This is a genomic window from Pseudoalteromonas sp. KS88 (assembly GCF_004766475.1).
In the GTDB taxonomy this organism is placed as follows: Bacteria; Pseudomonadota; Gammaproteobacteria; order Enterobacterales; family Alteromonadaceae; genus Pseudoalteromonas.
The window spans coordinates 1-97,465 of the sequence record NZ_PYHV01000002.1 but is presented as its reverse complement, the minus strand read 5'-3'; the positions used below and the strand labels follow the sequence as shown (position 1 = coordinate 97,465).

Here is a 97,465-nt window from a genome sequence, read left to right as displayed (position 1 = left end):
AGATGTGTATAAGAGACCGATATTGACTCGCTCATTGATGATGCTGCACAAACCGATGCTGAATCCGAGCAGCCAACTGAGTTGGTTGAAGAAGACGACGAATTTGATTTAGACGATATCGACTCGCTCATTGATGATGCTGAGCAAAGCAATGCACAGCCCGAGCAGCCAGCTGAATTGGTTGAAGAAGAGGACGAATTTGATTTAGATGATATCGACTCGCTCATTGATGATGCTGAACAGCCAACTGAATTAGTTGAAGAAGAGGACGAATTTGATTTAGATGATATCGACTCGCTCATTGATGATGCTGAACAGCCAACTGAATTAGTTGAAGAAGAAGATGAGTTTGATTTAGATGATATCGAAGGTTTAATCGATGATGCTGCAACAAACGAACAACCTCAATCAAATCAAGAAGCGCAACAAACAGCGAATGAGCATGACTCAGAACTTGATGAAGCGTTGTCAGATTCAATGGAGGACTTGTCAGCTGTTGAAGATGAGTTAAACGTTGATGATGTAGAAAATATAGCGTCGTCCCTCACTGATGAACCAGATTTAGAAGAACTTGAAGCAGAACCTGAGCTTGAAGCAGAGCCAGAGCTTGCAGAAGAGCCTGAACTTGAAGCAGAACCTGAGCTTGAGGAAGAACCTGAGCCTGAAGCAGAACCAGAGCTTGCAGAAGAGCCTGAAGCAGAGCCTGAACTTGAAGTAGAACCTGAACTTGAAGTAGAACCTGAACTTGAAGTAGAACCTGAACTTGAAGCAGAACCAGAACTTGAGGAAGAACCAGAGCTTGAAGAAGAACCTGAGCCTGAAGCAGAGCCAGAGCTTGAAGCAGAGCCAGAGCTTGAAGAAGAGCCTGAGCTTGAAGAAGAGCCTGAACTTGCAGCAGAGCCAGAGCTTGAAGCAGAGCCAGAGCTTGAAGCGGAGCCTGAGCTTGAGGAAGAACCAGAACTTGCAGAAGAGCCAGAGCTTGAGGAAGTGCCTGAACTTGAAGCAGAACCAGAACTTGCAGAAGAGCCAGAGCTTGAGGAAGAGCCTGAACTTGAAGTAAAACCTGAATTTGAAGCAGAGCCAGAGCTTGAAGCAGAGCCAGAGCCTGAAGCAGAGCCTGAACTTGAAGCAGAGCCAGAGCTTGAGGAAGAACTTGAGCCTGAAGCAGAGCCAGAACTTGCAGAAGAGCCAGAGCTTGAGGAAGAGCCTGAACTTGAAGCAGAGCCAGAGCTTGAAGCAGAGCCTGAACTTGCAGAAGAGCCAGAGCTTGAGGCAGAATCTGAGTTGTCTGAATTACCAGAGGGTGATGACTCAAACGTTATTATGGATGAAGAAGACCTTCTGGATGAATATGATGATCCTGCTTTAAAAAGTGTTGATGAATTACTAAATGAACTGCAACAAGAAGACGATTATGTTGCTGATCCACAGTGGTCTTCTACAGATGATCTTAATGATGATATTGAAGAAGTTGAAATAGATTTAGGGGATGACCCACTCGACGAAGAGGGAATTTCATCAGATATTGATTTAGCAGCTGAAGATGAATCACCTGAAACTGAAGATATAACTCCTAGTCAAGAGCTTGAAGAATACCCAGAGCTTGAGCTTGACTATGACGATATGGATTCACCTCAAAATGAGGCAGAACTTCCACTAAGTCAAACAGAGCAAGATCTTGCAAATGCGATGGCTGGCGGTCAAGAAATTGATAATTTAGAACATGATTTTGATGACGAACAGTTAATTGAAGATGACTTTATTAGCAATGAACCATTGGAAGATGAGCTTGATATTCCAGAGTCAAGTTCAGAGCTTGAGCAAACAATTACTCCAGAAGTCAATGAAACAGTGGATGTTGACCTCAATGATGAAAATGAAATAGATTCTTTAATTGATGATTCAAGCCAGAGCAATGAATTAGACGCATTCGCGCAAGATGAAGCTGTTGATGATGCTGAATTACAATTAAGTCAAGCTGAGCAAGACTTAGCTGAAGCTATGTCCGCAAATGAAAACTCTGACACATTAGAGCAAGATTTTGATGACGAGCCCTTGATTGGGGATGAATTACTGGTTGATGATGAAAAGCAAGAGCCAGTGTTTGACAGTCAACTTGATGATATCAATGAAGAGGCCCTTGGCCAGATAGCTAACGATGACGTTGCTACAGAGTTAGAAAGCAGTATTGATGAAACAAGTTTATCAGACGATGAACTTGATGATGACTTTATGGCCGATCTTACTCAAACTGATTTTGATTCTTTACTCAGTGAGTTAGCGGAGCCTGAGCCTTTAAACATTGAAGACAGTGATGATTTTGATGTTGACTTTGATGCGTTGCTTAATGAGGACCTAACAGAGCTGAATGGGTTAACTGACACGCCAGCAAGTGAGTTAGAAAGCTCTCAAAGCACCCTTGATCCTGTTGATGACGAATTTGTAGATATTGATGCCTTGATAGAACAAAGTGATGATGCAAGCCCTGAACACGAACCTTATGACGACATTGATATGGATGTGGGGCTAAGTGAATATGATGCATTATTGGCGGGAGAAAACCCGACTGATGTAGATTTAGAGAGCGGAGGCTACTCTGCCAAGCTTGATTTAGCGCGCGCATACATTGAAATAGACGATATGGACTCAGCGCTTGATGCTATTGAAGATGTTATAGCGAATGGCCCTGAAGAAGTGCAGCAAGAAGCGCAGAGTTTGAAGGCTAAATTAGGCTAATAGTGTTTTATATAAACAAAGGGTCTGAACTCACGTTTAGGCCCTTTTTTATTACACCTTTTAAATGAAAGGTGTGGCGATTAGTTTATTTGTATAGTGTCACTTTTATTAGATTGCTATATAGCATAAAATGCCTCGTTCATTAGCACAGTAGGTAAAGCAGTCATTATGCGAGTAGCACTTGGGGTTGAATACAACGGCGCACGATACAGTGGTTGGCAGCGTCAATCGCACGTTAACAGTGTACAACAAGAAGTAGAAACAGCGCTTTCGCGTATTTGTAATCACCCAGTTGAAATTGTTTGTGCAGGACGCACCGATGCGGGCGTTCATGGCACGGGTCAAGTGGTACATTTTGATACTGAGGCTGACCGAGAAATGGTTGCCTTTACAATGGGAATGAACACACTCCTACCAAAAGATATTGCTATTCGATTTGCGAAACCTGTCAGCGAAGATTTTCATGCTCGCTTTAGCGCAACAGCAAGGCGTTACCGCTACGTTATTTATAACTTCGCTTACCGCGGGGCGATTATGAATGAAGGTGTCACGCATTTTTATCACCCATTAGACGAAGTTCAAATGCAAGAAGCCTGTCAGTATTTAATTGGTGAGCACGATTTTACATCGTTCCGTGCGCTGCATTGTCAAGCAAACACAGCAAATAGAACTATTCATCACTTATCTGTTAAACGCCAAGGCGACTATGTGATTATTGATATAAAAGCGAATGCTTTTCTACATCACATGGTGCGAAATATTACAGGGTGTTTAATGGATATTGGATTACATAAGCACAAGCCGGTATGGCTTAAAGAGCTACTTGATTTAAAAGAGCGCGCAAAAGCCAGTGCAACGGCTAAAGCGGCGGGTTTATATCTTGTTGATGTTGATTATCCTGCGCAGTTTGAGATCCCATCAACAACGCTGGGCCCTTTATTTTTAGCAGATTCGGATAAATAAAGAATTTCTAAGCCGCCAGAAGTCAAGGTCATTTCACTACTAAGACCAGTTTTTTATACCGTCGGCGTGTAATTCATGTTTTAATTGAAAAAATTGTCTGCCTGTATATTCGGGCAGGAAGCGACACAGAACAGTATTAAGAGAGTTGCAAATGAGTTGGTTAGAAAAAATCTTACCTAAAACGACAAAATCTTCTGGCCGTAAAGAGATCCCTGAAGGGGTTTGGGCAAAATGTACAGATTGTGATTCGATTTTATATAAAGCAGAGTTAGAAAAATCACTGAATGTATGTCCTAAATGTGATCATCACATGCGGGTGAGTGGACGTAAACGTTTAGAGCACTTTCTTGATGATGCAGATCGTCAAGAGCTAGGTACCGAGCACGAACCAAAAGATGTTTTAAAGTTCAAAGATTCTAAAAAGTATTCAGACCGCATTAGCGCAGCGCAAAAATCAAGTGGCGAAAAAGACGCCTTAGTTGCGATGAAAGGTCGATTAAAAGGTATTCCTGTTGCTGCTGTTGCATTTGAGTTCTCATTTATGGGTGGCTCAATGGCGTCGGTTGTTGGCGCGCGTTTTGTAGATGCTGTTGACCAATGTTTAGAGCACAACATGCCGCTTATTTGTTTTTCTGCCTCAGGTGGTGCACGTATGCAAGAGGCGCTTATGTCGTTAATGCAAATGGCCAAAACCAGTGCTGCACTTGCTAAAATGAGTGAAAAAGGCTTGCCGTTTATTTCGGTGATGACCGACCCTACAATGGGTGGTGTATCGGCGTCATTAGCAATGTTAGGTGATATCAATGTGGCTGAGCCAAAAGCGTTAATTGGTTTTGCTGGACCACGTGTTATCGAGCAAACAGTACGTGAAACCTTACCGGATGGTTTTCAACGCAGTGAATTCCTACTCGAGCATGGTGCAATTGACATGATTGTAGACCGTCGTGAGATGCGTGATACGCTAGCTCGCGTACTGGCTAAATTTATGAACTTGCCTTCTACTGAACAAGAGCATAGAGTAGCGTAAATTTCAGCTTAACTGATTACACGCTATGACAAAAAATATTCCTAGCCAATCATCAAGCCTTGATGATTGGCTTTGTTATTTAGAAAGTGTTCACCCTGCAAATATAGCTATGGGGCTCGAGCGCGTAGCCGATGTTGCCAGCAACATTGGTTTATTAGACACCTCAAGTAAAATTATTCTGATTGGCGGCACAAACGGCAAAGGTACTACAGCACGTTGTTTAGAGTCACTCTTGTTGGCTCAAGGGCACAGTGTGGGCACGTATGCTTCTCCGCATTTAATTCACTACAATGAACGTGTTCGCATTAATGGCGCTGAGCTTGATGATCAATTTCACGTTGATGCATTTGACTTGTTAGAGCAGGGCCGTGGTGAAACACCATTAACGTACTTCGAATATGGCACCTTAGGTGCGTTGGCGATATTTAAACGCCATAGCGTGGATTACGTACTACTTGAAGTGGGGCTCGGTGGCCGTTTTGACGCTACAAATATCGTCACTCCTTATGCAAGTGTTATAACCACAATAGATTTAGACCACAAAGAGTACCTTGGCGATACCCGTGAATTAGTTGGCTACGATAAAGCGGGCATCTTTAGGGTTGATACGCCAGCTATCGTTGGGGATTTAAATATACCTCATACTGTGACTGATTACGGCACAGAAGTTGCGGCGGATATGTATCTTTCTGGTAAGGATTTTGTATTTAAAGAGCATCAAAGCAGCTTTACTTGGCAATTTAGTGAATTTGATTATGAGTTTGTGAAGCCAAGTATTCCTTGTCAAAATGCAGCCACTGCATTGACTACACTCGCTGTGCTTGATTTATTGCCTAGCAAAGATGTAATCAATAAATGTTTAAGTAATCTAGTGGTCGAAGGGCGCTTTCAGAGGCTAAGTTCATCGCCTTTGGTTTATACTGATGTTGCACATAATCCTGAATCAGCACGTTACTTGACCAAAAAATTAAAGCACTTAGCAGATCAAGGCTTTAAAGTTCATGCGTTAGTCGCTATGCTTAAAGATAAAGATAAAGTAGCTGTTTTAAATGAAGTAAGCCCTGTTATAGACCAATGGCATTTAGCTGGTCTTGATTGCTTTAGAGGCGATACAGTAGAAAACTTAGCCAATGCAATGAATAATGTAAAATCTCATGCACCACTGGCGCAATACAAGAATGTTGAAAGCGCGCTAAATGCTCTACTCCCAAAAATGGATGAGCGTTCAGTGCTCATTGTTTTTGGTTCATTTTTTACGGTTGCAGCAGCAATTCAATATTGGAAAAAATAGAGAGATACACAGTGAACTCAGGCTTCATAAATCGTTTAGTCGGCACCAGCATTGTAGTGATTGCAGCTATCATATTTATTCCAAATATATTGGATGGTGAGAAGGTGCATTACCAAGAAGGGTTTAAGGCCATACCTGAACGTCCTGAGTTCAAAACTATTGATTTGCAAGAAACAATAGATGACTCGTTTGCCAATGCTGAGCAACCAAAAATGCAAGTCGTTGAAGATATTTCAAATGATGATGCATTACTCAGTGACAGTAAAGCAGACAAGACGCCTGAAGTTATAACCGCAGAGCCTGAGTTCGTTACAGCAACAACGGATAGCAATGGGCCAGTAAACACACATTCAACTCCGGCGATTAATACTCAAAAACAGGTTGAGCAAGCCCCAGAGCCTGTTCGTCAGCCAGAAGAGAACCTGACCAAAATGGCCTATGTTATCCAGCTAGGCAGCTTTTCTCATGCAGCGAATGTTAAATCTCTTCAAGCTAAACTTAAGGCAAATGGTTTTAAAACCTTTACTCGTCCAGTTAAAACTCCAAACGGTACTTTAACCAAAGTTTTTGTTGGTCCATCGCTAGATAAAGCGCAACTTCAAAGCAAACTACCTGAATTAAAAGAACTTACAAAGTTAAACGGCAAAGTTACGCAATTCGAAGTAACAAAATGATCTGGCAATTGGGCGGGTTGTCTTATAGAATGCGCCCCAAATTAACGACTAGTTGGTTATTATGATCTGGGTTGATTACGCCATTCTTGGCATTATTGCACTGTCTACTATCATAGGTTTAATTCGTGGCTTTATTAAAGAAGCAATGTCTTTAGCCGTATGGGCCGGCGCTTTTATCATTTCTAGTTTATTTTACCAATATTTAGCCTCTTTCCTAACCAGTATTTCTGAACCCCTTTTAAGAAATGCAGCGGCCATTGCCATATTATTCTTTGCGACGCTATTGTTAGGCGGAATGTTAAACTACCTCTTAGGTGAACTTGTACAACGTACAGGCTTATCTGGCACCGACCGTGTCTTTGGCATTGTGTTTGGTGCACTGCGTGGCGTGTTGGTCGTGAGCGCGTTACTCTTCTTTCTTGATGCTTTTACCGGTGCGCCAAATACGCATTGGTGGGGTAATTCTATTTTGATCCCAGAATTTGGCTTTGTTGTTGAGTGGTTCTTTTCGTACCTCGAAAACAATTCAAGCTTTTTAAATTCGGTCAACCGTTAATCACCGAGGAAAAATTGCATGTGCGGTATCGTTGGAATAGTCGGAACATCTCCTGTAAATCAGGCGATATATGATGGCTTAACTGTTTTGCAACACCGTGGTCAAGATGCTGCGGGCATCATTACCATAGAGAACAACACGTTTAGTTTACGTAAAGCGAATGGCTTAGTGAAAGATGTTTTTCACACTCGTCATATGAAGCGCTTACAAGGGACTATTGGTATCGGCCATGTACGCTACCCAACAGCTGGCTCGTCTAGCTCGTCAGAAGCACAACCTTTTTACGTTAACTCACCGTTTGGTATCGCCTTAGCTCATAATGGTAACTTAACCAATGCAGAGCAGCTTAAAGAACAATTATTCTCTGAGGCACGCCGTCACGTTAACACGACATCAGATTCTGAAATTTTACTTAACATCATGGCTCATGAGTTAAGCAAAGCTGACAAACTGAAGCTTGATGCTGAAGATGTGTTCACTGCTGTCACTGAGGTTATTAGCAAAGTACAAGGTGGCTATGCAGCCATCGCAATGGTAATTGGCCATGGTGTGCTCGCATTTCGTGACCCAAATGGCATTCGTCCACTCGTATTTGGTAAGCGAGAAACTGCAAACGGTACAGAGTACATGTTCGCTTCAGAGAGTGTAGCACTAAAAACTGATGGTTTTGAGTTTGTACGCGATGTAGCACCAGGCGAAGCAATTTACGTAACCGAAGCGGGTGAGTTTTATTCTCAAGCTTGTGCTGAAAAAGCCTCTTATTCACCGTGTATCTTTGAGTTTGTTTACTTTGCTCGCCCAGATTCAAATATAGACCGTATGTCAGTGTATGCAACGCGCGTAAACATGGGCACTAAGTTAGGTGAAAAAATAGCCCGTGACTGGGCTGATAAAGACATCGATGTGGTTATTCCTATCCCTGAAACATCGTGCGATGTAGCGCTTGAGATAGCCCGCGTACTTGAATTACCTTACCGTCAAGGCTTTGTGAAAAACCGATATATTGGTCGTACTTTTATTATGCCAGGCCAAGAAATGCGTAAAAAGTCAGTGCGCCAAAAGCTGAATGCTATTGATCGTGAGTTCAAAGGTAAAAATGTTCTATTAGTTGACGACTCAATTGTGCGTGGTACTACTTCAGCTCAAATCGTTGAAATGGCTCGTGAATCAGGCGCTAAGAATGTTTACTTTGCCTCAGCTGCACCTGAAATTCGCTTCCCGAACGTGTATGGTATTGATATGCCATCTGCTGCTGAGCTTATTGCTCATGGTCGTGAAGTAGAAGACATTAACGCTAGCATTGGCTCTGATGGTTTAATCTTCCAATCACTCGATGACTTAATTGCCGCAGTTCGCCAAGAAAATCCAGAAATTAGCCGGTTTGAAACTTCAGTATTTGATGGTCAATACATTACTGGTGGCATCGATCAAGATTACCTTAATCGTATTGATAGACTGCGTAATGACTCCGCTAAATCAACGCGAGAAAGCGCAATGTCTTCAGGGTTAGAATTACATAACCAAGAAGAAAACGGTTCAGATTAACTGAATTTGCAAGCGCAAAAAAAAAGGAGCTAATTTAGCTCCTTTTTTGCATAGGAAAGGAAAATAACGAAACACATTTAATAACTTCTTTACGCCTGTTTTCTACTTCTAAAATTGCCTATCTCAGCTCAAGAACAACATTTATGTAAATGCTGGGTCAATAATGCCATTTGTCCACAACATAGCTGTGACTGCTAAAATAATTACCAATAGAATCAAGCCGCATGTAACAACTGAACTTGCGTAGATGAATCCCCTTTCTTCGGGAATGTGCATTAAAATCGGTACGCCAGTGTAAAGCAAATAGACAGAGTATGCTAATGCGACCATGCCTGCGCATACTACGAACCACAACTCAGGTATAAACGCTGCTAGTGCAGACATAAACACCGGCGTTGAAGTATAAGCTGCAAGCTCGAGTGTTTGAGTGAAAGTGGGCTTTGCCCCGAACGTAACCGCCATCCAATGAGATAAATAGGCAAGTGCAAAAACACCTATAATTAATGCGGCATACATGGCGATCGCAATTAAAAGTGCACTGTCATGCGTGAGGAAAACAGGGTTTCCGGCGCCAATGCTCCAGCCTAGATACACTGAAGAGTAATACCCCATTGCAGATGGAAATAATGCAATAAGCAGGATATGAGAAAGGCTATAGGTTAGGCTTTCATGACGGTTGTCTATCGTTTGCCACTCTTCAAGTGGGTGAGCATAAATGCCCCATAAATGGTTTAAAATCATTGCGTGCCCCTTAAAAGGATAAATTTACTGTTTTATTTTTATACAGCTTATATTAAGTTATGGTTCAGTAATTCGACCTTGTCAAGAAAGTGCCATTTGCTAAGGTGTATTAGACATTAGTAGAGGTTGAGCTGATTTATTTTTGTCGGTGTTCCATGGTAATATACGGTTTCTATTATTCTATTTTATGAGCAATTCCAACTGTGCCACATAGCGAACTTTTGCAACCAATCAACGACTTTTTAAACTGTGAAACGCCAAATGGTTGGATCGATAAAGCAACTAAAAAAGAAAACCTACCTATAATTCTGATCGATCACTTAATTTGTGAGTTAAAAGCCGCGCAAAGCGCAATGTTTTTAATAAGAAAATACGCAGTAGACAAGGAAAGTGGTGATGCTCTGCTTGAATGGCTTAAACCGTTTGAAACGCTTATTTACAAGCGTGAAGGAAATTGGCGTGATTTAGCATCCAAAAATAAACTAACGAAGTCTATTATTCCTAAATCTAACTCACCTTATGGGCAAGACTTAATTGATAAAATGGTGATGCTGATAAAAGAAGAGCTACATCATTTTTATCAGGTACTTGAAATTATGGATGAGTATGGCGTTGAATATAAAAGTATTACGCCGTGCCGTTACGCCAAAGGTATGTTACGCCACGTTAAAACCTTTGAACCAGACGCGTTAGTGGATAAACTGATAGTAGGTGCATATATTGAGGCCCGCTCATGTGAACGGTTTGCAAAACTTGCCCCACATGTTGATAAACGTCTAGGTGATTTTTATATTTCGCTCCTGCGTTCTGAGGCGCGCCATTATCAAGATTACTTAGCCTTAGCGCAAGAAATTGCACAGTTTAATATTACGGAACGGGTTGAATTTTTTGGTAATCTAGAAGCTGAGCTTATCTCTAGCCCTGATGAGGAATTTAAGTTTCATAGTGGATTACCCACCTAAAAATACACTAAACACCAAGCACTAAATTAATCAATAAGACATGAGCGGCTTCCTAATACACTCGATATCTCCTTGTTTTGTGTATTAGGGCACTTACCTTTTAAGTTTTATAAATATTTCTTCTTCCATTCAATCCATGATTATTTAATACATTTTTTTGATTTTTTTTAAATTTTTTATTTTTTTTCTTGGGCTTGCTGTTTGAGCGCCACATATAGCGGCTCTTTGGCGTTAACAATTACTATATAACTTACCAAAATAAAACACATTTATTGCCAATATCCATTTTATTTCTGAAACAAATTGGACTCTTTACCATCTCTCTTCTAGTGTTAATTCAGGGTGTTCTCTAATCGGGTATTTAATTCAATTATTGAGATTTATTTATACCAAAGCCTCCTCAAGATGTGAGGGTCATTGGAATTAAAAATCGATGTAGCCAAGGTAATGGTTGTTACTTTGTTAAAATCAATAACGCAGTATACATCGCTTTTAAACCAACCCGCAGGGCGTTTCAAAGGTACTTACTCCCATCGCTGTTCCTTCTAAAAAGGGATGGCCATTGTTGAAAAGTAACGCTTTGATTTTAATTCCTGTGCAACGCTGGGCTCTGTATTTTGAGGTGGCTTGGATTTATAAGGTTTACTCCTTTGTTTAATTTTGGTGAAAAGTATGAGCGATAAAGATGGATTGTTTTTATTTGCTGAAGAAGAAAAAGCAGTAGATAAAGACTTAAAGATATGGAAAATTTTAAGCGTTGAAGATGATTTAGATTATCAAAATGCGTTAATAAACAGCTTAAAAGTTCTAAATGTTAAGGACGGCTATAAGTTTGAATTACTGACGGCAAACTCCGTGTCACAAGCTGCCCTTGCGTTAAGTATGCATCCCGATATTGCTTTAATTTTTATTGATGTAGTGATGGAAGATGATGACTCTGGTTTACGCTTGGTCAATACAATAAGAGAAATCATTGGTAATGCTGAAATGAGAATTGTCCTGTTGACAGGACAACCTGGTTTTGCTCCCGAGGCTGAAGTAATGAAAGTGCTCGACATAGATGAGTATTGGAATAAATCAGACATTACTGTTGAAAAATTACAATCAATCGTAAACAGTAATATGCGTACTTAGGAGTATATTTCTCAGATAAAATCAGCCAAACAAGGCTTGCAGCTAGTATTAGATGCGTCCCGTAGTATTAATAGTAAGCATGATATGGCTTCATTTTCATATGCTGTACTTGAAGAAATTAGTAATATTTTAAATATTACACAAGGAGGCGGCATTTTTTGTTCTAGCAATTCTTCTATTGATTGCAAAGCAACAATACTTTCTACTCAAGGTTGTTTCAGAGGGGCTAAGGGGACGCTTCATGAAAATACTTTATCTGAAGAGATTTACCAAGACTTTCAATCTGCAATTGAGCGTCGCCAACATGTTTTTGCCAAACATCACAGTGTGTTTTTCTTTGGTGCCCCAGCAGAGGGGGAAGTTGATTACATCACTATAGTAAAATCAAACAACACCATCAATGAACAACATGAGTATTTGCTAAAAGTGTTTAGTGAAAATGTTAATACTGGCTTTTCAAATATATCATTGTTGAACCGTCTAACTGAGCTTGCCTATACCGATGTCACACTTAACTTAAAAAATCGAAATTGGTTAATGCGAGAAATAAAAAACATGAACTCGCGCGAGCGCTTGAAAACCCGATTATTGCTTTTTGATATTTATCAGTTTGATGAAAAGTCATTCACATTTGGTCATGAGTTTTGTAATAAACTTATTAAATTAGTGCACGACAGTATTACATCAGTTTTCGCGCAAGAAGCGCCTCGTATTGCGCTTATTAGTAACAGAGCATTTGGCCTGTTAGTCAGCGATGATTTTGATATCGCCGAAGGTGTCAAACTGTTTCAAAGCAAACAACAATATGAAATTGAAAACGTAAAGCAATTTATAGATGTTAGTACTTTGGAGCTTGAGCTGAGTTCAGTGATTGGATTATCACCAGATAAAATTATTAATTTGGCTGAGTCAAGTTTAACTATAAAGTCAAATCAAGTTCACTACATCAAACACACCAAAGAAAAAACACAAGCAATAGCGAGGCGTTATCAGTTAATGGCGCAACTCAGAACGGCTATTGGCACTAAAAGTTTAGAAGTGGCATTGCAGCCAAAAATGAGTTTATCATCGTTAACACCGGTTGGTTTTGAAGCTTTAGCAAGGTGGCAATTGGCTGACGGCTCGTTTGTGCGCCCAGATGAATTTATAGAGCTTGCCGAGACCGCTGGTTTGATTAATGAGCTCGACAATGTCATTTTTGAAAAAGTACTACAAAGTATCAAAGTGTTAAATAGTCACGGCTTTAATTTACCTGTAGCGTTTAATGCCTCTTCGTACGATTTAGTTAACCCAGATTATTTTAATCAGGTAAAGTCAAAAATTGACGCGCATGGAATTTCTCCTTCACAGCTCGAAATCGAGGTTACAGAGACGCAGGCGATAAGTAACTATGGTTTGATAAAAGAAACGTTAGAGCGATTTAAAGCCTTAGGCTTGAAAGTTAGTATTGATGATTTTGGGACTGGGTATTCATCGTTGGCACATATAAACGAAATACCTTCTACATCAATAAAAATTGATCAGTACTTTGTTACTAACCTCGAGTCTAACAAAAATAACCAGTATATGATTAAAATGATCCTCTCTTTAGCGGAGCAATATAATTTTCTTGTTATTGCGGAGGGAGTTGAAAATGAATTCGAGGCTAGCTGGTTACTCGAACAAGGATGCGAAACTGCGCAAGGTTATTATTTTTCAAAGCCCCAATTTATGGATGACTTACTGATTTGGTTAAATCGTTATACCGACAAACATGAATAACACTGATCCTACACTTACAGCGTCAAATAAAGGTTTAATATTAAAGTCTTTGTTTAGCGCGTTTATTAACCTATTAATTATGTGGTTGATTTATTCGCAGGTTTATCAAAGTGAAATAAATGAACTTAATGCGATACAAGATGAAAAGCTCACATTTATAAGTAATAGCCTTACGAGAGAAATAAGCAGCATTGAAAAATTGACAAAAATACTCGGGCAGGGTTCAGTTTTAAAAAAAAATGGATCTGAGGCGTTATCAACAATTTATGAGAAAAGGCCTCGCATCAATGAGTATTTTTTAAACTTTGCAGCAGCTACAAAAAATATTTCTCAAGTAAGGTGGATTGACTCGCAAGGCCAAGAGCGCTTTAGGGTTGATATCAGTCAGGATAAAAACACAATTGTTAAACAGCGCTTCTTGCAGAATAAAAAAAATAGGTATTATTTTATCCAAGGCATGCAAGTTGAAGCACCAAACACATTCACTTCACAGGTTGACTTAAATATTGAACGAGGAAAAATAGTTAAGCCGCATGAGCCCACAATTCGCGTAACATACAGAACAAATAGGAACGAGTACCTTATTGATGGCCTGATAGTCGTGAATTTTAACCTCGATTACTTGTTTAGAGAAATACAAACGTTTAACAAAAAAATGGCTCAAGTAAGTATTTTAAATCAAGATGGTTTTTGGCTTTTAAATAAAGACCCTGCGTTAGAGTGGGGGTTTATGTATAACAAACCAAACAATACGTTAGCCATTCGGTCTCCTGAACTTTGGAGTACGATGACACAGGGTCAAACAGGCATAAATTCCACCTTAATCGATAATACGTTGTTTACATATCGCCGTTTTACTATGCATTCAATACCAGAAAGTAAAAACAATATCAGTGATGCGAATATAGAAATAATCATTCTATTGAGCAGTCCAAATGGTTTAATTAATAATGAGAAGCGCTTTGCAGTTCAATTAACGGCTATAGTTGGTTTATTGTTAAGTTTGGTTAGTTTTGGTTTGATTTATCGTGACCATAAATACCAAAATAAATTATTAACTCTGTCTAATAAACTGCATGTTGACAAAGTCGAACTCGCAATTGTGAATCGTCAGTTAGATAAGACACTTAAACGGCAATTAGCATTGCAAGGAAGTTTAATTGAGGCACGTAAACTTTCTTCATTAGGTCTTCTTGTTGCAGGTGTTGCACATGAAATGAATACGCCTATTGGTGGTGCATTAATTTCAATATCTAACGCAGATTTAGCATTAAAAAAGTTAAGCAAAGCAGTAGAAAAAGGGTTAACCAAGTCAATGCTAGACGAAACAATGTTTAGCTTTAATGAGAATTTAGTACTCGCTAAAACGAACTTAGAAAAAACAGCTGTTCTTGTTAAAAGTTTTAAAAAAATGGCTATAGAACGTCACAGTGATGAAGTTGAGTTGTGTGATTTTGATAAACTAATAAAAGAATTGCTCCTTTCATTAAACTCACGGTTAAAAACTTCTTCTGTGAAAATTAGTACCCAACTTTTAACAGATAAACATATTGCCAGCCGCCCAGGTATTATTTCGCAAGTTATTGAAAATTTAGTTATGAATGCGATGAATCATGCATTCGACGAATTTCAATCGGGCGCAATAAACATTAAAGTCGAGCAATATAATGGTGAAGCTATAAGGCTTACAGTTTCTGATAGCGGGTGTGGTATTAGTGATGATGTAAAAAGTAATATCTTTGAACCTTTTTATACAACAGCTCGAGGGAATGGGAACACAGGTTTAGGTTTATATATGGTACATCAATGGGTTACTGAGGTATTGCACGGTGAAATAACATTAGATTCGGACCCACAGACTGAGGACTTCTATAAAACCCAATTCACGATTACTATGCCAGATTTAGGAAGAAGCTAATTGTTTGTCCACTTAAAAAGGAGTCGACATGAGCTTTTGAGACTCAGGTGTCACAACTAAGTATGACCCTTGCGTGTACCAATCGCCCAGGACTGTGCGAGTAAGGGCTTCACCATGTGCTTTATAGTGATGTACATCGGGGCGGTGAGTATGTCCGTGGATCATATTATTCACCTGATGTTTGGCAAAAACATTCAGCACGGCTTCTTCGGTCACATCGAGGATGTCTAATGATTTTCCGGCTTGGTTTTGCTTTGATTTTTCGCGTGCTTTTTTTGCCACACTTCGGCGATACCACAAGGGTAGTGCCAGCATTAAACGTGGCCACCACCAGCCTCGACCCTTTTTACGAAATTTTTGGTATTCAATATCTTGAGTACACATTTCATCGCCATGCAATATGACAGTAGGTGTGCCATATAAATCAATCACCGTTTGTTCATCGAGTATAGTCATACCGGCTTTTTTAGCGTAGCCATCACGCATGATAAAGTCACGATTCCCATGAATAAAAAACACCGACGTGCCGTTATTGCTTACCCGCTTGAGCCTTGCAGCGACGTCTGTGGATAATTGCGTGACATAATCATCGCCTACCCACACTTCAAAAAAATCACCCAAAATATACAAAGCATCGACATCTTTATTAACAATGTGGCTATCTAAAAACTGGTAAAAAGCAGCGGTGATATCTGGGCGGCTCTCAGATAAGTGTAGGTCGGCTATAAAGTAAGTTTGGCGCATTTTGACTCGAGTGCAGGATCTTAATAAATAAAAAGCGGATGATTTCACCCGCTTTTATAATATATCCAAACCACCTCATGATGCGAGTTATGCACTTTTAGGTGGTTTGGGTGTAAGCTTAACTTAGTCTACAGTTACGCTTTTGATAATAACATCATCAAGTGGTACATCTTGGTGGAAACCAGAGCTGCCAGTTGCAACTGACTTGATTTTCTCAACTACATCCATGCCTTCAACAACTTCAGCAAACACGCAGTAACCCCAACCTTGTGAAGTTTCGCTGCTAAAGTTTAAAAAATCATTGTCGTTCACGTTAATGAAAAACTGAGCTGTCGCTGAATGTGGATCCGGCGTACGTGCCATAGCCAATGTGCCTTTTTTATTTGAAAGGCCATTGTTTGCTTCGTTTTGAATAGGGTCATGTACTTCTTTTTGTGTCATACCTGGCTCAAAACCACCACCTTGAACCATGAAACCATCAATTACACGGTGAAAGATTGTGCCGTCGTAAAAGCCTGCATTCGCGTACTGCAAAAAGTTCTTAACAGTATTCGGAGCATCTTCTTTGTGCATGTTTATGGTGATATCACCAAAATTTGTGTGTAGAACAACCATGAGGTTTCCTATTAGCTGATTTATTTAGCACTATTTTATCTTAGTTAGCTAAGATTAACAAAGTGCTTATTGATTTGATAAAGCGCTAGAGCAGGGGCTTTTCAAGTGGTAACATAGCCAATCAAGTAAACAGTCAAGGACTTAAAATAAATGGTAAATATATACAACACACTCACGCGTCAAAAAGAGCAGTTTAAACCTATGGTCGAAGGAAAAATCGACATGTATGTGTGTGGTATCACCATTTATGATTACTGTCACATTGGCCATGCTCGTACATTTGTCGGTTTTGACGTTATCGTGCGCTACCTTCGCCACATTGGTTATGATTTAAAATATGTGCGTAATATTACCGATGTAGATGATAAAATTATTAAGCGTGCGAATGAAAACGGTGAAGCTATTAATGACTTAACCACTCGTATGACAGTTGCTATGCATGAAGACTTTGATAGTTTAAATATGTTGCGTCCTGATATCGAACCAACGGTAACAGGCCACATGGACGAGATCATCGAAATGGTTGAGCGTTTAATTGCAAAAGGCCATGCTTATGTTGCTGCGGATGGCGATGTATTGTTTGACGTATCGACGTTTGAGCAATACGGTGCGCTTTCACAACAAGATTTAACAATGCTACAGGCTGGTTCACGCGTTGAAGTTGCACAAGATAAAGATGATCCACTTGATTTTGTATTGTGGAAAAAAGCCAAAGCAGGTGAGCCTTCGTGGTCGTCACCTTGGGGCGAGGGTCGCCCTGGTTGGCACATCGAATGTTCGGCAATGAGCTCTAAGCATTTAGGCGAGCATTTTGATATTCACGGTGGCGGGTCAGACTTGCAGTTTCCGCATCATGAAAACGAAATCGCGCAATCATGCTGTGCCAATAATGGTAAATACGTAAATACGTGGATCCACACTGGTATGGTGCAGGTAAACAAAGAAAAGATGTCTAAATCATTAGATAATTTTTTCACCGTACGTGATGTACTTAAAGAGTACGATGCTGAATCGGTACGTTACTTTTTGATCTCAGGTCATTACCGTAGCCAGCTAAATTACTCGCAAGAGAATTTAGATCAAGCACGCTCTTCGCTTGAACGTATTTACACAGCACTGCGTGGTGTTGAGCCTATTGTATGTGAGCTTGAAAGTAACGAGTATGTCGCTAAGTTCAGAAAAGCAATGAACGATGACTTTAACACGCCTGAAGCACTACCTGTTTTATTTGAGCTAGCAAAAGAGCTTAATCGGGTTAAAAGCTCAGATGCTGATCAAGCAGGTAAAATTGCTTATGTTTTACGTTGTCTTGGAGAAGTGCTTGGCGTAGCTCAGCAAGCCCCAGAAACATTTTTACAAGGTGGCCAAGCTGATGAAGAAGTTGCCCAAATAGAAGCGTTAATTGTTAAGCGCAACGATGCTCGTACCAATAAAGATTGGGCTGCTGCGGATGAAGCTCGCGATGCACTCAATGCACTCGGTGTTGTGCTTGAAGACTCTGCTGGTAAAACTACGTGGCGTAAAGCGTAGGTAAATCGGTTAAAAGTTTAAAAAGGTTGCCACATTGGCAACCTTTTTTGTTTTCAGCCCCTAGAGCATCTACTTGAGTTAAATAATCTGAACTCTGGATAATACATCTATCTCCAGCGGCTATTTTCAACGCTAACGGCGTTGAATTTACTTGCAATAGACCAGCTATTGACGCGTAAATTCGCCTTGTTATCGCTAAAAGTCTCCGGCTGAAGACGGATAAATATATTTGTGTCTTAATATCAATACATTAGAGTCTATCATGTGGAGTAGTCACTTTTGGCAGTGAGGGTATTTTGTTGATACGTCAGGCACAAACGAAGACGTAATACGAAGGGATGTGAGGCATTAGTAGAAAGAGAAAAGCAGGCACAAGCTTAACATTGGATTACACAACGCCCCTTTTAGAGGCGCTGTGTAAGAAGAGTATTATTTCTTCTGGTTTAATTCACGTGTTAGTTTAGCGTGCTTACTAAGCTCTGGTAAGCCAAGTTTTTCATAGCTTTTTTCCATCATCTCGAGTGCTTGGTTCAAATAACTACTTTGAGAATAATGTTCAACAACGTATTTACCTCTATTTGCAGCAGCGAGGTAGGCTTCACGCTCATAGTAATAGTCAGCCACTTTTAGTTCATAACGGGCCATTTTATTTAATAACCAAACTAAACGTCTTTTTGCTTCAGGCGCGTAGCTGCTGTCAGGAAAGCGATTTACTAATGTTGATAAATCAGTAAAGGCTACTCGTGTACGCTTGGCATCGCGGTCAGCTCTGTCAACACCAAAATATTCTTGGAATGCATTTTCGTCCGCTTTGATATTCACCAGACCGCGCATGTAGTACATGTAATCCAAGTCTTTATGGTTTGGATTTAATCGAATAAAACGATCAATTGTTGCAAGTGCTTGCTCAGTATTACCTGCTTGATAATGAGCAAACACTAAATCCATTTGTACTTGCTTTGACATTGGGCCAAATGGGTAGCGAGAATCAATGGCGCTTAGTAACTCAATTGCTCGTGCATATAAACCAGAATCCAGCGTTTGTTTAGCATCTTCATAAAGCGCTTGTGCAGACTTATTAGGAACGCGTTGTATATCTTCTTGATCCGGAGCTGATGAACATGCCCCTAAACCAAGTAATGAAATTGTAAAAACGATGGCGAATGCACGTTTACCTATTCTATTTATCATTTTATTTGTTACCTTCGATGTCTTCGGCTAGGCCAAGTGGGTAAAACCGAGTAAACTATACTTATTATATAAATGCTTTTACTAAAAGCGATTCTAACCCAGTCGAGCACAGCTTGCACTGGTAAATTGGGTAAAGTTACTAATGTCAGAACAAATTTCACTTCAAGCCGAGGTGCCAACTGAGTTAGGCGGTAAACGTCTAGACCAAATATTGGCGCAATTGTTCCCTGATTATTCACGTTCACGCATAAAAACGTGGATTTTGGATGATAAAATCACCGTAGATGGTGAAATATTCAACACACCAAGAGAGAAACTGCTTGGTGGCGAAATGGTAAACGTTGAAACCAGCATTGAAGCGCCAAGAGAATATGAAGCGCAAGATATAAAATTAAACATTGTTTATGAAGATGATGATATTTTGGTCATCAACAAACCAATGGGCTTAGTCGTACATCCTGGGGCAGGTAATCCAGATGGCACGGTGTTAAATGCGCTATTGCATCATTTCCCAGAAATCATCAATGTCCCACGTGCAGGTATTGTGCATCGTCTAGATAAAGACACGACAGGCTTGATGGTGGTGGCTAAAACAATTCCAGCTCAAACACACTTAGTGACGGCGTTGCAAAAGCGTGAAAACTTTACACGTGAATATGAAGCAATCTGTAATGGGACAATGACCGCTGGTGGTATGGTTGAAAAGCCAATTGGTCGTCACCCAACTCAACGCACGCACATGGCCGTGCATGAGCAAGGCAAGCCTGCTATCACGCATTACCGTGTAGCTGAAAAATTCCGTGCGCATACTCGTTTACGTTTACGCTTAGAAACAGGGCGTACACACCAAATTCGTGTGCATATGGCGTTTATTAATCATCCACTTATTGGTGACCGCTCATATGGCGGACGTCCTCGCCCACCTAAAGGTGCAACACCTGAGTTATTTGAAATGCTCAGAGCATTTAACCGTCAAGCGCTTCACGCTGTAAAACTTAGTATTGCGCACCCAATTACGGGTGAAATGATGACGTGGCAAGCGCCAATCCCTGATGACATGGTTGCTATGACGCATGCTTTGCGTGAAGACACAAAAGCTAATCCTAATATCGATATTTAGTGATGCATTTGACACCTACATGGCATGCGCCAAATAACATTGGTGCACTGAGCACAACGCGAGAGGGTGGTTTTTCTGATGCCCCTTTTGCAAGTTTAAACTTGGGGCTTCATGTAGGTGACAATCAGCAACATGTAAAACAAAATCGACAAGTACTAACGACAGATTACTTACCTGCAAGCCCTATATGGTTAAATCAAGTACATAGCAGTGATGTGGTCATTGTAGATGAGCATTTTGATTATAAAACCACTTTAACGGGGGATGCGCTTTTTACACGCGTACAGAATCAGCCTCTTGCTATCATGACAGCCGATTGCTTACCTATTTTACTTAGTACCCAATGTGGCAATGAGATTGCCGCAATACATGGCGGATGGCGGGGATTAAATGCGGGTATTATTGCGAACACAGTGTCTAATTTTTCATTCCCAGCCTCAGATATTATTGCGTGGCTAGGGCCTGCAATTGGCGCACAGCAGTTTGAAGTGGGTGCTGAGGTGAAAGCTAGCTTTATTGAGCAATCAGTTGAGTATGAACAAGCTTTTTCAGCATTAAAAATAAACAAATACCTTCTCGATATATATGCCATTGCACAGCTCCAATTACGGCAAACTGGAGTTAAAACGATTAGTGGGGGTGAGCACTGTACAGTGAGTCAGCCAGAAATGTTTTTTTCATACCGACGAGACGGTAAAACAGGGCGAATGGCATCTTTGATCTGGCGCAAGTAATTGTGTTCTACGCGGATTATATTTCTTCTCACACCTTGAACAAATCATCAAACATACCCATTAATTAACTAATTAATTTTTTAATAGGTAACCCTCATGCGTTTAGATAGATTTACCAGTAAATTTCAATCTGCGCTTTCTGATGCCCAATCATTAGCGCTTGGTCGTGATCACCAATTTATTGAGCCTGTACATTTGATGTATTCATTATTACAACAAAGTGGCTCAAGTGTTCGAGCGTTGTTTGCACAAGCCGGCGTCAGTGCTGATGAGCTAAATACTAAACTATCCAAAGAGATTGAAAAGTTATTCAAAGTGGAAGGTGTTGGCGGTGATGTTCAATTATCAAACAACATGGTTTCACTGATCAATTTATGCGATAAATATGCACAAAAGCGTAAAGACAAATTTATTTCGAGTGAATTATTTGTGCTTGCTGCGTGTGCTGATAAAGGCCCTTTGGGGGACGTGCTTCGTGCGTTAAACGTTACTGCACCTAAGATAGAATCAGCGATTGAAGCGATTCGTGGCGGTCAAAAAGTCGATGATCCAAACGCAGAAGAAACACGACAAGCACTTAAGAAATTTACTATCGATCTAACTGAGCGTGCTGAGCAAGGTAAGCTTGATCCTGTTATTGGCCGTGATGATGAGATTCGCCGTACTATTCAAGTACTGCAACGTCGAACTAAAAATAACCCCGTATTAATAGGTGAACCAGGTGTTGGTAAAACGGCGATTGCCGAAGGGCTTGCACAACGTATTATTAATGGTGAAGTACCTGAAGGGCTTAAAAATAAGCGAGTGTTGTCTCTTGATTTAGGTGCGTTGGTAGCCGGTGCTAAATACCGTGGTGAATTTGAAGAACGTTTAAAGTCTGTACTGAATGAACTGGCTAAAGAAGAAGGCCAAGTTATTCTGTTTATTGATGAAATCCATACTATGGTTGGCGCGGGTAAAACCGATGGGGCCATGGATGCAGGCAATATGTTAAAGCCTGCGCTAGCGCGTGGTGAGCTTCACTGTGTGGGGGCAACAACGCTTGACGAATATCGCCAATACATTGAAAAAGATGCAGCACTTGAGCGACGCTTTCAAAAAGTCTTGGTTGAAGAGCCATCCGTTGAAGACACTATCGCTATTTTACGTGGCTTAAAAGAGCGCTATGAATTACACCACAGCGTTGACATAACCGATCCTGCAATTGTGGCAGCAGCGCATTTATCGCACCGATACATAAGTGATAGGCAGCTACCTGATAAAGCCATTGACCTTATCGATGAGGCCGGTTCGTCAATTCGTCTGCAAATTGACTCAAAACCAGAGTCTTTGGATAAACTAGAGCGCCGCGTTATTCAATTAAAGCTTGAAGATAACGCGCTTGCAAAAGAAAAAGACGAGGCCAGCCAAAAGCGTCGCTCAGAGATGCAAGAGTTGATCAGTGATTTAGAATCACAATATCGTGAACTCGACGAAGTGTGGAACGCAGAAAAAGCTTCGTTACAAGGCACGCAAGTAATTAAGGCGGAGCTTGAGCAGGCACGTTTAGATTTAGAAGTCGCAAGACGTGCAACGGATCTTCAACGTATGTCTGAGCTGCAATACGGTCGAATCCCTGATCTTGAGCGTAAACTTGATTTAGCGTCGCAAGCTGAAATGCAAGATATGAGCTTGCTAAAAAACCAAGTAGGTGAAGACGAAATTGCTGAAATATTATCGCGTTGGACGGGTATTCCAGTATCTAAGATGCTACAAGGTGAGCGTGAAAAGTTATTACAAATGGAAGAGCAACTTCATGCAAAAGTAATCGGTCAGGATGAAGCAGTTGTTGCTGTATCAAATGCAATTCGACGTTCACGTGCAGGGCTTGCGGATCCTAATCGTCCTATTGGCTCATTTTTATTCTTAGGCCCAACAGGGGTAGGTAAAACTGAGTTGACCAAAGCGCTTGCAACTTACATGTTTGATACAGAAAGCGCGATGGTGCGTATCGATATGTCAGAGTTTATGGAAAAACACTCTGTGGCACGCCTTGTTGGTGCGCCTCCAGGTTATGTTGGTTATGAAGAAGGTGGCTATTTAACAGAAGCTGTTAGGCGTCGCCCATACTCTGTAATTTTACTCGACGAAGTTGAGAAAGCACACCCAGATGTGTTTAATATTTTACTGCAAGTATTAGATGATGGCCGCTTAACTGACGGGCAGGGGCGCACAGTTGATTTTAAAAACACTGTGATCATCATGACCTCAAACCTAGGCTCAGATATCATTCAAGAGCAAGCGAGTAATAACGATTACGACACTCTCAAAGAAAAAGTGATGGGTGTGTTAGTCAGTCAATTTAGGCCAGAGTTTATAAACCGAATTGATGAAACAGTTGTGTTTCATTCGCTGGCGAATGAGCATATTAAAGAGATTGCTGATATCCAATTAACTAAATTACGTGAGCGCTTAACGCAGATGGGTTACTTACTTGAAATAAGTGAAGGCGGATTGGAGCGTATTGCTGCAAGTGGGTTTGATCCTGTTTATGGTGCTCGACCGCTCAAGCGTGCTATTCAACATACTATCGAAAACCCACTAGCGCAGAAGCTTTTAGCAGGAGAATATCAAAGTGGCAGTATGATAGTAATAGATGCCGATGAAAACGGGCTTATCTTTACGGCACGTTAGTATTGAGGTTTTGGGTATATATAAAAGGCCAGCTATTAGCTGGCCTTTTTTCTCAGTGACTATTTATACCTTAAAAGTTTGTAATATATCTCTGACTTTTGCTGAACCCTCAACAAGGTGAGCTGCATCTTGAGCTACTTTATAACTCATATTTAAGTTCTCATCACTAAAGCCTTTAATTTGCTCAATATTGTTGCTTATATCACCACTGACCACCTGCTGCTCTTCTGCTGCAGTGGATATTTGCGTTGCTAATTGAGATATCTCGCTAATTTGTGCAAAAATACTGTCGAGCTCCACTTGGGTGTGACCTGTTGTATCTACGCACTGATCAGCTTGGGTTTTGGTGTTTTTCATAACAGACGACCAGCTAAATAAGGTGTCTTGTATTTCTTTTATAGAATTATGAATTTGTGATGTGGCTTTTTGAGTACGAGATGATAAAGCACGAACTTCATCGGCTACTACCGCAAAACCACGGCCATGTTCACCTGCTCGAGCAGCCTCAATCGCAGCATTTAATGCAAGTAAATTAGTTTGCTCAGCTATGCCCTCAATTTCAGTCATTACTTGACCAATTTTATCGGCTTCAGTGGCTAATGCGTTGGCAGTACTGGCCGCTTCCTCTACTTGAACAGCAAGGCTAGACACCATAGTGCTATTGTCTGCTATATGAAGCTTGATATCTGAACAACTTTGGTAAGTCACATTTACTTTTTCTGCAGTATCATGTGTGCTACTAGAAATCTCACCAATAGTGGCACTCATTTGTGACATAGCAGTGGCAATTTGGCTAAGGCGTTCGCCTTGGGCAGAAATACCTTGCTCAGTAAGAGATGACTGATTGTCTAAGTTTGAAGCAATGGAATTAAATGTCGCAGTTGCATCTTTTATACGGCCCAAAACAGTACTTAGCTTTGCGTTCAGCATTTCATGATTATAGTGACTAGTACTAAATGGATAAGCGCCAACATAGATATATCGAGAGACAGAATCAAACGTTGCTTTTTGTTGCTTTAATAAAGCTGGAGTGACAAAAAGCTCATCATAATTGAGTGCCATAACCACCAAACAAAATACGGTGGTAATTAATGCGATAGTCATAGAAGAATATATGGCTAATAATACTAGACCAATAAGCGCCACTATCGCAGATAAAGATTGCCTTACAGTAACAAGCTCTCGGTATGAAGTAACTGATTTACCAGCGTTAATTTTCTCGTAAAGCGCAGCTGCACGTTCCTTTAATTGCGTTGTGGGTTTACTTCTTACTGATTGATAACCAACGAGTTGGTTATTTTCAAAAATAGGGGTTACGAACGCATCTACCCAATAGTAACGGCCATCTTTACAGCGATTCTTTACCATTCCACGCCATGAGTGACCCGCTTTTAATTTTTCCCACATTTCTTTAAATGCTGCTTTAGGCATGTCTGGGTGGCGAACGATGTTGTGGTTTTTTCCCATTAACTCTTCTAGTGAATAGCCGGCAATGTTGCAAAATGATTCATTGGCATAAGTTATGATGCCTCGTAGGTCGGTTGTTGAAACGAGGGCTTGATCTTGCGAAAATGAAACTTCTTCATCGATTAATTGTTGGCCACGACGCATGGGATATCTCTAAATACTCATTTATTAAGGCTATTATAGAGCTTAAATGATTATTACACACCTAAAATACTAGGTTTTGAGGGTGGGGCAAGCTTAAAGTCTACTATTAGTTTTAGTTTATGATTAATTACATTATAGGCGAATGATTTTATGAGTTTACTAGGTCTATTAGTATGCATTTATGGGCGGGGTAATATATTGGCACGACAGTGGTGCTATCAAAGCAATTGTATAATCCCCTTTTCAATGGCAAGATTAATAATAGTGAAAAAGTGTATGGGCATTGGTCACGCGTTGAATGTCGTATTCTTTCATGAACAGTAAGTAATAGATATTACGGTGATCCTGATTGTTTTGCCTTGAGTATTATCATTTCGCCCCCATAGACTTAGGATTATGCCACGTGGCTCGAGGAAGTATTTTTTGACTACACATGAACTAACTACAACGTTAACAGCGTTATCTTCAGAAAAAAATAAACACGCCATAAAAGGTATTCAACGTGGTATTGAAAGAGAAGCGCTTAGAATTAAGCCTAATGGCGTTATCTCTCAATTAGGGCACCCAAAAGGAGTGGGCTGTGCGCTAACAAATGGCCATATCACTACTGACTTTTCAGAATCTCTTTTAGAATTTATTACGCCTGTTAGTGAGTCAGCGGAAGAAACTCTTAAACAACTACAAGACTTGCAAAAATTTACATTATCAAAAATGGATGATGAATTATTGTGGCCAATCAGTATGCCGTGCTTTATCGATCATCAAGATGATATTGTACTTGCTCAATTCGGTGAGTCTAATGTTGGTCGCATGAAAACTCTATACCGTGAAGGTTTAAAAAATCGTTACGGCAGTATGATGCAAGCAATTGCTGGTGTTCATTTTAATATCTCATTTCCTAAAAGCCTGTGGCAATCACTCCAAGCTTTAAAAGGAGACACAGGGCCTTTAGATACATTTATTTCTGCAGGTTACTTGGGGCTTATTCGAAACTTTAAGCGCGAATTGTGGTTAATTAGTTATTTGTTCGGGGCTTCACCTGCTTTATGCAGCTCTTTTTTGCAAGGTCGTAAAACAGATCTTCCGTTTAAAAAGCTGGGTAAGGGTACGTTGTTCTTAGAAACAGGCACTGCGTTGCGCCTAGGTGATCTGGGTTACACTAATAGCGCGCAGTCATCACTAAAAGTTATGTATAACTCATTAGATGAATATGTTGCAGGCCTAAAGCGAGCCATTCACTCACCTTCAGATATTTACGCTGATATTGCTGACTATAAAAGCGATGAACCAAAGCAGTTAAATAAAAATATCCTGCAAATTGAAAATGAGTTTTACTCGCCGATTCGCCCTAAGCGAAATGCGCAAAGTGGTGAAACTCCGACTGATGCGCTTTTACGCGGTGGTATAGAATATATTGAGATACGTGCTTTAGATGTTAATCCATTCAGTGAAACGGGTATTTCTTTAGAGCAAATACACTTCCTAGACGTGTTTTTAACGTACTGTTTATTAAAAGATTCCCCTGAGATGGATTGGGACTCGCAAACACGCAGTACTGAAAATCTAGATTCTGTCGTGAATAATGGCCGAGATGCGTCACTGTTATTGAATAAGTCTGGCAATCCAACGAACTTAGTGCAATGGGGTGAAGAGATATTCGCTCAGTTAGCTGATGTAGCAAGTTATATGGATACAGCTTACGGTACGAGTCATTATGTTCAAACCGTTGCACGATTGAAAACATGGTTAAACGACGCCTCGCTGACGTATTCAGGTCAATATGTTGCTCAGCTGAAAGAAAAAGATGTTGATAATGGTCACTTTGCACTGGCACTTGCACAGAAGTATAAACAAAGCCACCAAGTGTCTCCATATCATGTGTTTTCAGATACTTACTTGCAGCAGCAAGCTGAACAATCGATTGTTGATGAACAAGCGATTACAGCTGCAGATAGCATTTCTTTTAAAGGCTATTTAACTGAGTATTTTAAAGGTAATCAATAAGCAAAAAAAAGCAGCCCAATGTGGGCTGCGTAAAGATTCTTCAGGGATGAAACAATGCTAAACTGCGCATTCAAATAATCTGACCCACACTTTTATAAAAAGTTCAGCGAGAACGCAAAAAAATGAAAAAAAGTTTAATAATCTTATCGCTGGGAGCTATTTTAACTGGTTGCGCAACAGCGCCCCCTAAGCAACCTAATGATATATGTAAAATTTTTGAAGAAAAAAACGATTGGTATTATGATGCAAGAGATGCTCAAGAAAAGTGGGGATCGCCTAAACATGTTCTAATGAGCATGATGTATCAAGAAAGTTCTTTTCGTCATGACGCAGCGCCGCCGATGGAATATTTTTTATGGATAATTCCAACAGGACGAGCCAGTTCAGCCTACGGTTACTCACAAGCAAAAACCCCCACGTGGTCAGATTACATTCGTGAAACCGGTAATAGTGGTGCCGACAGAGATGACTTTGATGACGCCATTGATTTTATGGCGTGGTTTGTTTATAAAACCAACAAAGTCAATGGCGTATCTAAATGGGATGCGTACGCGCAATACCTAAATTACCACGAAGGGTGGGGCGGTTATAAGCGCGGAACCTATAAAAAGAAAAAATGGTTAATGAGCGTTGCTAATAAAGTAAAAAACCGCGCAAGTCGGTACGGTGCACAATTAAAAAAATGTGAAGACGATTTGGACAAAGGTTGGCTAGAGCGTATATTTTCATAGCACCCATATTTTACGAATCTAAAGTTTCTTCTTATTAGCCTAAAGGGCTAACTACCAAAATGGGGCAAGATAGCTTGCCCCTTATTTGAATAAATTTCAATCACGAAAGGTCAACACGCCCTAGAGTTTTATTAGCGGTAATGCGCTATTCTTTTGATCCGTCCAGTGTACTAACTGAGTGTTTGGGTAGGGTTTTATTGGCGATAATTCACTGATTTCTATGGCATCTAAAAACTGTTGGTTGCTGGTTAATACAACCCATTCAGAGCCTAATGCAGTTAACTTTTTTGCACTGTGCTTAAACTTTATTAATGCTTTATCAAAGTACCTACTATGCGCTTGGATCACTGGCAGTAAATCTATATGGTTATTTGATATATGGATGATTAAAATGCCATTTTTACTTAATCGTTGCCAGTAAAGCTCAAACGCTTCTTGAGTTAATAGGTGGGCGGGAATAACATCACTTGAAAATGCATCAATAACCAATGCGTTCATTAAAGGTGCATTACTTTTAAGCTCGTTTGCTAATGCGACTCTGCCATCACCAATGGTGACATTTATTTTGGCTGGGCTGTTTTTAAGGTAATCAAAATACCTATTTGCCATTGTATAAACCGCGGGGTTTAACTCATAAAAATGCACTGTTTCGTGCTTGTCTGCGAGGCTAGCTAAAACACCTGCACCTAACCCCACGACGCCCATGTTAAGCTTTTCTTGGCTTTTAAGTATCGCCAACGACTTAGCGACGCCTGTATGTTGATGATAGTAACTACTAGTGAGTTCATCTTGACCATGTAAGGGTTGTGAACCATGCACCGTAGTACCATCAATTAAACGCCTTTGCGCAAGCTCAGGGGTATTGATATCTTTTACTGTTAGGTAACCATAAAAATTCCTCTGCGATGCAACGTTATATTGATTAAAACTAAAATAAAGCACTAAATAGCAGCCACACCACAAAGCTGTCGCACCGAGCAATATCGTATTTATTTTTTTAATTTGAGTTAGATGAATGTAACTAATGAGAATAAGCAGTACTGCTAAAGCGACGATATACTCGGTGATTTGTTCAAACAGCAGCGGAGCAAGTAACGTTGTAAATAAACTACCAAGTGCGCCACCTAAAGCAATATACAAATAAAAGTGTGTTAGTAATGTACCTTGTGGTGCGAGTTGCCTAAGTTCACCGTGGCAAATCATGCAGCCACTCAATAATATAAAACTGTAAATAATAATTTGTGCAATTGCATTAAACTGACTTCCTAAGAAGTACATTATTAAACCTGCAAATGCGCTGAATATAAAAGCATAACCCCAAATAGAACGGTTATAGTTGTTTTTATTGGCAAACGTATAACTAAAACTACCTAAATAGATAGCGAGAGGCACGACCCAAACAAGTGGCATTGGTGGGATGTTGGTGCTGATCATTTGTGTGGTTGCAATTAGCAAAATTGAGCTTGTTGCGGATAAAATAAGCCAAAGCATATTGGGCTTTTTTAGAATGGTTTGTACGTGTGGTAGCGATGAGTTATTTTCTTTGTTGCCCTTGTTTAATAGTTTGTAAGCTAAACAGATTAATAGTACGCAGTAGATAAGCAGCCCTATTTGCCAGTAATTTTTTTGTTGCGGCAGTGAAAAAAACACCTCAAATACGAGTGGGTAGCTTATTAAGGCTAATAAAGAGCCAAGATTAGAAACCGAATACCAATGGTAGGGCACTGCATTTATACCACGCTCTATGTACCATCGTTGCATAAGTACACTTGTGGCGCTTAGCAACATAAACACTAAGCCAATTTGATTTAATAAGATTGCCATAACTGACCAGTTAGGGGCTAAATCTAAATTAACGTGGAATTTGTTTAGACTAATTAAGCTCGCTACAACAACAAGCGAAATATGGATTACCATTTGTTTTTTTAGTGAATAGCGACTTAAAAAGTGTGCGTAAAAGTAACCAAGTAATAAAACAGTTTGATAAAAAAATAGACTAGCTGACCACACTGATGCGCCGCCTCCAAATCGTGGTAACAGCTCTTTAGATAGCATAGGTTGAATTTGAAATAGCAAAAAGGCGCTAACAAAAATGGTTAATAAGAATAAGATACGAAGCATGGATTTTAATTATTAATGAATCATGTGAGCAGCATTGCGGGTAACAGATCAAGCAGCAATGGAATTAGCCTAGAGTTTCTCTTAAGAAAACCTTAATATATGATTTATAATAATTTATTGGAGTAGCCAGTGGGCAAGTTTGTAATAGGGGAATTCGCTATAGATGTCAGTCGATGTAAAATATCATCAGCTGATACAGAGCAAGTCGTTGAACCTAAAGTCATGGATGTACTGCAATATTTGTATTCTCATCGGGGTGTTGTGGTTAGCCAGGAACAAATTTTTTCAGCTGTATGGCCAAATGCAACATTCAGCCCAAGCTATGTGCAGCGCTGTATTGCATTGCTTAGAAAGGCATTGAATGAAGATTCAAAAAATCCACGTTATATTATTACTCACCCAAAGCGCGGGTACAGCCTCGAAGTAGCTGAGCCGCAGTTAAATAAACCCAAACGTCTATACTTACCAGCGTTGGCTATTTTAATCGTCATGTCGATTGGGGTTGTAAGTTGGCTTTACCCTGATACACCGCAAGTAAAAACACACTTTACTAAATTGATGCCTATTTCTTCGAGTGAAGAAAATGAATCTAGTATTTCTTTATCACATAATGGTGAATATGTAGCCTTTGTGCGAGGTGATAAGTCAAACCAAACTATCTGGTTAAAAAACTTACGCTCAGGAAAAGAAATTAGGTTAACCCAAAAGCAGTCAACGTATCACAGTCTTGGGTGGAGCAGCGACGACAGTGAAATCGTATTTGTGCACCAACAAGATACCCAAACATTGGGGTATTTCACCTTAGACAAACTGACATTACAACCTGCAAACTACAGAGAAATCTATACTTTTAAAGACTTTAAAGTGACGAGCCAGCAGTTAGAGTGGGCCCATGACAATCATATTTATTTTATTGAAAAACGTCAAAGCGATAACCATACTCAGCTAAGTTCAATCGATTTAACAACCCAAGAAAAAAGAGTCATTAAGTCATCCGCTGGGCAAGATTGGATGAAGTTGCAGGCACTATCACCAAGTCAGCAGTCTATTGCGCTTGCCTCTGAGGCTGGGCAAAATAAATACAGAATTGATGTGTTCGACATTAAAACAAGCACAACAAAAACATTAGCGGTTGTTGAAGACTCAGTGCAAGGTTTGAGCTGGCACCCCGATGAAAAACAATTATTGATTAGTAATAAACATGAACTCCAGTTATTAAACTTACAGGGGCAACTAAAAAAGTTGGCGTTTAATAATTACCACATTATTAGAGACGCGCATTTCTCGCTGTCAGGTAACGAGATTTTAATGGAATTAGTTAAGGTTGATGTGGATATCATCCGCTCAACTCGTCAAGCGCCAACGCAATTTGAAACACTTGTAGATACCTCATCGGTCGACTTTTTACCTGTGTACTCCCCTGATTCGTCTAAATTTGTATTTGAATCTCATCGGTTTGGTACAAAGCAATTATTTTTATATGAAAATGGCACGCAAACGCTGATTTTTTCTAACCCAAACAATGAAGAATTATTTGGCATAGTCTGGTCAAAAAATGGTGAAGAAGTGATCACTGCCAGTAAAAATACTCTTTTTAGAGTTAATATAAAAGAAGGAAGTTTTGAAAGTATTCCTCACTCCTACCATTCATTTTATCTACGAGAAATGTATCACCACGAAGACGCTATTTTAGTTTCTTATCGTGCTGCAGACGGTGTTACTTTTCATCCCGCTAAATTTGACTTAGAGACGCTTGAGTTAACCCCTTATACAGGCTCTGGAGAGCGTTTGGCATGTTACGCAATGGATATTGATGAACAAGATCAGGTTTACTTTTCCAATGAAAAACAAGTGTTTAGATTGAACAAAAACAAAGCGCTTGAAACTGTTTGGCAATCACCTACAAAAGAGATCATCGGTTTGAACGCCGGAGCTACGAAAATGACAGTCACCCTTGCAGATAAAGACGGTTATGAGATGAATGAAATAGATTTTAAAACAGGGAGTAATAAAACCATATTTAATGGCAAAGATGATGGGAAAATGCTGATAAATGCATCCCATGATTTTCAGCAATTTCTTTATTTAACCGAGCCTAAAAGAACACGTACCTTAGTGCGCTTAAATTAATATTCTAGTGGATTAGGCGTTTATTAATCATGATTAAAGGAGGTTGTTATGAAGACGGACATTGAGCACCAAGCAACATTAAAACGCTTAGAAAGATTTAGCCGGTTTACCGACAGCAGTGTTGGTATACCTTTTACAAAATTTAAGTTTGGTATAGAAGCGCTGATTGGTATTATTCCCGGAATTGGAGATGCAGCAGGACTAATACTTTCAAGTTATGTACTTTTTGAAGCGCAGCGTTTAGGTGTTGGTTGGCGCGTTAAATCAAGAATAATCACAAATATGCTAATTGATTTTTTTGTTGGCTTGATCCCTATTGTGGGTGACATTTTTGATGCTTTTTTTAAAGCAAATACCCGCAATACTCAGCTTTTAAAACGTTATCTTCATGAGCGAAGTAAGAAAGAATATTTATAAATTTGTAGCTTTGTACTAGCTCATATCTGAGCTTACAGATTAAGTGAATAGGTTTAGACTTCATCTGACAGACAGCCATGAGCGATTAACGAACACTGCAAAAGTTAAATTTATTCCTATGTTTTAAGTAGAAATCTAATTTTGTCCAATAGCATTATTAAACGCCGTTTTGGTGCAAAATAACAAGCGTAATTCTCAGCCACTTTAATTACTTGTTTACAAAAGTAATTATTGGTGAAATTATCAAGGTCTGTAATATACGCCGTTTTAGTGTGTTATAAACCACCCAAATGGTGTTCAATAAGCTGTTAAGTTGCTATCTATATTCAGTATCAATCTAAGCCAAGGAAGAATCATGAAAAAAACAATTATCGCTTTAAGTTTATCGCTTGTTATTACAAGCTCCTATGCAGCGTCTCTTGAAAAGGCAAAGGTTCTATCTGAGCATGGTTTGAAAGACCAGGCTAAGATTGAGTTAATTGATATTATATTTAGTAAAACATCAGACTCCAACAAAGCTAAAGCCTACTATGAATTAGGGAGAGTCTCATTTGAAAGTAATCAAGTCACACAAGCCTTAAAAACATGGACTCAACTCTCTCTTAAATACCCCTCTTCAAATGAAGCTAAATCAGTTAAAAATAAAATTGATCAGTTATCTGAAATAGTAGGCGAAAGTGCTAAAGAGTCTGTAGATAATGCAATCGCTGCATCTTATTTAAAACACGCGGATTTTTGGTCATCAGATAAAGATAGTCGTTTTACAATTGACTCTAGTTGGATTCCAAAAGTAGAAACAGCTAACAAATGGTATGACAAAACGATTACTGAATTCCCAAATAGCAAAGCAGCAAGAATCGCCTACGAAGAAAAAATAAGAACTCTTTTGGGTTGGAAAGAGCGCGGCCAATATGGTTCTAGATTTGGTGTTGAAGAAGATTTTGCCAAATACATGCCTCAGGTTCTAAAAGCTTTTAAGGAGCTTGAAACGCAATTTTCAAAAGCTTCTACGTTACAAGCTTTCCGCTATCAAATTGCACAAGCTTATTGGAGTCAAAAAGACTGGGCAAATACTCGTTTGTGGCTGAATACCATTATCACAAAAGCAGGTGATACTGATAGTTTCTACAAAGACACTGCTCAGCGCCGTTTGCAAAAAGTAGAGTACTAGCAACTTAACAAGGCACTTAATCGGAAAAACTACAGTTAGCTTTTGCTCGTACCTCGCTAATTTTAGCCAAATTGTATTTTTCCGCTTTGTTTATCGTTACACGTACAAGGAGATATCGTGATTAAAACTGACCATATATCTATTCAATGCCCCCAGTGTGGACATACTGAATTTGAGCAACCAGAAAACCCAAAAGATGACGACTTCGTGAAATGTAATAGCTGTCATTTTAAAATCATGTTGGCAGACCTAAAAGAAGTGGGTATTGAGCAAGCTAAAGAAGTCGTCATTCCTGAAGCGAAGGCAGAAATTGAAAAAATGCTCAAGAAAACATTTAAGGGGCGTTTTAAATGAGTAAGTTTGAAACTCTAAGCTTACTTGTATCTGCTTTGGCAGCGATAATTTCTACCGTATCTTTGATGCGCACAAGGAAGTTAGCTAAAGAACATTTAGAACTTGAAAGGATCACCGCTGAGCTATCTAGGCTTCAAATTGAAAGTATCGCAGAAGAAAAATCAAATAGAACGAAGCCAAAATTCAATGTAAATCTCACGAAGCTTGGTAAGTCTTACAACTTTTATATTTCCAACACAGGACACGGTAGTGCCTACAATGTCAATTTTGAGCTAGTCGATTGCGAAGATAGTCCTTTGTCATCTCATGACCTAAAAGATAAGTTTCCTCACCAAGAGATAAAGGCAAACTCAAGAGTTAAGCTCTTAGCGGGAATACACACGGGAAGCCCCAAAAAGTATCAAGTTAAGTTAACTTGGGAAAGTGAGAACGGTGAGAAGTATGAGGAAATGTTTTGGCCCACTATATAGCACGTGTAAAAAGCGACTAAGTTTATGAGTGTCCGCAATTGGCACGTATGCGACTGTCAGATTGATCAAAATCTAAAAGTCAAACCTGACAGATTAAGTTAAGACTTATTCACTTAGTCTATGTGTAACGCTTTTTACTTTCCCTTTAAAAGCCCGTACAATTCGCCTCGTTTTTAGCATGTACTTATTACAGTTTATTCAGGCGAATTATTAAACCTTATGCATCAAATAGTCGATCTAATTTCTATTTTTGAGTCAACGTTTTATCAAAGCCATAATACGCGCATAGTAAAAGGTGAGCATGAGCCTATTTATATTCCTGCTAGTGATGAAACAAACTTTCACCAAATTATATTTGCTCATGGTTTTTATGCCAGTGCGCTGCATGAAATTGCTCATTGGTTAGTCGCTGGCGATAAACGACGATTATTAGAAGATTACGGTTATTGGTATTGCCCTGATGGCCGTGATAAAGCGCAGCAAGCTGAGTTTGAAAGTGTTGAAATTAAACCACAAGCCATTGAATGGGCACTTAGTGTTGCCGCTGGTGTTAATTTTAATGTGTCGGTTGATAATTTAAATGGTGAACAGACGTGCCGATTTGCTTTTCAAGCACGCGTACATCAGCAGGTTTTACATTTGCTACAAGTAGGCTTCAATGAGCGTACTAATCGGTTATTACATGCGTTAAGTTCATTTTATAAAACACCGTGGCCTATCAGTGCTACGCAATTTGAGTGGCAGCCCCCTGAGGAGCTAAAGAATGCAGTTTAAATTAGGCTTAATTGTAAACCCTGTTGCGGGTTTAGGTGGAAGTGTTGCATTGAAGGGCAGCGATGGTATTGATACTGCAGCAAAAGCCATTAAATTAGGCGCCCAGCCTAAAGCCAATTTACGCACTAAAGCCGCGCTTGAGGTGTTGCTGCCTTATAAAGAGCAGTTAACCATTTTTACTGTTAATGATGTCATGGGTGAAAACACGGCTAAGGAACTTGGCTTTTCAACGCAGGTTATTTATCGCAGCGAGCACTCGACAACCAGTGATGATACAGAACTTGCTGCAAAAGCCTTGCAGCAACTTGGTGTAGATTTAATATTGTTTGCTGGTGGCGATGGTACCGCACGCAATATTTGTCATGCGGTGGATGACAGCGTACCAGTGCTTGGCATTCCTGCTGGCTGTAAAATTCATTCAGGAGTTTATGCCATTACCCCTAAAGCAGCGGGTCGGGTTGTAGAGATGCTGGTTAAAGGCGAGCTTGTTACATTAGCCGATGCGGATGTCATGGATATTGATGAAGATGCTTTTCGTCAAGGCACAGTAAAAGCCAAGCGTTACGGTGAAATGCAAGTACCTAGTGAAGTACGTTATGTACAAGCCGTTAAAAACGGCGGTAAAGAAACTGATGAATTAGTACTTGCTGATATTGCAGCTTACGTGGTGTCAGAAATGGAAGAAGATACCCAGTACATTATGGGCAGTGGCTCAACCGTTGAGGCAATAATGGAAGAAATGGGCCTTAGTAACACCTTGCTCGGGGTTGATTTAGTACAAGATCAAAGCCTCTTAGGCAACGACTTGACCGCTCAACAATTAATTGATTTAACGAAAGATGTGCCAACAAAGTTGGTGATCACTTTGATCGGCGGACAAGGGCATATATTTGGTCGGGGTAATCAACAATTAAGCCCTGCACTTATTCGTGCAATCGGTAAAGACAATATTATCGTTGTGGCAACCAAAACAAAATTACAGGCCTTAAATGGCCGGCCGCTCATTGCTGATACTGGCGATAGCGAACTAGATGATGAATTAAGTGGTTATATGCGGGTTACAACCGGATTTAACGACCATGTTATGTATGCTGTGGGTCACCAAGACCCCCTGCAAGTACAGGAGAATTAAATGAGTTTAGTAAGTTACATTGATGCAGCGCAGCAATATTTTGACGATTTAGTAGTAAAAGCCACTGATGATGAGCTTTTTGCAGGTGGTTATCTACGTGGTCATTTTGATTTAGCTGTAGGCTATGCACAAGTAGAAGAGCTTAATTTAGAAGTATCAGAGCTTAATGAAACGGTTGAGAAAAGCTTAGTTAAAGCTTATCGCAATGGTGAACTAAACGAAGATGATAAAGCACTTGTAGTGCGTATCTGGGAAGAAGTAAAAGCACTCGCTTGAATGTGATTTATTGTTGTACAAATAAAAACGGCTGAATGGCCGTTTTTTTGTGCACTTACAAATGTTTGTTCCTAATTTACCGCTTTATTGTTTACTTAAAATTTACCTAACGCAGCATTTGCGGTAATGTATGCTGGTTAAACTTCTAGGGAACAAGCGAAATGAACAACAATAATGATGCGACCATGCCGACCGGGCTAGTTGCGCGATTTTTAAACTTTGTCGAAAGGGTGGGTAACAAACTACCTGATCCAGCAATTATCTTTCTATTTGCCATGCTACTCATTTGGGTTTTGTCGTGGTGGTTTTCAGGTATTCAGTTTGATGCAATAGATCCTCGCACTGGCGAAGCCATTATTATTAATAATATGTTGGCTAGTGATTCACTCGCCACCTTCTTATCGTCTATGGTAAAAACATTTACCGGTTTTGCCCCATTAGGCGTGGTACTAGTAGCAATGCTGGGTGTCGGTGTCGCTGAGCATTCAGGCTTTATTAACACGGGCTTAAAGCTTATGTTAAAGGTAACGCCTAAGCAATTACTTACACCGTCTATTATTTTGGTTGCTATTGTTAGTCACACCGCAACGGATGCCGGATATGTATTAGTTATCCCACTCGCTGGCGTTATTTTTTATGCGGCAGGGCGTCATCCGCTTGCGGGTATTGCAGCGGCGTTTGCTGGTGTAAGTGGCGGTTTTGGTGCTAACTTTATTCCTTCAGGCATTGACCCATTATTGCAAAGCTTTACCCAAAGTGCGGCGCAAATAATTAATCCGACAATGTCGATTAACCCATTAAATAACTGGGCGTTCACTTCAGCTTCTAGCTTATTTATTGTTTTATTAGGCTGGTATATCACTGATAAAATTATTGAACCTCGATTGAAAAATACAGATCTTGACGGAAATGAAGAAGATCTTCCTGTGTTTGAAGATGCGCGTAGCGATGAAAAGCGAGCTTTCTTTATTGCAAGTGCGGTAATGGTGGCGGGACTTGCTTTATTGGCATTTGTTTCTGCACCAGCCGATTCAGCAATGCGCAGCGCTGATGGTTCACTTACTAATTTTAGTTCACCTTTAATGCAGTCAATCGTGCCGCTTATCTTTTTATTGTTTTGGATCCCAGGTGCGGTTTATGGTTTTACAGTTGGCACGTTTAAAAGCACTAAAGATATGATAGATGCAATGAGTAAAGCGATGAATGGCATGGCTTATTACATTGTAATGGCGTTTTTCTGTTCGTTATTTATTGCAGCGTTTAGTAAATCAAACTTAGGTGCGTTACTGGCAATTGAAGGCGCACAAATCTTAAAAGCAATGGAGCTACCGAGTGCTGTAACGGTCGTAGGTATCATCTTTTTGACTGGTTTTGTTAACTTATTTGTTGGTTCTAGCTCGGCTAAATGGGCGTTACTTGGTCCTGTATTTGTGCCTATGTTAATGCAACTGGGTATTTCACCTGATTTAACGCAAGCCGCGTATCGTGTAGGTGATTCAAGCTCAAACATTATTACCCCGTTAATGCCTTACTTTCCGCTCGTAGTGGTGTACTGTCAAAAGTATGTTAAAGGCACGGGCATCGGTACACTCATCGCTATGATGCTGCCGTATTCAATTGCCTTTATGATTGGTTGGAGTTTGTTTTTACTGGGCTATTGGGCACTTGGTATCCCGCTTGGTCTTGATGCAAGCTACGTTTACCCTGCTGTTGCACCATAGCTTAACCATCTTATTTTTAAATTAAAAAAACCTCATCATGAAAATGGTGAGGTTTTTTTACGATATTTAATAAATGCTTATGTATTAAAAAAATAACGAATGTAATGAGGCCACAGCTAGCAGCTTAATAACTTTTGTGTAACTTTTGATTGAGGTTGACCAAAGATAGTTTCTGTTTTACCACTTTCAACAATTTCGCCGTGATCTAGCACGACTAAATGGTCGCTTATATGGCGAACTAAGCTTAAGTGATGGGTAATCAAAATATAGCTTAACCCAGTGTCTTGCTGTAATTTTAGTAACAAGTTAACGGTTTGAGCGCGTACAGAGGGATCTAACGAAGATAAAGCTTCATCTAATACAACAACTTTTGGATCGAGGATTAAAGCACGAGCCAGGGCGACTCGCTGCAATTGACCGCCGCTAAACATATGCGGGTAGTAATGTTGGTGGTCGTTCAATAACCCCACTTTATGTAAGGTCGCTGAGATTTTGTTGGCGCGAGTTTCTTTATCTAAATCACTATTGTATTGCAAGCAATCGTCGAGCATATCGCCAATGGTTAAGCCCGGATTTAATGAAGCTTCCGAGTCTTGGAAAATCATTCTTATATGGCGGCATTGCTGATCACGTATACCTTTATCTTCGATAATTGTGCCATCAAGTAATATTTGCCCGCTATCAGCGCTGTCTGCACCAGATAAAAGTTTCGCGAGCGTACTTTTTCCTGAGCCGGTTTCGCCAATAATGGCTAAAGTTTCACCTTGATTCAAACAAAACGAGATATTCTTTAAGACCTCAAAGCGTTTACGTGAAAACAGACCTGCGCGTAAGTTAAAGCTCTTTGATAAGGCTTGTACCTTGAGCAATGGTTGCATCATTTCATCGCCTTAATTAATGGAAAATGGCAGGCATAACTATGGCCATGTTGTTTCGTTAATGGGGGAGTTACAACACAGGCCTTTTGTGCTTGTGGGCAACGTGGTCCGAGCCTGCACCCAATGGGTAAATGCTGCAAGGTTGGAATAGTCCCTTTTAGCGCATAAAAAGGCTCTTTATGTGCTAAGCCTTGCTCGTAATCTGGAAGGCTCTTTAATAGGGCTTGAGTGTATGGGTGACGAGGCTGTTTAAAAATTTTCCCCGTTGGACCTGCTTCAACCATTTGTCCGCAATACAAAACATGCATGCCATGAGACCAGTTCACGATTTCTTCAAGTTCATGAGAAATCATGAGGATCGACATGTTTTTAAGTTGATTCAAACTTTTTAATAATCTGAATACTTGAGCACGAGTCGTGCTTTCAAGTGCGGTGGTGGGTTCATCTGCAATTAAAAGTTTAGGAGTACGAGCAATGGCCATTGCTATCATAACCTTTTGGCAAACCCCTTCAGAAAGCTCATGTGGGTAACTTGTTAAAACCTTTTCATGGTCTTTAATACCCACCTTATGAATAAGCGCTTTTACACGGTCTTTACGCTGACGATTGCGCTTTAAGAAAAAGCCCTTACTTTGAATTTCCGGTAAGGTTTCTGCTATTTGGTCAAATATTTTAGCTGTGGGGTCAAGGCAGCGACTTGGGTCTTGATATATCATTGCGATATCTTGACCAACAATTTTTCGTCGTTGTTCACTTGATAAGCGCATTAAATCGACACCTCGCCAGTGCATACGATCGGCTGTAATGTGCCAGCGTTTATTGAGCACGCCCACAATGGCTTTGGCAATTAAGCTTTTTCCTGAGCCAGATTCACCGACTAGGGCGTGAACTTCACCCTCTTTTAAGCTTAAGCTCACTCTATCTACTGCACGAATTACAGTGTCTGAAGTTCTAAGCTCTATCGTTAAGTTACGTATGTCGAGTAATTGCATTTAATCTGCCTTACGTTCTTTTAACACTTGGCGAAGACCGTCACCGACTAAGTTAGTAGAGAGGACGGCTAAAAAGAGCAATACGCCGGGTAATCCAACTGTCCAAGGAGCCAAATAAATTAATCCAAGGTTTTCAGCTAAAATAGCACCCCACTCAGTCGTGGGTGGTTGTGCGCCTAGCTTGAGAAAGCCCAGAGCCGCTATATCTAATATAGCTGTAGACAGCGCCATGGTAAAAATAACCACAATATGCTCATAAATGTTAGGGAAAATACCACGAGAAAGCACATGCCAGTTTGAGGCGCCATCAAGCTTAAAAGCGGTGATATAGTCTTTGTTAAGTTCTTCCACAATCAGGTTACGCACTGAATGAATAAACTGAGGTAACAAGGCCAAAATAATTGCCCAAACAGTGTTCATCAAACCAGGACCTAGAATGGCAATAATAATAATGGCCAACAAAAGCGATGGAATGGATAACGTGATATCAAGTAAATGATTTAAAAAGCTCGAGCGTAAACCGCGGCTAATACCGGCAAACGTGCCCACCAAAACACCTATAACAGTGGTTATTAATGCCGCAATAACAGATAAACCAAAGGTATAGGTTGCCCCGTTCATTAAGCGTGACAGAACATCACGACCAAGGTCATCAGTGCCCAAAATAAAACGGACATCCCCAAGGTCATGCCATGAAGGAGGGATGAGCAATGCATCGCTGTGCTGTTGATTAACACCATAAGGTGCAAGAAAAGGCGCCGTCGTAGCCAACAAAACAAAAGCAATAAACACCCATAAGCCAACTAATGCCGGGTGATTAGACTTAAACTTTCGCCAAAATCGCGCTAGGGGCGATTTGTTAGACTCTTCTGAAAATAAATTAAACTTTGCCATGCGCTTGGTTCCGAGAAAGCGGATCGAACAGGGTATAGGTCAGTTCAGCAATGATAGTGGCTAAAATAACAAACATAGAAACCGCAAGTAAACCGCCTTGAATTGCAGGGTAATCACGTTGATAAATACTATCAATGAGCCAACGGCCTACACCAGGCCATGAGAAAATAACTTCTGTTATCATTGCAAGTGTGATCAAAGTACTAAATTGAAGACCGATTTGTTTAATGACAGGTAAAAGCGCATTACGCAGTGCATGATGCACTATTAATTGTGCTCTATTAAGCCCTTTAGCTCGTGCAGTTTTTATAAAATTTTGCTCAAGCACATTTAGCATCGATTCACGTGTAAAACGAATCAATACCGTGGTGGGGTACATGGCCAATACAATGGTCGGTAACGTTAAGTGATGAACTGCATCAATCATTGCCATGCCAGAGTAAGGAAACCCAGCCAAAGCAATATCAATGAGGATAAACCCTGTGTTTGGTGGGATTTCGTAAAGCAGCCCCATACGGCCCGACATCGGAAACCAACCTAGTTGCAACGAAAAGACCATGATGAGCAATAGCGCCAACCAAAAAACGGGCATTGAATACCCTGCAAGTGTTGAGGAGTTAATCAGTTTATCTGGCCACTTTTTATAATAGGCTGATGCTATTATTCCTGCGGGCACGCCAACTATCACTGAAATAATTAACGCGTATAAACTTAGCTCAAGTGTAGCGGGAAATAAATCCACAATATGGTTAAAAACATTATCGCCAGAGGCAAATGATAACCCCCAATCCCCCGAAATTATACGCTCTAAAAAAGCAAAGTATTGAGATACGTAATTTTCGTTAAAGTGATATTTTTCTTGAAGTTCACTCGTTTGTGAAAAGCTTGTATTAGAAATCCCGCTTAAATTACTTAATGCATCACCTGGAAACAAGTAACTAAGTGAAAATGTGAATATGCTTAAGGTGAGCATCATAAAAAAAAGTAAGCCCAAGCGCCGTAAGAAATAATCTAAAACCATTACTTCTTCCTCGCATTAGCCAGCGAAATCCCGCCGAATGGCCCAAGCGGAATGCCTTCTACATCGCTGCTACTTGCTTGAAATCGCATACCATGAGCAAGCGGTAACAATGGAAGTTCATTGATAAGCATGGATTGCGCTTGTTGGTAATATTGTTTGCGCATAGCCAAATCAGTGCTATCAAGTGCCTGTGTCAACAATAAGTCAAACTTAGGGTCACACCAATTTGCAGGATTTTTACCACTAAAGGTGGCAGAGCAACTGAGTAAAGGGCTAAAAAAGTTATCTGGGTCCGGTGTATCAGCAGCCCATCCAAGTAATACACTATCATGGCGATGTTCACCAATACGTTGAATAAACGTATTCCACTCATATTCTATAATGCTGACATTGACACCAATTTTGCGTAAATCGCTTTGCATTAATTCTGCCATTTTACGCGCATTTGGGTTATAAATTCGACTCACGGGCATAGCCCAAATAGTCATATTGAAACCGTTTTCCAGACCCGCTTCTTTTAAAAGTGCCATAGCCAAGTCAGGGTTAAAATCAGGCATATTTTGTTGTGATTTAAATGCCCATGAGGTGGGAGGTAGAATAGATCTTGCTCGAATACCGTTACCATAAAAAACGGCTTGCATGATTTTTTCAATATCGATGGCATGAGCAAGCGCTTTGCGTACTCTTATATCATTAAATGGTGGCCGTTCAGTGTTAAACGCCCAATACCCCACATTGAGATTCGTTTCTTTTTGAACGTTTATGTCGTCGCGTTGCGCCAAAATACTCAATTGAGCGCTACTTGGGTGTGCTGTTACATCACATTCTTTAGTGAGCATTTTTGCAATACGAGTTGTACCGTTGGGCGTAATATCATAAACCAGCTGTTCAAGCACGACTTTGTGTTTCCAGTAGTCGTTATTACGGTAATAACGTACTAAATGATCACGGCGGTACTCTTTATATATGTAAGGACCAGTACCAATTGGGTATTGATCAAATAAATTGAGTTGCTCTTGTGCTTTTAGTTGCATCGCGTATTCACGAGACAATACCACTGCAAAATCGGTTGCCATATTAGCTAAAAAGCTGCTTTCAGCATTAAATAGCTCAAACCGAACTTGGTAGTCAGATACACGCACTATGCGGCGAATAAGTTGATCAATTCCCACACTTTGAAAGTAGGGGTAATTTGCATCACCAACAAAGTGGTAAGGGTTGTAGACATCAAATAAACGACTAAAAGTAAATATCACATCGTCGGCGTTAAAGTCTCGCGAGGGGGTAAAGTAATTAGTAGTGTGAAATTTAACGCCTTTGCGCAAAGTAAAGGTGACGGCTTTACCGTCGGGGCTAATTTTCCAATCTGTTGCTAGTTCACTTTGAAATTCAGCCGTAACAGGGTCAATGCTGATTAAGCGGTCATAAAGTTGATTGGCAATGATGTCAATAGTTGAACCAGTGGTTGTAACTTGTGGATTAAACGAAACAGGATTTGCCTCAGCGCAATACACTAAGCCTTGGTTCTTTTCTTCTAGCGTTTTTTCTTCGGTATCGATGCAGCCTGCTAGGCAGAGCGACAGCATACCAAGTAATAATTTATACACTCGTTCAACCTCTGACTATTGTTGTTGATCTAGCAAATTATATTTTTTCAAATAGCCTCTAAGTTGATGATACGTCAAACCAAGTACTTCTGCAGTCTTCTTTTGATTAAATTGACTGTATTCCAGTGCTTTTTTTATTAAATCAATTTCAAACTCATTTGAAAGATCTTTTAAACTGCATGGAAAACTATGAACCACAGGCTCACTAATCGGAGTTACTTCTTTAACAATCGGCGCATCTTGTGTTGATTGTTCAGCCTTAACAGGGGCTTTAATACGTTGTTTGGGTCTGAATTTACTTTCAAATGGATCTAAAACAATCTGGTGAACGGGAATATGTTCATTACCATGTCGGTATAAACTTCGCTCCACGACATTTTTTAACTCACGAATGTTACCTGGCCAGTCATAGGTTTGCAGTATTTCAACGGCGCTTCGGGTAAAGCCACTAAAAAGCTCCCACTCTAAATCACGGGCCATATTAATGGCAAACTGCTCAGCTAATAACATGATGTCGTCTTGGCGTTCACGTAGCGGCGGCAGAGTAATTACATCAAAGGCAAGCCGGTCAAGTAAATCACTTCTAAATTCGCCTTGTTCGGCCAAATAGGGTAAGTCTTCATTGGTAGCACACACTAAGCGGGTATCTACTTTAACTGTTTGTTTACCACCCACTCGTTCAAACTCGCCGTATTCAATGACTCGTAGTAGCTTTTCTTGCACCATAGCTGAGGTATTGGCTAACTCATCTAAAAACAGGGTACCGGAATTAGCACGCTCAAAGCGACCTTCATGGCGTTTACTGGCACCCGTAAATGCGCCACTTTCGTGGCCAAACAATTCGCTTTCAAGTAGGTTTTCATTTAATGCCGCGCAGTTGAGCTTTACATAGTTTTGCTCCCAGCGTTTTGACAAAAAATGTAAACGAGCAGCAATTAACTCTTTACCTGTACCGCGCTCACCAATAATTAATACCGGTTTATCTAAACTTGCCAGCTGCGATACTTGATCCAATACAGCTAAAAAGCTGTCTGATTGGCCGAGTAAGTTATCCTGTTGACGAAATTGGCTCATATTCCCTAACTCTTAGTCATTTTTACTAACTGTTAGTGTATTTCATAATTCGGGAGAACTAAAGGAATTTGTATTTTTAGTTTAACTTTATGAAAATATTACTGTATTTTATGTTTTATAAAGTTGGCAAGCATATTGTAACAGTGAGTGCAGACCAATTAAGTTAAACATCACAGAGGTAAATGTTATGGGAATTTTTTCACGTTTTGCAGACATTGTTAATTCTAATATCAATGCCATTTTGGATAAAGCAGAAGATCCTGAAAAAATGGTTCGTCTTATCATTCAAGAAATGGAAGACACATTAGTTGAAGTTCGTTCAACATCAGCTAAAACACTCGCTGAGAAAAAAGAGTTAGTACGTCGCGTTGATACATTAAAAGCACAAGTGTCGGAGTGGCAAGACAAAGCAGAGCTAGCACTAAGCAAAGATCGTGATGACCTAGCGCGTGCCGCATTGCTTGAAAAGCAAAAGTCGGCTGACGCTGTTGCTGCCGTTGAAAATGAGCTTAGCCATGTAGAGTCCCATATCGAGAAACTGCAGCAGGAAGTGAGCACATTACAAGAGAAATTGGCTGACGCGAAAGCACGTCAAAAAGCTATTATCTTACGTCAACGCTCGGCTGAGTCGCGCCTTGAAGTGAAAAAAGCACTCGATAGCTCAAAAGTTGAAGATGCTTTAAATCGCTTTGAACGTTACGAAACTAAAATTGATGGTCTAGAATCTCAAGTAGAATCGTACGACTTAGGTAAAAAGTCATTATCTGATGAAATTGCTGATTTACAGCAAAATGAGAAGATTGACGACGAGCTAGCAGCGCTTAAAAAGAAGCTTGCTGACAAATAAAATATAATAATTAAGGGGGAATACTTTCCCCCTATGCTTAAACAAATAAACGGATTGTGCAGGAGAAGGTTATGATTGACGCAGATGTGCTGGTTGCCCCAATTATCATTTTTATGATTGTGGTTGCGCCACTATGGTTAATTTTACATTATCGTAGCAAAAAGCAGGTAAGCCAAGGCTTGAGTGAACATGAACATCGCCAGTTATTAGAGCTTGCTCAAAAGGCAGATAAAATGGCAGACCGAGTAGAAACACTAGAAGCACTACTTGATCAAGAGGCCCCACAGTGGAGGCGTAAAGTATGAATACTAAACGTGAACTGTTAAGAGACCCAGTACGAGGCAAAATTGCCGGTGTATGTGCAGGACTCAGTGATTACTTTAATATGGAATTGTGGTTAGTCAGAATTATTTTTGTCACTGCAGTTTTATTAGCCGGCGGTCCTTTATTTGTGGTTGCCTATATTGCAGCGTGGTTTATTTTAGATAAAAAGCCTGCAAATTCACCGGCAAGCTCTTATGCAACACAGCATGAAGACCCACTTGAAGTAAAATTTAAAGTATGGCAAAAAGGTGAGCCACCACGTCGCGCATTGCAAGATCTTAAAGAACGTTTGGGCCGTGTTGATTCTCGTTTGCAAGAGATGGAACGTTACGTTACTTCAACTGAATTTACGGTTAGCCGTGAAATCAATAAGCTTTAAAGGATTCAATAGCACTTTATCAGGCTCGTAAACTAAGTAGATAAAGTGCTCACTCATTATGATAAACACTTCATCTGCTAAAAAAGCCTTTAGTAAACTCAAAGGGAAAGCTGAAAAAGCGGTCCATCGCAGTCTAGATCAACACGTAAAGCTTGCCGTAACAGGCTTAAGTGGTAGCGGTAAAACCGCCTTTATTACCGCACTTGTTAAACATTTAACCAGTCAAGCTGACGATAAAAACTTACCTTTTTTTGATGTTATGCAGCAAAAGCGCCATATCGCCACTAAGGTGGTGCCGCAGCAAGCGCTAACTATTCCTACCTTTGCTTATCAAAATGCGTTAGGGGCATTACTGCCTCACGATGGCGAACCTATGTGGCCTGCCTCAACAGAGCGTATAAATACCCTACGTTTGGCTATTAAATACCAAAGTGGCTCGGGTTTACGCTCGCACATTGCACCACAATCAACATTATACCTTGATATTATTGATTACCCGGGTGAATGGTTGCTCGATTTACCAATGCTTGAGCAAAGCTATCAGCAGTGGTGTGCGCAACAATACGCGTTATTAGTGCAGCAGCCTCGCGCAGATAAAGCACAAAACTTTTTATCTGCACTTAATAATCTTGATTTGGATGCGCCTGTCGATGAGCACGCCTTAAGTGAAATTGCCAAACTCTACCAAAGCTTGCTAGTGGGTTTAAAAAAAGACACTAAACTTGCCATGCTCCAACCAGGGCGTATGCTGATGCCAGGTGAACTGCAAGGCGCACCACTTTTGTTGTTTTTCCCTGTGGCTGAATATGACTCTGAAGTCATACCCGGTTCAAATTTGGCACATTTACATAAGCGTTTTAACGCCTATGTAAAAGAAGTGGTGAAACCATTTTACACCCAGCACTTTCGTCATTTTGACCGTCAGATTGTATTGGTCGATGTACTGAGTGCATTAAATGAAGGACCTGAGACGCTGCATGAACAAAGCGCTGTCATTGGGCAATTACTGGCGCATTTTAATTATGGTGAAAATAGCTTCATAAAGCGTTTATTCAAACCCAATATAGATAAATTATTGTTTGCAGCTAATAAATCCGATCACATTAGCGGTGAACACCACAAAGATTTAGCCTTACTACTTGATTCATTGGTACATGAGCAAGCAAATCAGCTTAAGTTTGATGGGGTAAAAATTGAAACCATCGCCATGTCATCTATCGCCGCGACGCAACCGCGAAAAATTATTGAGCAAGGCAAACCCCTTAATTGTATTTATGGCAAGCCATTAAATGAGCAGCAATGGTTGACTTACTTACCTGGGCAACCGCCATCACGTATGTTGACTAAAACAGAATGGCCTGCAAACGGATTTGAGTTTTTGTCATTCTCACCTATGCCATGCCCAGATAAGCAGTTAAAGCATATTCGGTTAGATCATGTTATGCAGTACCTATTAGGAGATAAACTTACATGAGCGAATCAACTTCATTTCAAGCAGGAAGGCGTATTGAGTCAGAGCAGCCAGTTGCCGATCCTGAATTAAACTTGGTGACTGCAAAAATCGTTGAACAAGGTGAATTTGAGCACCAAACAGAACAAGAGCCTGAGTTAGACGATGATATTGATTTAGCACCTGTTTATAAAAAATCAAAATGGCAAACCTTAAAAGGGGTATTTGTTGTTAGTTTTTTAACCTTAGTGCTCATGGAATTTGCATTTTCGTTAATGATTGCATTTCAACAATCAATTATTTTAGGCACTGTTTATTCGATTGCCGTTGTTACTGGCTTTTTGCTAATTGGCCGTTTGTTATGGCGGGAATACCGCATGTTACGCAGTTTAAAGCGCAATCAATTACACCGTCACGAAGCCGATAGGTTACTTAATTCAGAGCAGGTGGGTGGTGCCTTGCCTTGGCTAGAAAAGCTTAACAAGCATCAGCAATTAACAGGCTTTGAAGCGTTTAAAGCAAGTGTTGCAACGCACCATACAGATAAAGAAATCATGACCTTATACGCTGATAGCTTATTGGTCGCGCAAGACACCCAAGCAAAGAAATTAATTAACCGCTTTGCCACAGAGTCTGGTTTGCTGGTGGCACTTAGCCCGATTGCATTAGTTGATATGATGGCTGTACTGTGGCGAGGCACTAAATTAATAGAGCAAATAGGGCGTATTTATGGCATTGGATTTGGTTATGCAAGCCGTATTAAGCTCTATAAAATGCTGATAAAACAAGTGATGTTTGTAGGAAGTGCAGAGCTGGTATCTGACTTAGCGGCAACCGCACTTAGTGCTGAGTTACTGGGTAAGCTGTCTGGTCGTGCGGCGCAAGGTTTAAGTGCTGGCATATTTACCGCGCGTATTGGTTATAAAGCGATGGAGTTAAGCCGCCCGCTACCTCGTCTAGAGCATAAACGCAGCTTGCTTAAAGGTACCGCACAGCTTATTGCTAGTAAGATTGTGTCTCGTAAAAAGACAAGCCAAGATCAACAACCCTTATAGAACTGACAACATATCTGTACAGTGGCTATTAGGTGCTTAGCACTGAATAGCCATCTGTGCATCCGGCATGCTTGTTATCTATCAGCTGATACGCTTTGATTATCATATTAATAATAATCAAAAAAGATCAAACAATGAATAAACTCCACATCGACAGTCAATGTATTCATGGGCCAAAAAAAGCTAACGACCCACATGGTGCTTTAACATCGCCTTTATACCAAACCTCTACTTTTCACTTTACCGATGCAGCCCAAGGTGCAGCTCGCTTTGCAGGCGAAGAGCCTGGTTATATTTATACCCGTTTAGGTAACCCAACGACTACAGAGCTTGAGCAAAAGGTTGCTCAACTTGAAAACTGTGAAGCCGCTGCCGCCACTGCAACTGGCATGGGGGCAGTGTCAGCATCGGTGTTGAGCTTTTTATCACAAGGCGATCACCTTGTTGCATCGAGTGCTTTGTATGGCTGCACATTTGCTTTTTTTGCTCATATGCTGCCGCGCTGGGGAATTGAGGTTAGCTTTGTTGATATGACGAATGAGCAAGCATTACGAGAGGCGATAAAACCAAACTCAAAAATGATTTTTGCTGAAACCCCGATTAACCCAACAATGGCGGTAATGGATTTAAACTTGATCAGTGACGTTGCCAAGCAGCATCAGCTTATTAGCGTTATCGACAATACTTTTTTAACGCCACTGCTGCAAAAACCAACCGATTATGGCATTGATCTAATTGTCCACAGCGCAACAAAATACCTAAACGGCCATGGTGATGTGGTGGCAGGTTTAGTGTGTGGCTCCGATGAGCATATAAACTTAATCAAAATGACAGTACTTAAAGACATTGGCGCAACCATCAGCCCCCATGATGCTTGGCTAATTAACCGTGGTTTAAAAACATTAGCAATACGAATGCAACGCCATTGTGAAAGTGCGCAAACTATAGCTGAATTTTTAGAGCAACATCCTCACGTTAATACTGTTTATTACCCAGGTTTGGAGTCCCATCCTGGTAATAAGTTTATTGGCACACAAATGAAAGCGGCGGGAGGTGTAATCGCATTTGAGTTAAAAGGCAGCTTAAAAGATGGTGAACAATTTATTAATAGTACCAAACTGTGCACATTAGCGGTGAGCTTAGGTGATGCTGAAACATTGATACAACACCCTGCATCGATGACTCACTCGCCCTATACGCCAGAGGAGAGAGCGGCTGCAGGCATCAGCGATGGCTTAATTCGCCTTTCTGTTGGGCTTGAAGATGTTAACGACATTATTAACGATCTCAACCATGCATTTACTCAAACTATGTAGGGTGTAATCTTTTGTATACGGTAAAGTGGCGCTTCAGGCCTTTTAAATTAGGCCTGTAAATATTTTTATTTATAACTGTAATTTTAGCTTTACGTTTTGTGTGTTGTGGCCATCGGCTGATATTAACCCAGCTATTAAACTTTGCCTTACATTTGCTTAGTATCTGGGTAACACGTTGATACCGATATTCGGTTTAACAGCAAGAAGGTAATTATGGCTAAAGCAAGTAAGTACACCTCTAGAACACCTGATGAAAATGGGGTGATTCACTGGAGCGATGAAGAAAACAAAACATGGTCAGAACTCGTTGCCCGTCAATTAAAGTGTATTGAAGGCAAGGCGTGTGATGAATATATGGAAGGGCTAAAAAAAATAAACCTTCCTCATGATCGCATTCCGCAGTTAAGTGAGTTAAACGAAGTGTTGTTAGCAACCACAGGTTGGCAAGTAGCCCCTGTGCCTGCATTGATTGACTTTGATGAGTTCTTTCGCTTATTAGCAAACAAGCAGTTTCCTGTGGCGACTTTTATAAGAACACGTGAAGAGTTTGATTATTTACAAGAACCAGATATTTTCCATGAAATTTTTGGCCATTGCGCGATGCTCACCAACCCTGACTTTGCTGAGTTCACTCATAAGTATGGCCAGTTAGGCTACGCAGCAGAGAAAAAAGATCGCGTTTATTTAGCGCGTATGTATTGGTTTACTGTAGAGTTTGGTTTGATGCAAACCGAAGACGGCTTACGTATTTACGGTGGTGGTATTTTATCAAGCCCGGGCGAGACACAATACGTGTACTCTGATAAGCCTGAAATTAACCCAATGAATGTACTTGATGTATTACGCACACCGTACCGCATTGATATAATGCAGCCTTTGTACTACACCATAAATTCTATCCATGATTTATTTGATATTTCACAGTTGGATATTATGGCGATAGTTGAGCAAGCAAAAGAGTTAGGGTTACACGACCCAAAATTTCCTCCTAAAGAAAAAATAGCAAGTTAAGGATTTAAAATGTCATCATTAAGCGCACAAAAGTGTGAAGCATGTCATGTTGATGCTCCAAAAGTGTCAGACGAAGAGCTAGCAGAACTAATTAAAATGATCCCGGACTGGGTGCCAGAAGTACGCGATGGCATTATGCAGTTAGAGCGTGTTTATAAATTTAAAAACTTTAAACAAGCTATTGCCTTTACTAATAAAGTGGGTGATATGGCTGAAGACGAAGGTCATCACCCGGGTTTATTAACTGAATGGGGCAAAGTGACGGTTACTTGGTGGAGCCATTCAATTAAAGGTCTGCATAAAAATGATTTTATCTGTGCTGCAAAAACTGACGAGGTTTTTGCTGCGCTATAAGATGTTAATAAAACGACTCTTATGAAATTTCTAAAGGCGCATGTAAATGCGCCTTTTTTAAATCAAAGTCCATAAAGCGTATATTGGCAATAATATCGCCCAGATAGTGAGGAGGGTGAATAATATACCTGTCTGCCAGTAAGAAAACTTTTCAGGCTTGGGTTCTTGCCAGTTTTTATCGACAAGTATGATTGAATTAAAATCAGCTTGAAAATTTTCATCCACGGAATAAATTCGGTTATCTAGAGTGAAATCAATAGCGTTTCTGAGAGTTAATAACCCTTCTTTGTTTCCAAGAATACAGTCTGAGTTGACCTCATTATAAATTTTGATCCAAGGCTGTTCTGACATCTATGATCCTTTCATGCTTTTTAATACAGTATATAATAGTACGTTATATTTATTTTTTAAAAAATATGCCCAACAAACGCACTCATTATAACAAAAATATAAACCAGAACCCTAAATGGGTGACATCTACGGCTTATGATTTATAAACGTGTAATGACATTAAATATAGTAAGCTGACAAAGTTAACCCCTGCCAGGAAGTTTGATACAATCGAGCGTCTTTATTCAAAATTATTAAGGAAGTCGCGGGTGGTAAACCTAGGTCAATTGTTTGGTGAACTCAAAACGTGTTTAAGAAAAGATCAATTCATCTTCAAAAAGCGCCTTCATGGCATCAAAAAAATATCTGATGAAGCCAAACAAGCGGCTGTTATAGAAAAAATAACCGCTGATATAACACGTAGCCAACAGTTACGTGAGGTTCGCTTAGCCCAGTTACCAAAGGTAACGTACCCAGAGCAACTTCCGGTTAGCCAGAAAAAAGACGACATAAAAGAAGCAATTGCCAATAACCAAGTGGTGATCATTGCTGGTGAAACAGGCTCAGGTAAAACCACGCAAATACCTAAAATGTGTTTAGAGCTTGGTCGTGGGGTTGATGGTTATATTGGTCACACTCAACCGAGACGTTTAGCAGCGCGCAGTGTTGCTGATCGTATCGCCAGTGAGATGCAATGCGAGCTTGGCCAACAGGTAGGTTTTAAAATTCGTTTTAGCGACCAAGTATCAAACAATAGTTACATTAAATTGATGACCGATGGTATTTTGCTAGCCGAAATTCAGCAAGACCGTTTTTTAAATCAATATGACACCATTATTATTGATGAAGCCCACGAGCGTAGCCTTAATATCGATTTTATTTTAGGTTATTTAAAAAACCTATTACCAAAGCGCCCCGATTTAAAAGTTATTATTACCTCTGCCACCATTGACCCTGAGCGTTTTTCAAAACATTTTAATAATGCCCCCATTATTGAGGTATCAGGGCGTACTTTCCCCGTTGATGTACGTTACAGGCCGTTAATTGAAATTGATAAAGACGACATGGAAGCAGAGGGCGATCAACTACAAGGCATTTTTGATGCTGTAGATGAACTGTGCCAAGAAGGTCCTGGCGATATTTTGATCTTTTTAAATGGTGAACGGGAAATTCGTGACACCGCCGATGCACTCAGTAAACGTAACTTAAAAGGCGCTGACGTACTGCCTTTGTATTCGCGGCTATCAAATGCAGAGCAGAACCGCATTTTTGCTCCGCACAGTCGCCGTCATATTATATTGTCGACCAACGTGGCTGAAACGTCTTTAACGGTGCCGGGCATTCGTTATGTTATTGACCCAGGTACTGCGCGTATTAGCCGCTACAGCTACCGCACCAAAGTACAGCGCTTGCCTATTGAACCGATTTCACAAGCCAGCGCGAACCAGCGTAAAGGGCGTTGTGGCCGTGTTGAGGCGGGGATTTGTATTCGGTTATATAGTGAAGATGACTTTAATTCGCGTCCTGAGTTTACCGACCCTGAAATACTGCGCACTAATTTAGCCTCGGTTATTTTAAAAATGCTTGGCTTAGGCCTAGGCGACATGGCTAATTTCCCATTTGTACAAGCGCCTGATAGCCGTAATATTAATGATGGTTTAACTTTACTCGAAGAACTTGAAGCGGTTAAGCCTAGCAAGCGCAATCAAGAAACACGATTAACTAAATCGGGCATGGATTTAAGTCGCTTGCCCGTCGACCCCCGTTTAGCAAAAATGGTACTGACTGCGCAAAAGCTGGGTGCATTGCGTGAAGTAATTATTATTGTTGCAGCTTTGTCTATTCAAGACCCTCGTGAACGCCCGCAAGAAAAACGTGCCGCAGCCAATGAAAAGCATGGCCGTTTTGACGACCCAGATTCCGATTTTATTGCGTTTTTAAACTTGTGGAATTATTTAGAAGAGCAGCAAAGTGAGCTCAGTAACAGCCAGTTTAGAAAGCTTTGCCAAAAAGACATGCTGGCGTATATGCGTATCCGTGAATGGCAAGACATTGTTTATCAACTAAGTACGGTATGCAATGAAATGGGCATGAAAGCCACTACCAATGTAGCGGATGGCGATAAAATTCATCAAGCATTGTTGAGCGGTATGCTAAGTCATATTGGTTTTAAAGACGAAAAGCAATTGTACAAAGGTGCGCGCAATAGCCAGTTTCATATTTTTCCAGGCTCAGGGTTATTTAAAAAGAGCCCTAAATGGATTATGTCTGCTGAGCTGGTTGAAACCAGTAAGTTATATGCGCGTATCAACGCCAAAATAAACCTTGATTGGGTTGAACCGTTTGCTCAACATTTAGTTAAACGTAGCTACAGTGAACCCCACTGGGAGAAAAAACCGGGCGCTGTCATCGCGTTTGAACAGCAAGTGCTTTACGGGTTGATTATTGTGTCTAAACGCCGTTGTGTGTATAGCAATATTGACCCCAAAGTGAGCCGAGAGCTATTTATTCGTAGTGCTTTGGTTGAACAAGAGTTGGGTCAAAATGAAGGTTTTTTACAGTTTAACCGTGAGCTGATCGAAGATATTCAAACACTGGAAAATAAAAGCCGCCGCCGCGATATTCTTGTCGATGAGCAAACGCTTTATGAGTTCTACGAGAAAAAAATCCCGCAAGATATAAATAACCGTGCGGCATTCACTAAGTGGTACAAAACCAAAAAGCAGCAAGATAAACGTTATTTGCACATGAGTCGCGAAGACTTAATGCAACACGGCGCTGATAGTGTTACCGAGTTTGATTACCCAGATGTGTGGCAACAAAATAATTTAATGCTGCCGCTGAGTTATCATTTTGATCCCGGCCAAGCTGTCGATGGCGTTGCTGTGCAAATACCCGTCGCTTTATTAAATCAGGTTGAAGAAAGCGGTTTTGATTGGCATATTCCGGCGTTTCGCCATGAACTCATTACGGGTTTAATTAAATCATTGCCTAAATCGTTGCGTCGTAACTTTGTGCCCGCACCAAATTACGCCGATGCTGTACTTGCAGCCATTACGCCAATGCAAGGTAACTTTATTGAGGCGCTCAGTCATCAGTTGTTACGTATGACCGGGGTACGTGTTGAACCTGATGCATGGGATTTATCAACCCTTGCGACTCATTTGCGCTTTCAGTTTGAAGTACGTGATGATAAAAATACTTTGCTTGCGCGTGGTATGGACTTAGCTAAGCTAAAAGCGCAGCTACAAGGTAAAGTAACGCAAACGCTATCAAAAGTAGCCGATAAAGGAATAGAAAAGGCCGACTTAACACAGTGGGATTTTGGTAAGCTCCCCGCTTCATATGTGAAAAAACAAGGCCAATACGAAATTAAAGCATACCCGGCTTTGGTGGATAAAAAATCGTCCACAGCCGTTGAGTTATTTGATAATGAAATCAAAGCGCAAGCTGCACATCAGCAGGGGTTACGTCGGTTAGTGTTATTAAATGTACCTTCGCCAATAAAGTATCTACAACAAAACTTACCTAATAAAGCCAAACTTGGCCTCTACTTTAACCCATTTGGTAAAGTGGCTGATTTAATTGATGATTGTATTGCCGCAGGTGTAGATAGCCTACTTAAAAATTTAGGCGATGTGAGAACAGAGCAGGCATTTGAGCAAGTAAAAGAGCAAGTACGTGGTGAACTTGGCGATAGGGTTGTCGCCATTGCTACGCAAGTGGAGCAAGTATTAAGTATTGCCCACGCTTTACATAAAAAAATGAAAGGCCGAGTTGATTTGACCATGATCACCGCTCATGGTGATATTAAGAGCCAGCTTGAGTCATTAGTCTTTAAAGGTTTTGTTTCCTCTCATGGCGCTGAAAAACTAAGCGACTTAATTCGTTATTTAAAAGCGATAGAAAAACGCTTAGAAAAGTTGCCAGTTGACCCAAATCGTGACAGATTATGTGTACTAGAATTAGACAAGGTCGCACAAGAATATCAAAAGCAGCTTAATAAAGTGGCACCAGGACTACCTGTGCCCCAAATGCTAATTGATATTTTTTGGATGCAGCAGGAACTTCGCGTGTCACTTTTCGCGCAAACTCTAGGCACGCCTTATCCAATTTCTGCAAAACGTATTTTAAATGCTTTAAAAGAGTGTGAATAGCTTTAACAGAACAAGAAGGAACTAATCGTTATATGGATTCAATGGCTCGTTCGCGTCTACGGCTTCTGGTTGTAGACGATGAGTACTTTAATTATGAAATGCTAGCAACGGCGTTATCAAATAGTTTCGATTTGAGCTATGCTGATTCAGGGCAAAGCTGTTTAACTTCTGCCATTGCTAATCCTCCCGATGTAATTTTGTTGGATGTATGCATGCCGGGGCTTGATGGCTACGATACCTGCCGGCTGCTAAAAAACACACCAGAGACACAAGATATCCCGATTGTCATGGTGTCGGGTTTGGAGTCTGAAAAAGAACAACAAGCTGGATTTGAAGCTGGCTGTGATGCCTATGTCATTAAACCATTTTCAGTTGTTGTACTAGTTGATAAAATTAATAGTGTTGTTTAGGAGACAGTATGCTTAATGAAGACCAACGTAATTTTAGACGGATGCAAATTAACGCAAAAGCCACTTTAACAACGTTAGAGCCAATTAAAGATGAGCACTACGATGCATTATGTGTTGATTTGAGTGCGACAGGCTTATCTTTACAATTAGACGATTTACTAGAGATAGGTACAATTGTTAAGGTTAAAATTGACTCCACGAGTCCTACAATTGCACCGTTAGATGCTGTTGCTAAGGTGATCCGTGCCTCTAAAGAAGAGGATGGCACGATCACCGCAGGCCTTGAGATTATGCAGTTTAATTAGGCTGCCTAGTCAGCCTAATAAACCTTACAAATTAGTCCTTTGAGGTAAAAACCTTCAGGGTAGCTACCAGCAATAGGGTGATCTGCAGCTTGGTTTAAACGCTCCATAATCAACAAATCTTTACCGGCATCAAGCGCTGCATCGGCAACCACTTTTTGAAACAAGTTTTGTTCCATCAAGCCTGAACAAGAGAATGTGAGTAATGTGCCGCCGGGTTTGAGTATTTGCATGGCAATCATGTTGATATCTTTGTAACCACGACACGCGCCAGTGAGTTGCGCTTTATTATCTGCAAACTTTGGTGGGTCCATTACGATAGTGTCGAATAACACTCCCTCTTCACGGTATTGACGTAAGAGCTTAAAGACATCTTGTTTGACAAAATCGACTTTATTTAAATCAAGGTTGTTATGTTCGACGTTACGTTTTGCTGTATCAAGCGCAGGTTGTGACACATCAACATTAGTGACATGCTCACAGCCACCGCGTAATGCATAAAGTGAAAAAGTACCGGTATAACTAAAGCAGTTAAGTACTTTTTTGTCTTTAGAAAAGCGCTCTAACGCGGCACGGCTATCACGCTGATCTAGGTAAAAGCCAGTTTTATGGCCTTCAATAATATCAACTTCGAGTTTTAAACCGTTTTCTTCTATTAATACTGGCTGCTGTGGTTTATTACCCCACAGTACACCTGTTGTAGGCTCTAAACCTTCTTTATTACGCACATCAACATCAGAACGCTCATATACATCACAACCAGGGAAAATAGTCATTAGAGCGGCAACAATTTCACCTTTATGACGCTCTGCACCTGCGCTCAACAACTGACAGACCAATACATTGTCAAACTTATCAATAGTGACACCCGGTAAAAAGTCAGACTCAGCGGCACATAAACGAAAACCCGTTAAACCACCTTCTTCAATAACTTGGGCGCGAGCTTCAAGTGCACGACGTAAACGGCGTTCAAAAAAGTTTTGGTCGATAACCTCTTTTTCATCAAAACTCCAAACACGTGCACGAATTTGCGAGTGCGGGCTATAAGCGGCAGTTGCTAAAAATTTACCTTCGTTATCATGAATAGTAACGGTGTCACCTAGGCCAGGTTTGCCTTTAATTTTTTTAATAGCTTTAGAAAATAACCAAGGGTGCTTTCTCTTTAAAGATTTCTCACGACCAGCTTGCAGGTAAATAGCAGATGACATTTGCATACTCATAACAGATAAATTAGCTGTCATTTTAGTAAAGCGGGGTCGAACATACAATGAATGTTTTGCACAACTGCCCATAACCGCGTTAAAGTAGCCGCAATATATTGTTTTACATTGAAACAGCGAGATTTATGGAACAGCAAATAGCGTTACCGGCGCCGCTACAACAACTTGAAAATGCATGTCGTGGCTTTATCTCGTCACTTATTTGCGCTGATGTAGCCCATGATATAACGCATATTGAACGGGTCGTCAGAGTAGCCAAACAATTATGCATTGCAGAGCAGGCCGAGATGGCTGTAGTGCTTCCTGCTGCGTGGTTACACGACTGTGTAGCGGTTGCAAAAAATCATCCCGATCGTGCCAAAGCTTCAACCATGGCGGCAGATAAAGCGGTTACCTTTTTAGCCTCTATCGACTACGACGAAAGTTACTTTGATGCGATTCATCATGCCATTGCAGCCCATAGCTTCAGTGCCAATATAAAAGTGCAATCGATTGAGGCACAAATCGTTCAAGATGCAGATAGAATGGATGCACTCGGTGCAATTGGGGTCAGCCGTTGTATGAAAGTAGGGGGCTCAATAAGCCGTCATTTATATCATCCACAAGACCCTTTTTGCCAAAACCGTGAAGCAGACGATAAACGTTATACGCTTGATCATTTCTTTATTAAGTTACTTCATGTTGCAAAGAGTATGAATACACCATCAGCTAAAGCAGAAGCTCAGCGCCGCACTGATTATATGTTGGCATTTATTGAGCAGTTAAAATCAGAGGTCGGTGAGTAATATGACTACACCATTATTATCGGGAATTGATCACTGTCATCTAAACGTTGAAAACCTAACAGAGGCTGTTGTTTGGTATAAAGAGGTGCTCGGTTTTAATGTTGTGCATGAGCTTGCATTTTGGGATGAAGGCAAAGGCCCGCTCACGCTCGAAGACGCAGCAGCAACAACACGACTGGCATTATTTGAACGCACAGGTTCAAGTAAAGGAATCGCGTTTGGTGCAACAGGGGAGCAATTTATTACTTGGCTTAACCATTTTGAATCCCAGAAAATCAAAACGATTGTCGCCGACCATGGTGTTACATTTTCGATGTATTTTAAGGATAACAGTGGCAATAATCATGAGATTACTTCCCATGATTACAACCACATCAGCAGAGCCATTGATAAATCAATCTTGGTAGGTTGAGTAGACTTTCATTATTTCATCAAGCTGGCCTTCAAACAGGTCAATAAGTTGCGGATCAAAGTGCTTACCTGCTTGTTCTCTCATGTGCGAGAGTGCTTCATCGACACTCCACGCCTTTTTATAAGGACGTTTAGAGGTGAGTGCATCAAATACATCGGCGATGGCGACTATGCGTCCTTCAATCGAAATTTCTTCACCTTTAACACCGTTAGGGTAACCTGTGCCATCCCACTTTTCGTGATGCTCCATAGCTAGGATATAAGCGAGTTGCAGTAATGGTGAGGTTGAGTTTGCTAATATTTTGGCGCCTATCTCAGCGTGCTGCTTCATGTAATCAAACTCATTAGATGTGAGCTTTCCTGGCTTTAATAAAATCGCATCAGGAATACCTATTTTACCTATGTCGTGCATGGGAGCTGCTTGCCTTAGAAGCTCGGCGTGCTGTTCATCCATCCCATAAGCGAGCGCCAATATCTTACTATACTTACTCATTCGAACAATGTGTTCGCCGGTATCAGTGTCCTTATATTCAGCCGCTTGCCCAAGACGATGAACTAAGTCAACGTGGGCGAGTTTCAGTTGTTCAGCTTGCACCAGTGATAGGTGTGTTTTTACTCTAGAACGAACAATGGCAGGGCTAATGGGCTTTGTAATGTAGTCAACAGCGCCTATTTCAAAACCTTTAAATTCATCGTTTTCATCAGCAAGCGCTGTAACAAAAATAATCGGGATATGCTGTGTTGCGGGGTTACCCTTTAACCGTTTGCATACTTCAAAGCCGCTCATATCAGGCATCATAATATCAAGCAATATAAGCTTAGGAGGCTCTTTATCTATAAGTGCAAGGGCGGCTTCGCCTGATTTTGCAAACGACAAACGGTATTGGTTACTTAACACCTCGCGCATGACTTTAAGGTTAGCAGGCTCATCATCAACAACTAATACACGAGGTCGGTTTGCGCTGATATCCATCACTGGGCCTCCATTTGTTCTGTTTTATTCAGCAGCTCGATTAACGCTATTAAGCTGTCTTGAGCTGCATCGAAATCAAATTCGTCGAAGTACTCAACCAAATTGTCTATCTCAGTTTGATAACCTTCAGGTGTATGACGTTTAATCATGTCTAAAAGTTCATCATTAAGCTCTGCATTCTCAGCGTCTTTATAAAGTTGCTCGCAAAGTCGTTTAAATTCATCAGTAGAGAGTGCACTCATGTGTGTTGAATTGTCATTTGTTATAGCAGGTTTACAGGCTAAGGTTTTCTCCTCGAGTAATAAGCGTACTGCTGTTAGTTCAACTTCGAGTTTAGAAATTAGCTCAGTTTGCAATTGTGGAGATTGTGCCTTTTCTAGCTCTGAAAATAATCCCATCATAGTCGGTAAACCTAAGTTACCTGCTAACCCTTTTAATGTATGCAGGTTACTTTGTGCATTGTCTAAGGCATCGATCCCACCACTAAAAAGGGCATCGCAAAGCGTTTGCTGTTGTTCAAGGAAACGCTTTATTTGTGTGATTTGTTTGCATTTAGTGCCCCACAGTTGGCGTCCTCTTTCAAAATCTATATGTTTTGCATTCGGGTCTTTTTGTTCTATGAGTACCTCTTTTTTCAGGCTATAGCCAAGTACCTGAGAGATTTCTTGATTGAGTTGGTTAATATCAACGGGCTTGTTTGCAAAGCCATTCATACCTGCTTTCTTAGCGGTTAGTTTATCTTGCTGTAAAACGCTCGCTGTTAAGGCAATAATTGGGGTGTTTTTTAGTTGCTTATGCTGTTCAAGCTCGCGTATTTTTTGAGTCGCTGTTATGCCATCACACTGTGGCATGTGAATGTCCATTAAAATCACATCAAAGTCTTGCTGCTCAAAAATAGCCAGAGCTTCTAATCCATTGTTAGCTGTGCTGACTGTATGATCGTCACGAGAAAGCAATAAGCGGAGCAGTTCTACATTTTGTTCAATATCGTCAACGACTAAGATTCGAAGTGCTGGTAATTGGGTATGTAGACCGTCAAAGTAGTCAATAAGATTTTCATTACCAACCTCTAAAGGAAGCGAGAAGAAGAAGCAGCTGCCTTTATTTTCTTTACTTACTAGATTGATAGTCCCACCCATAAGCTCAACTAATTGTTTGCTAATAGTAGTACCGAGGCCTGTGCCACCAAAACGGCGTGTAGTGGTGCCATCAGCTTGTTCAAAAGGCTGAAATATTGCTTTTATGCGCTCTGGTGCGATACCAATCCCCGTGTCTTGGACTTCAAAAAACAGGTGATCATTTTGTGTTGTACTCACTGTTACATGAATAGATCCTTGTTCGGTAAATTTAATAGCATTGCCAATCAAGTTTGTTAGAACTTGGCGAATACGATCGGGATCACCATAATAAGCTTTATGAACAGAGTTTTTGATCGTTAGCGTTATTTCAAGGTCTTTTTTCTTGGCCTCTAACCAAAAGGTTGAAATGATGCTGTCGAGTACAGGTTGCAAATTAAAATGCACTGGCTCTATGGTTAATTTTCCTTTTTCAAGTTTAGCCGAGTCAAGTACCTCGTTTAACAGCCGAAGCAGCGAGCGCGCAGCGTTATTAACAGTCACCAGATGTTTTTGTTGCTCTTGATCAAGAGGCGTATCCATCAGCAAGTCACTAAAACCAATAATTGAATTCATCGGAGTGCGAATTTCATGACTCATGTTGGCCATAAACGACTGCTTAGCTTGTGCAGCTTCCTCTGCTGCAACCTTGGCAAGTTTTAGCTTGTCTTCGTATTCTCGTCGTTCACTGATATCGACTAAAACACCATCAATCCAAATAGCTTCGCCTTGCTGGTTAAATTCAAAGCTGCCTTTTTCTAGTATCCATATTAACTTACCATTACGGTGGCGCACTCTGTATTCAATAGAGTATTGCTCTTTCTTAGCAATAGCGTGCTCGACAGCTTTATTGATATGCGCAATATCGTCTTTAAATAGTAAATCGCCATATTCTATATCTTTGTTTATAAACTCATTAGGAATATAGCCAGTCATCTCATTGATGTTAGGGCTGATAAATATCATGCTCCATTTTTCGTTTATTTGGCAACGAAAAACAACACCGGGCATGTTATCCATTAAAGAGCGATATTGTTGTTCTTTGGTGACTAAATCTTGCTGTAGTTTGCGTTGCTCTGTCAGGTCTGTAATGAAGCCAACATATAATGGATCTTGATTAGGTTGCTCAACCTCCCCAACCCCTAAGCGAATGGGGAAGACATTTCCATTTTTATGCTTTGCAAAGACATCGCGGTTGACCCCAATGACTGCTTTTACATCAAATGTATTCTTTTTTGCTTTAGATAAATAGCTATCATGATGTTTAGAAATCTCATCATCCATCAGCATTTTAACGTTATTACCTTGTACTTCAGCTTCTTGCCAGCCGAAGATGTGCTCAGCTGCTTTATTGAAACTAAGGACGTTACCTTTTTGATCAATGGTCACTATTCCATCAATGGCGGTAGATAAAATTGCAGCGAGTCTTGACTCATTACTGGTCTTATCTTCCAGTAGCATTCGGTAGCGGACCATACCGTTTATAATAGCAACAATAGCAGTGAGAATAATTGTTGAGAAAACCACGCTAATAGCAATTAAGGTCAGCTCTGAACTTTGACCATCAGTGATTAAAGGTGATACTGCAACAAAGCGAGTTGCAGCCATTCCCATGTAGTGCATTCCTGCAACGGCAAAACCTAAAATAATTGCACTAATTAGGCGCGATTGCGTCACGTTTAATGTGGGGAACAATCGGTTGATATTAAAGCGGGCATACAGTGAAATGTAAGCAAGTACAACAGCAACCAAAATCGACAAACTGAATGTCAGCGGGTCATATCTTAGTAAAGGGCTAAGCTCCATAGCGGCCATACCACTGTAATGCATTGTTCCAATTCCAGCGCCTAGTAAAATAGCGGGAATGATTAGTTGTATATTCGATTTATCTTCTTTTACAAGCATCGATGTCGCCGTGAGACAGGCTAAAAATGCAGGAATAAAAGATAAAAAGGTTAGCGCTGGATCATAACTAATATTTGTGCATAACGAGAACGCTAGCATGCCAATAAAGTGCATACTCCAAATACCGCCAGACAGCACTAATGCAGCCGTTGAATTAGCGAGTTTTTGGTAGTTATGAAATCGAGTTACTTTAGCAAGATCAATGAGTAGTGCTGCAAAATAAGCTGCAAAGATGGCAGTGAGGACTGATAATGTTACTAGTAATGGATTATAAGTCCCGTTAATAATGAGACTAGGATCCTGGTCGGTAATAAAAAAGGCTGACAGCATAGCGGCTCTAATCTTGTGATTACAATCAGATAACTCATTGATTGAAAGTGAAATGTGCGAAATAATTAATTTTAAAAACAAAACTAACTGAAAAATATATTAGTAAATATCATACCATTAATTTTAATAGTAATTATAGCTTGGTTAAATATTTCTAACTTTTCCTATCGCGTCATTCGTTTTACAAATACGACTACGAATAAAGCGAGCGAAAAGCTTCCACAGAAAGCTTCAATCGCCGCAATTAAACGGGATACGCCAATGGGAGTAATATCGCCATATCCCAAAGTAGTGAAGGTCACTACGCTAAAATAAAAACTGTTTAGTAAGGCTGATAAATTGTCACTTAATGGAGCAGAAAAGTTGAGCTTTAGAAGAGTATCGTTGTATGTCACGCCAAATAGAAAATAGCATAAAGCACAGATAACGATGAGTGATAAACTAAAACGAATCACATTTTGTGGTTTTTCACCGTAACCACATAACATATTGATAAAACTTGAACTGAGTCGCTTTAAAGAATATTTTGGATATTGCTCATGTCGCATTCTCAGTTCATTAAATGTAAAATTACCCGCTAGTTCAAACAAACCCTGTTGCTCAGACGCCTTTCTCAAATTACGATAAATCTCTTCGGATTGTTCATAGAGATCGATTGCCTTAGCTGCGTCTTGCTTTTTTAAAGAAGCTTTTGCTTGTTGTTCTTGAAGTAAGTGAATGCCTAAATCTATGTTATCGATTCGCGTATTGCTTAACTTTATACCTAATAAATTTGTATGCTGAAGATTACAATAATGTAGACTTGCTTCGTGAAGGTTTGCTTTCATCAATGAGGCGTGGGCAATTTTATTGTTAAATAAGTGAGCACCTGAAAGGTTTGTGCGGTAAAAATTACTATAAGAAAGATCGAAACCTTCCTCCTCATCATGTTTAACTAAGTTTAGTCCGGTTAAATTTGCGCGCTGAAGCTCGAGCCCTTGGAGTAGGCCTCCTTTTTTTGCATAACGCTCTAATTTTTGAGTCAACTCAAGGCCAGTTTTATCAAATTTCTTATCGTGCCAAAAGCAAAATCCTGTGCCCATGTCGGTTTCTTGGCATTGTTTGTTATCAGGTGAGGTATAACTACAACAAGGCTTGTCTGGCATAATTGTTTCAGCTTCAAATTATTACACTTATTTATAGATTAGCAGTTATTTAGCAAGGTATTATGTCCGCATGCAAATTTCTTTATTAGCCCCCTCAAGAGTTTAAATTGGTTGAATACACATTAAAGCGAAGTCGTCGACGTAAAACGGTTGCGATGAAAATACAACAGCAATCATTAACGGTTTATGCCCCTTATGGTGTCGCGATTTCATCAATAGAACACTGGTTACAGACAAAACAAGATTGGATCCAATCACAGATAACAAAACAAAGTGAAATATCTCAAACGCAGCAGCTACCACTGAAAACCTTGCAGATAAACGTGTTTGGCTCGCCATTGAAGCTAAGCTTTGATATTGGAAAAAAAACGGCTGTGGATGCGATAGACAGTGACACAATGTCGGGTCTAAACATCACAATCTCATCTCGTGTCAAACATAAAAAACAAATGTACCAAAGCCTGCTTGAAGCTTTTATGCATGAGCAATTAGAAAACTATATTGAAATGCGAATACATGAATATTGTATGCAAATGGGTGAAGAGTTACCGACTAAGTTAAAAATTATGGCTTATAAGCGACGTTGGGGCAGTTGTAATCGACGTAGAGAGTTGACGTTTAATCTTTTACTCGTCGGTGCGCCAAAATGGGTGATTGATTATGTGGTCGTGCATGAGTTATCACATTTAAAATACTTAAACCACAGTACTCAATTTTGGTTGAGAGTGGGGGAATTTTATCCGCAATACAAAAAAGCATCACATTGGCTAAAGGAACATGGAATGAGTCTACAATGGGTATTTGATTAGCGTACGGGTTTAAGTAATAAAAAATTGAGGAAAAAAGAAGTGGTGGAGGGAGCTGGATTCGAACCAGCGAAGGCTGAGCCGTCAGATTTACAGTCTGATCCCTTTGGCCGCTCGGGAACCCCTCCACACTATTTTGTTACATTTGGCCCCACTTAACTTAGCGGTAAGAAAAGTGGTGGAGGGAGCTGGATTCGAACCAGCGAAGGCTGAGCCGTCAGATTTACAGTCTGATCCCTTTGGCCGCTCGGGAACCCCTCCAATGCAACGGCGCCGATAATAGCAAACTTATTATTTAAGTAAAGAAAAAAGCTAAAGAAATATTAAATAATGCCGATAAATATTTATTCAACAACATAATCGGCTAAAGTCTATGCAAATTGATGGATTGTTAATCACAGAGAGTCAGCTCGACAATCGCCTCGCGAAAAGCGTCAGCGAGTCACGTCGTGGCGAGTTTGCGTTACTTTTAGCAATGCTATCTCATGATGCTCTGGATTTTAGTCAATTTCATTTACCTAAAACCCCATTTGGCGCTGATGCAAAACAATATGATGAATCCCAGCTGCGTGCTGAATTAGGGGCAGGACCTAAACAACCTCTCGCACCAGATGAGTTTGATATGCTGATTGGTGAGCATAACGCACAACGTTTACAACAAGCTGGTATGAGTGACATACGCTTACGTAGTTGTTTATCTCCAGAGCCACTCGCTGTTCGAGATGATAAAAACCATATCCCACTTCATATCATTGATAACTGTGAACCCGTGGTTCGTAAGCGCCATCTAGATAAAGAAACTCAACTAGATAACCCCCAGATGGACGCAGCAGCCTTTTATGATAGCCTCAATAATGATTCCCTGCATCAGCCTCTTCACTTAGCGCAAGCATGACTCTGTTTTGTAATAATTAACCGTTAACGTGATTTATTTCGTTAAGTGTAAAAAAAGCACCCAAAATTTAAATGCAGTTGCTATAATGGCTCAAGATGGGATTCAAAAAATACCATTATCATTAAACCAAGGTAATTTAGGAACGTAATGAAGAAAACATTCACGCTGAATCACGAGAAAATCAAATACCCTCGCATGGTTGACGCTGCAAAGCATGAAGTGAAAAAATATTTGAAAAGAGAGCGTAACAAAACGTTACCGTTCGATGCAGATTATTGGGCTTTTGATTGTAAGTTTGGTAACACAGCAGAAGAAGCACAAGTTGTGCATGTTGCCGAAATTAATAATTGTATCAGCGAAATTGAAAAGCAGGAGCTGGCATCTTTCTATGTAGAAATTTTGGCAAGACCTGCACAGCGCCAGTCGGCAGATTTTGATGATGAAGCTGATGATTAAACAATAAGCGTTTATTGTGTTAAAAGAGTGGGCTTAATTGCCCATTTTTTGTGCCTGAAACAAAACCAAATTTCAGGTATCCTAAGGTCTGTGACCTTTAAAGGTAAATATGTAGTCGTTTGTTTGATATTTTGGCAGCTTAGGGCCTGTGTGGTGAGGTTACTCCTCATAAATAAGTGATAATTCATCATCAATTACAGACAGACTCTAACAGTAACTTTAATAATAAAAGGATGTTGTATGTTTATTTCAGCTTTTTCTCTTATGGTTCTTAGCTCTGTGCTATCGGTGTCTTCAGTTTCGGAGCAAAATTGTCAGCAAGAGCTGCCTACAAGCATACTTAATGAAAAAGAGTGGCGCTTTGCCACTGATCCACATGGCAGTGAAGTGAAAGTGAAACAAACGCTTTTAACCGATGAACGTATTTGGATTTCGTTCAAACGAGTGCCAAGAGTGGATGCAAAAAATAACTCTTGGGTTGAGCTTATCTATGATCTTCCAAACCAAACAGTTGAAGGGAAATCAACTATTTTGCTGGAATATAAAAGCAGCAAAAATCTTGTTGTAAAGCTATCTCAAAGGGATTATGGCGGGCAAGGTGATAAAAGTTATGCACACTACCAATATATTCTACCTGCACAAACTCAGTGGGGTACCCACTGCGTTAATTTAGATGATTTTTCTAGACCAAGTTGGACGCCTGTGAATTCTATCGATAAGGGGATAATAAAAGAGCATGTGAGTGCAATTTACTTAGTACCAGATCTAAAGGATGAACTTGGTGGTGAAGCGACGATTGAAGTTAAAAATATTTCATTAAGACCTTAACTTTCAGCATAAGATCCTAGAGACAAAAAACCAGCAATAGCTGGTTTTTTGTCTAACGTGGGTTTTTTAAGCATCAGCCAATTTAACACGGATCTTGTTTTTATCAACATTGCTCTGGTTTAAGGCTTTAATTGCCTCTTCAGCTTCTGATTCTATAGGCATTTCAACAAATGCAAAGCCCTTTGATTTACCCGTCTCTTTGTCTAATACAAGCGTGCATTCAGCAACTTTACCGTAGGCGGTGAATAATACACGAATGTCTTGCTCAGTCGTTGCGCGTGAAAGGTTTCTAACTAATAATTTCATAATAAGCCATGATTAATATAATTATGCTAATTGTCGCAAGGAATGAACAATTGACCTAGTGATTAATTAAAAACCAAGTAAATAATTTATTAGTCATTGAAATAAATTCAATATTGCAACAACCAACTAACTATCTGTTTTAATAAATAGAATAAATAGAGCATAAAAGGAGGAACTTTGATGAGAGAAAATGATTCTTACGCCATTATTGTACTCGGCTCTCCTAATTGCAAAAGTGGGGAGTTATCTAAAATTGCAAAAAGTAGATGTGATAAAGCCTTTCAGTTATATACGCAAAACCCTAGTTGCAAAGTATTATGCACTGGTGGATTTGGCGAACATTTTAACACCAGCCCATTTGCCCACGGCGAACTAACCAAGGACTATTTAATAAAACAGGGGATTTCGCGAAACGCCTTTCTAGACGTAGCTTTAAGTCGATTTACATTTGAGGACGCAACAATGTCTCTGCCTATATTGACTGCTAATAATATAAAAAAAGCGACGGTAGTGAGTTCTGAATTTCATATTAAACGGGTTGAATATGTGTTTAGTAATCTTATTTCTCATATTGAGTTAAATTACCTAGCTGCTACGACCCCTCTCGATCCCGCTGAGCTGGAATTGTTATATCAACATGAAGAGAAGGCCATGATCCGTGAAAAACAGAACATAGCAGGCACAAAAGTATAAACTATATTTATTGATTATATTGGATTAATTAGCCGTTTAATTGACATGTAAATGAAAAGGTCATACATTTATTTAACACAATGCGTGTTTATAATTTGAGAGACTAAATATGAAAACTACGATTTTGGTTTTAGCACTCACTGCGCTTGCTGGCTGTAATTCTACCACTTCGCAAGAAGATGAAAAGTTTTTATTGGTTGACAATAAAACAGGGCAAGTGACAAGCTTTCATAATTCAGCTAATGCATGTAAAAGTGCGATGATAAAACAGAATGTTCGCAATAAAGCGGATTGGTTAACATCAAAACCATCACCTTATAGCATGAATCCTACATTACCTAAAAACAGAGATTATGATGTCTGCATCAAATAATCTTAAGTAAACTAAATCTATAAACACTACACCCTAAATGTTAAAGGGTGTAGTGTTTAAGTGTCACTTAACTTCTTTACCCGCGGCTTGTTGATCAGCGTGATAGCTTGAACGTACAAATGGACCTGAGGCTGCATGAGTAAAGCCAATTTCATCTGCATAATCTTTTAACGCATCAAATTCAGCTGGCGGTACATAACGCTTAACAGGTAAGTGATGTTTTGACGGTTGTAGGTATTGGCCTACAGTAAGCATATCGACATTATGCTCACGTAAATCGCGTAATACTTCTTCGATTTCGCTAATTTCTTCGCCTAAACCTACCATTAAACCAGATTTAGTTTTAACTTCTGGGTGCGCTTCTTTAAAGCGACGCAGCAACTCTAGTGACCATTTATAATCAGCACCTGGGCGAGCAAGCTTGTACAAGCGTGGCGCAGTTTCAAGGTTGTGGTTAAACACATCTGGTGGCGTCTCAATTAAGATCTCAAGAGCACGATCCATACGACCCCGAAAATCAGGCACTAATATTTCGATGGTAATGGTTGGATTATGTTTGCGGATTTCGCGAATGCAGTCAGCAAAATGTTGCGCACCGCCGTCACGTAAATCATCGCGGTCAACTGAAGTTATAACAACATAGCTTAACTTCATGTCTTTAATAGTTAGTGCTAGCTTCTCAGGCTCTGCGGCATCTGGTTTTAATGGGCGGCCATGGGCAACATCACAAAACGGGCAACGACGAGTACAAATAGCCCCTAAAATCATAAAGGTTGCTGTACCATGGTTGAAGCACTCTGATAGGTTAGGGCATGAAGCCTCTTCACATACTGAGTGTAAGCCGTGCTTACGCATTGCTTGTTTTATGCCGTCGATACGTTCAGTTGACTTTGGTAAACGTATTTTTAGCCACTCGGGCTTGCGCAACATTTCAGTTTTTTCAGTCGGTAATACTTTAACTGGGATCAACGCCATTTTTTCGGCGTCACGTAATTTTACCCCTGGTTCCATCTTGACTGGTTTATTCATTCGTTTTCAAACCCTTCAGTATGCTTAACCTGTGTAGCATTAAGCTTTGTGATCATGTGTCTTACAAGTCCATTACCTGCTTGCTCGAGGTTTTGTGGACCATCTAAATCAGTTGTCTGCACCATATTCATACCCGCATAACCGCAGGGGTTAATACGTAAAAATGGGCTCAAATCCATACTTACATTTAAGGCCAAGCCATGAAATGAACAGCCGCGACGAACGCGAAGGCCTAACGATGCGATTTTACTATCATTTACATACACACCCGGTGCATCGGCTTTAGCGTATGCTTCAATATCATATTCTTTCAATGTATCGATAATACATTCTTCAAGCCAAGTTACTAATTCACGTACACCAATTTTTAAACGACGTAAGTTAAATAAAACATACATCATTTGTTGGCCTGGCCCGTGATAGGTCACTTGGCCTCCGCGATCAACTTTGATCACTTCAATATCGCCAGGTGCAAGTAAATGTTCTTCCTTTCCTGCTTGGCCTTGTGTGAAAACCGGTTCGTGCTCGACTAACCAGATTTCATCAGCAACAGCATCATCTCGAGTGTCGGTAAACTCTTGCATTTTTTGCCATATTGGCATGTACCGCTGGCGGCCTAATTGGCGCACGATTAACGTGTTTTCGCTCACTGCAATCTCCAATTAGGGTTTAAAGCATGTGACGAACGTCATCGATATTACTGATCACGTTGTAGATTTCTTCAATATGTTTGCCACTGGTCACTGTTGCAACAAGAGTCACAGACTCGTAAGTCCCTTTACTGCTAGGTTTTACTTTAGGCGCGTAGTCACCAGGTGCAATTGGCTGTAACTTTTCAAGAATTTGGTCAGTTAAATTAACGTTTGCTAAGCCCATTACTTTGAAGGTAAACGGACAAGGGTACTCTAAGTACTCATCAAATTTAGTATTTTCTACAGGTGTAGCCACGACGATGACTCCTTACATAATGCGCTTATAACCGACTAATAACCCACACTCGACCTTGTAGGTTAGATATGAGGCGCATTCTAGCATTTTTCAGGCAAAAAAAAACGCCTTGCAGTGCAAGGCGCTTAGAATTATTAAATTAGCAATTACATAATCTGTAAACGTAAGTAATCATAAATTTTACTAAAGAAACTACCTTCCTCAACTTCTTCAAGCGTTACAAGAGGGTATTGTGCAATCTCTTCGCCTTCAAGTTGTAAAAACAAGGTGCCAACTTTAGTACCTTTAGTAAGCGGTGCCTCTAACGTTTTATCCAGCTCAAAATTAGCTTTTAAATTTTTACGTTGGCCGCGAGGGATAGTGATAGGAGTATCTTCTAAAATACCTAATGATACATTTTCTTTGTTGCCCATCCAAATGCGTTGCTCTGCAAAGCTATCACCTGCTTGATATGGTGTGATTGTTTCGAAAAATCGGAACCCGTAGTTTAAGAGTTTTTTACTTTCAACTTTACGAGCTCGTTCACTTGAAGTGCCCATAACTACAGCGATTAAGCGCATTTCGTCTTTGGTAGCAGAGGTGACTAAACTGTACCCAGCTTCTGAAGTATGCCCCGTTTTGATACCATCAACATTCAGGCTTTCATCCCATAATAAAGAATTACGGTTATACTGCTTGATACCGTTAAAAGTGAACGACTTTTCAGCGTAAAAAGCATACTCCTCAGGAACATCACGAATAAGTGCTGCACCTAGTGTTGCCATATCGCGAGGTGTTGTGAAGTGCGCGTCAGTATCTAAACCATGGCTGTTAATAAAATGCGTGTTGCTCATACCTAACTTTTCAGAGTGAGCATTCATAAGGTCGGCAAATGCACTTTCACTTCCTGCAATGTGTTCAGCCATTGCTACGCATGCATCATTACCTGATTGAATGATAATACCGCGGTTTAAATCTTCGACGCTGACCTGCTTACCCACTTCAATAAACATTTTAGAAGATTCAGGGAAGTTTTTGGCCCACGCTTTTTCACTGACCGTAACCATGTCTGTTGGTGCAATATTGCCAGCTTTAATTTCTGTGCCGATAACGTAACTAGTCATCATTTTTGTTAAGCTAGCAGGTGCTAGACGAGTATCCGGCTCACCTTCGGCAATAACCTTACCAGTGGTAAAATCAACAAGGAAATAACCTTTTGCATTAATTTGTGGAGGCGCAGGGATGATCTGTGCAGTGGCAGAGAAAATGGCAGCAGAACAGACTAAGCCGCACACACCGTTGAGAATTTTGTATTTAATTGATTTCATCATACTCATTAATGGTTAAAGTTAAAGATTCGCGTTGTTCTCATTCTAAAGCGCTTACTGGCTGTAAAGCAAGAACGCGTTTTGAAATTGGTTTTGTTTTAATTTTTCTAGCACTTGCTGAGCTTCTTCAGCGTTTTTAATTGGTCCAAGTCGCAACCTATAAATGGCATCTTTTTCTACAATACTTGTAGGTAAATTATATTGTTGGCGCAGGGTTGAGGCAAGTGCTTCAATATTTGCTAATGTGCTTCCCGCTGCAACTTGAATATAACTAGGGCGTGTAGGCGAATGCGCTAGTGTAATTGCCTCAAGCTTAACCTTGGCTGTACCATGATTGTAATAACCAAGCTTATAAGCCGCTGCGTATGATAAATCTATGATTCTATCATCATGAAAAGGGCCACGATCATTGACGCGAACAATGGCAGATTTACCATTGGCGGTATTAGTGACTCGAACAAAGCTCGGCAAGGGCAAAGTTTTATGTGCTGCAGTCATGGCAAACATATCATAGATTTCACCGTTTGATGTGTGATAACCGTGAAATTTTCGGCCATACCACGAGGCTATTCCTTCTTCTTCGTAGCCCGTTTCATCCAGCATGGGGGTATAGCTTTTACCAAGTACAGTGTAAGGGCGGCCGGCGCTTGCACTTTTTATTACTTCAGTTACAACAGCATCCTGCATTTCTAAAACGGTTGGTGCGCGTAAAGGCGCAGCATCATGCCTCATGCTATAACGACTACTGTGATCTGTTTTACTTCCTGAACTACTACAGCCGCTTACAATAAGCGCAATAAGCATCAGGCTTATATACTTCAACATCCACTTCATTATTTTAAAAGCATCCTCTTATCAGTGGCAATCGACATAATTATGCCAAAGCCAGCCATCAGTGTAACCATTGACGTTCCACCATAACTTATCAGCGGCAAAGGGACGCCGACAACCGGTAAGAGCCCAGATACCATACCAATGTTTACAAATACATACACGAAAAAAGTAAGGGTCAGAGCACCTGCGAGCAACTTACCAAACGCATCTTGCGCATTGACGGCAATGTATAAACCGCGGCCTATAATAAATAAATACATACATAGCAGCAAACATACGCCAAACAGACCAAACTCTTCACTGAGAACTGAAAAAATAAAATCAGTGTGGCGCTCAGGTAAAAACTCGAGTTGTGATTGTGTACCTTGTAGCCAGCCTTTACCTTCAATTCCGCCAGAACCAATGGCTATTTTAGACTGGATTATATGATAACCAGAACCTAAAGGGTCACTCTCAGGATTAAATAAGGTCAGTACACGTTGCTTTTGATATGCATGCATTCCGTAATGCCAAAAAGGCCAAGCGGATAAGGTAACCAAGCCTGTTAAAAACCCAATTAGACGCCAACTTAGTCCTGATAAAAATATGACAAATATACCTGAACTTGCTATCAGAATAGATGTGCCAAGATCTGGCTGCTCCATTATAAGTAAAGTGGGTAAAATCACGATGGCAAAGCCAACCATTAAATGTAATGCTCTCGGAGGGAGGTGATTTCGCCCGATATACCATGCAACCATCATTGGGACGGCCAGCTTCATTAGCTCGGACGGTTGAAAGCGAGTGACTCCTAAATCCAACCAGCGCTGCGCACCTTTTGAGCTAACACCAAAAAGTATCACCCCAACCAACATGAGTAGCCCTAAGCAGTACAAAGGGATCACGAGCCGCTTCAGTGTCGCTGGGCTAAATTGCGCTAAGACAATCATCGCTATAACAGCTGCGGCCATGCGGGTAGCGTGGCGAAGCATCATTGCTTCATTTTGACCACTTGCGCTGTAAACAATAGTTAAACTGGCAACCATCATACAAACCAATGCAAGTAGCAGAGGTAAATCTAAATGTAATTTATCCCAAATAGACCGCTTATCATGTAATTGCATTATTGTTTAGCACTCCTTGCAATCGTTAGAGGATTTGCTGAAAAATAATAATCCATTAACTGACGAGCAATAGGGGCGCCAACAGAGCTACCTCCACCGGTATTTTCTACCACCACTGAAACCACAATTTGAGGGTCTTTGTACGGGGCAAAACCAATATAAATTGCATTGTCGCGTTGTCTTTCTTTGAGTGACTCTGCATCGTAACGCTCACCTTGGGCGATACTGACTACTTGAGCTGTACCCGTTTTACCTGCCGGATCATAAGTTGCCCCCCTGAATGCTTTGTGAGCCGTTCCCGTTACTTTATGCACAGTATTATGCATTGCATCCAGAGCAATACGCCAGTGATCAGCATTTTTCAATTCAACGGGAGGCTTTTCTTCATTATTTATTTGCGTTACTTCATCTTCTTTTTTTGCAACTTGGACTAAGTGGGGTGGGAAATTACGGCCCTTATTAACTAGAATATTAGTTGCGTTTGCAATCTGCATAGGCGTGGCTGTCCAGTAACCTTGTCCAATTCCGACGGAAATAGTATCTCCTCGCCACCACGACTCACGAAAGCGGCCTTCTTTCCATTCTTTTGATGGTAAAATAGCGCTCGTTTCTTCGTGAATATCAATGCCTGTTAAATCACCGAAGCCAAATTGCGCCATAAAGTTGCTGATTTTGGTGATCCCCAAACGATAAGCCGTGTCATAAAAATAGGTATCACATGACTCTTCAATTGCTTTGTAAACATCAACATGACCATGGCCCCAGCGCTTCCAGTCACGCCATTTGTGTTCTACGTTGGGGATTTGAAAAAAACCAGGATCCCACATTTTTGTTTGCTCTGTTACTAAACCTTCTTCAAGAGCAAGTATAGCAAGGTGCGGTTTTACAGTTGATGCCGGTGCATATCGCCCTTGAGTTGTTCTATTTATAAGTGGACGGTCGGGGTTTAGTAATGCTTTATAATTTTTACTACTGATACCATGAACAAACAAATTTGGGTCGTAGCTTGGGTTCGAATAAAGCGCCAAAACGCCACCGTCTTTTGCGTCCATCACCACAATTGCACCGCGCATGTCTTTTAATGCATGTTGTGCAATTTGTTGTAATCCAATATCGAGTGTTAACACTAAATCATGACCAGGTTCGGGTGGCGTCATACTCAGCGTTCGAATTACACGTCCTCGGTTGTTTACTTCAACACGCTGTGAACCTACTTGCCCATGTAACAGTTGTTCATAAGACTTTTCAATACCAAGTTTACCAATGTCATGAGTTGCTCTGTAATTGGTGGCTTGATCATCCATTTCGAGCCTAGCGAGCTCTTTTTTGTTTAATTTAGCAACATACCCAAGCGCATGGGTCAGCGTGTCGGCATAAGGGTAGTAACGAGCAAGACGGGCCTCAATACTAAAACCAGGGAATTTATGCTGGTTAACCGAGAATTTAGCGACTTCAGATTCGTTCAGTCGCGCTTTTAATACTTGGCTTTTAAAGCGGCGGTTATGCTTGATGTCGTTAAGAAAGTCATTTTTTTGCTGATCAGAAATAGCGATGAGTTGACTAATGGCTGCTAACGAGTCATCAAGATTCTTAACATCTTCGGGTATAACTTCAAGGTTATAAACAGGCTTGTTTTCGGCAAGAAGCACACCATTTCGGTCATATATAAGACCTCTATTGGGTGCAATTGGAATAACCTTTATACGATTGTCGTTTGAACGCGTTTGATAATCTTGGTGATCATCAACTTGGATGGTGTACAAATTTGAAAGTAATATAGCGACAAGAATAGTAACGAAAACAAAACCCACAAATGCGCGACGTGCAAACAGATTAGCCTCTGCTGAGTGATCTCGAATTGTGGGTCTTCGTTTGAGCATGTTGATTACTCGCGATGATAAGGATGGTTATTGTTTAAACTCCATCCTCGATACAAGCTTTCAGCTACAATAATGCGCACTAATGGGTGCGGCAAGGTCAAGTTCGATAATGACCACTTTTGTTCGGAGGCTGCAATACATTCTGGTGCTAATCCTTCCGGACCACCAATCAACAAACTTACATCGCGGCCATCCAGTTGCCACTTTTCCATATTTTTTGCTAGTTGGTGTGTATCAAGTGCTTTGCCGGTGACTTCAAGTGTCACAATACGATTACCTTTAGGTATTGCCGCAAGGGTTTTTTCGCCTTCGATATGTAAAATCCGCTTTATGTCGGCATTTTTGCCGCGCTTTCCGGCTGGGATTTCAATAAGTTCTAAAGCCATATCTTTTGGAAAGCGACGCTGGTATTCTGCGAACCCGGTCTCTACCCACGCTGGCATTTTTGTACCAACGGCAATCATTTGTATTTTCACGCGTGTCCTTCCAAACTCAGTTTAAATAAAGGGCTATTAGCTCCAGAGCTTTTCTAGGTCATAGTAGCTACGTGCTTGATCTTGCATCACGTGTACGACTACATCACCTAAATCTACCAGAACCCATTCGCCTTCATTTTGACCTTCGTATCCAAGAGGCTCTTCACCGGCATGACGCGCTTCTTTAGCAACATGATCAGCAATTGATTGCACATGACGTTTAGAGTTACCTGAACAAACAAGCATATAGTCAGTAATGTCAGAGTTGCCTTTTACATCAATCTGAACCACATCACGGGCTTTCATATCGTCAATTTTGTCTAGTGCAAAGGCGAGTAGTTGTTTCGAATCCAAAGTGTTATCTCATTAAAAAAGGGAATAGCTGTTATTTTATCACGCTGGTGATTTTTATTCACCACTTAGATAAAGTTGATGATCGTTTATGTACTGACTCACCGCAGTAGGAAGAAGTTCCTCACACGATTGGCCTTTTTTTAGTTTTTTTCGAATATCGCTCGATGCAATATCCATCATTTGACCAGGTAAGAAATACAATCTCCCAGCACGTTCAGAGCGAAGCGTGTCAGATGATGTTGTAAGGGCCTTTTTTTTATAATCAATAAGCTGCGTGCTCAAATTAATATTTTGATTAGGGCGTTGAAAGACAACAAGGTGACAAAGCTGTGTAATTGCTTGCCATTCAAACCATTTATCAAGCGTATTAAACGAATCAAGGCCAATTAAAAATAAAATGGGTTCGTGAGGGTATTCATTGCGTAATTCTTTTAAGCTCAATAGCGAATAAGAGGGTCCTTGGCGTTTTAGCTCACGCAAGTCGAGTGAAAAATAATCATAAGGTTCAATAGCAGCCTGCAACATTGCAATGCGATCTTCGTTGCTGATCCCTGGTACCGCTTTATGTGCAGGAATGGCACATGGCATAAATTGTAAATAGCGAAGGTTCAAGTGCTCAACACATTGCTTAGCCATATTGATATGGCCTAAATGAATGGGGTCGAATGTACCACCAAATAGTGCAATCATTTTGGCTCCTAATTTTTAAGCAAGTGGGTGAGCGGGGAGAGTAACATCAACCGGTTGGCAAAAAACGAGGCATATATGCGCCAGAGCTTGGTATGGTTTAATCAAGGTGCCTTGCTTATAACTTGCATCAAATTGTGCGAGCAAACTGATCAGATGCTCAAGTGTTTGTATAGATAAGCGGTTTAGCGCTTGATTAACAGGCCCTTGCTGGTTTTTCCAAATCGCTTTTTGTTTAAATAAACTGGTTAAACTCTCGCCTTGTAATAGACCTAATTGCAAACTTAATAGTGTATTTGCTTCTTTGTTTATAGCCCATAAAATAGTGACCGCTTCAGTATTATGATCTGCAAGCTTGGTGAGAATTTTAATTGCTTGGCGGTTATTACCTTGCAAGAGTGCATCACTTAAATCGAAAATATCGAATTTAGCTTGATTAAGTAAACCTTGAAGTACTAATTGTTGATCAATAAGCGCACTTCCGTGAAGCAATGATAGTTTTTCAAGCTCTTGAAAACAAGCGAGTAAATTACCTTCAGTTGCATCAATCAGTGTACGTTTAGCATCATTTTGCATATTAATTGATAAACGGTTGCACTGCTCATCGAGCCAACGTTGTAGGTGATTGCCAGATAATGGGTAGCAAGGGACAAATACACCGTTTTTATCTAGCGCTTTAAACCATGCACTGCGCTGAATTTCTTGGGTTGCTTTGGCGCCACTTACGATTAGAAGTGTGTCGGGGTTATTGAGTTCAACCAGTTTTTTAAATGTTTGGCTGCCAACAGTGCCAGGTTTTTGATAATTGAGATCAAGCTCAATTAAAGTACGAGCACTAAATAACGACATACTTTGATATTGCGCGATTAATTCTTGCCAATCAAAGCCGGGCATCAATGTAAATTTTATGACTTCGTCAAAGCCTTGCTGCTTGGCTTTTGAGCGAATTTGTTGTGCGCATTGCGCTATTTGAAAAGGCTCTTCACCAAACACTAAATAAAAAGGCTGGAGTGCTTTATTTAATTCACTCGATAATTGGTTAGCGTAACAGCGCATTATAGTTGTGACAACTCTCGTACTATCCGACGACTTGCTTGCTTACGTATTTCATTAAGCAATAAATCAAGTTCTTTGGCTTTCGCAAGTGCGTTATCTGGGTCATCTTGGTAATTGCGGTATAGCTCAAAACTTTGCTCGATTGGATCAAGGCCTGGGCGTTTTAGGGTGTATGCAACACTGTAAGCGAGTTCGTATTCGGCCACCTGGCCATTTTTAAATAACGACAAAATCTGGCGCTCTAAACGGTCTTTAGACAAATATAGTTGTGCAACATTTTTTTCAGGTTCTGATTGCAATTCAACTTTGCTTAAAGTGAGTTCTTTTTCAAGGATGGCAAAAAGAGCTGACTTTTCATCATCCCCATGAAGAGTCATGATTTTTAAATCATCAGGTAAGCTCGACGCTTTTTTTAAGTGAAAGCCACAGCTGGTAAGTAAAAAACAGACTAGCACTAAGGCTAGTCCGTTTTTAAAGGCATTAAATGATGCCATATTAGTTAGCAACCACGTTGAGTAGTTTACCTGGTACGTAAATCACCTTACGAATGGTTACACCATCGGTAAACTTAGTCACGTTAGATTCTGCAAAAGCAAGTGCTTCAACTTGCTCTTTAGTTGCATCAGCAGGCACGGTTAATTTTGCACGTAACTTACCATTTACCTGCACGATGATAAGCTTTTCATCTTCAACCAAAGCAGACTCGTCAACTGTAGGCCAAGCAGCATCAAGAATGTCGCCTTCTTTACCAAGCTCTTGCCATAATTGATGTGACAAATGCGGTGTGATTGGTGCAAGCATAATTAATAGTGCTTCAAGTGCTTCGTTAGCAATCGCTACATCTTGTTTGTCGGCCAGTGGTGCTTTTAACAATTTGTTAGAAATTTCCATGATAGCGGCAATCGCGGTATTAAATGTTTGACGACGTTCAACATCATCTGTCACTTTTGCAATCGCTTTGTGTAGCTCACGACGAAGTACTTTTTGTGGGTTGGTTAGCGCTGATTTATCAAGTGCTTGGTAACCTACTGTGTTTACATCAACCGCGTATTTCCAGATACGTTTAATGAAACGATGTGCGCCTTCTACACCTGAATCAGACCATTCCAGTGTTTGCTCTGGTGGTGCGGTAAACATCATAAATAAACGGACTGTATCTGCGCCATACTGCGCGATAACTTGTTGTGGATCGATACCGTTATTTTTCGACTTTGACATTTTGCTCATGCCTGATGAGAACACCGGCTCGCCATCGTCTTTGTGCCATGCTTTAGTTACACGGCCTTTGTCGTCTGTTTCGGTTTCAACGTCACTAGGTGAAATCCAAATGTCGCCGCCTTTCTCATCTTTACGATAGAAAGTTTCAGCCAGTACCATACCTTGACAAAGTAAGCGGTCAAATGGCTCATCTGAGTTTACTAAGCCAAAGTCACGCAATAATTTATGGAAAAAGCGCGAGTATAATAAGTGTAAAATAGCGTGCTCAATACCACCAATGTATTGGTTTACTGGTAGCCAGTAATTAGCCGCTGCAGGGTCTAACATGCCTTCATCATGGCGAGGGCTACAGTAGCGTGCATAATACCAAGACGATTCCATAAAGGTGTCAAAGGTATCTGTTTCGTGAAACGCAGGGGCACCGTTAACGGTGGTTTTAGCCCACTGTGGATCTGCTTTGATTGGTGACGTTACACCATTCATGACCACATCTTCAGGTAGGCGAACTGGTAGCATATCTTCACTAGCAGCAAGTTCGTTGCCGTTTTCATCGCTAAGCATTGGGATTGGTGAACCCCAATAACGCTGGCGGCTCACACCCCAGTCACGCAGGCGGAAGTTTACTTTACGCTCACCTACGCCAAGTGCTTCAAGCTTATCTGCAACCGCATTAAATGCACTGTCAAACTCAAGGCCATCAAACTCACCTGAGTTCACTAATACGCCTTTGTCTGTGTAAGCTTGTTGGTCAAGGTTTACTTCAAGTTCAGAGCCTGTAACAGGTGCGATAACTTGTTTAACGTCTAGGCCATAGGCTGTTGCGAATTCATAATCACGTTGATCGTGTGCAGGTACTGCCATTACTGCGCCAGAGCCGTAATGCATAAGTACAAAGTTAGCGACCCAAATTGGCAGTTTTTCACCCGTTAATGGATGAGTTGCATAAAAACCTGTTGCGATGCCTTTCTTTTCCATCGTTGCCATGTCTGCTTCAGCAACTTTAGTGTTTTTACACTCTTCAACAAACATTGCTACAGCGTCGCTATTTTTAGCCGCTTCTTGAGCAATAGGATGCGCGCCTGCAACTGCAAGATAAGTCACACCCATGAAAGTGTCTGGGCGAGTTGTGTATACGCTAAATTTTTCGTTGTTATCTGTGCGAGTGAACTCGATATCTAAGCCTTCAGAGCGGCCAATCCAGTTACGCTGCATGGTTTTAACTTGCTCAGGCCAATCTTCTAGTTTGTCTAAGTCGTCAAGTAGCTCTTGTGCATAGTCAGTAATTTTAATAAACCACTGTGGGATTTCTTTTTGCTCAACCACAGCACCAGAGCGCCAACCGCGACCATCAATAACTTGTTCGTTTGCAAGTACAGTTTGGTCAACTGGATCCCAGTTTACCGTTGACATTTTTTTGTATACTAAGCCTTTTTCATAAAGCTTGGTGAAAAACCATTGTTCCCACTTGTAGTAATCTGGGTGACATGTAGCGATTTCACGATCCCAATCATAACCAAAACCTAATTGCTTAAGCTGGGTACGCATGTAATCAATGTTTTCGTAGGTCCATTTTGCAGGCGCTGTTTTATTTTTAATTGCCGCATTTTCTGCTGGTAGACCAAACGCATCCCAACCCATAGGTTGCATTACGTTTTTGCCTTGCAAGCGTTGGAAGCGAGAAACAACATCACCAATGGTGTAGTTACGCACATGACCCATGTGGAGTCGGCCGCTAGGGTATGGGAACATAGAAAGGCAATAATACTTTTCTTTACTCTCATCTTCAGTGGCTTTAAATACTTGGTTTTCTTCCCAATATGCTTGGACTTTTGACTCTATATCTTGTGGGTTATATTGCTCTTGCATCTATGATTCCAGACTTCTTGCAAACTAGTAAAAAATTGCCGAATAGGATACCCCAAAAATAGTACTAATCACAGCGGCAAATAAGCGGATTTTATAAATTCATGACTTAATTAGTTTTCAGGGCAGGTTAACCTATACTTGTTTAAGGTAAACACTGATTTAACGTAGTTTTAAAGGAGTACATAATGGCTGATTATAAAGCATGGTTAACAGATTTAAGTGCCTGGTTAAAAGATGTAAAAGAGCACGAGCTTAAAGGTGCAATGGATAAGTTTGTTGAATCTGAACAAGCACTCAAGCAATTAGGTCAAGAAAAGCTAACGCTTTACCGCGAATACTTAAAACGTGACATTGAACACATTAAAGAAAACGACAATCACTATGATTCACTTGCATGGCAAGAGCTTAAGGAATCTTTGTGGTTTGAACTTTCACACATAGAAGATAAAACCCAACTAGAATGGCACGCATTAAACCAAGATTTTAAGCATAATGGCGTTTATCACCAAGGTGAATGGATAGCCATGGGCACATTAGTATGTAAGAATTGCAGCCATAGTTATGATATTTATCATGCCACGCAAATTAGAGCTTGTTCGCAGTGCGACGGTATCTATTTTTCTCGTAAGGCATTACAACCATAAAATAGTGGGTTGGCCCATCGCTTTGCCGCTATTAAAATTAATCAGCTGATGTGCTGATACAAAAAGAAGTTAGAATGACGAAAAAACTGCTGCCATTACCTGTGTCTGCGTTAGCGCCGACTATCTCACTTAATCATGTGCAATCGTGCATGAATAATCCGTATCCTGAAACCTTGACCTTTATCGGTCAACAGCGCGCTCAAAGTGCGCTGGATTTTTCATTGGGGATGGAGCTTCCCGGTTACAATGTGTATGTCATGGGGGAAGCTGCCCATGGTCGCTTTACGTTAGTAAAAGATAAATTAGAGGCGCACAGTAAAGGCCGCCCGACGCCAAATGAGTGGTTGTACGTTAATAATTACGATGATCACCGTGAGCCAATCGCGATGTTTTTACAAGCAGGGCAAAGTAAGCAATTGGCCGATGATATCGACTCGTTTATAGATGAAGTGCTCGACACTTTTCCGGCAGCATTTGATAACCCAGCTTATCAGCGCAAAAAGAAAAAAATAGACCGTGAGTTCAATGACGCCTATGACGCTGCAATCACCGAAGTTGAAATTGCTGCACTTGAACAGAGCGTTGCTTTAATTGAAGAAAAAAGCGTAGTGGGGTTTGCTCCGTTAGTGAATGGCAAGCAGTTAAGTGATGCTGAATTTGCAGCCCTTGATGATGATTTGCGCGAGCAATTTTATGAGGTTATCGAAAAACTAGAAGATGCCTTAATCGAAGCATTAATAGAGTTACCGCGTTGGAAACGTGAGTCCTCAGAAAAACTACGGAATTTAAAAAAGTCCACTGCAGAGCTTGCGACTAAACCTTTATTAAAAGATTTAGAACATAAATACGCTGCTCATATCGGCGTGCTACGTTATTTAAAAGACATTCGAGTTGAAATTATTGATGCCGTTCTTGAATGGCTTGACGACGAAGATGTCAGCGAAGAAAACAAAGAAGACTTTGATAGCAAAGGCATGTTGACCGACTTTTTTGCGCCCAATATTTTGGTCGAATTTAAAGAAGGCGATGCAGCGCCGGTCGTCTATGAACCCAACCCAACGTTTGGCAATATCTTTGGCAAGATAGAGTATGCCGCGTCGCAAGGTTCGTTGATCACTAGCTATCGCTCAATTCAGCCAGGGGCTCTTCACCGTGCTAATGGCGGCTATTTGATTATGGATGCTGAAAAAGTCATGGCTAACCCACAAGTGTGGGATGGCTTAAAGCTGTCATTAAAAACGCATCAGATTAAAAATGACCTACCATATCAAGACAGTGCTGTAGGCAGCAGTTTTACACTTCGTCCGCAGTTAATACCCCTTGATGTGAAAATTATTTTGCTAGGCTCACGAGATTTGTACTACACCATTGGTGAGTACGACGAAGAGTTTGCTGAATTATTTAGAGTGTTAGCGGACTTTGATTACTACTTACCTAGTAGTGACAAACTGCAATATCAGTTTATCACTAAAGTGACTGAGTATTGCCTAGATACGCTAAAGTGTAGTTTGACCGAATCAGCTATGGTTAGACTACTTAAGTTTAGTTATCGCCAAGCTGAACACCATAATAAACTATCAGCGCGTTTTGCTGACGTGCTAGAGCTTGTGGCAGAAGCTAGCTTTTACACCAAACAAGATAATTTAAGCCTAATTGATGCTCATCATATTGATGAAGCAATTGAAGGTAAGCAATACCGCACAGGGCAAATTAGCGAAAACATGCTCAGCGACATTAAAGAAGGGCACACCCTAATCGCTACTGACGGCCAAGCCGTGGGTAAAGTCAATGGCCTAACTGTATTACACATTGGTGATACATCATTTGGTACGCCTGCACGTATTACTGCCACAGTATACGCTGGGGCTGATGGCGTAATTGACGTAGAACGTGAAGCGGAGCTTGGTAAAGCAATCCACTCTAAAGGGGTCATGCTACTTACCGGTTACTTGGGCAATAAGTACGCTCAGCAATTTAGTTTAACGCTCAGTGCTAATATCGCTATCGAGCAAAGCTATGGCTATATAGATGGTGATAGCGCGTCACTGGCTGAGTTATGTGCGCTGATTTCGGCAATTACTAATTTACCAATAAGCCAATCAATTGCACTAACAGGCTCAATTAACCAACATGGTGATGTACAAGCCATTGGTGGCGTAAATGAAAAAATAGAAGGCTTTTTCAAACTCTGTAAAATGCGCGGTTTAACGGGTCAGCAAGGTGTGATCGTGCCTAAATCGAATCAAGTTAACTTGGTACTCGATGACGAAATACTTACCGCTGTTGAACGAGGTAAATTTCACATTTATGCCGTTGAAACAGTTGATCAAGCTCTTAACGCATTAATGGATATAGACGCCGGTGAGCTGGTTGATGGCCATTACCCTGAAGATTCCGTTAATGGCATTGCTTTAGCACGATTAAATAATATTGCCGATATCGTCAATGGCGATAGTGACGAAGACGAAAAAGAACAGAGTGAAGAATCATGATTAATATTATTTTAGTGATAATTATCGCTATATTTTGCTACTTAATCTTTCAAAACAGTAAAAAAGTTAAGCAACAATCGCTTGCTAATGCGCAGCTTGGCAGTGACTTTTTAGCTACCAACACTAAAGTTGAAGGCATAACAGAGACAGCTTCAGGGCTACAATACAAAATTGAGTACAGCAGTGGCTCTGATGTAAAACCTAACCCTAAAAGCATGGTGAACGTTCACTACCATGGCACCTTGCTTGATGGCAGTGTTTTTGACAGTTCAGTTGAGCGAAACAGTCCGATTAGTTTTGGCTTGCACCAAGTAATAAAGGGGTGGACTGAAGGCTTACAATTAATGAGCGAGGGCGATAAATACACCTTTTATATTCCACACCAATTAGCTTATGGTGAAAAGCGTGTAGGGAGCATTCCTCCTGCGTCTTTACTTATTTTTGAAGTTGAATTATTAAAGGTAGAGTCGTAAAAGTAGCCATATAAAGCGCTTTTATGGATGTTACTTACTCATGGGCTGAATATGATCAGCCCTTATTTATAGCCTAAACAATCTAATAAATAATACTACCCACTAAAAGCAATTTCACTAATTTCTAGTTTAAACTCACCTTGCTGTTTTTTAGCAATCATAAAACCCAACTGACTAATTTTTAAAAAGTTAATAGTTGGTTGTTGTTCAAGCTCTCGTCCACGAAAGGTCAAAATAAAATCACTGGGTGAAAATGTAAAAACCTGCCATTGGTCTTTTTGTGTATCAAACGAAACCGCATAAGCAGGGCCATCCATATATTGATTAGTTCTTAAACGAAGTTGATAGGTTTTGCCATCACCTTTTACGCGCAATGCAATCTGTTTAGAAGGTTCATTTTCTGTATTGATGATAGTGCGTACAGAGGCAAAGCCGCCATTATTCTCAAGTGACACAGTTCCTGCAAAGACTAAGTGGTTATTCTTTTCGTAAACTTGACTAGTCGAAAGCCCGCCCATGACCGAATCGTTTACACTGTACCAATTTGGAATGGCATCGACATCGCTAGGTGCTAAAAGCATGCCCGCAGATAACAAAGGTACCAAGTGAGTCTTCATACTAAATCCTTACGCGTTAGGTATTTAACCTGAACTCTGGATAATAAATCTATATCCAGCGGCTACTTTCAACGCTAACTGCGTTGAATTTACTTGTAATAAGCTAGCTATTGACGCGTAAATNNCTCCGGCTGGAGACTAATAAAATATATTTGTGACTTAATATCAATACATTAGACATCTATTAACCAGAGTTCAGGTTATTTAGTAAAACAATACGTAACATGGAATAAATGGTTCAAATTAATAGCTAATTCTCACAGACGATATGTTTGTAAAATTAGATATGTTATTTGTTTTGTAAACAGAGCAATCGTTATTAATCAAATAATGCATCCAGCGTGAAATACTCAACACCATGACCCGATTGCATACTGAACTGAGATAGCTTGATTGCAACTTGTTGCCCTGTAATAGGCCTATATTTCTTTAGTCCCGGTATCACACACAGCAGAGGTAGCAAAACACTACCAAGCTTTTCTGCAAAGCGAAAATCATTAGTGCGCTTACCCAGCAATAACGAAGGTTGGATAATACTAATACGTTTAAATGAAAGGGCTTTTACAGCATCTTCAAGTTCACCTTTCATCTTTAAATAAGCGCTATTACTGTTTGCATTTGCACCACTTGAGGACACCAGTAAATAGTGTTCTACCTCCATTTGTGCAGCAAGCTGAGCGACATGAAGTTGATAATCAAAATCAACTTTTCGCTGCGCATCAACTGAGCCCGCCGTTCTTTTAGTTGTGCCCAAGCAAGAAAATAATATATCAGCTTTAAATAGAGAGGAGTATTGAGATAGGTTTTCAAAGTCAATAACATGATTAATCACTTTATCGCTGTGATAGTTAACAGGTCGGCGTGTTAAAGTAACGACCTTAGTGATATGAGTTGCCTTAGTTAATTGCTTAACTAAATGGCTACCCACTAAACCTGTTGCGCCAATGACTAATGCTACTTTTCCCATATCATTCACTCCTTTTTTATCAGATGATTCGGCGAGCATTGTCATAGATATTTGAACGTTAGACAAACTATTCAATAGTTAAAGTAAACCTCAGGCTAGAAACCCAAACATTATTCATGGCATGATAAGACATAGCCCCTTGAAAGCATGAAGGGATAATCCAATAAAAAGAATAATTTCTAATAAGGCACTTTTATGAGTTTGATGACATTAACCACTCAAGGCAGCGTTGCGGTTATTACATTGACAGATGGTGAAAACCGTCAAAACCCACAGTTTGCTAAACAATTAAAACACACCCTTGCAGAGGTTGTCGCAAACGATGATCATAAAGCATTAGTCATTACGTCAAGTGATGAAAAAAGCTGGAGCTTGGGTATTGATACTGATTGGTTGATGCCCGCGATGAAAGCGAACATGGCCGATGAAATACGTGGCTTTATGTATGACATGGACGATATTTTTAAAACGTTACTACTTTTTCCAATGCCTGTGATTGCGGCGATTAATGGTCATGCGTTTGGCAATGGAGCTATCTTAGCCTGTGCGTGCGATTTTAGATTTATGCGAAGCGATCGTGGGTTCTTTTGCTTCCCTGAAGTTGATTTATCTATTCCATTCTTACCGGGAATGATAGCTTTTGTGAAAAAAGCGCTACCTTACTACCGTTTTAATGAGATGAAGTTAACAGGTCGTCGTGTTGCGGGTGAAGAGCTGGCAAGAGACCACGTTGTTGAAAAGGCAGCAAAAGACAACGATACCTTGCTTGCTGATGTAATGGAATTTGCTACAACATTTGATAAAAAGCGAGCTATTTTTGCAGAACATAAAAAACGCCTGCATAAAGAAATAATTCAGATTATTGATGAAGAAAATAAACCGTATATTGATAACCTTTCATTGATGGTTTAGTTGTACAACAGGAAATCGCTAGTTAAAGGATATAGGCGTTTATGAAAGTAAAAGAAATGGAAGAGTTAGCATTAACACGAGCAGAAACCAAGGAAGTTATAACGCCTTATGCATTTAAAATTGATCAAGCATTATTAGGTTTGCCATTGGCGTCACCCACAAGACGGGCGTTAGCGATGCTAATAGATGTAATGTTAATTTTTCTTGCGGCAAAACTCAGTGCTGCTTTAATTGCATTTGTAGCTACAGTGGCTTTTTATAAAGGCACTGCGCAAAAACACTTACCTAAAATGAACTCGCTTTGGCGGCGAATATTAAAACTAACGGCTGCTACTTTGCTGTTTTTCAGCTCGCTGTATTTATTGTCAGTAGCAATTGATTACTTTGATGGTGACACAGTTGGCGAAACTGCGACTATTCAACAAGATATAATATTAGATCCAGAAGAAATACAGGTTGTTAATACGTATTTAAAACAGACCCAAGATGCACAACTGTGTGATCAGACGTGTCAGGCAACTGAGCTGGCTAGTTTAGTATCTCAAGTAGCAAAGCTAACTGAACTAAATGAGCTCAGCGAAGTTAACGAAATTGAACATATTAATATGGCGAAAGGGCTGTTGGATTTGATCATCGAGGCAAGCGAGCAATCACATGATGAACAGTTATTAGAGGAAATTGACTCTATAGAGCCACAGGCAAACTCAACAACATCCCATAGTATTTTAAAGTGGGGTATAGGGATTATAGAGGATTTAGGTCTAGGCTTTGGCTGGGCAGCTATTTATTTCACTTTGTTTGCTCTTTTATGGAAAGGGCAAACGCCGGGTAAAAAAATATGTAATATTCGTGTTGTGGCATTGAATGGGGAGCAGTTAGGTTTACTAGATTGCTTTGGTCGTTACGGTGGTTATGGCGCAGGCTTTACAACCGGTTTATTGGGGTTCTTACAAGTATATTGGGACCCAAATCGTCAAGCCATTCAAGATAAAATATCAGCGACAGTTGTTATAAAAGGAAGTATGAATCAGCCTGTTACTCCAGAAACAATAGAAAAGGCGATTAAAGAATAAATTAAAAGCCCACTTTGATAAATATTTTAGCTCTGTATTGACTAAGCACGGTCTATATCAATTAGTTGTAGGTAGCCATTTATGGCAAAAGCGCTTTTATTGGACAATAAAGTGCTACCTTTAAAGTTTCATACTACAGTCAAATTAGAAGCTGACAATAAGTATTAAAGCACAAATCGATGAGGGTAAAATAGACGACGTTGCATTAGCGCTGATATATTTTACCTTGCACGATCACTGCCGCGTATGGAAGTAAACTGATTGGGATATTACTAATAAATTGATAACCCAGCTAGCAAAGTCAGATCAATTGTACGCATCAAATAAAAGTTAAATCGATGACGAGTATTTAACCGAAATTTATATACCGAAGATGTGATGGTATAAATTAAATATATTCTAGGATTATAAAATAGGAATTACATTCTCTTAATGATTTTTTTTGCAATTGTAAGCTCAAGGCGTATGTGATTGTTTATAATATTCAACTTGAATTATAAATATCTGTATAACTCGTCTTTAATATCGTTTAAGGAGGTGGTGAAATAAATGGAGGGACAACCTTAAGCTTACAAGGCCTGTTTATTATTCAAAAAAATGCATTCCCGATAAATCGATTAAGTAGCCCCAGTATAAATTAAGATGTTGTATTAGATTTATTCAATTGCATGTGTTTTTTGTACCTATACAATCCACATGTAGTTAACATATTGTTGCTATGTAAATATTACGTAATCAAAAGGAATGAGAATGAAAAATAAAATTTTAGTAATGACATTGGCACTTGGTTTCATCTCTGTAAGCTCTATAGCAGCAACAACTTCTGGTTGGTGGCGTACGGTTTCCGTTCAGGTATCTGCAAGCACACCTGCAGATCATAACGAAGTATGTGCACGTGCAGAGAGCAGCTTGAGAGCGCAGTACAGTGATGTCACAGAGGTAAGATTAAGCCCTAGTTTTGATATGTATACAGGTACTTTGTATTGCAAAGCAACTGGTCAAACACAACAGTGATCAACTTATGATTGTTAATAGCATCATCTATAGATGGTGCTATTTTCTAATTTTTAGAAGGCTCAGTTTTAAAATAGGCTTTACTTAATCCCAGTAGACACCCACCAATCCCCATCAACACCACTACAATCCACACCGGCCAATTACCATATTGACTATAGATACTATTTCCTTGAATAAGTTTAACATTGGCTTTTAATATGTCGGCTTTGAACTGTGGCATGCTGATTTGTGCTTGACTGATAGGGTCGTATACACCACTGATACCGTTGTTTGTAACCCGTATTAGCGGGCGTTGTAATTCTAGGGCGCGCATGCGGGCCATTTGCATATGCTGGTGCGGACCATGTGAGTCACCAAACCAGGCGTCATTACTAACAGTAAACAAGATATCAGAGTCGCTGCGGTAGTTACCACGTACTAAATTAGCAAAAGCAATTTCGAAGCAAATAGCAGGGAGAATATTTAAGCCGTTGGCGCGTAAATTGTTTTGTACTTCATCACCACGTGAGAATGATGACATGGGCAAATCAAACAAAGGCGCGATTGGGCGCAGAATATCTTCAAACGGTACAAACTCACCAATAGGGAGTAATTGATGTTTTTGAAAGCGGTTTTTACCTAGGTATTGATAATGGCCGTGCTCATCGTTACGTTCTTTATTACCCAGCACTATCAAGGTGTTGAAGACCGTTTTGGTATCTAGTTGGTAGTCAACAATACCCGTAATAAGGGCAGTTTCATTAAATGAAGCTGCGCTATCAAGACCGACTAAAAAGCTGTCTGCAAGGGCTTCTATTTCAGGTACCGCAGCTTCTGGCCAAACGACTAAGTCAACATCCCAGTGCGGGCGTGTCATGTCCTGATACTTACTCATAGTGGTCCAAAATTCACTGGGTTCAAACCGTAAGTTTTGTTTGATGTTCCCTTGAACAAGCAAAGTGCTGATGGTTTTATCACTGTAATTAGTATTACGACTGTAGTGATTAATCCCAACTAGCACAGCAGCAAACAATGCTATGATGACTGATGTTTTAAACTCTCGCGTACATACTAGTCTATATAGACCAAAGCCAATAGCAATACAGACTAATGTTAAGCCAAATTCACCAATGACGGGGGCCAGGTAATTAAGCGGGCTGTCGGTTTGAGTATAACCAAAACTGAGCCATGGGAAACCCGTTAAAACGACACCACGTAAATACTCAGTAATAGCAAAGCCAGTTAACAAGAATAAGCCATAGCTATTAGGACCGTTAGCAAAGCGTGTGGCAAACATAAAGGCAAGGGCGGGGTAAATAGCTAGATAGGCACATAGCAGCACCATAAGTAGCACTGAGGCAACTAGCGGCATGCCACCGAATGTTGCAATAGACACATGTACCCAGCTAATACCGGCCCCAAACCAGCCTAGACCAAAAATAAAACCATATTTTGCGGCTTGTTTACTGGGCTGTTTACCGTATTGCAGATTATGTGTGGTGTAAATTGCCAATAGCAGGCAAACAAAGGTCAGGGGCCAAATCCCGAAAGGAGCATAGCTTAAAGTTAAAAGAAGGCCCGCAACCAGTGCGAGCCATGCTTTTTTATCTTTTGCTAAATGTAGGCAATTAGTCAGTATTGTCTTCACTGTCGCTATCATCAGCCTTAGGTACGGTAACCTGTAGTTGCAATAGACGACGGCTATCTGCATTGGTTACTTTAAATTGTAGGCCATCAATTTCGATGGTTTCTCCGCGTCCTGGCATATGGCCAAACGCGTGCAACACAGTGCCACCGATAGTGTCTGCTTCTTGTGTGCTATAGCCTGTTTTAAACTTTTCGTTAAAGTCATCAACGGGGGTTAGCGCCTGCACTACATAAACATGTTTGGCAAGTTGACGAATATCTTGTTGCTCTTCTTCTTCGTCATGCTCGTCTTCAATTTCACCTACGATGATTTCTAAGATGTCTTCGATGGTGACTAAACCTGATACACCACCATACTCATCAATCACAATCGCCATGTGATAGCGCTGTTGACGAAATTCATTCAGTAATGTGTCAACGCGTTTACTCTCAGGCACCACAACAGCTGGGCGTAAGTAATCGCGCAAAGACGGAAGTTGGTCGTCTTTATTTAATATTAACGGCAGTAAATCCTTCGCTAGCAAAATTCCCTCAACATGGTCTTTGTCTTCACACACCACAGGGAATCGTGAATGGGTAGAGTCAACCATCATAGGAATTAACTCTTCTAGCTTTGCATCAACCTCAAGTGTGATCATTTGTGAGCGCGGGATCATGATATCGCGCACTTTAAGCTCAGATACACCAAGCACACCTTCAATCATTTCTTTAGTTTCAGGGTCTATGACATCCCGTTCTTGCGCATCGGCAATTACTTCAACCAGCTCTTCTCTATTCTGGGGTTCCCCTTGCAACATTTGGGTAATTTTACCCAACCAGTTCTTGCTAGAAGAACCCTGGCTAGTCTGCGAGTTATCGTCGCTCATTGCGTCTATCTGCTCCGTTTGTTTAAATATCGTCCCGATATGGGTCTGCTATACCTAGATCAGCAAGTAATTGCTTTTCTATGCTTTCCATTTCATTCGCATCTTCTTCCTTTATATGGTCAAATCCGAGTAAATGCAAGCATCCGTGGATCACCATATGGGCAAAGTGGTCGTGAAAGGTCTTTTCTTGTTCATTTGCTTCAGCTAAAACAATCGCTGGACAAATGATTAAATCACCTACAAGTGGAAGTTCAATTCCCGGTGGCGATTCAAACTCAAATGAAAGAACGTTTGTAGGTTTGTTCTTACCACGGTAATCATTATTAAGTTGCTGGCTTTGTTCTTCATCAGCGATAACGATGGTGAGCTCAGATTCATCACGGTACTGACTTAATACTTTATTAGCCCAAACAGCAAATTGCTCAAGGCTAGGTAAGTTGTCAAACTCGCACGCAATTTGTAAATCAAGTTCTGTTGTCAAAGGTTTACTCATTATTATCAGTGGCTGCTTGTTCAGCATTTGCTAGCAGATCTTTAGCGCGTTGTTTTTCGGCGCGTTTAATGCGGTCCGCTTCATCGTTACGCTCGTAAGCTTCCACAATGCGGGCAACAACTGGGTGGCGAACAACGTCGTGCGATTGGAAAAAATTAAAACTAACTTCCTCAACATCACTGAGTACTTCGATTGCATGGCGAAGACCAGAGCGAGCACCACGTGGTAAATCGACTTGAGTGATATCACCGGTTATAACTGCTTTAGAATTAAAACCGATACGTGTTAAGAACATTTTCATTTGTTCTACAGTCGTATTTTGGCTTTCATCTAAAATAATAAAGGCGTCGTTAAGCGTACGTCCACGCATAAAAGCAAGTGGCGCTACTTCAATAACATTTTGCTCTAGCAGCTTTTCAACCTTCTCGAAACCCAGCATCTCGAATAAAGCATCATATAAAGGCCGTAAGTATGGGTCAATTTTTTGGCTTAAGTCGCCAGGTAAGAAACCTAATCTCTCACCTGCTTCAACAGCAGGGCGTGTAAGCAGTATGCGGCGTATTTCTTGGCGCTCTAAGGCATCAACCGCTGCTGCAACTGCGAGGTAGGTTTTACCTGTGCCAGCGGGTCCAATACCAAAGGTAATATCATGGCGAAAAATATTTGATACGTAATGACCTTGGTTATCGTTGCGGGGTTTAATTACGCCACGACGAGTTTTAATCACCACTTCTTTGCCGTATTCGCTAAGTTCGTCTTGTTCAAGGGCAGTTGATTCAGAAATTGCCAAGTGAACGGTATTAGGTTCAATTTCTTTAACCACACCACGGACAGGTTGCGTTTCAACATACAAATCTTTGACGATTTCCATTGCAGCAAAAGCACTGGTGGTTTTACCTGTTATTTTAAAGTAGTTATCGCGATGAGTGATTTCGACGCCTAAACGGCGTTCGATCTGTTTGATATTCTCATCAAACGGTCCGCATAAAGATGTGAGGCGTTTATTGTCGGAGGGTTCTAAATAAATCTCTAATTTTTTTAACTGATTACTCAAAATGGCTTCCTGTTGTGGTGTGCCAGCTATTGCTGGCACTGTCATTGTCGCCTAAGGAACGAATGTAGTAACACCGATTTCATTGGGTGTTGCTTGAGGTTCAGGCTGCGCTGCTTTACTCAGAATGTCAGCAGGAGCGATATCACGGCGTAAATTCATTTCTGATTCTGTACGAATCAAGTCACCACGTAAAGAATTAGGCAGTGCTTCTGTTATACGTACATCAACAAATTGACCGATCACATTGTGTGGCCCTACAAAGTTCACTACGCGGTTATTTTCAGTACGACCTCGCAATTCCATCGGGTTTTTCTTTGATGGACCTTCAACGAGTATACGTTGTTCGGTATCAAACATTTGGCGACTGATTTGCTGTGCCATTTGCGTAATACGATTTTGTAATAAGTATAAACGCTCTTTTTTCTCTTGCTCAGAAACATCATCAGGTAAGTCAGCGGCAGGCGTACCAGGGCGTGCGCTATAGATAAAGCTGAAGCTCATATCAAAACCAATATCATTGATAAGGTTCATGGTTGCTTCAAAGTCAGCGTTGCTTTCACCTGGGAAACCAATGATGAAGTCAGACGACATGCTTAAGTTCGGGCGAATTTTACGTAATTTACGAATAGTTGATTTGTATTCAAGTGCTGTATGGCCGCGCTTCATTAAGTTTAAAATACGGTCAGAACCACTTTGTACTGGTAGGTGTAAGTGATCAACAAGCTCAGGTACATCTGCATAAGCGTCAATAATATCCGGTGTAAATTCTACTGGGTGAGATGTGGTATAACGAATACGGTCAATACCATCAATCGCTGCTACATAACGGATTAAATCTGAGAAGTAACAAATTTCGCCATCGTAAGTCTCACCACGGTAGGCGTTAACGTTCTGACCAAGTAGGTTTACTTCACGTACGCCTTGCTCTGCAAGCTGAGCAACTTCAAGTAATACATCATCTAGTGGGCGGCTTACTTCTTCACCACGTGTATAAGGTACTACGCAGAAAGTACAGTATTTAGAACAGCCTTCCATAATTGATACAAATGCACTGGGGCCTTCAGCTTTTGGCTCCGGTAGGCGGTCGAACTTTTCAATCTCAGGGAATGAAATATCAACTACAGAGCTACCTTTATTGCCTTGCACTTGCTTGATCATCTCAGGCAAACGGTGCAAAGTTTGTGGGCCAAAAATGACATCAACAAAAGGAGCACGTTGACGAATAGAGTCACCTTCTTGAGAGGCAACACAGCCACCAACACCAATAATCAAGTCAGGTTTGTCATCTTTTAATAACTTCCAACGACCCAGTTGATGAAACACTTTTTCTTGTGCTTTTTCACGAATTGAACACGTATTGAGTAGAATGACATCTGCTTCACCAGCTTCTTCAGTTAACTGATAGCCGTTGGTTGCATCGAGGAGATCCGCCATTTTCTGAGAGTCGTACTCATTCATCTGACAACCCCAAGTTTTAATATGCAGCTTTTTACTCATTGAAATATAGCCTCGTTTTCAATTCGGTAGTGGCACAAAAATGTGCTAGAAACAGGAGTTAAGTAATATGAGCATTTAAATGCCCGTTAACTTAAAGGACGCGTATTTTATCTGGATACCCGCCCAGATCCAAGTATAGATTTGATCTTTGTGATTTGAAATCAAACAAACTGCGCAATAGTGCGTTTGAGCATTAAAGCAACTCGCATTTTTTCAACTAAGTACGCTACAATCAACGCCATAGTTAGTGACCTAAGTTGTGATCAAAAATATGCAAAAAAACAAAGTTATCGTTGTCGGTGGCGGCATGGTCGGCGCCGCAATGGCAGTAAAGTTAGCACAGCAAGGTTGTGATGTTCGTGTTATAGAGCAACGACCTATTAACGCTGAGCAAGTATTGCAAAGCGAGACTATCGATATACGCGTATCAGCTATCAATCGTTTTTCTGAAAAGTTACTTGATGAGCTTGGTGCAATGCCATTGTTACGAGCATCACGCTTGGCGCCATATCAACAGCTAGAAGCGTTTGAACGTGCTGGGGATAACCTTCTTTTTGACTGTAATGATATTAACACCTCGCACTTAGGTCACTTAATCGAAAATAAACTAATTCAAGCCAGTTTATGGCAGCAATTTAAACAACATAATATCGATGTGCTCACCATCAAATCGCCTATTTGTGCTATTGAACAGACAGCGCAAGATATTAGCTTAATCTATGGTGAAGAGCGTTATAGTGCCAATTTAGTGATTGCAGCAGACGGTGGTCAGTCGCAATTGCGCGCAAAAGCAAATATTGGGGTAACAGGTTGGCAATACCAACAACATTGTATGGGTGTATTAATTAAAATGGATGCCCTACAACAAATTAAAACATGGCAACAGTTTAAACCTTCAGGCCCTGTAGCATTTTTACCTATGCAGGCACCTTATGCCAATTTAATTTGGTATGACGACGCAGCTAAGTTACAAAATTTAAATAAATTAACCAAAGAACAGTTAAAACAACAAATAATTGAAAACTTTAAACCGCTAGCTGGTGATTTTGAAATTGTTAATCAAGCAGTATTCCCACTTGCTCGTCAACACGCTAATAAATACTCAGCAGGGCGTTTGGTGTTAGTTGGAGATGCTGCACATACAATAAATCCTTTAGCTGGGCAGGGAGTCAATCTAGGCTTTCAAGATGTAGCAGCGCTTAGCGATATTTTAGCATCGGTAGATGACATTGGTAACGAAAGTCATCTCAAACATTATGAGCAAACGCGTCGTAAAGCAAATTTACTGATGATGAGTATGATGGATGCATGCTATTTTGGTTTTTCTAATCAGCTAACCCCTTTACAGTGGGCGCGTAATCGTTTTTTAAAAATAGCTAATAGCACTGGACCTATAAAGAACTGGGTACTGAAATACGCGATTAGTGGTGAATTGAAGTAACTAAAGTTTAGCTAGGGTGGGCGAAAGCTCACTCATATAATTTTTGATTAAAGATTAAAGATTAAA

General features: G+C 40.4%; 88 protein-coding genes, 2 tRNA genes and 1 pseudogene. 51 read left to right on the top strand and 40 right to left on the bottom strand.

The window, feature by feature from the left end:
* The first annotated feature begins 81 nt into the window (after positions 1 to 81).
* From C7Y70_RS00980 to purF, 7 genes are all read left to right on the top strand, one after another.
* Positions 82 to 2,736 carry a FimV/HubP family polar landmark protein gene (locus C7Y70_RS00980; protein WP_245321315.1) on the top strand — a complete coding sequence of 885 codons (2,655 nt, stop codon included), beginning with the start codon at positions 82 to 84 and terminating at the stop codon, positions 2,734 to 2,736.
* 168 nt (positions 2,737 to 2,904) lie between these two features.
* On the top strand, positions 2,905 to 3,699 hold the full coding sequence (truA, locus tag C7Y70_RS00975; RefSeq protein ID WP_099296134.1) for a tRNA pseudouridine(38-40) synthase TruA: 795 nt from the start codon (positions 2,905 to 2,907) through the stop codon (positions 3,697 to 3,699).
* A 151-nt stretch (positions 3,700 to 3,850) separates the two neighbouring features.
* Positions 3,851 to 4,726: an acetyl-CoA carboxylase, carboxyltransferase subunit beta gene (gene accD, locus C7Y70_RS00970; RefSeq protein ID WP_099296133.1), complete on the top strand. Its 876-nt coding sequence runs from the start codon at positions 3,851 to 3,853 to the stop codon at positions 4,724 to 4,726.
* Between the two features lie 25 nt (positions 4,727 to 4,751).
* Complete coding sequence (folC, locus tag C7Y70_RS00965) at positions 4,752 to 6,017, top strand: bifunctional tetrahydrofolate synthase/dihydrofolate synthase (RefSeq protein ID WP_135473065.1); 1,266 nt, start codon at positions 4,752 to 4,754, stop codon at positions 6,015 to 6,017.
* A gap of 11 nt (positions 6,018 to 6,028) precedes the next feature.
* Positions 6,029 to 6,691, top strand: a complete 663-nt coding sequence (locus C7Y70_RS00960) for an SPOR domain-containing protein (protein ID WP_135473064.1) — start codon at positions 6,029 to 6,031, stop codon at positions 6,689 to 6,691.
* A gap of 61 nt (positions 6,692 to 6,752) precedes the next feature.
* The gene (locus tag C7Y70_RS00955) at positions 6,753 to 7,247 is read left to right on the top strand and encodes a CvpA family protein (protein ID WP_058561253.1); all 495 of its coding nucleotides are present in this window, start codon (positions 6,753 to 6,755) and stop codon (positions 7,245 to 7,247) included.
* A gap of 18 nt (positions 7,248 to 7,265) precedes the next feature.
* On the top strand, positions 7,266 to 8,792 hold the full coding sequence (gene purF, locus C7Y70_RS00950; protein WP_099296130.1) for an amidophosphoribosyltransferase: 1,527 nt from the start codon (positions 7,266 to 7,268) through the stop codon (positions 8,790 to 8,792).
* 141 nt (positions 8,793 to 8,933) lie between these two features.
* On the opposite strand, the gene C7Y70_RS00945 is transcribed toward purF, so the two are convergent.
* Positions 8,934 to 9,533, bottom strand: a complete 600-nt coding sequence (locus C7Y70_RS00945; RefSeq protein WP_135473063.1) for a Yip1 family protein — start codon at positions 9,531 to 9,533, stop codon at positions 8,934 to 8,936.
* Positions 9,534 to 9,736: 203 nt separating this feature from the next.
* On the opposite strand from C7Y70_RS00945, the gene miaE reads away from it, so the two are divergent.
* The 3 genes and pseudogenes from miaE (at position 9,737) to C7Y70_RS00930 (ending at position 15,308) form a co-directional block, all read left to right on the top strand.
* Entirely contained in the window at positions 9,737 to 10,495 is a 759-nt protein-coding gene (gene miaE / locus C7Y70_RS00940) for a tRNA isopentenyl-2-thiomethyl-A-37 hydroxylase MiaE (RefSeq protein WP_135473062.1), read from the top strand.
* A 672-nt stretch (positions 10,496 to 11,167) separates the two neighbouring features.
* A pseudogene (locus tag C7Y70_RS00935) lies at positions 11,168 to 13,390 on the top strand (EAL domain-containing protein).
* Positions 13,383 to 15,308, top strand: coding sequence for a HAMP domain-containing sensor histidine kinase (locus C7Y70_RS00930; protein ID WP_135473061.1), 1,926 nt, complete (start codon positions 13,383 to 13,385; stop codon positions 15,306 to 15,308). Before C7Y70_RS00935 ends, C7Y70_RS00930 begins: the two are co-directional and overlap by 8 nt.
* Positions 15,309 to 15,320: 12 nt before the next feature.
* On the opposite strand, the gene C7Y70_RS00925 is transcribed toward C7Y70_RS00930, so the two are convergent.
* Both C7Y70_RS00925 and ppiB read right to left on the bottom strand, forming a co-directional pair.
* Positions 15,321 to 16,052 (bottom strand): UDP-2,3-diacylglucosamine diphosphatase, encoded by a 732-nt coding sequence (locus C7Y70_RS00925; RefSeq protein ID WP_135473060.1) that lies wholly within the window; start codon positions 16,050 to 16,052, stop codon positions 15,321 to 15,323.
* 123 nt (positions 16,053 to 16,175) lie between these two features.
* Positions 16,176 to 16,667 (bottom strand): peptidylprolyl isomerase B, encoded by a 492-nt coding sequence (gene ppiB, locus C7Y70_RS00920; RefSeq protein ID WP_099296124.1) that lies wholly within the window; start codon positions 16,665 to 16,667, stop codon positions 16,176 to 16,178.
* A 150-nt stretch (positions 16,668 to 16,817) separates the two neighbouring features.
* Between ppiB and cysS the strand changes: the two genes are divergently transcribed.
* Complete coding sequence (gene cysS, locus C7Y70_RS00915; protein WP_099296123.1) at positions 16,818 to 18,197, top strand: cysteine--tRNA ligase; 1,380 nt, start codon at positions 16,818 to 16,820, stop codon at positions 18,195 to 18,197.
* 429 nt (positions 18,198 to 18,626) lie between these two features.
* Here the strand turns inward: cysS and C7Y70_RS00910 are convergent, their stop codons facing one another.
* Entirely contained in the window at positions 18,627 to 19,388 is a 762-nt protein-coding gene (locus C7Y70_RS00910) for an outer membrane protein assembly factor BamD (RefSeq protein ID WP_135473059.1), read from the bottom strand.
* Between the two features lie 142 nt (positions 19,389 to 19,530).
* Between C7Y70_RS00910 and rluD the strand changes: the two genes are divergently transcribed.
* The 3 genes from rluD to clpB all read left to right on the top strand — a co-directional run bounded on the left by rluD (position 19,531) and on the right by clpB (position 23,915).
* Complete coding sequence (gene rluD / locus C7Y70_RS00905; protein ID WP_099296121.1) at positions 19,531 to 20,508, top strand: 23S rRNA pseudouridine(1911/1915/1917) synthase RluD; 978 nt, start codon at positions 19,531 to 19,533, stop codon at positions 20,506 to 20,508.
* Positions 20,509 to 20,510: 2 nt separating this feature from the next.
* The gene (pgeF, locus tag C7Y70_RS00900) at positions 20,511 to 21,242 is read left to right on the top strand and encodes a peptidoglycan editing factor PgeF (protein WP_210114646.1); all 732 of its coding nucleotides are present in this window, start codon (positions 20,511 to 20,513) and stop codon (positions 21,240 to 21,242) included.
* Positions 21,243 to 21,338: 96 nt separating this feature from the next.
* On the top strand, positions 21,339 to 23,915 hold the full coding sequence (gene clpB, locus C7Y70_RS00895) for an ATP-dependent chaperone ClpB (RefSeq protein WP_135473057.1): 2,577 nt from the start codon (positions 21,339 to 21,341) through the stop codon (positions 23,913 to 23,915).
* Between the two features lie 63 nt (positions 23,916 to 23,978).
* Here clpB and C7Y70_RS00890 read toward each other — a convergent pair whose 3' ends face one another.
* The gene (locus C7Y70_RS00890; protein WP_135473056.1) at positions 23,979 to 25,526 is read right to left on the bottom strand and encodes a PAS domain-containing methyl-accepting chemotaxis protein; all 1,548 of its coding nucleotides are present in this window, start codon (positions 25,524 to 25,526) and stop codon (positions 23,979 to 23,981) included.
* 423 nt (positions 25,527 to 25,949) lie between these two features.
* Between C7Y70_RS00890 and gshA the strand changes: the two genes are divergently transcribed.
* Both gshA and C7Y70_RS00880 read left to right on the top strand, forming a co-directional pair.
* Entirely contained in the window at positions 25,950 to 27,530 is a 1,581-nt protein-coding gene (gene gshA, locus C7Y70_RS00885; RefSeq protein WP_135473055.1) for a glutamate--cysteine ligase, read from the top strand.
* Positions 27,531 to 27,652: 122 nt separating this feature from the next.
* Positions 27,653 to 28,261, top strand: coding sequence for a transglycosylase SLT domain-containing protein (locus tag C7Y70_RS00880; RefSeq protein WP_135473054.1), 609 nt, complete (start codon positions 27,653 to 27,655; stop codon positions 28,259 to 28,261).
* Positions 28,262 to 28,381: 120 nt separating this feature from the next.
* On the opposite strand, the gene C7Y70_RS00875 is transcribed toward C7Y70_RS00880, so the two are convergent.
* Complete coding sequence (locus tag C7Y70_RS00875) at positions 28,382 to 30,337, bottom strand: fused MFS/spermidine synthase (RefSeq protein ID WP_245321313.1); 1,956 nt, start codon at positions 30,335 to 30,337, stop codon at positions 28,382 to 28,384.
* Positions 30,338 to 30,511: 174 nt separating this feature from the next.
* On the opposite strand from C7Y70_RS00875, the gene C7Y70_RS00870 reads away from it, so the two are divergent.
* From C7Y70_RS00870 to C7Y70_RS00830, 9 genes are all read left to right on the top strand, one after another.
* Positions 30,512 to 32,512, top strand: a complete 2,001-nt coding sequence (locus C7Y70_RS00870) for a winged helix-turn-helix domain-containing protein (protein WP_245321311.1) — start codon at positions 30,512 to 30,514, stop codon at positions 32,510 to 32,512.
* Between the two features lie 48 nt (positions 32,513 to 32,560).
* The gene (locus C7Y70_RS00865; RefSeq protein WP_135473052.1) at positions 32,561 to 32,929 is read left to right on the top strand and encodes a DUF4112 domain-containing protein; all 369 of its coding nucleotides are present in this window, start codon (positions 32,561 to 32,563) and stop codon (positions 32,927 to 32,929) included.
* A 355-nt stretch (positions 32,930 to 33,284) separates the two neighbouring features.
* The gene (locus C7Y70_RS00860; protein ID WP_099296113.1) at positions 33,285 to 34,100 is read left to right on the top strand and encodes a tetratricopeptide repeat protein; all 816 of its coding nucleotides are present in this window, start codon (positions 33,285 to 33,287) and stop codon (positions 34,098 to 34,100) included.
* Between the two features lie 117 nt (positions 34,101 to 34,217).
* Positions 34,218 to 34,454, top strand: a complete 237-nt coding sequence (locus C7Y70_RS00855) for a hypothetical protein (protein ID WP_099296112.1) — start codon at positions 34,218 to 34,220, stop codon at positions 34,452 to 34,454.
* On the top strand, positions 34,451 to 34,924 hold the full coding sequence (locus C7Y70_RS00850) for a hypothetical protein (protein WP_099296111.1): 474 nt from the start codon (positions 34,451 to 34,453) through the stop codon (positions 34,922 to 34,924). The genes C7Y70_RS00855 and C7Y70_RS00850 overlap by 4 nt, the downstream gene beginning before the upstream one ends.
* 219 nt (positions 34,925 to 35,143) lie before the next feature.
* On the top strand, positions 35,144 to 35,698 hold the full coding sequence (locus tag C7Y70_RS00845; RefSeq protein ID WP_135473051.1) for an elongation factor P hydroxylase: 555 nt from the start codon (positions 35,144 to 35,146) through the stop codon (positions 35,696 to 35,698).
* Positions 35,688 to 36,830: an ATP-NAD kinase family protein gene (locus tag C7Y70_RS00840; protein ID WP_135473050.1), complete on the top strand. Its 1,143-nt coding sequence runs from the start codon at positions 35,688 to 35,690 to the stop codon at positions 36,828 to 36,830. Before C7Y70_RS00845 ends, C7Y70_RS00840 begins: the two co-directional genes overlap by 11 nt.
* Positions 36,831 to 37,106, top strand: coding sequence for a YfcL family protein (locus tag C7Y70_RS00835; RefSeq protein WP_058560528.1), 276 nt, complete (start codon positions 36,831 to 36,833; stop codon positions 37,104 to 37,106).
* A gap of 161 nt (positions 37,107 to 37,267) precedes the next feature.
* The gene (locus C7Y70_RS00830) at positions 37,268 to 38,827 is read left to right on the top strand and encodes an AbgT family transporter (RefSeq protein ID WP_099296108.1); all 1,560 of its coding nucleotides are present in this window, start codon (positions 37,268 to 37,270) and stop codon (positions 38,825 to 38,827) included.
* Positions 38,828 to 38,943: 116 nt separating this feature from the next.
* Here C7Y70_RS00830 and C7Y70_RS00825 read toward each other — a convergent pair whose 3' ends face one another.
* Genes C7Y70_RS00825 through pspF form a run of 6 tightly spaced genes read right to left on the bottom strand, consistent with a single transcriptional unit; the run spans position 38,944 to position 45,293 of the window.
* Positions 38,944 to 39,705 (bottom strand): ATP-binding cassette domain-containing protein, encoded by a 762-nt coding sequence (locus tag C7Y70_RS00825; protein ID WP_099296142.1) that lies wholly within the window; start codon positions 39,703 to 39,705, stop codon positions 38,944 to 38,946.
* A complete protein-coding gene (locus C7Y70_RS00820; RefSeq protein ID WP_099296107.1) occupies positions 39,705 to 40,697 on the bottom strand; it encodes an oligopeptide/dipeptide ABC transporter ATP-binding protein in 993 nt (330 codons plus the stop codon). The genes C7Y70_RS00825 and C7Y70_RS00820 overlap by 1 nt, the downstream gene beginning before the upstream one ends.
* Positions 40,698 to 41,591 carry an ABC transporter permease subunit gene (locus C7Y70_RS00815; RefSeq protein WP_099296106.1) on the bottom strand — a complete coding sequence of 298 codons (894 nt, stop codon included), beginning with the start codon at positions 41,589 to 41,591 and terminating at the stop codon, positions 40,698 to 40,700.
* Entirely contained in the window at positions 41,578 to 42,612 is a 1,035-nt protein-coding gene (locus tag C7Y70_RS00810) for an ABC transporter permease (RefSeq protein ID WP_135473049.1), read from the bottom strand. Before C7Y70_RS00810 ends, C7Y70_RS00815 begins: the two co-directional genes overlap by 14 nt.
* Complete coding sequence (locus tag C7Y70_RS00805; protein WP_135473048.1) at positions 42,612 to 44,219, bottom strand: ABC transporter substrate-binding protein; 1,608 nt, start codon at positions 44,217 to 44,219, stop codon at positions 42,612 to 42,614. The genes C7Y70_RS00810 and C7Y70_RS00805 overlap by 1 nt, the downstream gene beginning before the upstream one ends.
* A gap of 15 nt (positions 44,220 to 44,234) precedes the next feature.
* Entirely contained in the window at positions 44,235 to 45,293 is a 1,059-nt protein-coding gene (gene pspF / locus C7Y70_RS00800; protein ID WP_099296103.1) for a phage shock protein operon transcriptional activator, read from the bottom strand.
* Positions 45,294 to 45,480: 187 nt separating this feature from the next.
* Here pspF and pspA point away from each other — a divergent pair, with 187 nt between their 5' ends.
* From pspA to C7Y70_RS00760, 8 genes are all read left to right on the top strand, one after another.
* The gene (gene pspA, locus C7Y70_RS00795) at positions 45,481 to 46,140 is read left to right on the top strand and encodes a phage shock protein PspA (RefSeq protein ID WP_099296102.1); all 660 of its coding nucleotides are present in this window, start codon (positions 45,481 to 45,483) and stop codon (positions 46,138 to 46,140) included.
* Positions 46,141 to 46,211: 71 nt separating this feature from the next.
* Entirely contained in the window at positions 46,212 to 46,445 is a 234-nt protein-coding gene (pspB, locus tag C7Y70_RS00790; protein WP_099296101.1) for an envelope stress response membrane protein PspB, read from the top strand.
* Complete coding sequence (pspC, locus tag C7Y70_RS00785) at positions 46,442 to 46,843, top strand: envelope stress response membrane protein PspC (protein WP_135473047.1); 402 nt, start codon at positions 46,442 to 46,444, stop codon at positions 46,841 to 46,843. Before pspB ends, pspC begins: the two co-directional genes overlap by 4 nt.
* Positions 46,844 to 46,901: 58 nt before the next feature.
* Complete coding sequence (locus C7Y70_RS00780; protein WP_210114645.1) at positions 46,902 to 48,317, top strand: YcjX family protein; 1,416 nt, start codon at positions 46,902 to 46,904, stop codon at positions 48,315 to 48,317.
* Positions 48,314 to 49,348 (top strand): TIGR01620 family protein, encoded by a 1,035-nt coding sequence (locus tag C7Y70_RS00775; RefSeq protein ID WP_135473046.1) that lies wholly within the window; start codon positions 48,314 to 48,316, stop codon positions 49,346 to 49,348. Before C7Y70_RS00780 ends, C7Y70_RS00775 begins: the two co-directional genes overlap by 4 nt.
* Positions 49,349 to 49,482: 134 nt before the next feature.
* Positions 49,483 to 50,664, top strand: coding sequence for a methionine gamma-lyase (gene megL, locus C7Y70_RS00770; protein ID WP_135473045.1), 1,182 nt, complete (start codon positions 49,483 to 49,485; stop codon positions 50,662 to 50,664).
* A 213-nt stretch (positions 50,665 to 50,877) separates the two neighbouring features.
* Complete coding sequence (gene phhA / locus C7Y70_RS00765; RefSeq protein WP_099296098.1) at positions 50,878 to 51,675, top strand: phenylalanine 4-monooxygenase; 798 nt, start codon at positions 50,878 to 50,880, stop codon at positions 51,673 to 51,675.
* A gap of 9 nt (positions 51,676 to 51,684) precedes the next feature.
* Positions 51,685 to 52,029, top strand: a complete 345-nt coding sequence (locus C7Y70_RS00760; RefSeq protein WP_087530773.1) for a 4a-hydroxytetrahydrobiopterin dehydratase — start codon at positions 51,685 to 51,687, stop codon at positions 52,027 to 52,029.
* Between the two features lie 57 nt (positions 52,030 to 52,086).
* Here the strand turns inward: C7Y70_RS00760 and C7Y70_RS00755 are convergent, their stop codons facing one another.
* A complete protein-coding gene (locus tag C7Y70_RS00755; RefSeq protein WP_135473044.1) occupies positions 52,087 to 52,380 on the bottom strand; it encodes a hypothetical protein in 294 nt (97 codons plus the stop codon).
* Between the two features lie 248 nt (positions 52,381 to 52,628).
* On the opposite strand from C7Y70_RS00755, the gene hrpA reads away from it, so the two are divergent.
* The 3 genes from hrpA to C7Y70_RS00740 are packed head-to-tail and all read left to right on the top strand — an operon-like array spanning position 52,629 to position 57,231.
* Complete coding sequence (gene hrpA / locus C7Y70_RS00750) at positions 52,629 to 56,516, top strand: ATP-dependent RNA helicase HrpA (RefSeq protein WP_135473043.1); 3,888 nt, start codon at positions 52,629 to 52,631, stop codon at positions 56,514 to 56,516.
* Positions 56,517 to 56,548: 32 nt separating this feature from the next.
* Positions 56,549 to 56,926: a response regulator gene (locus C7Y70_RS00745; RefSeq protein WP_099296094.1), complete on the top strand. Its 378-nt coding sequence runs from the start codon at positions 56,549 to 56,551 to the stop codon at positions 56,924 to 56,926.
* An 8-nt stretch (positions 56,927 to 56,934) separates the two neighbouring features.
* Positions 56,935 to 57,231: a PilZ domain-containing protein gene (locus C7Y70_RS00740; protein WP_099296093.1), complete on the top strand. Its 297-nt coding sequence runs from the start codon at positions 56,935 to 56,937 to the stop codon at positions 57,229 to 57,231.
* A 14-nt stretch (positions 57,232 to 57,245) separates the two neighbouring features.
* On the opposite strand, the gene C7Y70_RS00735 is transcribed toward C7Y70_RS00740, so the two are convergent.
* Positions 57,246 to 58,436, bottom strand: a complete 1,191-nt coding sequence (locus C7Y70_RS00735) for a class I SAM-dependent methyltransferase (RefSeq protein WP_099296140.1) — start codon at positions 58,434 to 58,436, stop codon at positions 57,246 to 57,248.
* Positions 58,437 to 58,573: 137 nt separating this feature from the next.
* Here C7Y70_RS00735 and C7Y70_RS00730 point away from each other — a divergent pair, with 137 nt between their 5' ends.
* Together C7Y70_RS00730 and C7Y70_RS00725 are read left to right on the top strand one after the other, a co-directional pair.
* Positions 58,574 to 59,233, top strand: coding sequence for an HD domain-containing protein (locus C7Y70_RS00730; RefSeq protein ID WP_099296092.1), 660 nt, complete (start codon positions 58,574 to 58,576; stop codon positions 59,231 to 59,233).
* 1 nt (position 59,234) lies between these two features.
* Complete coding sequence (locus C7Y70_RS00725) at positions 59,235 to 59,645, top strand: VOC family protein (RefSeq protein ID WP_135473042.1); 411 nt, start codon at positions 59,235 to 59,237, stop codon at positions 59,643 to 59,645.
* Here the strand turns inward: C7Y70_RS00725 and C7Y70_RS00720 are convergent.
* From C7Y70_RS00720 to C7Y70_RS00710, 3 genes are all read right to left on the bottom strand, one after another.
* Positions 59,628 to 60,617, bottom strand: coding sequence for a two-component system response regulator (locus C7Y70_RS00720; protein WP_135473041.1), 990 nt, complete (start codon positions 60,615 to 60,617; stop codon positions 59,628 to 59,630). The two genes, C7Y70_RS00725 and C7Y70_RS00720, sit on opposite strands and share 18 nt — an antisense overlap.
* The gene (locus C7Y70_RS00715) at positions 60,617 to 63,967 is read right to left on the bottom strand and encodes an MHYT domain-containing protein (protein WP_135473040.1); all 3,351 of its coding nucleotides are present in this window, start codon (positions 63,965 to 63,967) and stop codon (positions 60,617 to 60,619) included. Before C7Y70_RS00715 ends, C7Y70_RS00720 begins: the two co-directional genes overlap by 1 nt.
* Before the next feature lie 164 nt (positions 63,968 to 64,131).
* On the bottom strand, positions 64,132 to 65,112 hold the full coding sequence (locus tag C7Y70_RS00710; protein ID WP_135473039.1) for an ion channel: 981 nt from the start codon (positions 65,110 to 65,112) through the stop codon (positions 64,132 to 64,134).
* Positions 65,113 to 65,267: 155 nt separating this feature from the next.
* Between C7Y70_RS00710 and C7Y70_RS00705 the strand changes: the two genes are divergently transcribed.
* On the top strand, positions 65,268 to 65,921 hold the full coding sequence (locus C7Y70_RS00705) for a SprT family zinc-dependent metalloprotease (RefSeq protein ID WP_135473069.1): 654 nt from the start codon (positions 65,268 to 65,270) through the stop codon (positions 65,919 to 65,921).
* A 40-nt stretch (positions 65,922 to 65,961) separates the two neighbouring features.
* On the opposite strand, the gene C7Y70_RS00700 is transcribed toward C7Y70_RS00705, so the two are convergent.
* Both C7Y70_RS00700 and C7Y70_RS00695 read right to left on the bottom strand, forming a co-directional pair.
* Positions 65,962 to 66,046: transfer RNA gene (locus C7Y70_RS00700), tRNA-Tyr, on the bottom strand.
* A 48-nt stretch (positions 66,047 to 66,094) separates the two neighbouring features.
* Positions 66,095 to 66,179: transfer RNA gene (locus C7Y70_RS00695), tRNA-Tyr, on the bottom strand.
* Between the two features lie 112 nt (positions 66,180 to 66,291).
* Between C7Y70_RS00695 and C7Y70_RS00690 the strand changes: the two genes are divergently transcribed.
* From C7Y70_RS00690 to C7Y70_RS00680, 3 genes are all read left to right on the top strand, one after another.
* On the top strand, positions 66,292 to 66,813 hold the full coding sequence (locus tag C7Y70_RS00690) for a VC2046/SO_2500 family protein (RefSeq protein WP_135473038.1): 522 nt from the start codon (positions 66,292 to 66,294) through the stop codon (positions 66,811 to 66,813).
* A 147-nt stretch (positions 66,814 to 66,960) separates the two neighbouring features.
* A complete protein-coding gene (locus tag C7Y70_RS00685; RefSeq protein ID WP_099296085.1) occupies positions 66,961 to 67,269 on the top strand; it encodes a DUF6172 family protein in 309 nt (102 codons plus the stop codon).
* Between the two features lie 240 nt (positions 67,270 to 67,509).
* Complete coding sequence (locus C7Y70_RS00680) at positions 67,510 to 68,097, top strand: hypothetical protein (protein ID WP_245321309.1); 588 nt, start codon at positions 67,510 to 67,512, stop codon at positions 68,095 to 68,097.
* Positions 68,098 to 68,163: 66 nt separating this feature from the next.
* Here the strand turns inward: C7Y70_RS00680 and C7Y70_RS00675 are convergent, their stop codons facing one another.
* Positions 68,164 to 68,403, bottom strand: a complete 240-nt coding sequence (locus C7Y70_RS00675; RefSeq protein WP_099296083.1) for an RNA recognition motif containing protein — start codon at positions 68,401 to 68,403, stop codon at positions 68,164 to 68,166.
* A gap of 180 nt (positions 68,404 to 68,583) precedes the next feature.
* Between C7Y70_RS00675 and C7Y70_RS00670 the strand changes: the two genes are divergently transcribed.
* Together C7Y70_RS00670 and C7Y70_RS00665 are read left to right on the top strand one after the other, a co-directional pair.
* Entirely contained in the window at positions 68,584 to 69,096 is a 513-nt protein-coding gene (locus tag C7Y70_RS00670) for a YdcF family protein (RefSeq protein WP_135473037.1), read from the top strand.
* Positions 69,097 to 69,205: 109 nt separating this feature from the next.
* Complete coding sequence (locus C7Y70_RS00665; RefSeq protein ID WP_135473036.1) at positions 69,206 to 69,469, top strand: hypothetical protein; 264 nt, start codon at positions 69,206 to 69,208, stop codon at positions 69,467 to 69,469.
* A gap of 63 nt (positions 69,470 to 69,532) precedes the next feature.
* On the opposite strand, the gene lipA is transcribed toward C7Y70_RS00665, so the two are convergent.
* The 13 genes from lipA to leuS form a co-directional block, all read right to left on the bottom strand.
* Positions 69,533 to 70,498, bottom strand: a complete 966-nt coding sequence (gene lipA / locus C7Y70_RS00660) for a lipoyl synthase (RefSeq protein WP_058560555.1) — start codon at positions 70,496 to 70,498, stop codon at positions 69,533 to 69,535.
* Positions 70,495 to 71,148 carry a lipoyl(octanoyl) transferase LipB gene (lipB, locus tag C7Y70_RS00655; RefSeq protein ID WP_135473035.1) on the bottom strand — a complete coding sequence of 218 codons (654 nt, stop codon included), beginning with the start codon at positions 71,146 to 71,148 and terminating at the stop codon, positions 70,495 to 70,497. Before lipB ends, lipA begins: the two co-directional genes overlap by 4 nt.
* A gap of 19 nt (positions 71,149 to 71,167) precedes the next feature.
* Positions 71,168 to 71,446: a DUF493 family protein YbeD gene (gene ybeD, locus C7Y70_RS00650; RefSeq protein WP_058560556.1), complete on the bottom strand. Its 279-nt coding sequence runs from the start codon at positions 71,444 to 71,446 to the stop codon at positions 71,168 to 71,170.
* Positions 71,447 to 71,592: 146 nt separating this feature from the next.
* A complete protein-coding gene (locus tag C7Y70_RS00645) occupies positions 71,593 to 72,753 on the bottom strand; it encodes a serine hydrolase (protein WP_099296078.1) in 1,161 nt (386 codons plus the stop codon).
* A gap of 54 nt (positions 72,754 to 72,807) precedes the next feature.
* Positions 72,808 to 73,587: a septal ring lytic transglycosylase RlpA family protein gene (locus tag C7Y70_RS00640; RefSeq protein ID WP_099296077.1), complete on the bottom strand. Its 780-nt coding sequence runs from the start codon at positions 73,585 to 73,587 to the stop codon at positions 72,808 to 72,810.
* Positions 73,587 to 74,693 carry a rod shape-determining protein RodA gene (rodA, locus tag C7Y70_RS00635; protein ID WP_099296076.1) on the bottom strand — a complete coding sequence of 369 codons (1,107 nt, stop codon included), beginning with the start codon at positions 74,691 to 74,693 and terminating at the stop codon, positions 73,587 to 73,589. The genes C7Y70_RS00640 and rodA overlap by 1 nt, the downstream gene beginning before the upstream one ends.
* Positions 74,690 to 76,570 (bottom strand): penicillin-binding protein 2, encoded by a 1,881-nt coding sequence (gene mrdA, locus C7Y70_RS00630; protein WP_135473034.1) that lies wholly within the window; start codon positions 76,568 to 76,570, stop codon positions 74,690 to 74,692. The genes rodA and mrdA overlap by 4 nt, the downstream gene beginning before the upstream one ends.
* A 5-nt stretch (positions 76,571 to 76,575) precedes the next feature.
* Positions 76,576 to 77,046 (bottom strand): 23S rRNA (pseudouridine(1915)-N(3))-methyltransferase RlmH, encoded by a 471-nt coding sequence (gene rlmH, locus C7Y70_RS00625; protein ID WP_002958522.1) that lies wholly within the window; start codon positions 77,044 to 77,046, stop codon positions 76,576 to 76,578.
* 36 nt (positions 77,047 to 77,082) lie between these two features.
* Positions 77,083 to 77,400: a ribosome silencing factor gene (gene rsfS, locus C7Y70_RS00620; RefSeq protein WP_099296074.1), complete on the bottom strand. Its 318-nt coding sequence runs from the start codon at positions 77,398 to 77,400 to the stop codon at positions 77,083 to 77,085.
* Positions 77,401 to 77,454: 54 nt separating this feature from the next.
* Positions 77,455 to 78,090 carry a nicotinate-nucleotide adenylyltransferase gene (gene nadD / locus C7Y70_RS00615; protein ID WP_135473033.1) on the bottom strand — a complete coding sequence of 212 codons (636 nt, stop codon included), beginning with the start codon at positions 78,088 to 78,090 and terminating at the stop codon, positions 77,455 to 77,457.
* A gap of 15 nt (positions 78,091 to 78,105) precedes the next feature.
* The gene (gene holA / locus C7Y70_RS00610; protein ID WP_135473032.1) at positions 78,106 to 79,143 is read right to left on the bottom strand and encodes a DNA polymerase III subunit delta; all 1,038 of its coding nucleotides are present in this window, start codon (positions 79,141 to 79,143) and stop codon (positions 78,106 to 78,108) included.
* A complete protein-coding gene (gene lptE, locus C7Y70_RS00605; protein ID WP_135473031.1) occupies positions 79,143 to 79,637 on the bottom strand; it encodes an LPS assembly lipoprotein LptE in 495 nt (164 codons plus the stop codon). Before lptE ends, holA begins: the two co-directional genes overlap by 1 nt.
* Position 79,638: 1 nt before the next feature.
* Positions 79,639 to 82,227 carry a leucine--tRNA ligase gene (gene leuS, locus C7Y70_RS00600; protein ID WP_135473030.1) on the bottom strand — a complete coding sequence of 863 codons (2,589 nt, stop codon included), beginning with the start codon at positions 82,225 to 82,227 and terminating at the stop codon, positions 79,639 to 79,641.
* 185 nt (positions 82,228 to 82,412) lie between these two features.
* Between leuS and C7Y70_RS00595 the strand changes: the two genes are divergently transcribed.
* The 3 genes from C7Y70_RS00595 (at position 82,413) to C7Y70_RS00585 (ending at position 85,836) form a co-directional block, all read left to right on the top strand.
* The gene (locus C7Y70_RS00595; RefSeq protein ID WP_099296069.1) at positions 82,413 to 82,871 is read left to right on the top strand and encodes a zinc ribbon-containing protein; all 459 of its coding nucleotides are present in this window, start codon (positions 82,413 to 82,415) and stop codon (positions 82,869 to 82,871) included.
* A gap of 74 nt (positions 82,872 to 82,945) precedes the next feature.
* Positions 82,946 to 85,363, top strand: coding sequence for an AAA family ATPase (locus C7Y70_RS00590; RefSeq protein ID WP_180270432.1), 2,418 nt, complete (start codon positions 82,946 to 82,948; stop codon positions 85,361 to 85,363).
* Positions 85,360 to 85,836: an FKBP-type peptidyl-prolyl cis-trans isomerase gene (locus tag C7Y70_RS00585; RefSeq protein ID WP_135473029.1), complete on the top strand. Its 477-nt coding sequence runs from the start codon at positions 85,360 to 85,362 to the stop codon at positions 85,834 to 85,836. The genes C7Y70_RS00590 and C7Y70_RS00585 overlap by 4 nt, the downstream gene beginning before the upstream one ends.
* 95 nt (positions 85,837 to 85,931) lie before the next feature.
* Here C7Y70_RS00585 and C7Y70_RS00580 read toward each other — a convergent pair whose 3' ends face one another.
* The gene (locus C7Y70_RS00580; RefSeq protein ID WP_135473028.1) at positions 85,932 to 86,453 is read right to left on the bottom strand and encodes a CIA30 family protein; all 522 of its coding nucleotides are present in this window, start codon (positions 86,451 to 86,453) and stop codon (positions 85,932 to 85,934) included.
* Between the two features lie 319 nt (positions 86,454 to 86,772).
* Complete coding sequence (locus tag C7Y70_RS00575) at positions 86,773 to 87,420, bottom strand: NAD(P)H-binding protein (RefSeq protein WP_135473027.1); 648 nt, start codon at positions 87,418 to 87,420, stop codon at positions 86,773 to 86,775.
* A 195-nt stretch (positions 87,421 to 87,615) separates the two neighbouring features.
* Here C7Y70_RS00575 and C7Y70_RS00570 point away from each other — a divergent pair, with 195 nt between their 5' ends.
* The 3 genes from C7Y70_RS00570 to C7Y70_RS00560 all read left to right on the top strand — a co-directional run bounded on the left by C7Y70_RS00570 (position 87,616) and on the right by C7Y70_RS00560 (position 90,419).
* Positions 87,616 to 88,332: an enoyl-CoA hydratase/isomerase family protein gene (locus tag C7Y70_RS00570; protein WP_135473026.1), complete on the top strand. Its 717-nt coding sequence runs from the start codon at positions 87,616 to 87,618 to the stop codon at positions 88,330 to 88,332.
* Positions 88,333 to 88,373: 41 nt separating this feature from the next.
* Positions 88,374 to 89,405, top strand: a complete 1,032-nt coding sequence (locus tag C7Y70_RS00565) for an RDD family protein (RefSeq protein ID WP_135473025.1) — start codon at positions 88,374 to 88,376, stop codon at positions 89,403 to 89,405.
* Between the two features lie 750 nt (positions 89,406 to 90,155).
* A complete protein-coding gene (locus tag C7Y70_RS00560) occupies positions 90,156 to 90,419 on the top strand; it encodes a hypothetical protein (protein ID WP_135473024.1) in 264 nt (87 codons plus the stop codon).
* Between the two features lie 46 nt (positions 90,420 to 90,465).
* Here the strand turns inward: C7Y70_RS00560 and lnt are convergent, their stop codons facing one another.
* From lnt to miaB, 5 genes are read right to left on the bottom strand one after another with little or no spacing between them, the layout of a single operon-like run.
* Positions 90,466 to 92,049: an apolipoprotein N-acyltransferase gene (gene lnt / locus C7Y70_RS00555; protein ID WP_210114644.1), complete on the bottom strand. Its 1,584-nt coding sequence runs from the start codon at positions 92,047 to 92,049 to the stop codon at positions 90,466 to 90,468.
* The gene (gene corC / locus C7Y70_RS00550) at positions 92,030 to 92,914 is read right to left on the bottom strand and encodes a CNNM family magnesium/cobalt transport protein CorC (protein WP_099296061.1); all 885 of its coding nucleotides are present in this window, start codon (positions 92,912 to 92,914) and stop codon (positions 92,030 to 92,032) included. The genes lnt and corC overlap by 20 nt, the downstream gene beginning before the upstream one ends.
* Before the next feature lie 22 nt (positions 92,915 to 92,936).
* Positions 92,937 to 93,395: an rRNA maturation RNase YbeY gene (gene ybeY / locus C7Y70_RS00545; RefSeq protein ID WP_135473067.1), complete on the bottom strand. Its 459-nt coding sequence runs from the start codon at positions 93,393 to 93,395 to the stop codon at positions 92,937 to 92,939.
* 4 nt (positions 93,396 to 93,399) lie between these two features.
* Complete coding sequence (locus C7Y70_RS00540; RefSeq protein ID WP_099296138.1) at positions 93,400 to 94,461, bottom strand: PhoH family protein; 1,062 nt, start codon at positions 94,459 to 94,461, stop codon at positions 93,400 to 93,402.
* Between the two features lie 51 nt (positions 94,462 to 94,512).
* A complete protein-coding gene (gene miaB, locus C7Y70_RS00535; protein ID WP_099296060.1) occupies positions 94,513 to 95,958 on the bottom strand; it encodes a tRNA (N6-isopentenyl adenosine(37)-C2)-methylthiotransferase MiaB in 1,446 nt (481 codons plus the stop codon).
* Positions 95,959 to 96,229: 271 nt separating this feature from the next.
* Between miaB and C7Y70_RS00530 the strand changes: the two genes are divergently transcribed.
* Positions 96,230 to 97,399, top strand: coding sequence for an FAD-dependent oxidoreductase (locus C7Y70_RS00530; RefSeq protein ID WP_210114643.1), 1,170 nt, complete (start codon positions 96,230 to 96,232; stop codon positions 97,397 to 97,399).
* Positions 97,400 to 97,465: the final 66 nt, after the last annotated feature.

Bases quoted from the DNA above. Each gene is read 5' to 3' on its own strand.
- nadD (WP_135473033.1), bottom strand. From the start codon at position 78,090: ATGATTGCACTATTTGGTGGTACATTCGACCCCATTCATTTAGGCCAT.
- lptE (WP_135473031.1), bottom strand. From the start codon at position 79,637: ATGGCATCATTTAATGCCTTTAAAAACGGACTAGCCTTAGTGCTAGTC.
- C7Y70_RS00735 (WP_099296140.1), bottom strand. From the start codon at position 58,436: ATGTCATCTGCTATTTACCTGCAAGCTGGTCGTGAGAAATCTTTAAAG.
- mrdA (WP_135473034.1), bottom strand. From the start codon at position 76,570: ATGCTCAAACGAAGACCCACAATTCGAGATCACTCAGCAGAGGCTAAT.
- C7Y70_RS00890 (WP_135473056.1), bottom strand. From the start codon at position 25,526: ATGCGTCGTGGCCAACAATTAATCGATGAAGAAGTTTCATTTTCGCAA.
- purF (WP_099296130.1), top strand. From the start codon at position 7,266: ATGTGCGGTATCGTTGGAATAGTCGGAACATCTCCTGTAAATCAGGCG.
- folC (WP_135473065.1), top strand. From the start codon at position 4,752: ATGACAAAAAATATTCCTAGCCAATCATCAAGCCTTGATGATTGGCTT.
- C7Y70_RS00755 (WP_135473044.1), bottom strand. From the start codon at position 52,380: ATGTCAGAACAGCCTTGGATCAAAATTTATAATGAGGTCAACTCAGAC.
- C7Y70_RS00670 (WP_135473037.1), top strand. From the start codon at position 68,584: ATGAGAGAAAATGATTCTTACGCCATTATTGTACTCGGCTCTCCTAAT.
- C7Y70_RS00675 (WP_099296083.1), bottom strand. From the start codon at position 68,403: ATGAAATTATTAGTTAGAAACCTTTCACGCGCAACGACTGAGCAAGAC.
- C7Y70_RS00565 (WP_135473025.1), top strand. From the start codon at position 88,374: ATGAAAGTAAAAGAAATGGAAGAGTTAGCATTAACACGAGCAGAAACC.
- miaB (WP_099296060.1), bottom strand. From the start codon at position 95,958: ATGAGTAAAAAGCTGCATATTAAAACTTGGGGTTGTCAGATGAATGAG.
- accD (WP_099296133.1), top strand. From the start codon at position 3,851: ATGAGTTGGTTAGAAAAAATCTTACCTAAAACGACAAAATCTTCTGGC.
- C7Y70_RS00680 (WP_245321309.1), top strand. From the start codon at position 67,510: ATGTTTATTTCAGCTTTTTCTCTTATGGTTCTTAGCTCTGTGCTATCG.
- C7Y70_RS00830 (WP_099296108.1), top strand. From the start codon at position 37,268: ATGAACAACAATAATGATGCGACCATGCCGACCGGGCTAGTTGCGCGA.
- C7Y70_RS00910 (WP_135473059.1), bottom strand. From the start codon at position 19,388: ATGATAAATAGAATAGGTAAACGTGCATTCGCCATCGTTTTTACAATT.
- C7Y70_RS00705 (WP_135473069.1), top strand. From the start codon at position 65,268: ATGAAAATACAACAGCAATCATTAACGGTTTATGCCCCTTATGGTGTC.
- holA (WP_135473032.1), bottom strand. From the start codon at position 79,143: ATGCGCTGTTACGCTAACCAATTATCGAGTGAATTAAATAAAGCACTC.
- pspF (WP_099296103.1), bottom strand. From the start codon at position 45,293: ATGAGCCAATTTCGTCAACAGGATAACTTACTCGGCCAATCAGACAGC.
- lipA (WP_058560555.1), bottom strand. From the start codon at position 70,498: ATGAATAAACCAGTCAAGATGGAACCAGGGGTAAAATTACGTGACGCC.
- C7Y70_RS00945 (WP_135473063.1), bottom strand. From the start codon at position 9,533: ATGATTTTAAACCATTTATGGGGCATTTATGCTCACCCACTTGAAGAG.
- leuS (WP_135473030.1), bottom strand. From the start codon at position 82,227: ATGCAAGAGCAATATAACCCACAAGATATAGAGTCAAAAGTCCAAGCA.
- C7Y70_RS00835 (WP_058560528.1), top strand. From the start codon at position 36,831: ATGAGTTTAGTAAGTTACATTGATGCAGCGCAGCAATATTTTGACGAT.
- C7Y70_RS00925 (WP_135473060.1), bottom strand. From the start codon at position 16,052: ATGCGCCAAACTTACTTTATAGCCGACCTACACTTATCTGAGAGCCGC.
- C7Y70_RS00640 (WP_099296077.1), bottom strand. From the start codon at position 73,587: ATGAAGTGGATGTTGAAGTATATAAGCCTGATGCTTATTGCGCTTATT.
- C7Y70_RS00570 (WP_135473026.1), top strand. From the start codon at position 87,616: ATGAGTTTGATGACATTAACCACTCAAGGCAGCGTTGCGGTTATTACA.
- C7Y70_RS00740 (WP_099296093.1), top strand. From the start codon at position 56,935: ATGCTTAATGAAGACCAACGTAATTTTAGACGGATGCAAATTAACGCA.
- pgeF (WP_210114646.1), top strand. From the start codon at position 20,511: ATGCATTTGACACCTACATGGCATGCGCCAAATAACATTGGTGCACTG.
- C7Y70_RS00685 (WP_099296085.1), top strand. From the start codon at position 66,961: ATGAAGAAAACATTCACGCTGAATCACGAGAAAATCAAATACCCTCGC.
- C7Y70_RS00575 (WP_135473027.1), bottom strand. From the start codon at position 87,420: ATGGGAAAAGTAGCATTAGTCATTGGCGCAACAGGTTTAGTGGGTAGC.
- rluD (WP_099296121.1), top strand. From the start codon at position 19,531: ATGTCAGAACAAATTTCACTTCAAGCCGAGGTGCCAACTGAGTTAGGC.
- C7Y70_RS00720 (WP_135473041.1), bottom strand. From the start codon at position 60,617: ATGGATATCAGCGCAAACCGACCTCGTGTATTAGTTGTTGATGATGAG.
- C7Y70_RS00775 (WP_135473046.1), top strand. From the start codon at position 48,314: ATGAGCGAATCAACTTCATTTCAAGCAGGAAGGCGTATTGAGTCAGAG.
- C7Y70_RS00760 (WP_087530773.1), top strand. From the start codon at position 51,685: ATGTCATCATTAAGCGCACAAAAGTGTGAAGCATGTCATGTTGATGCT.
- pspB (WP_099296101.1), top strand. From the start codon at position 46,212: ATGATTGACGCAGATGTGCTGGTTGCCCCAATTATCATTTTTATGATT.
- C7Y70_RS00560 (WP_135473024.1), top strand. From the start codon at position 90,156: ATGAAAAATAAAATTTTAGTAATGACATTGGCACTTGGTTTCATCTCT.
- C7Y70_RS00825 (WP_099296142.1), bottom strand. From the start codon at position 39,705: ATGCAACCATTGCTCAAGGTACAAGCCTTATCAAAGAGCTTTAACTTA.
- C7Y70_RS00820 (WP_099296107.1), bottom strand. From the start codon at position 40,697: ATGCAATTACTCGACATACGTAACTTAACGATAGAGCTTAGAACTTCA.
- C7Y70_RS00860 (WP_099296113.1), top strand. From the start codon at position 33,285: ATGAAAAAAACAATTATCGCTTTAAGTTTATCGCTTGTTATTACAAGC.
- megL (WP_135473045.1), top strand. From the start codon at position 49,483: ATGAATAAACTCCACATCGACAGTCAATGTATTCATGGGCCAAAAAAA.
- clpB (WP_135473057.1), top strand. From the start codon at position 21,339: ATGCGTTTAGATAGATTTACCAGTAAATTTCAATCTGCGCTTTCTGAT.
- C7Y70_RS00955 (WP_058561253.1), top strand. From the start codon at position 6,753: ATGATCTGGGTTGATTACGCCATTCTTGGCATTATTGCACTGTCTACT.
- ppiB (WP_099296124.1), bottom strand. From the start codon at position 16,667: ATGGTTGTTCTACACACAAATTTTGGTGATATCACCATAAACATGCAC.
- C7Y70_RS00665 (WP_135473036.1), top strand. From the start codon at position 69,206: ATGAAAACTACGATTTTGGTTTTAGCACTCACTGCGCTTGCTGGCTGT.
- C7Y70_RS00850 (WP_099296111.1), top strand. From the start codon at position 34,451: ATGAGTAAGTTTGAAACTCTAAGCTTACTTGTATCTGCTTTGGCAGCG.
- cysS (WP_099296123.1), top strand. From the start codon at position 16,818: ATGGTAAATATATACAACACACTCACGCGTCAAAAAGAGCAGTTTAAA.
- C7Y70_RS00595 (WP_099296069.1), top strand. From the start codon at position 82,413: ATGGCTGATTATAAAGCATGGTTAACAGATTTAAGTGCCTGGTTAAAA.
- corC (WP_099296061.1), bottom strand. From the start codon at position 92,914: ATGAGCGACGATAACTCGCAGACTAGCCAGGGTTCTTCTAGCAAGAAC.
- C7Y70_RS00780 (WP_210114645.1), top strand. From the start codon at position 46,902: ATGATAAACACTTCATCTGCTAAAAAAGCCTTTAGTAAACTCAAAGGG.
- C7Y70_RS00585 (WP_135473029.1), top strand. From the start codon at position 85,360: ATGATTAATATTATTTTAGTGATAATTATCGCTATATTTTGCTACTTA.
- truA (WP_099296134.1), top strand. From the start codon at position 2,905: ATGCGAGTAGCACTTGGGGTTGAATACAACGGCGCACGATACAGTGGT.
- C7Y70_RS00810 (WP_135473049.1), bottom strand. From the start codon at position 42,612: ATGGTTTTAGATTATTTCTTACGGCGCTTGGGCTTACTTTTTTTTATG.
- phhA (WP_099296098.1), top strand. From the start codon at position 50,878: ATGGCTAAAGCAAGTAAGTACACCTCTAGAACACCTGATGAAAATGGG.
- C7Y70_RS00880 (WP_135473054.1), top strand. From the start codon at position 27,653: ATGAAAAAAAGTTTAATAATCTTATCGCTGGGAGCTATTTTAACTGGT.
- pspA (WP_099296102.1), top strand. From the start codon at position 45,481: ATGGGAATTTTTTCACGTTTTGCAGACATTGTTAATTCTAATATCAAT.
- C7Y70_RS00865 (WP_135473052.1), top strand. From the start codon at position 32,561: ATGAAGACGGACATTGAGCACCAAGCAACATTAAAACGCTTAGAAAGA.
- C7Y70_RS00930 (WP_135473061.1), top strand. From the start codon at position 13,383: ATGAATAACACTGATCCTACACTTACAGCGTCAAATAAAGGTTTAATA.
- C7Y70_RS00715 (WP_135473040.1), bottom strand. From the start codon at position 63,967: ATGCTGTCAGCCTTTTTTATTACCGACCAGGATCCTAGTCTCATTATT.
- C7Y70_RS00530 (WP_210114643.1), top strand. From the start codon at position 96,230: ATGCAAAAAAACAAAGTTATCGTTGTCGGTGGCGGCATGGTCGGCGCC.
- C7Y70_RS00745 (WP_099296094.1), top strand. From the start codon at position 56,549: ATGGATTCAATGGCTCGTTCGCGTCTACGGCTTCTGGTTGTAGACGAT.
- C7Y70_RS00590 (WP_180270432.1), top strand. From the start codon at position 82,946: ATGACGAAAAAACTGCTGCCATTACCTGTGTCTGCGTTAGCGCCGACT.
- C7Y70_RS00815 (WP_099296106.1), bottom strand. From the start codon at position 41,591: ATGGCAAAGTTTAATTTATTTTCAGAAGAGTCTAACAAATCGCCCCTA.
- C7Y70_RS00730 (WP_099296092.1), top strand. From the start codon at position 58,574: ATGGAACAGCAAATAGCGTTACCGGCGCCGCTACAACAACTTGAAAAT.
- C7Y70_RS00645 (WP_099296078.1), bottom strand. From the start codon at position 72,753: ATGAAATCAATTAAATACAAAATTCTCAACGGTGTGTGCGGCTTAGTC.
- pspC (WP_135473047.1), top strand. From the start codon at position 46,442: ATGAATACTAAACGTGAACTGTTAAGAGACCCAGTACGAGGCAAAATT.
- C7Y70_RS00840 (WP_135473050.1), top strand. From the start codon at position 35,688: ATGCAGTTTAAATTAGGCTTAATTGTAAACCCTGTTGCGGGTTTAGGT.
- C7Y70_RS00845 (WP_135473051.1), top strand. From the start codon at position 35,144: ATGCATCAAATAGTCGATCTAATTTCTATTTTTGAGTCAACGTTTTAT.
- C7Y70_RS00690 (WP_135473038.1), top strand. From the start codon at position 66,292: ATGCAAATTGATGGATTGTTAATCACAGAGAGTCAGCTCGACAATCGC.
- C7Y70_RS00725 (WP_135473042.1), top strand. From the start codon at position 59,235: ATGACTACACCATTATTATCGGGAATTGATCACTGTCATCTAAACGTT.
- C7Y70_RS00710 (WP_135473039.1), bottom strand. From the start codon at position 65,112: ATGCCAGACAAGCCTTGTTGTAGTTATACCTCACCTGATAACAAACAA.
- C7Y70_RS00580 (WP_135473028.1), bottom strand. From the start codon at position 86,453: ATGAAGACTCACTTGGTACCTTTGTTATCTGCGGGCATGCTTTTAGCA.